This window comes from Leptospira inadai serovar Lyme str. 10, from assembly GCF_000243675.2.
GTDB classification, from domain to species: domain Bacteria; phylum Spirochaetota; class Leptospiria; order Leptospirales; family Leptospiraceae; genus Leptospira_B; species Leptospira_B inadai.
Genome location: NZ_AHMM02000015.1, coordinates 941,372 through 1,035,771 on the forward strand (window position 1 = coordinate 941,372; position 94,400 = coordinate 1,035,771).

75 protein-coding genes, 2 tRNA genes and 1 pseudogene (1 of these 78 cut by a window edge) are annotated in these 94,400 nt (G+C 46.1%); 42 read left to right on the plus strand and 36 right to left on the minus strand.

Going from position 1 to position 94,400, the window contains the following annotated elements:
* Positions 1-187 carry the end of a diguanylate cyclase gene (locus LEP1GSC047_RS08020; RefSeq protein ID WP_039934437.1) on the plus strand. 803 nt of this gene lie to the left of the window's left edge, so the window shows 187 of its 990 coding nt (coding positions 804-990); the start codon falls outside the window, past its left edge; its stop codon occupies positions 185-187.
* A 23-nt stretch (positions 188-210) separates the two neighbouring features.
* On the opposite strand, the gene LEP1GSC047_RS08025 is transcribed toward LEP1GSC047_RS08020, so the two are convergent.
* Complete coding sequence (locus LEP1GSC047_RS08025; RefSeq protein ID WP_010410635.1) at positions 211-1,449, minus strand: glycerate kinase type-2 family protein; 1,239 nt, start codon at positions 1,447-1,449, stop codon at positions 211-213.
* 431 nt (positions 1,450-1,880) lie between these two features.
* On the opposite strand from LEP1GSC047_RS08025, the gene LEP1GSC047_RS08030 reads away from it, so the two are divergent.
* Together LEP1GSC047_RS08030 and LEP1GSC047_RS08035 are read left to right on the plus strand one after the other, a co-directional pair.
* A complete protein-coding gene (locus LEP1GSC047_RS08030; protein WP_010410632.1) occupies positions 1,881-2,804 on the plus strand; it encodes a lipase family alpha/beta hydrolase in 924 nt (307 codons plus the stop codon).
* A gap of 744 nt (positions 2,805-3,548) precedes the next feature.
* Positions 3,549-3,929: a hypothetical protein gene (locus LEP1GSC047_RS08035; protein ID WP_010410629.1), complete on the plus strand. Its 381-nt coding sequence runs from the start codon at positions 3,549-3,551 to the stop codon at positions 3,927-3,929.
* A 35-nt stretch (positions 3,930-3,964) separates the two neighbouring features.
* Here the strand turns inward: LEP1GSC047_RS08035 and LEP1GSC047_RS08040 are convergent, their stop codons facing one another.
* Positions 3,965-4,729: an exodeoxyribonuclease III gene (locus tag LEP1GSC047_RS08040; protein WP_010410626.1), complete on the minus strand. Its 765-nt coding sequence runs from the start codon at positions 4,727-4,729 to the stop codon at positions 3,965-3,967.
* 67 nt (positions 4,730-4,796) lie between these two features.
* Here LEP1GSC047_RS08040 and hisD point away from each other — a divergent pair, with 67 nt between their 5' ends.
* The 10 genes from hisD to hisF are packed head-to-tail and all read left to right on the plus strand — an operon-like array spanning position 4,797 to position 18,937.
* Positions 4,797-6,077 (plus strand): histidinol dehydrogenase, encoded by a 1,281-nt coding sequence (hisD, locus tag LEP1GSC047_RS08045; RefSeq protein ID WP_039934439.1) that lies wholly within the window; start codon positions 4,797-4,799, stop codon positions 6,075-6,077.
* Positions 6,078-6,086: 9 nt separating this feature from the next.
* A complete protein-coding gene (panC, locus tag LEP1GSC047_RS08050; protein ID WP_010410620.1) occupies positions 6,087-6,938 on the plus strand; it encodes a pantoate--beta-alanine ligase in 852 nt (283 codons plus the stop codon).
* 10 nt (positions 6,939-6,948) lie between these two features.
* Positions 6,949-10,389, plus strand: coding sequence for a transcription-repair coupling factor (mfd, locus tag LEP1GSC047_RS08055; protein WP_010410616.1), 3,441 nt, complete (start codon positions 6,949-6,951; stop codon positions 10,387-10,389).
* 48 nt (positions 10,390-10,437) lie between these two features.
* Positions 10,438-11,133 (plus strand): lipoprotein LipL31, encoded by a 696-nt coding sequence (locus tag LEP1GSC047_RS08060; RefSeq protein WP_010410614.1) that lies wholly within the window; start codon positions 10,438-10,440, stop codon positions 11,131-11,133.
* 31 nt (positions 11,134-11,164) lie between these two features.
* A complete protein-coding gene (locus tag LEP1GSC047_RS08065; protein ID WP_010410612.1) occupies positions 11,165-12,001 on the plus strand; it encodes an undecaprenyl-diphosphate phosphatase in 837 nt (278 codons plus the stop codon).
* A gap of 34 nt (positions 12,002-12,035) precedes the next feature.
* On the plus strand, positions 12,036-14,978 hold the full coding sequence (locus LEP1GSC047_RS08070; protein WP_039934440.1) for an LPS-assembly protein LptD: 2,943 nt from the start codon (positions 12,036-12,038) through the stop codon (positions 14,976-14,978).
* A gap of 3 nt (positions 14,979-14,981) precedes the next feature.
* Complete coding sequence (locus tag LEP1GSC047_RS08075; protein WP_010410593.1) at positions 14,982-16,397, plus strand: undecaprenyl-phosphate glucose phosphotransferase; 1,416 nt, start codon at positions 14,982-14,984, stop codon at positions 16,395-16,397.
* Between the two features lie 25 nt (positions 16,398-16,422).
* On the plus strand, positions 16,423-16,713 hold the full coding sequence (gene gatC / locus LEP1GSC047_RS08080; protein ID WP_010410589.1) for an Asp-tRNA(Asn)/Glu-tRNA(Gln) amidotransferase subunit GatC: 291 nt from the start codon (positions 16,423-16,425) through the stop codon (positions 16,711-16,713).
* Complete coding sequence (gene gatA / locus LEP1GSC047_RS08085; protein ID WP_010410587.1) at positions 16,710-18,173, plus strand: Asp-tRNA(Asn)/Glu-tRNA(Gln) amidotransferase subunit GatA; 1,464 nt, start codon at positions 16,710-16,712, stop codon at positions 18,171-18,173. The genes gatC and gatA overlap by 4 nt, the downstream gene beginning before the upstream one ends.
* Positions 18,170-18,937, plus strand: coding sequence for an imidazole glycerol phosphate synthase subunit HisF (gene hisF, locus LEP1GSC047_RS08090; protein WP_010410583.1), 768 nt, complete (start codon positions 18,170-18,172; stop codon positions 18,935-18,937). The genes gatA and hisF overlap by 4 nt, the downstream gene beginning before the upstream one ends.
* A 62-nt stretch (positions 18,938-18,999) precedes the next feature.
* Here the strand turns inward: hisF and LEP1GSC047_RS08095 are convergent, their stop codons facing one another.
* The 5 genes from LEP1GSC047_RS08095 to folD form a co-directional block, all read right to left on the minus strand.
* The gene (locus LEP1GSC047_RS08095) at positions 19,000-20,142 is read right to left on the minus strand and encodes an esterase/lipase family protein (protein WP_010410580.1); all 1,143 of its coding nucleotides are present in this window, start codon (positions 20,140-20,142) and stop codon (positions 19,000-19,002) included.
* Positions 20,143-20,250: 108 nt separating this feature from the next.
* Positions 20,251-20,991: a 23S rRNA (guanosine(2251)-2'-O)-methyltransferase RlmB gene (rlmB, locus tag LEP1GSC047_RS08100; RefSeq protein ID WP_010410578.1), complete on the minus strand. Its 741-nt coding sequence runs from the start codon at positions 20,989-20,991 to the stop codon at positions 20,251-20,253.
* Positions 20,988-22,400, minus strand: coding sequence for a cysteine--tRNA ligase (gene cysS, locus LEP1GSC047_RS08105; RefSeq protein ID WP_010410575.1), 1,413 nt, complete (start codon positions 22,398-22,400; stop codon positions 20,988-20,990). Before cysS ends, rlmB begins: the two co-directional genes overlap by 4 nt.
* A complete protein-coding gene (locus LEP1GSC047_RS08110) occupies positions 22,397-23,362 on the minus strand; it encodes an acetylxylan esterase (protein ID WP_010410571.1) in 966 nt (321 codons plus the stop codon). Before LEP1GSC047_RS08110 ends, cysS begins: the two co-directional genes overlap by 4 nt.
* A gap of 16 nt (positions 23,363-23,378) precedes the next feature.
* Positions 23,379-24,233, minus strand: a complete 855-nt coding sequence (gene folD, locus LEP1GSC047_RS08115; RefSeq protein ID WP_010410566.1) for a bifunctional methylenetetrahydrofolate dehydrogenase/methenyltetrahydrofolate cyclohydrolase FolD — start codon at positions 24,231-24,233, stop codon at positions 23,379-23,381.
* 80 nt (positions 24,234-24,313) lie between these two features.
* Between folD and asnS the strand changes: the two genes are divergently transcribed.
* Both asnS and LEP1GSC047_RS08125 read left to right on the plus strand, forming a co-directional pair.
* Positions 24,314-25,621 carry an asparagine--tRNA ligase gene (gene asnS, locus LEP1GSC047_RS08120; protein ID WP_010410564.1) on the plus strand — a complete coding sequence of 436 codons (1,308 nt, stop codon included), beginning with the start codon at positions 24,314-24,316 and terminating at the stop codon, positions 25,619-25,621.
* Positions 25,622-25,704: 83 nt separating this feature from the next.
* Positions 25,705-26,496: a tetratricopeptide repeat protein gene (locus tag LEP1GSC047_RS08125; RefSeq protein WP_010410562.1), complete on the plus strand. Its 792-nt coding sequence runs from the start codon at positions 25,705-25,707 to the stop codon at positions 26,494-26,496.
* Here the strand turns inward: LEP1GSC047_RS08125 and LEP1GSC047_RS08130 are convergent.
* From LEP1GSC047_RS08130 to LEP1GSC047_RS08140, 3 genes are read right to left on the minus strand one after another with little or no spacing between them, the layout of a single operon-like run.
* Complete coding sequence (locus tag LEP1GSC047_RS08130; RefSeq protein WP_010410561.1) at positions 26,468-27,358, minus strand: hypothetical protein; 891 nt, start codon at positions 27,356-27,358, stop codon at positions 26,468-26,470. The genes LEP1GSC047_RS08125 and LEP1GSC047_RS08130 overlap by 29 nt on opposite strands.
* Entirely contained in the window at positions 27,355-29,352 is a 1,998-nt protein-coding gene (locus LEP1GSC047_RS08135) for an ATP-dependent DNA helicase (RefSeq protein WP_010410559.1), read from the minus strand. Before LEP1GSC047_RS08135 ends, LEP1GSC047_RS08130 begins: the two co-directional genes overlap by 4 nt.
* Before the next feature lie 7 nt (positions 29,353-29,359).
* Complete coding sequence (locus LEP1GSC047_RS08140) at positions 29,360-31,177, minus strand: sodium-dependent transporter (protein ID WP_010410556.1); 1,818 nt, start codon at positions 31,175-31,177, stop codon at positions 29,360-29,362.
* A 244-nt stretch (positions 31,178-31,421) separates the two neighbouring features.
* Between LEP1GSC047_RS08140 and clpB the strand changes: the two genes are divergently transcribed.
* Positions 31,422-34,001 carry an ATP-dependent chaperone ClpB gene (gene clpB / locus LEP1GSC047_RS08145; protein WP_010410554.1) on the plus strand — a complete coding sequence of 860 codons (2,580 nt, stop codon included), beginning with the start codon at positions 31,422-31,424 and terminating at the stop codon, positions 33,999-34,001.
* Positions 34,002-34,126: 125 nt separating this feature from the next.
* Here clpB and LEP1GSC047_RS08150 read toward each other — a convergent pair whose 3' ends face one another.
* The 4 genes from LEP1GSC047_RS08150 to LEP1GSC047_RS08165 form a co-directional block, all read right to left on the minus strand.
* Entirely contained in the window at positions 34,127-34,534 is a 408-nt protein-coding gene (locus LEP1GSC047_RS08150; protein ID WP_010410551.1) for a helix-turn-helix domain-containing protein, read from the minus strand.
* A 459-nt stretch (positions 34,535-34,993) separates the two neighbouring features.
* Positions 34,994-36,487, minus strand: coding sequence for an LIC12015 family putative lipoprotein (locus LEP1GSC047_RS08155; RefSeq protein WP_010410549.1), 1,494 nt, complete (start codon positions 36,485-36,487; stop codon positions 34,994-34,996).
* A 41-nt stretch (positions 36,488-36,528) separates the two neighbouring features.
* Complete coding sequence (locus LEP1GSC047_RS08160; protein WP_020988464.1) at positions 36,529-36,876, minus strand: hypothetical protein; 348 nt, start codon at positions 36,874-36,876, stop codon at positions 36,529-36,531.
* Positions 36,866-37,612, minus strand: a complete 747-nt coding sequence (locus tag LEP1GSC047_RS08165; protein WP_010410543.1) for a hypothetical protein — start codon at positions 37,610-37,612, stop codon at positions 36,866-36,868. Before LEP1GSC047_RS08165 ends, LEP1GSC047_RS08160 begins: the two co-directional genes overlap by 11 nt.
* A gap of 46 nt (positions 37,613-37,658) precedes the next feature.
* Here LEP1GSC047_RS08165 and LEP1GSC047_RS08170 point away from each other — a divergent pair, with 46 nt between their 5' ends.
* Positions 37,659-38,009: an STAS domain-containing protein gene (locus LEP1GSC047_RS08170; protein WP_020988242.1), complete on the plus strand. Its 351-nt coding sequence runs from the start codon at positions 37,659-37,661 to the stop codon at positions 38,007-38,009.
* Positions 38,010-38,031: 22 nt separating this feature from the next.
* Positions 38,032-38,775 (plus strand): diacylglycerol/polyprenol kinase family protein, encoded by a 744-nt coding sequence (locus tag LEP1GSC047_RS08175; RefSeq protein ID WP_010410539.1) that lies wholly within the window; start codon positions 38,032-38,034, stop codon positions 38,773-38,775.
* A gap of 20 nt (positions 38,776-38,795) precedes the next feature.
* On the opposite strand, the gene lcpA is transcribed toward LEP1GSC047_RS08175, so the two are convergent.
* The 7 genes from lcpA to eno all read right to left on the minus strand — a co-directional run bounded on the left by lcpA (position 38,796) and on the right by eno (position 43,729).
* Positions 38,796-39,371, minus strand: a complete 576-nt coding sequence (gene lcpA / locus LEP1GSC047_RS08180) for a complement regulator-acquiring protein LcpA (protein ID WP_020988365.1) — start codon at positions 39,369-39,371, stop codon at positions 38,796-38,798.
* A complete protein-coding gene (locus tag LEP1GSC047_RS08185) occupies positions 39,346-39,891 on the minus strand; it encodes a DUF4416 family protein (protein WP_010410533.1) in 546 nt (181 codons plus the stop codon). Before LEP1GSC047_RS08185 ends, lcpA begins: the two co-directional genes overlap by 26 nt.
* A gap of 69 nt (positions 39,892-39,960) precedes the next feature.
* The gene (locus LEP1GSC047_RS08190; RefSeq protein ID WP_020988294.1) at positions 39,961-40,962 is read right to left on the minus strand and encodes a YheT family hydrolase; all 1,002 of its coding nucleotides are present in this window, start codon (positions 40,960-40,962) and stop codon (positions 39,961-39,963) included.
* A 16-nt stretch (positions 40,963-40,978) separates the two neighbouring features.
* A complete protein-coding gene (locus tag LEP1GSC047_RS08195; RefSeq protein WP_010410531.1) occupies positions 40,979-41,335 on the minus strand; it encodes a hypothetical protein in 357 nt (118 codons plus the stop codon).
* A 12-nt stretch (positions 41,336-41,347) separates the two neighbouring features.
* A complete protein-coding gene (locus LEP1GSC047_RS08200; protein WP_010410528.1) occupies positions 41,348-41,953 on the minus strand; it encodes a ClpP family protease in 606 nt (201 codons plus the stop codon).
* A gap of 10 nt (positions 41,954-41,963) precedes the next feature.
* Positions 41,964-42,425, minus strand: coding sequence for an FtsB family cell division protein (locus LEP1GSC047_RS08205; RefSeq protein ID WP_010410525.1), 462 nt, complete (start codon positions 42,423-42,425; stop codon positions 41,964-41,966).
* A 5-nt stretch (positions 42,426-42,430) separates the two neighbouring features.
* Positions 42,431-43,729 carry a phosphopyruvate hydratase gene (gene eno / locus LEP1GSC047_RS08210; protein ID WP_010410521.1) on the minus strand — a complete coding sequence of 433 codons (1,299 nt, stop codon included), beginning with the start codon at positions 43,727-43,729 and terminating at the stop codon, positions 42,431-42,433.
* Positions 43,730-43,856: 127 nt separating this feature from the next.
* On the opposite strand from eno, the gene LEP1GSC047_RS08215 reads away from it, so the two are divergent.
* The 5 genes from LEP1GSC047_RS08215 to LEP1GSC047_RS08235 all read left to right on the plus strand — a co-directional run bounded on the left by LEP1GSC047_RS08215 (position 43,857) and on the right by LEP1GSC047_RS08235 (position 49,284).
* Entirely contained in the window at positions 43,857-44,537 is a 681-nt protein-coding gene (locus LEP1GSC047_RS08215) for a DUF6989 domain-containing protein (RefSeq protein ID WP_020988439.1), read from the plus strand.
* Positions 44,538-44,726: 189 nt separating this feature from the next.
* The gene (locus LEP1GSC047_RS08220) at positions 44,727-45,734 is read left to right on the plus strand and encodes a UDP-3-O-acyl-N-acetylglucosamine deacetylase (protein ID WP_010410515.1); all 1,008 of its coding nucleotides are present in this window, start codon (positions 44,727-44,729) and stop codon (positions 45,732-45,734) included.
* A gap of 218 nt (positions 45,735-45,952) precedes the next feature.
* Positions 45,953-46,318, plus strand: a complete 366-nt coding sequence (locus LEP1GSC047_RS08225) for a TIGR04452 family lipoprotein (protein WP_010410511.1) — start codon at positions 45,953-45,955, stop codon at positions 46,316-46,318.
* Between the two features lie 189 nt (positions 46,319-46,507).
* The gene (lepA, locus tag LEP1GSC047_RS08230) at positions 46,508-48,313 is read left to right on the plus strand and encodes a translation elongation factor 4 (RefSeq protein WP_010410508.1); all 1,806 of its coding nucleotides are present in this window, start codon (positions 46,508-46,510) and stop codon (positions 48,311-48,313) included.
* Positions 48,313-49,284: a PALP domain-containing protein gene (locus LEP1GSC047_RS08235; RefSeq protein WP_010410505.1), complete on the plus strand. Its 972-nt coding sequence runs from the start codon at positions 48,313-48,315 to the stop codon at positions 49,282-49,284. The genes lepA and LEP1GSC047_RS08235 overlap by 1 nt, the downstream gene beginning before the upstream one ends.
* Positions 49,285-49,372: 88 nt before the next feature.
* Here the strand turns inward: LEP1GSC047_RS08235 and LEP1GSC047_RS08240 are convergent, their stop codons facing one another.
* From LEP1GSC047_RS08240 to LEP1GSC047_RS08250, 3 genes are read right to left on the minus strand one after another with little or no spacing between them, the layout of a single operon-like run.
* Positions 49,373-50,104 carry a succinate dehydrogenase/fumarate reductase iron-sulfur subunit gene (locus LEP1GSC047_RS08240; protein ID WP_010410502.1) on the minus strand — a complete coding sequence of 244 codons (732 nt, stop codon included), beginning with the start codon at positions 50,102-50,104 and terminating at the stop codon, positions 49,373-49,375.
* Complete coding sequence (locus tag LEP1GSC047_RS08245; RefSeq protein WP_010410500.1) at positions 50,104-52,020, minus strand: fumarate reductase/succinate dehydrogenase flavoprotein subunit; 1,917 nt, start codon at positions 52,018-52,020, stop codon at positions 50,104-50,106. Before LEP1GSC047_RS08245 ends, LEP1GSC047_RS08240 begins: the two co-directional genes overlap by 1 nt.
* Before the next feature lies 1 nt (position 52,021).
* Positions 52,022-52,714, minus strand: a complete 693-nt coding sequence (locus tag LEP1GSC047_RS08250; protein ID WP_010410498.1) for a succinate dehydrogenase cytochrome b subunit — start codon at positions 52,712-52,714, stop codon at positions 52,022-52,024.
* Between the two features lie 246 nt (positions 52,715-52,960).
* Here LEP1GSC047_RS08250 and LEP1GSC047_RS08255 point away from each other — a divergent pair, with 246 nt between their 5' ends.
* The 5 genes from LEP1GSC047_RS08255 to LEP1GSC047_RS08280 all read left to right on the plus strand — a co-directional run bounded on the left by LEP1GSC047_RS08255 (position 52,961) and on the right by LEP1GSC047_RS08280 (position 58,333).
* Positions 52,961-54,460, plus strand: a complete 1,500-nt coding sequence (locus tag LEP1GSC047_RS08255; protein WP_010410494.1) for an aldo/keto reductase — start codon at positions 52,961-52,963, stop codon at positions 54,458-54,460.
* Positions 54,444-54,914, plus strand: a complete 471-nt coding sequence (locus tag LEP1GSC047_RS08260; protein WP_010410492.1) for a DUF309 domain-containing protein — start codon at positions 54,444-54,446, stop codon at positions 54,912-54,914. The genes LEP1GSC047_RS08255 and LEP1GSC047_RS08260 overlap by 17 nt, the downstream gene beginning before the upstream one ends.
* Positions 54,915-54,944: 30 nt before the next feature.
* A complete protein-coding gene (locus LEP1GSC047_RS08265; RefSeq protein WP_010410490.1) occupies positions 54,945-55,847 on the plus strand; it encodes an alpha/beta fold hydrolase in 903 nt (300 codons plus the stop codon).
* A 780-nt stretch (positions 55,848-56,627) separates the two neighbouring features.
* Entirely contained in the window at positions 56,628-57,494 is an 867-nt protein-coding gene (locus LEP1GSC047_RS08275; RefSeq protein ID WP_039934444.1) for an LA_0442/LA_0875 N-terminal domain-containing protein, read from the plus strand.
* 626 nt (positions 57,495-58,120) lie between these two features.
* Positions 58,121-58,333 (plus strand): hypothetical protein, encoded by a 213-nt coding sequence (locus LEP1GSC047_RS08280; protein ID WP_010410485.1) that lies wholly within the window; start codon positions 58,121-58,123, stop codon positions 58,331-58,333.
* Positions 58,334-58,404: 71 nt separating this feature from the next.
* Here the strand turns inward: LEP1GSC047_RS08280 and LEP1GSC047_RS08285 are convergent, their stop codons facing one another.
* Complete coding sequence (locus tag LEP1GSC047_RS08285; RefSeq protein WP_010410482.1) at positions 58,405-58,710, minus strand: hypothetical protein; 306 nt, start codon at positions 58,708-58,710, stop codon at positions 58,405-58,407.
* A 497-nt stretch (positions 58,711-59,207) separates the two neighbouring features.
* Complete coding sequence (gene serA / locus LEP1GSC047_RS08290) at positions 59,208-60,431, minus strand: phosphoglycerate dehydrogenase (RefSeq protein ID WP_010410480.1); 1,224 nt, start codon at positions 60,429-60,431, stop codon at positions 59,208-59,210.
* A gap of 110 nt (positions 60,432-60,541) precedes the next feature.
* On the opposite strand from serA, the gene LEP1GSC047_RS08295 reads away from it, so the two are divergent.
* Positions 60,542-61,090 carry a hypothetical protein gene (locus LEP1GSC047_RS08295; protein ID WP_010410477.1) on the plus strand — a complete coding sequence of 183 codons (549 nt, stop codon included), beginning with the start codon at positions 60,542-60,544 and terminating at the stop codon, positions 61,088-61,090.
* A gap of 6 nt (positions 61,091-61,096) precedes the next feature.
* On the opposite strand, the gene lysS is transcribed toward LEP1GSC047_RS08295, so the two are convergent.
* The 4 genes from lysS to LEP1GSC047_RS08315 form a co-directional block, all read right to left on the minus strand.
* Positions 61,097-62,599 (minus strand): lysine--tRNA ligase, encoded by a 1,503-nt coding sequence (gene lysS, locus LEP1GSC047_RS08300; protein WP_010410475.1) that lies wholly within the window; start codon positions 62,597-62,599, stop codon positions 61,097-61,099.
* A 2-nt stretch (positions 62,600-62,601) separates the two neighbouring features.
* Positions 62,602-63,237, minus strand: a complete 636-nt coding sequence (locus LEP1GSC047_RS08305) for a hypothetical protein (protein WP_010410472.1) — start codon at positions 63,235-63,237, stop codon at positions 62,602-62,604.
* 72 nt (positions 63,238-63,309) lie between these two features.
* A tRNA-Leu gene (locus LEP1GSC047_RS08310) sits at positions 63,310-63,392 on the minus strand.
* 48 nt (positions 63,393-63,440) lie between these two features.
* Positions 63,441-64,115 carry a CDP-alcohol phosphatidyltransferase family protein gene (locus LEP1GSC047_RS08315; RefSeq protein ID WP_039934446.1) on the minus strand — a complete coding sequence of 225 codons (675 nt, stop codon included), beginning with the start codon at positions 64,113-64,115 and terminating at the stop codon, positions 63,441-63,443.
* A 129-nt stretch (positions 64,116-64,244) separates the two neighbouring features.
* Between LEP1GSC047_RS08315 and LEP1GSC047_RS08320 the strand changes: the two genes are divergently transcribed.
* From LEP1GSC047_RS08320 to LEP1GSC047_RS08325, 3 genes are all read left to right on the plus strand, one after another.
* Positions 64,245-64,318, plus strand: a tRNA-Asp gene (locus tag LEP1GSC047_RS08320).
* Between the two features lie 130 nt (positions 64,319-64,448).
* On the plus strand, positions 64,449-64,580 hold the full coding sequence (locus tag LEP1GSC047_RS22350) for a hypothetical protein (protein ID WP_020988373.1): 132 nt from the start codon (positions 64,449-64,451) through the stop codon (positions 64,578-64,580).
* The gene (locus LEP1GSC047_RS08325; protein ID WP_010410468.1) at positions 64,573-64,767 is read left to right on the plus strand and encodes a hypothetical protein; all 195 of its coding nucleotides are present in this window, start codon (positions 64,573-64,575) and stop codon (positions 64,765-64,767) included. Before LEP1GSC047_RS22350 ends, LEP1GSC047_RS08325 begins: the two co-directional genes overlap by 8 nt.
* Before the next feature lie 9 nt (positions 64,768-64,776).
* Here the strand turns inward: LEP1GSC047_RS08325 and LEP1GSC047_RS08330 are convergent, their stop codons facing one another.
* The 5 genes from LEP1GSC047_RS08330 to pdhA are packed head-to-tail and all read right to left on the minus strand — an operon-like array spanning position 64,777 to position 70,091.
* Entirely contained in the window at positions 64,777-65,724 is a 948-nt protein-coding gene (locus LEP1GSC047_RS08330; RefSeq protein WP_010410465.1) for an alpha/beta fold hydrolase, read from the minus strand.
* A gap of 10 nt (positions 65,725-65,734) precedes the next feature.
* Positions 65,735-66,751: a flagellar motor switch protein FliG gene (fliG, locus tag LEP1GSC047_RS08335; protein WP_010410463.1), complete on the minus strand. Its 1,017-nt coding sequence runs from the start codon at positions 66,749-66,751 to the stop codon at positions 65,735-65,737.
* Between the two features lie 29 nt (positions 66,752-66,780).
* Positions 66,781-68,085, minus strand: a complete 1,305-nt coding sequence (locus tag LEP1GSC047_RS08340) for a pyruvate dehydrogenase complex dihydrolipoamide acetyltransferase (protein WP_010410460.1) — start codon at positions 68,083-68,085, stop codon at positions 66,781-66,783.
* A 51-nt stretch (positions 68,086-68,136) separates the two neighbouring features.
* The gene (locus LEP1GSC047_RS08345) at positions 68,137-69,111 is read right to left on the minus strand and encodes a pyruvate dehydrogenase complex E1 component subunit beta (protein WP_010410457.1); all 975 of its coding nucleotides are present in this window, start codon (positions 69,109-69,111) and stop codon (positions 68,137-68,139) included.
* A complete protein-coding gene (gene pdhA, locus LEP1GSC047_RS08350) occupies positions 69,111-70,091 on the minus strand; it encodes a pyruvate dehydrogenase (acetyl-transferring) E1 component subunit alpha (protein ID WP_010410454.1) in 981 nt (326 codons plus the stop codon). The genes LEP1GSC047_RS08345 and pdhA overlap by 1 nt, the downstream gene beginning before the upstream one ends.
* A gap of 1,002 nt (positions 70,092-71,093) precedes the next feature.
* On the opposite strand from pdhA, the gene LEP1GSC047_RS08365 reads away from it, so the two are divergent.
* The 5 genes from LEP1GSC047_RS08365 to LEP1GSC047_RS20830 all read left to right on the plus strand — a co-directional run bounded on the left by LEP1GSC047_RS08365 (position 71,094) and on the right by LEP1GSC047_RS20830 (position 87,339).
* Positions 71,094-71,939 carry a flagellin N-terminal helical domain-containing protein gene (locus LEP1GSC047_RS08365; RefSeq protein ID WP_010410445.1) on the plus strand — a complete coding sequence of 282 codons (846 nt, stop codon included), beginning with the start codon at positions 71,094-71,096 and terminating at the stop codon, positions 71,937-71,939.
* 369 nt (positions 71,940-72,308) lie between these two features.
* Positions 72,309-73,157: a flagellin N-terminal helical domain-containing protein gene (locus tag LEP1GSC047_RS08375; RefSeq protein WP_010410442.1), complete on the plus strand. Its 849-nt coding sequence runs from the start codon at positions 72,309-72,311 to the stop codon at positions 73,155-73,157.
* Positions 73,158-73,626: 469 nt separating this feature from the next.
* Positions 73,627-74,247 (plus strand): hypothetical protein, encoded by a 621-nt coding sequence (locus LEP1GSC047_RS08380; RefSeq protein WP_238325538.1) that lies wholly within the window; start codon positions 73,627-73,629, stop codon positions 74,245-74,247.
* Positions 74,248-74,249: 2 nt separating this feature from the next.
* Entirely contained in the window at positions 74,250-85,646 is an 11,397-nt protein-coding gene (locus LEP1GSC047_RS08385) for a hypothetical protein (RefSeq protein WP_020988474.1), read from the plus strand.
* On the plus strand, positions 85,597-87,339 hold the full coding sequence (locus tag LEP1GSC047_RS20830) for a hypothetical protein (protein WP_020988494.1): 1,743 nt from the start codon (positions 85,597-85,599) through the stop codon (positions 87,337-87,339). The genes LEP1GSC047_RS08385 and LEP1GSC047_RS20830 overlap by 50 nt, the downstream gene beginning before the upstream one ends.
* 97 nt (positions 87,340-87,436) lie before the next feature.
* On the opposite strand, the gene LEP1GSC047_RS22510 is transcribed toward LEP1GSC047_RS20830, so the two are convergent.
* Positions 87,437-87,514 carry a hypothetical protein gene (locus LEP1GSC047_RS22510; RefSeq protein WP_373364533.1) on the minus strand — a complete coding sequence of 26 codons (78 nt, stop codon included), beginning with the start codon at positions 87,512-87,514 and terminating at the stop codon, positions 87,437-87,439.
* 1,232 nt (positions 87,515-88,746) lie between these two features.
* On the opposite strand from LEP1GSC047_RS22510, the gene LEP1GSC047_RS08395 reads away from it, so the two are divergent.
* From LEP1GSC047_RS08395 to LEP1GSC047_RS22515, 5 genes and pseudogenes are all read left to right on the plus strand, one after another.
* Positions 88,747-89,805 (plus strand): M23 family metallopeptidase, encoded by a 1,059-nt coding sequence (locus LEP1GSC047_RS08395; RefSeq protein ID WP_010420021.1) that lies wholly within the window; start codon positions 88,747-88,749, stop codon positions 89,803-89,805.
* A gap of 723 nt (positions 89,806-90,528) precedes the next feature.
* Complete coding sequence (locus tag LEP1GSC047_RS08400) at positions 90,529-91,965, plus strand: hypothetical protein (RefSeq protein WP_020988332.1); 1,437 nt, start codon at positions 90,529-90,531, stop codon at positions 91,963-91,965.
* Positions 91,966-92,064: 99 nt separating this feature from the next.
* On the plus strand, positions 92,065-93,144 hold the full coding sequence (locus LEP1GSC047_RS08405; RefSeq protein ID WP_020988334.1) for a hypothetical protein: 1,080 nt from the start codon (positions 92,065-92,067) through the stop codon (positions 93,142-93,144).
* Positions 93,145-93,345: 201 nt separating this feature from the next.
* Positions 93,346-94,218, plus strand: a pseudogene (locus LEP1GSC047_RS22120) (IS256 family transposase).
* Positions 94,181-94,400, plus strand: a 220-nt coding sequence (locus tag LEP1GSC047_RS22515; RefSeq protein WP_202901008.1) for a transposase, incomplete at its 3' end; no start/stop codon positions are given. The pseudogene LEP1GSC047_RS22120 and the gene LEP1GSC047_RS22515, both read left to right, overlap by 38 nt.

Below are 94,400 nucleotides of genomic sequence, written 5' to 3' on the forward strand. Positions count from 1 at the left end.
AGTCATGGCATTGAATATTCCTCATCAAAGTTCCGTGGCGTCTCCGAATGTTTCGATCAGCATCGGAGTAGCGACTCAGAGATCCACGAAAACCAGCGGGAGCAAGGAAGAACTCGTCCAAAAAGCGGATCAGGCATTGTACAAATCTAAGGAGTCGGGTCGAAATCAGTCGACGGTTTATTCTTAATAATCCTTCGATTCGATCGATATTCATGCGATAACTATAATTTGAATGTCATTGACGTTGGTTCCTGTAGGCCGAGTAATGAACGCATTTCCGATCGCTTCTAACGCGGTCGCAGAATCATTATTTTCTAATGCAATTTCCGGATCGATTCCTGAGGATAGGAGATCCCCCCATGTCGAACCGTCTGCGAATCCTCCCGCATTTTTCGAATTCCCGTCTATCCCGTCCGTTCCGAAGGAGAGCAAAAGTAAATTGGATTCGCCTTTGATTTCTTTCGCGAAGGATAATACGAGTTCCTGATTTCTCCCGCCTCGTCCGTCCCCTTTTAGGGTAACGGTAGTCTCCCCTCCGCCTATCAGAACCAAGGGCCCTTGGGTTTTCTTCCGTTTCGCTAGGTTCGCTAAAATTATACCCGCTTCTTTTGCCTCGCCTATGATCGGGGCTTGGATTCTCTCCACGCGGAAACCCGATCGAATCGCGAAAGATTCGGCGGATTGAAGCGCTTGCTCAAGGCTACCGATTACGATCGTTTGATCTCTCGTATCCTTTTTCAAAGTCGGCGGGAATCCGTTTAAGAATAATTCGGAATCCGCGGACCAACCATAGCGATCGAGGATCCGCTCTATCTCGGACCGCAGAACCGGGTAGGGCAGTGCCGGTCCGGACGAGACCCAAAACGGATCCGGCTCCAACACATCGGACAGGATTAATTGAATCATCGCCGCCGGTTCGCAATGGTTTCGGAACCGACCGGCCTTTACTCCGGATAGAAGAGGGCGTAAGGAATTCACTTCCCGAATGGATGCGCCGGAAGAAAGAAATCTCTTATACCAATCGGTTAAGCGACTTTCGCTGACTCCGATGCGAGGAAATTCGAATAAGGACGAACCTCCGCCGGACAATAGAAAGAGAACCGTATCCGTTTCCGATAAGGAAGCGGTTCTTTCCCAAATGAGTCGACTGGCTTGAAAACTTTCCGATTCCGGAATCGGATGATTCCCGAGCAGAATTTCCTGATCTTTGGGAAGGTTCGACGGCAGATAGTTTGTCAGAACCATCGAAGTCTGAATCGAAGTTCCCCAAATATCTCCCGCTGCCTCGGTCATTTGCAAGGCAGCTTTGCCGACGGCGATGACTAGGCAAGATTCGGGTTGCTCGATTTTTCGCAATGCCTCCTGAACTTTCGCCATAGGCATCGCAGATTCGATGGCGGCTCTTGCGATTTTCTCGGCTAGTTCAGCAGAAGGTGTAAAATTCGTCATTTTTGTTTTGGAGCAATCCTGCCAATTACAGTAATTTTCGCCGGGTTCGATTCAAGTTCAAGCTAGTCGTGGAAACCCTTGGGTGTTCCAATGATCGATTCGCCAAACTACCACATTCTTTAATTTAAACCAAACAATCGGTTTATAAAAATTCGAAATTCAATAATTTTAGATGTCTATTGTAGATAATCCATTGACAAATCATCCATTTTATATATATGTCCTTCCTGGCCAACTCGACCGAATTATATAACTCGGACTTGAAAGTTTAGAATATTTTTTATACCGAACGTTCTGAATTTTATTTCGAGTAAAAACTGAGAGTTGCTTTGAAGAGAAACGGGTTTTCCACCTGAATGAGGGCCTTCCAAACAAATAGGGCCTAAGGGGAGAGAGCCTTTTATAGAATAGTGAATGAGAAGAGGTTTAAAATGGTTCGTGTAGCGAGGATTTGGGTTTTAGCGTTACTGGTCTTTTTTGCTTCGGGGGCCGTCTTGGCTTCCGGAGGCGGTTCTTCCAGCAAGCCATTAAGCGGATCTTATCCGATTGTTTTGGCTCACGGTATTTTCGGATGGGGACAGAATTCCGGTATTATCGATTATTGGGGTGGCAACGCTGCTTATCTTCAATCTCAGGGTGCTACGGTCATAACTCCTACCGTAACTGCGATGGATTCTTCCGCAAATCGCGCTGCTCTTTTGAAGACTGCGATTCTCACTGCACTTGCTGCGAATAATTATTCCGGAAAAATTAACGTGATCGGACATTCCCAAGGCGGACTAGATGCTCGGTATATGGTCTCGAATTTGGGAATGTCGAATAGAGTCGCCACTTTGACTACCTTGAATACTCCGCATTACGGTAGCCCCGTTGCAAACGTGGTAGCAAACGTGATTCCGAGTTGGGCACTTCCCTACGTTGCCGCCGTTTTGAATGCGATTGTAGGAGTGGTTTACGGCGAATCGAATGAAAACGCGATTGCCGGATTGAAATTATTGACCACGGATGGTCTGGCCGCATTCAATAATGTCACGCCGAACGCATCCGGGGTTAAATATTTTTCATACGGTTCGATTATTACGGTTCCGGACTTGATTCAGCATCCTGCGATGGGATTGACCTTTCCGATCTGTGCAATCGGGGCTCCTTTTTACGGGATGAGCATTGCAAACGACGGAGTAGTTCCTTCCTCTTCTCAATCTTGGGGAACTTGGATGGGCGGTCCTTCCTATGGAATTTTAACGACCGGAGTGGATCATTTGGAGGCAACGAATGCTCTCTATACCGGACAAAGTTGGTATGACACCAACGGTTATTTCTTAACGATGGCGTCTAACGCACAAAGTCGCCAATAGACAGAGGACAGAGGACAGAGGACAGAGGACAGAGGACAGAGGACAGAGGACAGAGGACAGAGGACAGAGGACAGAGGACAGAGGACAGAGGACAGAGGACAGACAATTATTCCTATTACCCTGACAACAATTTTTTTAAAAACGAATTATGTTGGGGCGAGGCATCAGCGGATTTTCCTCTGACTATACGGCCTTTCCAACATCGAGCAGCTACTGTCTAGCGTGAGCAAAGCGAGCGCGTCTGTCTTGCAGAGGACAGAAGACAGAGGACTGAGGACAGAACATTGATGAGCCGAGTTTCCATGCTCTATGGAAAGATTCCTGCATTACAGTAAATATCTCCTCTACTTCTATAACCTTCACAACATCGAGCAGCTACTGTCATCTGTCTTCCGTCCTCTGTCCTCTGAAAGCGGCAACGATGTGTAGGGTGCGAAGCAGTCTCAGCATTTGCGGATAACGGTTTATGTTAAGAGAAAAGAGTCGCTGAGACCGGAGCGAAAGCGAAGCCCGGAGCAGCGTGACCCGGAACGAAGTGAAGGGGGCCGCCCGCGTATTTCTTCCTCGGTTTTTGTAGCGAAGCGGCCCAGTCGGCAGCAGATTTCGTCTTCCGAAAGCGATTTTGGGTGAAAAATATGCAATTTTCCGGCTAAAATTGCAGGAAATCCAGGTTTTTTTCCAAAGAAAATGAAATTTGTTTGCGCCGCACCAAGTCTTATTTGTTAGTAAAAGGTAAGGGACGTAATGCTCGTGGAAATTCCCGTATTTGACAAGATAGTACAAGAATTCAAAGACAGGTTCTTCCAAACGGTTCGAGTGCCGGTAGAAGTACATTCCGAATCCGGGAATTTTCCGGCAACCTGGGAAGGTATAGAAGGCACTTCTCTTAGTCTTACTCTTGATCGTTTCCATCCCGAACCGGATGGCCAAACTGCAACGATTGAGCTAAGGGTCCCGTTTTGGAAAGAACCGGTTTTATTCTCCGGAAAACTATTACAGAAAAGAGTCGTTCGCTCGAAGTCTTCGGAAAGGATTACCGATACGGTCTTGATCTTCGAATCCGAGCTGACCGAATTTCTTAAAAAGAATCTTCCTAAATTCGATCTGAAGCCAAAACAAAAATAAGTCCGAGCTCGGACCTATTTTTGTACGGCTTAGAGTCAGAGAGAGATCTCTAGAATCAGGGCGGCGTGATCGGAAAGAATCGGATCTTTGCGGATCTCTAGGCGTTTCAATTTCTTCTTTAGTTCTTCCGGAACGAAAAAATAATCGATTCTCCATCCTTTATTATTGCCTCGAGCGCCTGCCCGGAAGGTCCACCAAGAGTATTCCTGCTTTTCTGGGTATAATTCCCGAAAACTATCGATCCAGCCGCTTTTTAGGAATTCGGTTAGCCAGGCTCTTTCTTCCGGAAGAAACCCGCTATTTTTGGCATTTCCTTTCGGATCATGGATGTCTTTCTCCGTATGCGCTATGTTGACATCACCGCAAAGAATGAGATTCGGGTGCTTCTTCCTAAGTTTTTTGGAAAGTTTTAGGAATTCATCCAGAAATCGCATTTTTGCCGCTTGTCTAATATCGCCTGTCGTTCCGGAAGGGAAGTAGACGGTCCAGATCGCAAAATCACCGTAATCCGCTAAAACGCTTCTGCCTTCCTTATCGAATTCTTCCACGCCGATTCCGTAGGTAATCTTCTTAGGTTCCTTTTTGGCCCAGAGACTTACACCCGAATATCCCTTCTTTTCTGCGGAGTGAAAATAGGCTTTGTACCCGAGTTTTTCCCATATTTCGGCCGAAAGCTGGTCGGATTGTGCCTTCGTTTCCTGAAAGCAAACGAAGTCCGGACGTTCCGAACTCAATAAATCTCCTAACCCTTTGGTCCAGGCGGAGCGGATACCGTTACAGTTTAAGCAGATAAGTTTCATGTTCCTCGCTCGGGTAGCCCAGGATTTTCGGGATGCGAACTCGAGGCAAAGAAAAAAACTGGTCGGTATGGGCATCCGAATCCGAGAAGTTGACGGAAGCTTCTCCTTAAAGTCTATCCTGGAGCGTGCGAAGCAAGACCTGGGCGAAACTATGCCCTTGGTCATCCCGATTTTGGAAGCGGTCTCGGATAAGGGTGATTTAGCTCTTCGCGAGCTGACGCACAAATTCGATAAATTAGACCTAGATACTTTCTACCATCCTGTTGGCGAATGGAAAGGTTCCATTCCTTCCGACTTACAAGCGGCTCTAGAAAAGGCGAAGGAGAATATAGAGACCTTCCATAAGGCTCAACTTCCAACTTCCTTGGATACGATGGTTTCCGGGAATAGATTAGGAATTCGTTATACTCCCATCGAATCCGTATCCGTTTACGCGCCCGGCGGGAAAGCTCTCTATCCTTCCACCATTTTGATGGGAGTTTTACCTGCTAAGATAGCGGGAGTTCCCCATATTCAAATCGTGACTCCGCCTCAGGATGGCGGTATTCCGGAGGGCTTATATGCGGCGGCAAAGATTGCGGGAGCGGATTCGATCATCACCGCAGGTGGAGCGCAAGGAATCGCTGCGGTTGCATACGGAACAAAAAGTATTCCTCGTTCGGAATTCGTCATCGGGCCCGGCAATAAATTCGTTACCGCGGCTAAGATCATTCTTAGCGGGCAGGGTAGAATCGGAATCGATAGTCCGGCAGGACCCAGCGAAGTATTGATTATTGCGGACGATTCCGCCGATCCGAACTGGGTTGCGGCGGATCTTTTATCCCAGGCCGAACATGGGGAAGATTCGGCTGCGATATTATGTACGGATTCGATGGAGTTTGCTAAGAAGGTTTCGGCGGAAATAGATAAAGCTTTATTAGAAAGACCTAAACGAAGGGAAATGAAAACGGCATCGATTCAAAACGAAAGTTGGATACTAGTCTTTTCGAATTTGAAATCCTGCGTCGATTTTTCCAACGAATATGCCCCCGAGCATTTGGAGATTCAGACTAGAAATTATCTGGAATTATTCGAAGGGATTCGACATGCCGGTTCGGTGTTTTTAGGACCGTATTCTCCGGTGGCGATGGGCGATTATATCAGCGGAACGAATCATATTTTACCGACGGCCGGTGGCAGCCGAATTTTCTCCTCTCTCGGAGTGATGACTTTCTTAAAGAGAATCACGTTCCAGGAAATAAACCGAGTTTCGTTGGCCGAATTGTATCCGTACGTGAAAGTTCTATCCGAATTCGAAGGATTGGACGAAGAGCACGGAAATTCGGTTAAAATCAGACTTCCGGAATAAGAGTCGAACATGATCGTATTAAAAAATCCGAATGAAGTCAGGAAAACGGTTAGAGATTGGAAATCGAAAGGTTTGAGCGTGGGCTTTGCCCCGACAATGGGGTTTCTACACGAGGGGCACGCCGCATTATTCGAACGCTCGGTCTCCGGGAACGATAAAACGATCGTTTCCATTTTCGTAAATCCCGCGCAATTTAACGATCCGGAAGACTTTGCCAAATATCCGGTGAGCACCGACAACGATTTGGAATTATGCGAAAAATCCGGCGTCGATCTGGTATATCTGCCCGATTCGGATACGGTATATCCCGGAGGAGTTCCCGATATCGAATTACGAGTACCCGGTTTGATGAAGAATTTGGATGCGGCTACTCGTCCGGGTCATTTTGAAGGAGTTTTACTCGTACTCTCCCGGTTTTTTCATACTGTCGAAGCGGATCGTTCCTACTTCGGCAAAAAGGATTATCAACAATATCTGATCGTGAAGGAATTCACTAAGATGCTCGGATTCTCCATGGAAATCATAGGGGTCGACACGATTCGAAATGTAAAGGGACTCGCACTTAGCTCGCGAAATGCACGACTATCGGATTCCGATAAGGATGAGGCACTCCTTATTTCTAGAGCTTTGAAACTCGCGGAAAATCTGATTTTAAACGGCGAAAAGGATCCGGCAGAGATTAAGACCGTGATGCAGGACGTTTTAGATTCTTCCGCCAGCATTCGAACGGATTATTTGGAAGTTTTGGATGCGAATACTTTGGCGGAGATTCCTCTATTGAAAGGGGAGGTCCTGCTTGCGATTGCTGCCTTCCTCGGTCCAGTTCGCTTAATCGACAATATTACGGTTCAGGTCTCGTAAAATCCTAGTTATGCCTAAAGTCGAAACATCCTTAGTGGATTGGAAACAACCGCTTTCACAATTGATTCAGAAGTCTTGGAAGAATCTTTCAAAAATAAGCTCGGTTCCTTCCTCTTTACATTCTCTTTTAGCAAGTATCATTGCGGATCTAAGCAAGGATTCGGTGATCGTCGTCGTCGCTACGAATACCGAAGCGGAGTTTCTTCATAGAGAATCGTTAAGCTTCGTAAAGGAAGGTAGATCCTATTATTTTCCAGGTCAGGAAGTTCTCCCTTACGAATACATGCGTTATCCTCAGGAAATGAAACGGGAACGAATCAAGGCATTGGCACAAATTCTCTCCGGGGAAAAAGTTCTGATCTTCACCTCCGTTGCCGGATTCTTGAAGACCCTTCCCGCGCCTTCCGCACTTAAGGGTAGAACGATTCGTTTGGAAGTCGGGCAGGAACTGGAATTGAATTCTCTTTTGAAAGATTTATCGCAATTAGGTTATAGTCGAAAAGACGTCTGTGAAGCTTTCGGTGAATTCAGCCTCAAGGGCGGGATCCTGGACGTTTTTTCTTCCTTTTCCAGGGAACCGATTCGAATCGACTTTTTCGGAGACGAATTGGAATCCATTCGTACCTTCGATCCTGAAACCCAGCGGTCCCTAGTTTCATTGGAGGAAGCCTACATCCCTCCCGCCGATGAATATATTTTATCGGAAGAGCAAAAGGTCGCTTATCGTAGAGTAATATCCGAAGCCGATTCTTCCTTACATCTGCCCGAGATTCCGGACGATTCCGGAGGAACTTATTTCGAAGAGCTAGTTCCGCTAGTAAGGGAAAACGTGGGATTTCTTTCCTACTTTTCCAAACCGCCGATTTTGATTTTTCCCGCTGCAAACGATTCAAAGGAACGTTTGGCGCAACTGAAACGCGAATACGAATCCTTGTTTGAAAAACGAAATAAGGAAGTAATCTGCGCCCCTCCGTCAGCCCTGCTTTCCGTAGGAAAAGAACAGGAGTCGGTGGAGAAAGCTGTCGGCATTTCCTTTTCTCAACTTCCTCCCTCCAAGCCTGGCGATCCGGTTTGTCCGTTAAACGAAGCTCCTGCATTTAAGGGAAAGATTCGGGAAGTCCGCGAGAAAATCGTCCAACTTCGGCAAGAAGGGGGCTGGAAGATCGTGCTTACCTCTTCCTTCGAGGCGCAAACGAAGCGTCTCCAAGGCTTATTCGAATCGGAAGGAATCGAACTTTTAAATTCGGAATCCACCGAACCGAAGGAAATCCTGTTCGCAAAGAATGACAGGGCCGACGTATTTCTGGTCGTTTCGGAACTTAGAAACGGATTCGTATGGGACGAAGAGAAAATTCTGCTTTTATCCGAAAACGACGTATTCGGAAGGGAATACAAGCGGAAGACGCGATTTAAAAAACAGAACAGTAAGGCCATTCAAAGTTTTCTAGATTTAAAGGAGGGAGATTTCATCGTTCACGTTAACCACGGTGTGGGTCGCTTCTTAAAAATAGAACGTGTGAATGCAGGCGGAAAAGAAAGGGATTTCTTGAAGCTGGAATACCAAGGAGGGGACACTCTCTTCGTGCCGTTGGACCAGATCTCGTTGGTGCAACGCTTCGTGGGCGGTACCGAGAAGCCCAGACTCGATAGTTTGGGGAAAAGCACTTGGAAGAAGACCAAGGATCGGGTTCAAAAAGCCGTCGAAGGTCTTGCCGAAGATTTGGTAAGAATGTATTCGAATCGTATCAAGTTGCAGGGGTACTCTTTCCCGCCGGACACCGTATACCAAGAGGAATTCGAAGCCGAATTCGAATACGAGGAAACGCCGGATCAAATCGACGCGATCGAAGCGGTCAAAAAGGATCTAGAGTCGCCTAGGCCTATGGATCGCCTCATTTGCGGAGACGTGGGTTACGGAAAAACGGAAGTCGCGATTCGAGCGGCTTTTAAGGTCGCTATGGCGGGGAAGCAGATTTTAATGCTCGCACCCACCACGATTTTAGCTTTACAACATTATAATACGATTAAAAAGAGATTCGAAAATTACCCAATTACGGTCGAACTGATATCCAGGTTGCGAACAGCCGCCGAAACCCGCGACGTATTAAAAAGATTTTCTACGGGAAAAGTCGACATGATCGTAGGGACGCATGCGATTCTCGCGAATTCCGTTCACCCTAAAAATCTAGGACTTTTGATCATCGACGAAGAGCAAAGATTCGGAGTGAATCATAAGGAATCCATTAAGAAGCTGAAAAACTTGGTGGATGTACTTACTTTGACCGCGACGCCGATCCCGAGAACTTTGCATATGGCTTTAACGGGAATTCGGGAACTTTCCATCATCGCGACTCCGCCCAAGAATCGACAAAGCGTGGAAACGTACGTTTTGGAGGAGGACGAGGATTTATTACGCGAAGCGATTCGTAAGGAATTAGCGAGGGGAGGTCAGGTTTTTTATCTGTACAATCGCGTGGAGTCGATCGAGAGGGAAACGAAACATTTAAACGAAATCGTTCCGGAAGCTTCCATCGGAGTTCTGCACGGTCAGATGACCGAAGATGAAATCGAAGAAACCTTGGTGGATTTTTACGCTAAGAAGTATGACATTCTGGTTACCACTACGATCATCGAATCCGGTATAGATATTCCGAACGTAAATACTCTCATCGTAAAGAGGGCGGATTTATTCGGCCTTTCCCAATTATATCAAATTCGCGGAAGAGTCGGACGAAGCGATCGGAAAGCGTACGCTTACCTTTTACTCCCCAGGGATCGCGTAGTAACGGAAGACGCCGAAAAAAGACTGAATACGATTTACGAATACCAGGAACTCGGCTCCGGTTTTAAGGTTGCAATGAGGGATTTGGAAATTCGGGGAGCGGGAAATCTTCTCGGAAAAGAGCAATCGGGCGACATTATGGAAGTCGGATTCGATTTATACGTTCGCATGTTGGAAGAGGCGATCGCTAGGATCAAAGGAGAGGAGATCCCTATCGAAGTTCGGACCTCGATCAATTTAGAAACCGATTTTTACATTCCTGAAACATATATTCCGGATACTCGGCAGAAAATCGAATTTTATAAGAGATTCGAAGGCGCTCGAGATCTGGACGAGATCGAAGAAATTACGAACGAAATGGTGGATCGATTCGGGGAACCTCCCGAAGAAGCCAAGACTTTCCTTCTTTTAGAGAAGATTCGGACTCTCGCCTCCGCTATCGGTTTCGAAACGGTCGCCGAAGTGGGTGAAGAAATTCGCATGAAATCCGGGGCACATTTCCGCGGTAGTTATGAGAAGATCGTAACTTTAATTTCCGCGAAGATGGGTTTAACGATGAACCCTAGAGAGCCGAATGTTTTACTTTTTCGTCCTGGCAAGGCGAATCAAAAGGAAAAGCTATCTACTCTAGTCTATCTACTTACGGAGATGCAACCAGGTAAAAAGTAATGGACGGGGAGATGCTGATCACTAATTTTTGCTTAGGAAATTCCATCGATGAAACGGACACTATCTTCCATTAGCCTACTCTTTATTTTAACCTTGATCCCCGGTTGTGGGGACGGAACCCAAGTAATCGAGTCCATAGACGGGACCAAGATCACTGTCGGCGGTTTTGAAAGCGCTTACGAAACCGCTATCGATACTCTGAGTCGTACTCAGAACATTGAAAAAAAGAATATTATCGACTTTATTACGAAAGATGCGGCCGAAGTTCCCGAACAAATGCGTCCGTTACGCGACGAGTTCCAGAAGAAAACGTTTTTTGAACGTTATCGCCAGATGCTTATGATCAAACTAGTCGCCGATAAAAGCGGCTTTACTAAGCGAGCCGATATTAAGGAAATTCTAAAGTTCCAAGAGATGCAATTAATCTCCAACTTGTACATCGCAGAACAGGTCGAATCCAAGATAAAAATATCGGAAGAGGAAGCTCAGACCGAATGCGCAGAGTTACGTAAGCGCAATGCGGAAGTGAACAGCCTTCCGATCGATCGCTGTCTCCTTTTAGCCAGAGCGCAAATTAAGAGTCGCCGTTCCATGGAAGTATATCCTAAAGTTTTGGAAAGAGTGAAGGAAGGAGTTACGATCAAACATAACGAAAAGTTTGATTTGGAAAACTACTTAAGCAAAAATATCGTATTCCCGGAAGCAGCTAAAACGGAGAATAAAGAGTCCTCCGAGGCTAAGTAATTTTCCGGGGTGTTTTGACACGCGGTAAAATTTGGAATCTTTCCTCAACGCATTCGTCCGTAGCGTAATCGAAGCCGTTACGGAGTTCCTGCCGGTATCCTCCACAGGGCACTTATTCCTTTTCTCCTCCTTCTTTCCGTTTTCGGAAGGGGGAGAATTCGACGATCTGTTCGATATCTTTATTCAGAGCGGAGCCATTTTATCCGTAATCGTGCTCTATCATGATCGTTTTCTCCGACACGGACGACTAAGCCTTAACTATCTACTCGGTAAGGAGAAAAATCCGGAAGGGATTCTCTTTGTAAGTCAAATTCTCGTAGGTTGTATTCCGATCCTAGTCGCAGGATTTCTTTTTAAGGGAAAATTGGACGTAATTAAAGCGAGATCCGATCTCCTGCTGATCCTAGGATCCGCCTGGGTTTCAGGAGGCATCTTGATTTTGCTTTCCGAGATTTGGTTCCGTAAAAGTTCTCAAATTCATAACCCGGAGCCGGTTCGTCTAAAAGACGCCATTTTGATTGGTATTTTTCAATGTGCCGCTTTGATACCCGGAGTTTCACGTTCGGCAGCTACGATCGTAACCGCTAGGTTTTTAAAGAAAGATGCCCGACATGCGGCCGAATTTTCGTTTTTCTTAGCGGTCCCGGTTCTAATCAGCGCCGGCGCATACAAGCTTTACAAGTATCGCCATATTCTGAACGGAGATACGTTGCCCATTCTTGCTTTCGGATTTTTAGCTTCTTTTCTACTTTGCATATTGGTCATTCGGTGGTTTTTAAAATATTTACAATCCCATTCCTTTGATGCCTTCGGGATTTACCGGATTATTCTGGGTTTGGCAGTTCTCATATTCTATAAATTAAATTGATGCAGGCCTGGCCGGACCGTAGATTGTGGCCTTGATTGGAATGCGTCTCTGGATCCGCACCTTTGTTCTGCTGCTTTTTCTACCCATGGTTACCTGGGCCCAGGGAGTGGACACGTCGCGCCTTCCTCAGACGTCCGATTCCACCGCATCAGGAGAAGATGACTCCTCCAAATCGGTAATTAAGACTCGTAATAAGCTTTTATCCAAATCGATCGAGTCCTTAACCGAGCGGGAAGTCGACGAACAATTGGAGAATCTGGGGTTATCGCGGGAAGGTTCCATCTATACGAAACGACAGCGGCTCAAGGCTTCTCTGGAAGAGAAGGATATGTCGGCGCCGGAGAATCTACAGATTCCGCAGGGTCCTAAGAAAGAGCCTCCAATGGTGATTGAGAACGCGGCCGAAGGCGAATTGCTCAGGGTCGATAAAACGAAGAACGGAGTTCTGGTTTTGAGAGGACGGGTTCGAATTAAACTTCGTAGCGGTCATCTCGAGGCGGAAACTATTTCGGTGGATTCCGATCGTCAGGAGATATATGCGGAAGGCGGAATTCGATACGATGATGGTCGGGCTAAAGTCGAGGGCGATAAGTTTATCTACGATTATAAGCTGGATAAGGGTGTCGTCTATAGAACCAAAGGGACTCTCGCACCCGCATACTTCTTCGGCGAAAAATTCAAGAAGTTAGACGACAAGCGATACATGCTGGAGATGGGGTACTTCACCGCCTGCAATGCGGAGAAGCCCCATTATTCTTTCGAAGTCAACAAAGTCGTTATTTACGAAGATAGAACCGCCTTCTCGACGAACGTCAAACTTAAGATAGGCGGCACGACCGTTTTTTGGCTTCCGGCTTTCTACACGAATAATCTAGGCAACGGCTGGATAACGCAAATGGGAAAGAATAATACCCAGGGCCTGTTCATGCAGAACTCCTACCAATGGTCCGCGATACCCACCTGGGTTCTGGCACCCATGGGTTATAAACTTCGGGCGGATTTTTACGAAAAGACCGGGCAAGCGGCTCAATTGGAGATGTGGAAGCAGAGCGGCGCGCTTAACTATTTGATAGACGTCGGTTATGCGAACCACAAAGACTATCAAATCACTGCGGGATTTCAGGATCGTTTTAATATAAGTACGACTGCCGTTACGAACGAGGTGGATAGGGGAACGAACTGGGCAGGATATCCCGACGTAGGAAAGAAAAGCGAACCTTGGCTGAAAGGTAGAGTTTTTCTGAATTCGAAGATGAATAATACGGAGAAGGACGTGACAAGAAATTTCTCCATTCAATATGAGAATTTTACGAATCGCTTATTCGAATACGAATATGGAAACCGCTATCAGCCTAGCAATAGTTTACAATCCTTATATACGTATCGCGACGTCCGCTTCGGATATGTTCGAAACAACCTGGAATGGAAGGCCGATTACACCGAAAATCGCGGGGACTTGTCCGTTAACGTGAATATGAAGAGGAATATGCTCTTCTATAACCTGGCTCCCCAAACTAAATCCGCATACTTTCCGACTGTGGACGTCCTACCTTCGGTTACGATTAAGAATAATTCGGAGGTAGGAAGACTTCCTTATTTCGAGACGCCCGTTTATTGGGATACGTATTTAACGAGCACCTTACTTCGCTTTTACGGCGCTCCGGTTCGGCAAAATCTGAAGATCCCGACTCCCGATGGAAATTATCAGGACCCTAACGGAGACTATAAGGAGAATCTTTTAAGGACCCAAACTTTCATTCAGGGAGAAACCGGTTTTCGAACTTCGATGAATTTCGGAAGTTACGTTTCTTTGGCGCCGAACGTTTATTACGGAGCAAAGAAACAATCCGCTGCCTTACCCTCGAATAGTCAAACTTCTCAAACGACATTCACCGCATTGGAGAGAAGTTTAGCGCGGGATAGCTACCAGTACATTCGAACGAACACGAATTTACGTATAGGCGCTCCCGTATTCTTCTTCAATACGACTTATCGTAAATTGGAAGCGGAAAAGCCGGATTTGCAGGATCCGGTATTGATGAAGAATCGCCAGCACGAACTAGAACTTTCGTTGGAAAGCTATGCATTGGAAAATTTCGAAATCTCTTTGAAAACCGTACGGGATCTTCGTAATTTTTCCTCCAGCTATCAACCCCAACCGACTAGCCAGGAAAGATGGTATTATACGGTATTCCGTTTTGCCGGGTATTTCGATTTCTTAGAAGGGGTCAGTCGCCGCAAACGGAGTTTGTTGGAGAGAAAAAGGAGTTTTTACACTGGACTTTTCTTCAATAATGACTTCGTTTATCATACACCGTTGCACAGGCCCCTTTCGAATAACCTGACTGTTTCCTATAAATTAGGCGGATTTCGTCTTCCGTTTTTGCGCTATATCCGGGAATTTGAAGCCGGGGGCACCTGGTACCATGTATATTATGCGGAGATGATCGACAGCTATCGATTCTTTATTAAGGCTAATATAGACATCACCAGGGAATTGGGGTTCGAGGCCGAGTTGGATTCCCGGGTAACTGAACCTTGGAGATATACGAATCAAACCGATAACTACTATTACCAGCGGTACATAGTCAGCCAGGATCCTACGGCTCCCTTTACCTCGATGAACATGAATTCCACGAGTATCGGTCAGGATTTGGTTAACGGCACGGGAATTAACGGAACCCAAGCCCAAAAAAATACCGCTCTGAATATAAATCGAGTAATGGGAGTCTTGAAATATAATTTGCATACGATGAATTTCAAACTCGGGCTGAGCAGTGATTTGCGTTCGGTTCCGGGAGGAACCAACGCCGCCAGCCAGGTCACTTTCTATGATCAGTCCATTTTCTTTTCCATTTCCTTGACGGATCTAACGATCGGTACGGAGGACACCTCGCAATTGACGAGAATGCGGATTTACAGGTTCAGAAAACGGCCATTGAGAGCCGGTTATTTGGACGGGGTCGATTCGGAGTAAAATATGTTGAAAGAGAGAAGCCAAACCTTCAAACTACTGTTCGTTTTTTTGGACGTAATTTTCTCCCTGGGAAGTTGTCTTTTTGCGTTCACTCTTCGATTTTACATTTTAGATCCGACGGGATCCGACCGCGCCTACGTCGAGACGGAAAGTTATATTATACTTTCATTACTTCTTTCCCTCTCTCAGGTCTTGGTTTACCTTTCCATCGATTTGTATCATCCTCGCAGGGGACTTTCCTTCGCGGACGAGTTCATGACGATCTTTGGCGGAGTCTTCCTGAACCTGCTTTTGGTTCTCTCTCTTCTTTTCTTTTTCAGGGGCGATTTGGGAAGCGAACGGTTTTCCCGATATTTCGTTTTGGCATTCGCAGTAACGAACATTTTTTCCACTAGCTTTCTGCATTTCATTACGAGGCAATTACTGAAATATCTTCGCCGTAAAGGTTATAATTTGAGAAGGGTCCTGGTGATCGGAGTTCGTGAGACTGCAGCAAGATTTGCGGATTCGGTTTTCCGCCATCAGATATACGGCTACCAGATCATCGGGTATGTCGCATCCGGAAATTTCAAGCCGATTCGGAAGGAAATGAAGATCTTAGGAAAGGCGGAGAGGATCGAAAAAGTCCTTCTTGAAGTTAAGCCGGACTTGGTGGTCTATGCCCTGAATAACGACGAGGGAGAATTTTTGCACGATGTTCTGGACGCCTGCGATACCGAGGGTATCGACTTAAAAGTTATTCCAGGGTTTCAAGAATTCATAAAAGCGAAGGGTAGGGTGGACGAGATGGACGGTTTGCCCGTTATCTCGATTCGTAATATTCCGATTCGGCTGGGCTATAATAGGTTTATTAAGCGAAGTTTCGATATCCTTTTTTCCTTAACGTTTATCGTTTTATTTTCTCCTTTTTATCTTTTACTGGCGACCTTGATAAAGCTGACTTCGAAAGGCCCCGTTTTTTATTTCCAGGATAGAGTCGGTTTGGATAATAAGAGCTTCAGAATGATTAAGTTTCGAAGTATGGTCGTTCAGGAAAAAGGACAGTCGGAAACCACTTGGACCGTTCAGAACGATCCGAGAGTCACTAAAATCGGTCGAATCATGAGAAAGACCTCCCTTGACGAAACTCCTCAGTTTTTTAACGTGCTTATAGGAGATATGTCCGTCGTCGGGCCTCGTCCGGAAAGACCTCATTTCGTGGAAAAATTCAAAAGCGACCACCGCCATTATATGCGGAGGCATGCCGTAAAAGCGGGGATTACCGGATTGGCCCAGGTAAAAGGCTTGAGAGGCGATACTTCGATAGACGAAAGAATCGCAGCCGATATTTACTATATAGAAAACTGGTCCCTATGGCTGGACATAAAGATCATTCTACTGACTCCTTTTAAAGGAGTGATGGATAAAAACGCCTACTAATCAGGACAGAGGAGAACCCGCACTCGTGAATTTGAACGAAGAATCCTTAAAAAAAATCGCAGATTTGGCTAGACTTAAAATACGTTCCGAAGAAGTCGCACCGTTTCTCCAAGATTTTAATAAAATACTAAATTATGTAGATACGATAAAGGAACTCGACGTGAGCTCCGTCACCGAAGAGGAATTGTATCCGAATTCGGGGAATTTCGTTCGCCAGGATAAAGTCGAGAATGGACTGACCCGGCAGGAAATCGAGGCGTTCGCGCCGAGCTTTCAAAACGGATATTTCGTAGTTCCTAAGGTAATCGAAACATGAACTCTCTTTGGAAATTAACGTACAGTGAAGTAAAGAAAGGCCTGAATGCAGGCGAGTTTACTCCGTCGGAACTCGCAAAATCGCTTTTGGAAAGAATCGAATCCGTCGACGCGAAAATAAAAGCCTTCTTATCGGTTGAAAAAGCATTTATTTTGAACGCTGCCTCCGAGAGCACCGAGCGTCGGAAGAACGGAAAGGCCTTGTCGGAGTTCGACGGGATCCCGATCGGGATAAAAGATAATATTTGCGTTAAGGGCATGTTGACTACATGCGCCTCTAGGATCTTGGAAAATTATCGTTCTCCTTTCGATGCGACCGCCGTCGATCGCCTTTTAAAAAAAGGATTCGTTCTTTTTCCTCGAACCAACATGGATGAATTTGCGATGGGCTCTTCCACCGAAAATTCCGCGTTTCAAATCACCACGAATCCCTTCGACACGACTAGAATTCCCGGCGGGTCCTCGGGAGGTTCTGCGGCAGCAGTGGCGGCCTCGATGGTGCCGGTTTCCTTGGGCTCCGATACGGGAGGTTCCATTCGGCAGCCGGCTTCATTATGCGGGATTTACGGATTGAAACCGACTTACGGAACCGTCTCTCGCTACGGCCTAGTCGCGTACGCTTCCAGCCTGGATCAAATCGGTCCGCTTTCCAAGGATCTTCAAGGAGTCATCGACGTCTATTCGGTCATATCCGGTGAGGACGTCAGGGATTCAACTTCTAGAAAGATTCCTAACTTCGACTCGTCGGTAGTAAAATCCCTAAATCTATCCGGCTTAAAGGTCGGAACCATGAGGATGACTTCGGAAATCGATTCGGAGGTAGCGAAGGCGTACGAAAACGTTCTGCAAGAATTGAAATCAAAGGGTGCGGAGCTAATTGAATTAGATTTTTCTAAATTATCTTCGGCGATTCCGATTTACTATATTATTGCGACCGCCGAATGTTCCTCCAATTTGTCTCGTTTTGACGGGATTCGGTTCGGAGCGAGAAAAGATCCTAGCGGAAAACTGGAGGATTTGTACGTGGCCAGTAGAAGCGAGGGTTTCGGCAAGGAAGTAAAGAGGCGGATTCTGCTCGGCACATTCTCCCTCTCGGCCGGTTATTACGATGCCTATTACGGTCGGGCTCAGAAAGCGAGGGTTTTGATTCGAAAAGAATATGAATCTTATTTTTCTAAAGTGGATTTGGTTCTGCAGCCGACCTCTCCGACTACCGCGTTTAAAGTCGGCGAGAAAACTTCCGATCCGATACAGATGTACAAAGCGGATATATTAACAACCTCCGTTAATTTAGCGGGAGTTCCCGCTTTATCCTTACCGATCGGAACGGATTCCAAGGGATTACCGATAGGACTCCAAGTAACCGGACCGTCTCTGGGAGAGGACAAAATTTTCGGCTTTGTTCAGACCCTTTCAAGTTGGGAAGATCTGAAAATTTCGTTTCCGGATGACATTCGATGAGTGAATTGACTGCCAGAATCATTCCTTGCCTGGACATTAAGGACGGTCGGGTCGTAAAGGGAGTGAATTTCGTAAATTTAGTCGACGCCGGTGATCCGGTTGAATCGGCGGTTGCGTACGAAACCAATCTGGCGGATGAACTTTGTTTTTTAGACATTACCGCTTCGAGCGATAAACGAGACATCCTAATCCATTTAGTGGAAGCGGTAGCCGAAAGAATTTTCATCCCGTTTACCGTCGGTGGCGGGATCCGATCTTTAGACGACGTGAAAGCCGTTTTAGAGAAAGGAGCCGATAAGGTTTCGATTAACACTGCGGCATTCCAACATCCGGAATTGCTCACGGAATCCGCGGAGATTTACGGATCGCAATGTATCGTGTGCGCGGTCGACGTTAAGTTTCACAAGGAAAGAAATCGGCACGAGATATTTCTGCACGGCGGCAGAACCGAGACCGGAAGGGAGGCTCTAGACTGGGGGCGTGAAGCTCAGGAAAGGGGCGCGGGCGAAATTTTACTAACTTCGATGGATCGTGACGGAACAAAGAAAGGCTTCGATATCAGTCTATTAAAGCTTTTCTCTTCCAATCTTGAGATTCCGATTATAGCTAGCGGCGGTGCCGGAAACCCGGAGCATATGGTGGAAGCGATTCTTCGGGGAAAGGCCGATGCCGTCCTGGCCGCTTCCATTTTTCATTTTGGAGAATATACGATTCGAGAGACCAAAGAGAATATGCGAGAGATGGGTATTAAGGTCAGACTTTAAACGTCATTTTTTACGTGTCTCAATTTAAACGATTCCTAAATCGACGTTCCCGTCGTCGCATATCAAAGTCCGTTAATATACGTGATAACGGTCGTAAAGAACGCCTGTGCTGCAGCAATATTGGACGGATTGGCGGGGTTCCGAAACGACATTTGGGAATGATCGAATCCGGCTTGAGAGAATCTTCCCGCAACCGGGTTATGGTACATTTGCCCGGAATAAGTGGTTACGATACCGTCGGTATTGGGAAATTGAGGGGTCGTCGAATTCAAGATCGTGCAGCCGCTCGCGTAGATGATGTCATGCCCGGAACAACTACCCGCCAAATTGCCGTAATACACGGATACTTTAGAATCCTTCGACATTTGGCCTAGAAGACTTTCCAAATATCCGTTATAGGAATTAGAAATGTATTCTCCCGGTAAAAGATTAGATCCTAACGTTCCTCCGTTGGTATAACCGAGGTCCTTTCCTCCCGGCGTTCCGGTCACGAATCCTACGATACTACCGATGGCGGATAAATCGTTGTTTTGATACTGGGGCGAAGCAAACGGTGAACCGTAATAGGGCGTCCCTAGGCTGACGATATTATGGATAATATCTTTCGTATTATCGGGATGGTAAAGCGCCGCGCGGGAAACCAGTCCGCCCATAGAATGAGCTAAAAGAATCACCTTATCCGACGGGGAAAAATTTGCATTTAACGTATCGATTAAGCGACGTCCATTATTGGAAATGTAATCCGAAGTTCTATACGTAAACACGTATATCTCGTAATTTGTATAGACATTCGAGATATTATTATCGACGAACTCCAAAGCTTGGTTCCAGGTTCCGAGCAAATTGCTGACCTTCTTGTATTTATCAGTCGGAGGGTCCGTATTCCTTTCGGTAAAATCCCATCCGTGAATGAAAATCAATTTCGTCTTTCCTGCGACCTGCCCGATAGACGGATCTCCGAAAAAATCCGCGTTAATTTGCGACTTCGTGGCGGCGACAGGACTCAAGATATTTATATAGCGATAGAGAGCATGATTCGTTTCGGTATAATATTCGAATAAAATGTAATTTAATAATTTATCCTGATTCGATTTATGAGTATGAGGACTCAATCGGGCTTTTAGATCGTTAACGTGGCAATAACTAAAAGAGAAAAGGAATAAGAGTAGTGCCGGAAGGTTCCTAACGAAAGCGGACCCGAACATGATTCGATGATGTTATGATCGAATAAACTTTTCGCAAGCAGTAAAATTCCTATCCCGATTACGAATCGAGAACAAGGATGCAAATGAATCGCAAAAAAAATGACAAAACTAAGGTCGGTTTTTAAGTCGGTCTAAGGTAATTCCGGTCGCGACGGTTACGTTCAATGAGGAAATATGTCCATGAAGCGGAATTCGAAGGACAAAGTCGGATTTATCCAATAGAATTCTCTTTACCCCGTCACCTTCGTTTCCCATTAGAATGACCAACTCTTCCCAGGCGGGAACCTTAGACCAATCTTCCTCTCCTTGATCGGCGGTTGCCACCACCCAGAAATTTCGTTTCTTAAGTTTGTCTATGAGCTGCGCCAGGTTTCCGACCCGATATACGTTTAGATATGCGAGCGCTCCGGACGCGGTCTTTTCCACCGCTGGAGTGATTCCGGAAGAATCTCTTTCCGGAATCAAAACCGTTTCCACTCCGAAGCATTCCACCGTTCTAAGAATATTTCCCAAATTCCCGGGATCCTGGATTCGATCTAGGATGAGAATCGGTCCTTTACAAGTTTCTAATTGTTCGTCGAAGGATTTTTTGTCTCCGGTGTGAAGGAGAACTCTCTCGGCAATGATGCCCTGATGATTTACGCCGGGAGCCAACTGATCCAATCGGCTCAGCGAAACTTCGTTTATCTTTACGCTGGAAGGAAGCTTTTCCAGTATTTCTCTCAATTCGTGATTCGGATTGGATTTTACCCAGATTTCCCGAAACGAAAGGTCTGTTCCGGTTTCAAGATGCCGCGCCAGGTTTTCGGAAATATTACGTTTTCCATATATATAGTCCGACTTGCTCATTTTCTTCTCCAGCGAAGGCCTTCTTTGGTATCCTCGATTACGATTCCCATATCATTGAGTTGATCTCGAATTTTATCGGAGAGCGCAAAGTCCTTATTCTTACGGGCTTCTAGCCGTTGCTTCACTAACTCGTCGATCTCGGAATCCAAAGATTCCCTTTTTAGATCGAAGCTTAAGACGCCTAAAATTCGATCGACTCTCTCGAAAAATCGAATCGCGTCTTCTATTTCCGACTTTCCCCAGCCGAGTTGATCCATACGTTGGTTGACGGTTCTCACCGCCTCATACGTCGAAGCCAGGAACTTGGAGATATTTAGATCGTCGGCCAGTGCGTCCAACATATCTTCCCAGAGTTTGGGATCGGGGAGGGGAGGTTCGTCGGATTTTTCGACCTGTGAAATTTGCTTCGCTTCCAAAAGTCTATTTACGCAGGCTTGCAGTCTTAGAACGGATTGCCTCGCTTCTTCCAAACGCTCGAACGTGAAATTCAATTTAGATCTATAATGCGTGGTCAGTAGGAGGAATCGGATAGCTTTCGGTTCTGCTCCCTTCGAAATTAAATCGCGAAGGGTGTAAAAGTTCCCTCTGGATTTGGACATCTTTTCCCCGTTCACAAGAAGGTGTTCTGAGTGAAGCCAGTATTTTACGAAAACTTCATTCGGATACGCTCCTTCACTCTGTGCGATTTCATTTTCGTGATGAGGAAAGGTAAGGTCTACTCCTCCGGTATGGATATCGATTCCGGATCCGTAGATTTTCCGAATCATGGCGGAGCATTCCAGATGCCAGCCGGGGCGACCCGTGCCGATATCCGTTTCCCAAGAAGTCTCCCCTTCCACTTTCGGCGATTTCCATAGGACAAAATCTCTGACATCGTCCTTTTCATATTCGTCCGTATCGTACCGAGTTCCCGTTTTCATTCCGGTTACGTCGATATGAGATAGCTTTCCGTACGATCCGAATTTGGAAATCGGATAGTAAAGGCTTCCTTCTTTTTCGTAAACTAACCCCCTTTCCTTTAGTCTGTGAACGATTTCCACCATTTCAGGAACGGAGTCGGTCGCCTTCGGATAATGCTCTAGCTTTTCGATACCGATCGTTTCTAAATCCTCGAAAAACGCTTCCGTCCAAGGACGAGTGAAATCGAGAATACTTTCCTTTTTTTGAATGGACTCCCGAATGATTTTATCGTCGATATCGGTTATGTTCATCGTCATATCGGGAATAAAACCGAGAGCTTTTAGGGAACGGCGCAGAAGATCTACGAATAAAAATGCGCGTAGATTTCCTATATGAGCGAAATTATAAACGGTCGGACCGCATGAGTAAATTTTTACTCGGTTGGTATCGTCGGGGGAGAATCGGACTTTATTCCCGGTGAGCGAATTATAAAAGCGAACCTCTCTCATTCCGAAAATAATATTTCTCTCACAAATTCTAAGTTGGCTAAGTTTTGTTTATCTCCTGCGACTCCGGCTTCGTTTCCTTCGGTCGGATACACTTGCATTCGTTTATCGCAAACAAGATGATTGAAAAGAGCAAAGACAGATTTCGGATGGGACACTTGATCTTCCATTCCGACGGAGACTAAAGTCGGAATTTTGATTTTCTTGGAAAAATTCAGAGTGTCAAAATAAGCCAAGTTTTTACGTAAGACGGTCTTTTTGGATTTGGAAAGGGCGAGCTGCTCCGCGATTTCCTTGGTCCAACTCGTCCCCAATCTTAATTGAGCATCGTCTACATGGCAAAAATTAGGAGTTTCTAATATAATTCCCTTTACTCGACCGGAGTTGGCGGCTCCGAACGCGGCAAGAGCCGCCCCGATTCCTTTCCCGGCCAGAATAATTCGATCGCCGTCGATACCGTCGGTTAGTCGGAGAAATTCGATCGTGCGGATCACGTCCAGATACATCCCTTTTAGAAAGAAGGATTCTTTTACTTCCAATCCCTTGCGGAAATATCCGGGGGTCCAGTCGGGATCGGGGAATTCCCCTTCTTTTAAAACGGGACGAATAAGCTGGGATCCATGCCCTCTAAGGTCTAGGATTAACTGAGCGACCCCGGCCTCGGTAAGCCCCTTGATGATTTGAGGGCGGTCTTTTGCATAATCGTGAAAGTATGCCAGTACGGGTAAATCTCCGCGTTTTCGGGGGATCACCAAACTTCCGGTTAACGTCGCGTTTCCGTAGGATTGGAAGGAGATATCGTAAATCGTCTCCTTTAAGATAGTTCCTTTTAGAAGCGCTTTGGTCTGATTTTTAACCGGAAAGCCTTTCAATTCCCGAACGGCATCGGTCCAAAAATCATCCAGATCGGCCGGAGGTTGTAGGGAGGGATATGTCTGGAAGCATTCGTCGAAACTGATAGCCATCAGGGATACATCGTTTTCATTTTAGCGGCGGTGTAAAGTGATCTTTTGCCGAATAGAGAGTCTGCAATAATAGGACCGCGATGGTCATTGGACCGACTCCGCCTGGAACCGGAGTGTAATGAGAGGAGGTTTCCCAGGCTTTCGAGATTTCTATATCTCCCACATTACCGGGGTTATATCCTGCGTCTAAAAGAACTGCTCCCGGCTTGATCCAGCTCGCTTTTATGAATTCGGGTTTGCCGACCGCGCCTACGACGATATCCGCTTGGCGAACGATTTCTTCCAAATCCTTGGTTTTGGAATGACAGAGCGTAACCGTCGCGTTCATTTCCGTCAGAAGCATCGCCATAGGCTTCCCTAAAATAGGAGACCTTCCTACGACGACAGCCCTCTTTCCTTCCGGATCTATGCCGTACTCTTTCAGTAAAAGGATCATTCCATACGGAGTGCAGGGAAGATAGGTTTCCACACCCATGGAGAGTTTTCCGAAAGATAGTGTCGTAACCCCATCCACGTCTTTTTTAAGATCGATTCTGTCAAACGCGGCTCTCTCGTCAATTTGCGGGGGAGTCGGATGCTGCAAAAGGATTCCGTGGGTATCAGGGTCCCGATTTAAGGTATCGATGACCGCGAGAAGTTCCTGAGTAGACGTAGATTCGGAAAGCTCGATTTTCTCGGAAAGCATTCCGACGGAATGACAGGCCTTGACTTTCATACTCACGTAGGTTTCCGAGGCGGGATTATTGCCTACCAGGATCGTGGCTAACTTGGGCGGTTTTTTTCCGGAGGCGATCATGGCGCGAATCTCTTCCGCGATCGTGTCTTTGATTTTTTGTGAGAGTTTTTTTCCGTCCAGGAGTACCGCAGTCATGGAATCAGGATTTCGGTTCGGCTCGGAATGTCATCCGAAAATAATCCTTTTCAGTGATGGTGGAGAGCTAAAATACGATCATGTCCGAAACGAAGACGATTTCCTTAAACGAACTTTCCGAAAACGAGGGACGGGTCGTTACCGTACCCGGTTGGCTACATGGGATCAGAGGTTCCAACGCTCGTCAATTTATCAGCCTGAGGAATTCCGGACGAATTCTCCAAGTTCTGGCCGAGAAGGAAATTTTGGGAGAAGAAGTTTTCACCCAAGTGAAGCACCTGAAACAGGAGACTTCCTTGGAAGTAACCGGTACGTTGGTTGCGAACGAAAAATCTCCGATCGGTTTCGAACTTGTATTGGATTCCTTTCGCAAAGTCGGGGATTCTGAAAATTATCCGATCACTCCTAAAGAGCACGGAATCGATTTTTTACTTTCGCAACGTCATCTTTGGTTACGATCCAGCAAGCAGTTGGCGATTCTTCGGATCCGCGACGAGGTGTCGTTTACGATTCGAAAATACTTCCATGAAAGAAAGTTTACCTTAATCGATACGCCTATATTGACGGGATCGATCGGAGAGTCGGCGGGAACCCTGTTTTCGACCGAATATTTCGATTTAGGAAAAGCATTTTTGGCGCAAACCGGCCAGCTCTATTTGGAAACGGCCATCTTTGCCCATAGTAAGGTGTATTGTTACGGGCCAACGTTTCGTGCGGAAAAAAGTAAGACCCGCCGTCATTTGACGGAGTTCTGGATGCTGGAAGTAGAATCCGCATTCGTTCGGCACGAAGAAAACTTACGATTGCAGGAAGACTTTGTTAAGACGATCGTAAAGCAAACCGTAGAAGCTTGTTTGCCCGAGTTGAAGATTTTAGAAAGAGATCCGATTCCGCTACTTTCTTACATGGAAAAACCGTTTCCTAGAATCGATTATAAGGACGCTCTTGAATATTTACAGTCTCAAAATGAGGATATCGTTTGGGGAGACGATATCAATTCCGAGCGTGAACAAATGCTGACCGCGAAATTCGGGGGACCTGTATTCATTCAGAAATATCCGAGAGAGGCAAAAGCATTTTATATGAAAGTGAATCCGGCGGATCCAAGGACAGTATTAAATGCGGACTTAATCGCGCCGGACGGGGTCGGAGAAATCATCGGAGGTTCTGAGCGGGAAGAAAGTTACGAGACGATTGTTAAGCGACTCGAGGAGGAGAAACTTCCCGTGGAGACATACGAATGGTATTTGGAGTTACGCAAATACGGATCCGTTCCGCATTCCGGATTCGGTCTAGGGTCCGAGCGCCTGATCGCATGGATTTGCGGATTGCCCCATATTCGGGAATGCATCCCCTTTCCTAGAATGATGGAAAGACTGTATCCCTGAAGGGGTGAAGGAAAGTCCGGGGGGAATCGAAAAAAAACTCCGAAATCCCGTACAAGCACCGATATCAGAAGTAGAGGTATTGTATGGCTAAGAGTGCAGCCCTTTCTACTCAAGTCTCTTTGGAAGAGTCCGTATGGGAACTCTTCGAAACTGGATCCTATGAGGAAGTCATCCGTATCGCGGAGAGACATCCCGAAAATGTTTTTATCAATCATCTTAGGGCCATCACCGAATTCGAAACCGGCGGAGAAAGCGCTAATAATTTTCCTTTGGAAGGCAAAACGGTTCTGACTCCTTTATTAGGCGGATACCTGCATAGGGCCAACGGAAGAGTAAAAGAAGCGGCATTGCTGTTTCACGAATATTTCAAGGCTTCTTCATCCCCCGTTTCTTATTCCATCCTGAAAACGGGAATTAAAACCTGCGAAGACGCAGGCGGACATAAGGCCGCTTTGGATTTGATCCTGCGTTACAAGGCGCTGTTTAAGGATAATTATTTCGCCAAACTAGAATTCTTTTCCCTGTATCATCTTCGCAAATTCGAAGATGCATTACTCGCCTTTAAGGAGAATTCCTCCATCCTGAAAGAGGACCGGGACGTTCTTGCGGCCCTAGGTCTATGTCTGGTTCAGCTTGGAAAATTCCAGGAGGCAAAAGACATTCTGGAAAAATTGCCAGGTGCGGGAGAAATTCCTTCCTATGAGGAAAAAGTAACGGAGTATGCTCCCATCATTCGGAGTATTTCCGTCTACGAAAAACGCCGCAAAGAATTATCCAAGAAGGAACTATTAGATTTAGGTTATGCGTATCTCTTTTCGGAATCGTATAAAAAAGCCGAGGAGGTTTTCACTTCTCTGGTTTCCCAAGTAAAATAATCACTTTCCCTTTTCGGAGCGCCTCTCTCGTCTTAGGGGAGGCCAATATTCTTTCTCCGTCTTCGGTAGAGACCACTAAATCGACCGGATATTTTCCCGACGTGGATAAAGCCATCGCGATATAGGGCTTATCTCCGGTAAATTCCCTCCTCATCGCTTCCTTGGGATCGGAAAGATACATTACAAAACCATTATTTACGATGGCTCCTTTTTTTAGGAATAAAGGAGAATAAAGGCTTACTCCGTCTTCGTTTCTAATTTCCGGAAAAAGCGCCGGCTCTGCCTTTAGATGTCTTGCATCGACGATAAGGCCCGTATAGGAATCCGCAGGCAGATCGGAAGAAACGAATTCGGGAAAATTCTCCGACCCGTAAGGAACTAGGATATGGGCAAAGACTCCTTTATTCCCTTTTAAGGGAATAATTCCCGTCGCATTCAGACGATTTTCCTTAAAACGGTTTTCGATTTCTATGGGATCCTTTCCGTAAAATTCCTGAAAGACTTCTCGAAACGATTCGTCTTCGGCTATCTTCTCCCTAAGCAGACGACCGGAATCCAGTCTCAAATTTTCCATACCGCGAAATAAATATTTCTTCAAATCTTCCCGAAGTTTTTCTTTGGCGATATTACGCGCTTCGGTTAAATTCTTTGCGGTACCTTCCCGATTATAATCCGGATCGTCGGGATGAAAAACGATCTTCGGTAACTTAAGCTCTAGGGTTTTGCGGATCTCGCCGGATTTCCAATCCACGATCGTATCCGTTTTGTCCCTGGATTCCCATGCTAAAACGGGAAGGATCAGAGTCGAAAAAACGCAGGCGAGCAAAACCAATGGGCGTTTGGAAAAAAATAATTCCTTCATCGGAGCGCTCCCGAGAGATACTTCGGTAATTTTGAATATTCGATCTTCAATTCGTCCCAATTCGAGATTCTCTTAGCCGGAGGAAGAGCGGAGATTAAATCTTTTCCGTAAGACTTGGTCCAAACTCTAGAATCCAAAAGGCTGACGATTCCGGTATCTTTTTCGGACCGAATCAATCTCCCGAATCCTTGTTTTAAGATCGTAGTAGCGTACGGAAGCTGAAGATCCCGAAAGGGATTTCCTCCTTTCTCCTTTAACTTTTCACTCCTCGCTTCCAGTACCGGATCATTCGGAGGTTGGAAAGGTAGCTTAGTCAGAATTACCGAGCGAAGTTTATCTCCTCGAATATCCACTCCCTGCCAGAACGTGGAAACGCCGAACAACACGGCATTTTCTTCCGATAAGAAAGCGCTCTTCGCCGGTTCGGGGCCCATCTCAATTTGGGAAAAAACGGGAAATTTAGTAACAGGGCGGACTATCTCTAGGATCTCGTTTAAAGAGCGGTTCGAAGTGAATAGTACGAAGGTTCCACCTTGGGTCAGTTCGATCAGTTTTACGATATAGCGGGATAAATCCGCGGAATTACCTTCGGCGTTTTCGGAGGCGTCCCGTACATCTTTCGGGAGAAATAAAATGGAATTCTTTTCATAGGGGAAGGGAGACGGAACGATCTTGGATTTGGAAGGAAGTTTTCCGATTCTCTCGCTAAAATACTTTAGATTTCCTTTATCCGTTGCGAGAGTCGCGGAAGTGAATATGATACTCTCCGTTCGGGGCTCTAAAATTTCCTTTAAGATCGCTTCGGATTCCAAGGGTTGAGTGAGAAGTTTCGGATATAGTTCCTTCGTTTTTTGATTGGGAGGATCGGCCCAATAGACGCGTTCATCGCCATCCATGGTTCGGAAGAGATGCAGCCCTTCGGCGATGCTACCGATTCGATTGGCGAGCATTTCTATTTCCAGCGCGATTTCCTTTTCGCTTAGTTCCTCGCTTTCTTTGCTGTATTTTTTTAATTCCAGTAGAAGAGTCTGCTCCAACGCATCCAAATCGGATTCGAACGCTCCTCCGTCCATTTTCAAAACTTTACGAATTCTTTGTGAACCGTAAAAATTCAAAGGGAGTTCTCCGGCGATGGCGTTAAAGCAGGAAAAAAGTTTTTCGCCGGCCTGGGTCGCTAAATCATTGATCTTCGGCGAACCGAGTTTGACCGCAAGTCCCGTTTTTTTCTGGGAGTTCCAAACTTGTTGAAGAAGTTTTTGAATTTCGCCGGAAGATAATTCGATTCGAAATGCCGAGCCCAGGGTTTCCGGAAAATTATGCGCCTCGTCGATTACGAGTTTCTTAAATTCGGGGAGTATATTGAAGTCCGAAGCGATATGCGCGGCGAGTAAATGATGATTTACGATGAGGATATGGGCCTTTTGCCATTTGGCTCGCTCCAAAAAATAGAAGGAATGCGAAAAGTTCGGACAATTTCTGCCTAGGCAGGAATCCGCTTCGCGAGTGACCTTATTCCAAAAATCGAATGATGCGTAACCGTCGTATTCTTGACGACGCCCGCTTTGGCTGAGGGAGACCCAGTTCTTGAAGGACTCCAAATGATCCATCATTTCGGGACCGAAGGTTCCCTGAGAAAGAACGTTTCCTAGTTTTCGCTTGCATACGTAATTGGAGGCACCCATCGCCACCTCGGCGCGGATTTCTTCGCCTAAAATTTCCGATACGAGGGGAATATCCTTTTTGATCAACTGGTCTTGGAGGGCCTTGGTTTCCGTGGAAATTACGACGGTCTGTTCGTTTTCCAGTGCGGATAGTGCCGCCGGAATGAGGTAGGCCAGCGATTTACCGACTCCGGTTCCCGCCTCTACGATTAGATGCTTCGCTTCCTGGAAAGCTTCTTCGACTCCGTTCGCCATTTGGATCTGACCCGGCCTGGACTCGAATTCGGGCCAAAGAGTCGAAAGTTTGGAAAATTGCTCTGCTGTCTTACCCAAGAATCCCTCAATCGTTCCTTGTCTGGAAAAGTTTTACGATGCAATACAGAGAAAGTAAGGAAACCAGACCTAAGGAAAATCCCATTGTCAAAGCTCCTTCTATGCTTAATTCCGTGACCGGTAGGGAAGTAAGCGTAGAAGAAATCGAACCGTTTCTATACGGAAAGAAATTGTACGCGATGACTAAGATAAATCCGAATCCACCCAGAACGGCAGGCAATATATATTTTTTCCGGAAATCCTTTTCTGTGACAGCCTCTTCCTTTCCTTTCAGGCTCCGGTGAACTAGAAAATAGAAGAATGCGAATACGCCTACGATGCTTAAAAAAACGTAACGGGAGACTAAGGCCTGGACGGCAGCCTCTTCCGGGCTCGTATTCGGACCGGCATTGGCTATCATCCAGTCCACGCTCATCTTATTGATATAGGATTCCAGATTTTGGTATAAGAACATACCGAAGATAACTAACAGAAATGTGGGGGTCACATACTTGATGATCCACCAAAAAAAATTCGGAAGTTTGATATGCGAGCCTCGGTATCCTTCTTCCAGCCCTTTCTTCGCTCCGATTACCCAACCAAAAATCAGGATTTGTATGGTCGCAAGAATATAGATTAGAACGGTTCCGATCCTGAAATCGGCCTGATCGAGAGCGTTAAAGTTCTTATTAAAATATAAGATGGGAAAGGAAAGGGAGAAGGTAAGTAGAAATAAAAGGAAACTGGAAGTCCTCCGGCTCACATGAAATGATTCTTCCAAAAAGACGGTCCAAGGCTGAAGCATCGTGACCGAGGAGGTAAGGGCGGCCAAAAACAAAACGAAGAACCAAATCGCTCCAAAAAACTGTCCTCCCGGCATCAAAGCAAAAACGGACGGCAGTGCGATGAATCCCATTCCGAAGGTTCCGAACGAGGTGACGGTCAGACCTAGGAATAAAAAGGCCACCGGAATGGTAATCATTCCGCCGAATGCGACTTCCACGAATTCGTTTAATGACGCCGCGGATAAGGAAGATAAGACGACATCGTTTTCCCGTTTTAAATAACTGGAAAATACCAGTGCGATCCCGAAGCCTGCGGATAGCGTAAAGAAAATCTGTCCCGCCGCCGAAATCCAAACCTTGGCCTGCCCGAGCGAATTCCAGTCGGGGTTCCACATTTTTCCCAATCCGATTTCGATTCCCTCCAGGGTTAAAACTCGGACTAAAACGATCACGGAGCAGATCAACATCAGCGGGACCGCGATCTTGGCAAAAATCTCGATTCCCTTCGCAATTCCGCGGTATACTAAAATAAAATTCATGAGAAAGCAGGCGAGGGTCGCGTAGAAAATCTTTCCGGCAATGGCGGAACCGTTCTCTTTCGCACCGACTAATGTTTGAAAATAATCCGTAGCGGTCGCGATAACGGCGCTTTGATTATTCCCGTTCATGGTGAGATTGACCTGGCCGGTGGCAAAATCGAAAGCGTAAGCAAGACACCAGGCCTCAACAAAAACATAATATACGTAAATAAGAAGCGGAATGGTAATCCCGATGGCTCCGACTAGCCGAAGGGGAATTCCCGACAGGTATGAGCGAAAGAGATTCGGCGCGCTATGACCTTGTTCTCCGCCGAGTCGTCCCATGACCCATTCCGTGATGCAGACAGGAATTCCGACTAAGATGAAACTTACGATATAAGGAAGTAAAAAGGCTCCGCCTCCGTTTTGAACGGCCTGTCCCGGAAATCGTAAAAAATTACCCAGACCGATCGCTCCCGAGGCCACGGTTAAAATGAGTCCAGTGCGGGATTTCCAGCGTTCCTTAACAGGTTGATTCGGCATTGCGTTTTCCGTATGGGGATGATTTCCGAGCTATTTTCAGCTCGAAAGCGAAGATGAATCATAATCGCACGAGAAGAACTCTGTTTGTCAAAAGGATTTCCATTTAAGGAAAGGAAAAAAACGGGACATAAATCTAAGAAAAAAGTCTCTGACTATGTGGCAGAAAATTAGGCCGTTCTTTAAGCGTGGGAGTCTAAATTTACAACCGGGGAAGAGAGATGCTCCCTGGCTGGGGCGATAGAAAATGAAATTGGATAAGATTACCGTAAAACTAAATGAAGCTTTGTCGGAAGCACAAACTACGGCCGGAAATTTAAAACATCCTGAAATCAAGGAAGAACATATCGTAGCTCAAATTCTATCTCAGGGAGACGGATTTGCGCCACCGATATTCTCTAGATTGAGTTTGCCTCTGGATGAATTTCGTCGAAGGACCGAGTCCGCGCTTCAAAAACTTCCCAAGGTGGAAGGTGACACCGAGAGGGGTTTTTCGAGAGAGGCCGTGTCCCTCCTGCAAAATTCCGAAGCGTTGCGAAAGGAGCTAAAGGACGATTATCTTAGCACGGATCATGTCCTTCTCGGATTTGTTCGATCCGGAATTTCCCCGCTACGGCAGGAATTTCAAAAACTCGGATTGGACTATGCAAAATTATTGAAAGTCGTTTTAGACGTAAGGAAAGGACAACCTATTATGGACGAATCTCCGGAAAACAAGGTGGACGCTCTTAAAAAATATGCGAAGAACTTAAACGAGCTCGCAAAGAAAGGAAAGCTAGATCCGGTTATCGGAAGAGACGAGGAAATTCGTCGTACCATCCAGGTTTTGACGAGAAGGACCAAAAACAATCCTGTTCTTATCGGGGAACCCGGCGTGGGCAAGACCGCAATCGTAGAAGGATTGGCGAACAAAATCATTCAGGGAGAAGTTCCGGAAGGAATTAAGAATAAGATTATCTATGCTCTGGATTTAGGGGCTATGATAGCCGGTGCTAAATATAGGGGAGAATTCGAAGAAAGACTCAAGGCTACTTTAGACGAAGTCAAGCAGAGCGAGGGGAATATCATTCTCTTTATAGACGAGATTCATACTCTCGTCGGAGCCGGGGCGACCGAGGGAGCGATGGACGCGTCGAATATGCTCAAACCTATGTTGGCTCGGGGAGAACTGCGCTGTATCGGTGCTACGACACTCAAGGAATACCAGAAATACATCGAGAAGGATGCCGCATTAGAGAGAAGATTCCAACCGGTTCTCGTTAAAGAACCGAGCGTAGAAGAAACGGTAACGATTCTCAGGGGATTAAAAGACCGATACGAGTTACATCACGGAATTAAGATTTTGGATTCCGCGTTGGTTGCGGCCGCGACTCTTTCCAATCGTTATATCGCCGATCGCTTCTTACCCGACAAAGCCGTCGATTTGATAGACGAGGCTAGTTCTAAAATGCGGATCGAAATGGATTCCATGCCGGAAGAATTGGATCGTCTCAGTAAAAAGATCCAATCCCTTAAGATCGAGAGGGAAGCCCTAAAACGGGAAACGGATCCTGCTTCCAAGCAACGTACCGAAATATTGGTAAAGGAATTGGTCGAGCAAGAGGAGACCTTCAGGACTCTCAAGGCACGATGGGATTTGGAAAAATCCAAGATCGCAAAGATTAAGGAAATTAAGGAACAGATAGACCGATTTAAGGTCCTGGAAGCGGAAGCCGAACGACGGGGAGAGATCAACCGTGTGGCCGAGATTCGTTACGGTAAATTAATCGAACTCGACAAACAGATGGAAAAGGCCAACGAGGAGCTTAAAAAGATCGCGGGAGCTAGCCGTCTCTTGAAAGAGGAAGTGGACGAGGAGGATATCGCGAATATCGTTTCCCGCTGGACCGGAATTCCGGTTTCTAAGATGCTTCAAGGCGAAAAGGCAAAGCTTCTAGATATGGAGGAAGCTCTCAAGGCAAAAGTAATCGGGCAAGATCATGCCTTGTCTTTATTATCCGAAGCGATTCGAAGATCAAGGGCAGGGATGGCCGATCCGCATAGACCGATCGGAACATTTCTTTTTCTCGGTCCGACGGGAGTAGGTAAAACGGAGACTGCAAAGGCTCTTTCGGAATTCCTCTTTAACGATCCGAATGCGATGCTCAGGATCGATATGAGCGAATATATGGAAGCGCATTCCGTAGCCAGATTGATAGGAGCTCCTCCCGGTTATATCGGACATGAAGAGGGCGGGCAGCTCACCGAGGCAGTAAGAAGAAGACCCTATTCGGTCATACTCTTTGATGAAGTGGAAAAAGCCCATCCTGAAGTCTTCAATGTATTCCTGCAGATTCTGGATGAAGGTAGATTGACGGATAGTAAAGGGCGGAGCGTGGATTTCAAGAATACAGTGATTATTCTGACTTCGAATCTAGGATCCGATATATTGGGTTCGCCCGAATACAGCGCGGAAGAAAAGGAAAGGTTGGTCGAGCAACGACTGAAGAAACAGTTCAAACCCGAATTTTTAAATCGTTTGGACGAGGTGATTTTGTTTAAGTCCGTGGACGAAGCGATGCTTTCCAAAATCTCCGAACTGCAATTGCAGATCATGTCAAAGAAAGCAGAGGAGAACGGTTTGAATGTCAGCTTCACTCCTGCTCTGAAGCAATACGTCACCAAAGCGGGTTTCGATCCGGAATACGGAGCAAGACCTCTCAAGCGATTAATCCAAAGAGAAATCGGGAATGCACTCAGCTCCTATATATTAAAAGGGGACTTTCAGCAGGGGCAAAAAGTGAACGTAGACTATCAGGTTGGTCGGGTAGAAATTAAAAAAGGCTGACTCGATTCCTAAGGCAGTCTTCAAATAAAAACCCCGGTAGAGGCCGGGGTTCATTGGGGATGCAAATTTCCGAGGGAGAAAAAGGTTAGAATGAACGGGAGGCGAGTTAGCCTCCCGTTTTTGAATCAGAATTCTACTTTCAGTAAAAACAATTCTTCTTTTTTCATTTTTAGGACCTTAGAGGCCATGTTCTTAAATTCTTCTGGCGGTTCCAAGAGACCCAATTCTACTTTAGATAGAAATGGAGTGGAAACCTTTAATTTTTTTGCCATGTCATATTGCTTAATTCCCAACTCTCTACGTTTTGCCCAGAGTTTGTTGGTGAGGCCTTGGCTGAATTCGGGATAAACATCTTCGACCGGACGGTCGTTGAATAATTTATCAAGAGTGGTTTTCAAATATTTCGCACAAGCTTGTCTGAATTTCTCAGTAGGAGCCTGGCTTCCCGTTTCGATCTTGGAGAGGTAGCTAGGGGAAACGCCCAAAGCCCTTGCCATATCGTATTGTTTGACACCCCGTTTTTTTCGGAGCATGTAGATGTGGTTATTCATTCTATCCCCTCTTTTTTACCGTTCTATTCATGCGTCATATAGGCTCAAGAATAAATTTCCATTACGTCCCGTTTCACTAGTTGGGCTACAATTTTTTTCCTATTTCATGCGATTCTTACTAAAAAAAGGATCGTCAGTAAGAATCTCGGTCTTTTGACGAAAATTCGTGCCATTTAAACAGGGTCCCTTTTTCTTAGATCGGAAAAGTAAGTGAAATACCGTCTAAAAATAGAACGTACTATCTAACTCCAAATCGGCGCTGACTTCCGAAGAATATTTCAGGAGATCCGCTTAAGAGGGTTTTTACACGTTACGCTGGCACTAAAAATGACGGCATTTTGCATTATTCTATGAAAAGAAGGGAAAACCTAAAATCGAATAAAAAAGCCTCGGTCAAATAAGACCGAGGCTTGGTGCGATACGAAATTTCTGACCAGGTATTTAAATCTTTCCGGACTTAAGTTGTTCGGTAGCAACCGTCAACTGATACTCGGATTTTAATTTACCGATAAATTCCTGGGCAAGGCTTTGTTTTTTAGAATCCAATAACTCTTGACGAATCTTTTCTCTCACGTCCGCAAAGGGAAGAGGTATCCGTTCTTGTTGGTTGGTCGGATTCGGTTTGGAATACGAGAACATTTTGCCCGCTTCGTAAGTGGTTCTGATTTCCGCTTCGGTAACGTCTATCTTCGGCGGAAACACTTTCTTCATCAAAAGCGGCAATACTAGGAATCGTCTTTGAATCGGGAACAACTCTTTATATTCGTCGGAGTTCCGAATTCGCTTAATAGCCTCCGAGCGTTCTCCGATTTTTAGCGGCAGATATCGGGAAGAATAGAAGTTAATCACCATCGATTTTTCGTCTTTCGCGGGAGTCGCATCCGTACCGCTGATCGCCGCAAAATCTTTAAATTTTTCTAATACTTCCTTATAACGAACGACTTCTCCGGTCTTTTTATCCGTTAAGAGAACGGTCTCGGGAGTGATCGCCCCGATATTCGCTTGGGAGATTTGCGCGGGTTCCCAACCGGACTCCGTCATCACCTGGTCGATACTCTTTTTCCAAGCTTCGGCCAGAAATTTATTTTTATAGTAATCCGCGTATTGGCCCGCAATTTCTTCGACCCGCAATTCGGAATAGAACTTCGAGTTTTTCTTATCATCTTCGCTTAAATTATCTTTCTTAAGATAATCCTTGGCGGCATCCCTTTGTTTGCCTAATTCGTTTTTAAAAAGTTTTTCTAATCTAGCTAGATAGATGTTTTCGAGTCTTTCGGAACGTAAGATATAAATTTTACCTGCGCTTTCCTCTAAAATCCATTGCCCTTTATTTTCGGCGGCCTTGGAAAGAATTGCGGAGAGCGGGTCATTCCCGCAATCCAAACAGGCAGGTTCTAGTACTCCGCTTACCGACTTTCTTTGAGGCTCTTCGGTATTCTCCGATACGAATCTCGCGACGTCTTTCTTGGAGGAAAGTTTCTTGAGTTGCTCCAGATACTCGTCCGCTTTTTGCCTTAAAGTCTTTCCTGTGGTCGGGTCGGGAGAAGCCACTAGCAAGACTCGAATGAAGGCCATTCTTACTTTACCTTCTTTCGTAATTTGATCCTCGAATTTCTTGCGGTAGAGAGAGAATGCAAATTGCGGTTCGGAATATTTCAGGAATCTTTCCATGTCCCCTTCGGAGACCAAGGAATGATCTTTATTATAGAGTTCCGCGATTTTTAAAAGACTGAGTTCTTCCAAAACCTTATTTTGGTTTTCGACGGAAGCTGTCGTTTCATCCACCTTTCTGCCTTTTAAGCTGTAAAAATAATGGAGTCTTAGTTCTTTTCTAGTTAGGGTTCCGCCTTTAAAAGAGGCGAGTACGTCGGAATCCAATTTGCAATCGGCAAACAGGAAGCCCAAGAGTGAGAGTACTATGATTTTTTTACTCATATTTCTTTTCTATTACCTGGTTTTACGGAGTTTAGGGAGGATCAGTATTTGTGAATGGTCTTTCGGGCAGGTTGCGAGTGCTTTCCTTGGATTTCAACGGATATTTCCTGAGTGAGTCGTTTTTCGTTATCCTGGTACAATCCTTCCGCGGCTCTCGCACCGGAGGGGGGCGACGGAGAGTTCCAATCGCTCGGAGTTTCCTTAGTAGATAAGGAAAGCATTTCATCTCTTTGAGCCGTTAGTTTTCGCATTTCGGCGCCGATCGAGTCTCGAAGCGATTCGGAATAATCCCGGTCGGCAGCGATTCGATCCCTAATCTTTCCCAATTCGGTAAGATCTCGTTCGATCTCCTCGGTTTTTCGTAGAAGGTGAGCAACTTTAATCTTCATAAGAATGCCTGCCATTTAAGGAGGAACCACCCATTTCGGAGTCTGGTTCCTGGGTCTCTTCTTGCAAGTACGAAAAGAAGAGACCCACAGTATAACCCGGAAATTCCGGTCCGGGACGGGAGGCCGCTACGAGTAAAAAAGAAAGTAAGAAAATGATCTTTTCGGACCCTTCGCCTTCCTTACCGTAAAAAAGAAGAATTCCAATCGCCGAACAGAGTAGGATGGCTTTCGCGAAAGATGGCTCGGATGGTTGAGATGGATCGGAAACTAAAAATCCGATCGTGCTAGCGACAAGTAATAGCGAGAGTAGGACGGTTCGAAGTTTCTTTCCCAGAATTCCACGTAGAAATAAGACCCCCATTCCGGGAGCGAGAAAAGCGGAATATTCCTCCTTCGAGTAAGAAAAAATGATTCCACAGGCGAATAAGAGTGAAAAAACCCCTTCCCGAAAGATCGAAATGGAAGGCCCCCGAAACCGTGAAATATCCCGGCAGGAAATGATACCGGCTAAACTGAGGCAGATTAAATCAAGGATATCCTCGGGCGAGGAGCCGTCCCAGAGCGATGTGATACATAGAGTGAGAGGAAATAGTAATACGAATGGATTGAGAGGTTTGATTCCGGACCGTACGAGCATCGAGCTAGTCAAGGTCACTCCGAGGATTAATACGCCGGAAAACGGAAAATTGTACGATTTGAAAAAGAGAAAGGCGGAAGTGAATAGCAGAAAAACCATTTGTATCTTTTCGGAAAATTCCGTATTCTGACCAATCGAGGAAGCTATGATCCTGAACGAGATTTTAATCTCGACGGAAAAGATAGACAGCGTTCAAGTTCTGAAATTGCAGGGTTCTATCAACTCCTTTACGGAGAAAAAATTTAGGGACGTTCTTTCTGTCGCCGTCCGTCAAGGTCCCGTAATTATGGATCTGGAAGACGTGCACCTTATCTCTTCTACGGGTGTTCAGGCCTTAAAGGAAGTGAGTCAGGTGAGTTTCGGGAATAAAAATAAGCTAGTCTTAGTGAATATCTCGAGGGCCATCACCAACGTATTCAGGATGGCCGGTTTAAACGGTTTTTTTTTGATCGCCGGAGACGAGGAAGCGGCTTTAAAGATCGCTTCTAAAAGATGAATTAGGATTTAGAAAATTGGAAATGACAAACCCCGCTTCCTTTAATTATTTTCGCAAGGCTTGGCATTTATTAGGCCTCTTGATACCGGTCTGCTATTATTTCGACGTCTTCAAAGGTGGATTCGGTTTGGAGCACGCTACCTGGGTGATTCTTACATTCCTCTTATTCTTCTCTTTAGGCTTACTTGTGATCTTGGAATTCTCCCGATTTAGGATCCAGGCGGTTCAAAATTTATTCGTAAAAGTTGCCGGGCCTTTACTGAAAGAGGAAGAGAAATATAGGATCAACGGAACCTTTCCTTATTTTCTATCCATTACCTTCGTTGTTCTATTTTTTCCTCCGGATATAACGATCTTATCGATGCTGTTCTTGGTGATCGGAGATCCGATGGCGGCATGGGTAGGAGTTCATTTCGGAAGAAATCGATTCGCGAACGGAAAATCCAAGGAAGGGATCGTGGCATTTATCCTTTCCACCTTAATCGTCGGGCTTTGGTTTTTATACGTCATTCAGGCGCAACCGAAAGCGTTGGGAATTTATCAATACGGTTCGGGAGAATTTTCGCAGAATTTAACTTTGATTCTTCCTGCGATCGTTACTGCGGCATTTACGGAACTATATAGCGGGACCTACTGGAACGGTTTAATCGACGATAATTTATTGATTCCGGTGGTATCCGCTTTTGTGCTTGGGGTCATCGCTTTTCTGGTGTTGGGAATCGATAGCTCCCGAATTTTCCTAAATCCTCTGGATATGTTTTATTAAGAAATTCGACCGACGAATTTTTACGGAGTCGATTTCGGTTCCGGTGGCAGTACGGAATATACGAAATCGATTCTTGTTTTGGTGCTTCCCTTAAACCAGGGCGAAGTCCAACTAAATTCCAAATCGGTCGGAAAGAGGCTAGTTTCATAAGGATACAGTTTCAATCGATTTTCTTTTTTTTGCTTAGCTTTGATCATACTGCCCAAATAATTAAAGGACCCGATCCAATCTTCCCCGACTTCGAAGCCCTCCATTTTTCCACGATCCCCTGCAAATTCGTAAATGGCTGCATAGGATTCTCGGATCCCTCTTTGTTCTTCCGGCGTGAATTTTCGATTCATGCGTAGGATGAAACCCGGGGTTTCCCTTGCGTGAAAATACAGGTAGTTTCCCAAGTCCTCCCAGGTGAGAGGTTTTTTGTTATTGGGAATTTTCACGTCGTATTTTCGATTGAGGGGAGTCGGTTCCTCGCAATTTCCATAGCGGGTAAAATAATCGCATAACTCCACTTTTTCGACCCGCAGAGGAGCCGGTTCGCAGCTAGCGAGAAAGATAAGAAGAGTAAGGATCTTAGCGTTTTTCCAGGGAAAGTACATATGATTCTCTCAAGTTTGTAAAAAAGTAAATCACTTCGGGCGCTTTAAAAAATTCCGGAGCCGAAGATTGACATATCCATTTCTGACTTTGATACGTGTATATGATTTCGGCAAATGCTCCGTGAAAAAGATAGATTCTATGCAAATCCTCTTCGATGAAAGATAAAACTAGGTTGTAAGGCGTCAGGTAGCCGGGAAAAATTCGAAAGGACTCGTCCGTTTTCCGGAGTTGCTCCTGGAATTTAAGGCATTCTTTTTGCAAGCTGGGTAATTCCTCTCTCGAGATACGACGTTTAAAGGAGAGTATCCTGGTTTGTCGTCCCAGAGGGGAATCCAAGAAGTTTGCGAATTGATGACTCCATTTAGGGAGGGCCTGTGATTCATATAGGGTTTGGGAGAAAGTGTTTTCCGCTTTTTCCTTCAACTTATAGTAAGCTTCTTGATTCTCGAAAGATACGATTAAGAAAAATGATGCGGGTAAAGGTTTACGTTGCTTAGTTGCGGGTAGCTTTTGTTTCACGTCTGCTTAGAATTGTTTTCCGCTCATAAAGGCTTTCGGTGCGCCCGTCGAGAATCCCTGGAGATCAGACTATAATTTGGAATCGAAATAATCCAGCAGAATTTTCGTGACCCAATGGCCGTCCGGAACTGCCGGGCTTCGATCGGACAAGAATCCGACATGACCCCCTTTTTTAGTGAGCAAAACCCGTAGGTTCGGAAGGTTTTCCCACGGAATGGAATCCCATTCGAAAATGGGGACCACCGGATCGTCCTCGGCGTGTACCAGAATTCCGGGATGACGTATCATGCGAATGTAATTCTTGCAGGAATTGATATTATAATAATCTAATGCACTTCTGTATCCGAACGTGGGGGCCGTAATTAAATCGTCGAAATCGAAGAATGTTTTTACGTCGCTAAGATTGGCTCTTATCTCAGGCGCTAATTCCACGATTCCTTCCTTAATTTTTTTTCTAAAGGCATTCAGGAAATGCTCCCTATAAAAGCGACCCGCCATGGAATCGATAAACGCGCAATTTTTTGCCAAATCCAAAGGGGGAGATACTGCGGAAAAAGCCATCGCTGTCCGGTCCGATCGTTCTCCGAAAAATTTCAGTACTAGATTCGCGGAAAGAGAGAACCCCGATACGAAGATCTTTGCGGAGAGGGAATCTCTTGCAAAATCTAGAACATCCTGCAAATCTTCGGACTGTCCGGCATAATAGGAATATTTTGCGTATCCTCTCCCTTTTCCGCAATTTCGTAAATTCATTCGAAGAGTTCCATACCCTCTTTCTAACGCGGTTTGGGCTAGCGAAATAAGATACGGACTTTCCGAGTCTCCTTCCATGCCGTGAACCATAACGATGTAAGTCCCATTCCAAGGAATAGAATCTCGTTTATAGCTGGAGATCGGAGGATTATGCTCTAACCAAAGAGTGTCTCCCGAATTTCCGCTAACCGTAAGAAGAACGTCTTCGCAGTAGTAATCGGTTCGTAATCGGTTTGCGGGTGGAAAAAAAGTATTATAGATCGTTTGAGCGTGTTTTCCTGAAACGAATCGTTTAGGGCGAAAGGGCAGGTGTTCCATAACAGAGGCTCGCGATTTAGATTCCGTTCTCTTGAAAAAATTCCTTCCAATCTTCCAACTGAGCCTTTCCGAGAAGATTTCTTTTTTCCAAAAACTTTCTAAATCGTTTCAAAAAATCCTTTGCCCGACTCTGAACGAGACTATCATCCGGGTGCATATCGGTAAGGAAAAAATGTAAGAATTCATCCAGCTCGAATGACCCGAGATTCTTTAAAGTGATTCGATCTTCTTTTTGGTCTTCGTTTTCTCCGAATAATAATTCGGAAAACTCCAGAAGTAGGGTGCAGAGCTTTTCGTCCGCATCCCGACTTCCTCCCTGTTGATTGGACAGGTAGTCCTTGAGGACGTCTTCGATTCTTGGAGCGTCCGACAAAACCTAAAACCTTTAAGAATTCGATTTAGGAAATTCGATTTTCGTAGCGAGGGAATCTACGATGCCGTATTGGATAGCCTCGTCGGCATCCATATAATAATCCCGATCCGTATCTTCTTCAAGCTTAGAAACGGGGTGCCCGCAGGCTTCGGCAAGAATCTGATTTAGTCTGGCTCTCGTTTTTAGAATTTCCTCGGCCTGAATTTTTAGATCGCTGGCGGGCGCGACGATTTGTCCACCGATAGACGGTTGATGGATCATCACTTTTCCGTTCGGCCAAATGGACCTTTTCCCTTTTACTCCCGCTGCGAGAAGCACGGACCCCATCGAAGCCGCCAATCCCATACAGACGGTGTGAACCGGTGAGGTTATCATTTTCATCGTATCATAAATCGTAAGTCCGGAAGTGACGACGCCTCCGGGGCTATTTATATAAAACGTAATCTCTTTGCCTGGATCCGCCATTTCTAGAAACAGCAGTTTCCCTACGATATCTTTGGCGGACTCATCAGTAACGGCACCCCATAAGAATATTTTCCTATGGTCGATCAGCTTCTTGGAAATTTTACTACCGGTAAGTTCTTCGAAGACTTCGGCGATTTTCTCGTTTTCGGACATTCTGGCTCCCTTAAGCACTTCGTTGTTCCAGTTTCTTCCTCCTCAATTTCCTGAAAACACCAATAAATACGAATGCAACAAACGAGACGTAAAAAAAGCGAATCAGTTGAATGGGGGGAACGGGTAGGTCTTTACCCGCACGCAGTGCGATCAGCCGAGAGGCTAGCACCGGTCGGTTTTCCGTCCTGGGTTCGGGCTCTTTGAATTTGATTATATGTGCATTTTCCGATAAAAGATAGTATTTTCTCGCTTCGCGCTCTAACGCTACCTTATCATCTCGTAGGAGTTTTTGACGCTCCTCCAATTGGCGATTTTCGTATTCCAGCCTTTCCACATCCAGTTTTAGATTGGAGAGGCTGGTTTCCAAGGTGGACCGTACGACCAGGCCGGATTCGCCCAGGACCGTAAAATAAAAAAGTCCGGAGAGAAATACCAGAAGTAAGAATAGCCTGTTCGCTAGTTGAGAGCCCATCTTGTTTATAAGTTATAAAAGGTCTCCTTTCCTTTATAGACTGCCGAGTTTCCTAGTTCCTCTTCGATTCGAAGAAGCTCATTGTATTTGGCAATCCTATCCGTTCGAGACAACGAGCCGGTTTTAATCTGGCCTGCGTTGGTTCCCACTGCGATATGCGAAATCGTCACGTCTTCCGTTTCACCGGACCTGTGACTAATTACATTGGCATATTTAGCTTTCTTTGCCATATCGATGGAGGCCAATGTTTCCGAAAGCGATCCGATTTGATTCACTTTAATCAATATGGAATTTCCGATCCCGGACGAAATCCCCTTAGACAGTTTCTCTATGTTCGTCACAAAGAGATCGTCTCCTACGAGTTGGATTTTCTTTCCAAGTTTTTGGCTCAGAATTTTCCATCCATCCCAATCGTTTTCGTCCAACCCGTCCTCAATAGTAATGATCGGATACTTCGAGACTAGATCTGAGTAGTATTCCACCAATTCCGCACTGGTGAACTCTTTATTTCCTTCTCCGCCCAGGACGTACTTCTTTTTGGATTTATCGTAAAACTCCGAAGATGCGGCGTCGAGTCCGAGTAGGACATCCTTTTGGGGTTTATACCCCGCTTTTTCGATCGCTTCCAGAATCACTTCCAGTCCTTCCTGGTTACTGGCTAAATCCGGGGCGAATCCGCCCTCATCTCCCACAGAAGTATTGAGTTTTTTTGACTTTAGGACGGATTTAAGAGTGTGGAAGACTTCCGCACCGACCCGTAAGGCCTCTCGAAAACTAGGAACTCCTACGGGGAGAATCATGAATTCCTGAAAGTCCACGTTATTGTCGGCGTGAGCTCCCCCGTTCAGAATATTCATCATAGGAACGGGGAGCTCCTTGGCAAAATTGCCGCCAATATATCGGTATAGAGGAAGTCTCGTATGAGCCGCCGAAGCTTTTGCAACTGCGAGGGAAGTTCCTAAAATTGCGTTAGCGCCCAATTTACCTTTATTATTGGTCCCATCTTTTTCGAGCATGAGTGCATCGATTCTGTTTTGGTCCAGTGCATCTTCCCCGATCAATAATTCTTTTATTTTTAGATTTACGTGTTCGACGGCTTTGAGAACGCCTTTTCCGGCATAACGGGATTTGTCCCCGTCTCTCAATTCCACTGCTTCATATTCGCCGGTCGAGGCCCCGGACGGAACGGCTGCTCGACCGAAAGATCCGTCTTCAAGTTTTACATCCACTTCGACTGTGGGGTTTCCGCGAGAGTCCATAATTTCTCGGGCTCGTATCCCGGAGATTTTGGAAGATTTAAGCATGGTAGTTCCTGTAATATTTTTTTCCCGAAGGATTTTTTCAGAGATTGTTGTCTTTCAGCAAAATAAATCAAGCGGGAAACGGGGAAAAAGGGTTGCCCAACCCTTTGGAAACAATAGAAACGCTTCCATGAAATCCACGGAGAAACATGCACTTTTCTTTCATTCGAGTTATTTGGTACTATGTATCATTACGCTTTTGCTTCCCATTCCCGCCTCCATAGGGTGGAGATTATTTTTTTTGGTCGTAGTCTATACGATCGGATTACCGGTCGCCGCTCAAATTTGGGAGCATGATCGGTGGCTGGACATTTTTCGGTTCGTCTTTCCTTTAAGTATTTTGCAAGTGTTTCCCGACTGGTTCCTTTCTCGGGTGTTAGGCGTTCTTACTTTTCAAGAAGACGGATTCTATAGGATAGGAACTGTCCCGGCTTATATGGCGGGGCTTTGGACGATTCCGTTATTTCTATCCACGTTTGCGGCTGTCCGATTTTCCAAGCGGAATCCTTCCGTAAATCCGATCGCGAAATACATCGTGGCGGGGGGTGTCGCATTCGTAATTTTCGCAGTCTCGGAAGAGTTTGCTAGAATGATTCCGATTTGGTCCTCCCAAAACGTTTCGATGATCGGCCATACGGCAGTGTACGTCCTGCTTCCCGAGTTGATATTAGGTGTGTTCACCGCGTTTGCTTATTTTCATACCGAGGGAAAACCTTTGCGCTCCAAACTTCTTTGGACAATTCCGACCATGTTCGTTTATTTGGGGGCATTATCCTGGTTCTATCTTCTTTTGGAAGGTGTCTGGCGCTAGCAGAGGACAGAAGACTAAGGACAGACGCGTTCGCTTTGCTCACGCTAGACAGAAGCTGCTATACGTTGGAAAAGTTACAGAAGTAGGGGGAAATCCCCTGCAACGATAAGAATCTTTCTCTAGAGCATGGAAACCCGGCTCTCCAATGTTCTGTCTTCAGTCCTCTTTCTTAAGCGAGGGAAAGGAAAAATGGACGCACGAATCATCACCGAATCGACGGAAATAAGCGGACTACTCGAGGATCGAAATCGATCGGTTTTGCGACTACCCGATTATTTTACGGATTCGTCTTTAATCGTAGAACGACACACTTCCTATACGGTAAAAAATAAGTTTACCTTAGAGGGAAAGGCAACGTTCGAAAATAAGAATAGCTTCGTAAAAGTTTCGCCGACTTCGGATAAACGATCTTCTTTTTCCTATAACGGGAAAAAATTTCCCTTAAATGCGGCCGATTGTATAAAAGGAAATCATAATATACAATTGGGCGAGGTTAAGATTATCGAACATCCTCTGGCTTGGATGTTAGCGTTCGGCGTGTATGTCGATATCGAAACCGCCGAGTCAAGCCTACCGACATTCGATTTTTGCGACCGACCTTATCTGGATGGATTGATCGGAAACCTTCAGGCAATTGCGCCGCGTAAATCGATATCCGTTTCTAAGCCTATCGGGCTCGTATGGGAAAGGGGATACTGCGTACTGGAACCGCCTGAAAATTCGAAAGAAGCCGAGCAATTAATCTTAGATCATCAGGTTTCTTACCTCGGCACTTCCATCGGAAAGGCGAGGATAAGAACGCCTTTCGAACCGAATTCATTCGCTTATTACTGCGATGCCAGAACCACCGCGTTTAGAACCAAATCGGAAGCCGAAAAGTTCTATCAAGTCGGTTTAGCCGGAGGGCTAAAGGATTATCCGTTCACTCTCGAGAACGTGTTGTTACTGGATGAAGAACGCATATATAACGGTCGGGAGAAATTTAAGGATCAAAATTCCGGATTTGATTTTGAATTTTTGTGTCATGAAATTATTGATATTTCTTCTTGGTTGAGATTTGTGGAAGAAGAATACGAGGGGAGATTTGTCGGGAAAATGACTACCTTCTTATTCGATCATCATAAACAGATCGACATAGCTCAATGCGCATGTGATCGTTCGGTCTTAGAGAAGCATGGAGTGTCGATCCTTTCTTAAGGTCGGCTTTTTACGGTTAGTTGCCTACTGAACAGAAACGTACACTCGAATTTCAAGATGGAAAAGTTCTGTTACAGATACTGTCCGCGTTTTCCTAGCCTTATGGATCAGTCGGAATACATATTCCGAGAGGATTTCAAATCTGTCCGGTAAAAATACTTGTAATTAATATACAAAATCTTCATAAGTGAGAAAATTCTAACTTGGATGAATTCTAAATGAAAAGAATTGTAATTTCTTCAGCGATTTTTATGGCTCTCGCATTTGCTAACTGCGCGGTTTTGGATCCTATTGGGTTCACTTATGATCGGATTAAAGGCGATAAGGCTGCAAGTAAAATTACGGACGCCGCAATCATGACGGACTTGGTAAATTCGACGATTCTAAACGGAAAAGCAACCGTTTCGATTTTATCCATTCTCGCAAGCGATATCGCCGGCATTGATCCCGCCAAATATTACAAGGAGTCGGTTATCAATCAATGTGTGACGGATATCAAGGGAGTGAAGGGTTATTTGATCGGTTCCACCCTGACGGTTATCTCCTCTTGTAAGGGAATTACTGCGGACGGACTCATCTACTAAGTCGAATTGCGGGAAGGAATTTTTCTCTTCCCGCTTCTTCGGCGGAATCCTTTTGTTTCTTTAAAAGGCAAAAGCAGCTTTTACGGATTTCCGTTCGCTATTCTCGCATCTCCAAATCCTTCCGCATTCCTGAGTCGGTTCAGAAAAGGCTTTTCAGGGGAAGAAATCCCTCGAATTTTGTTTCTAAGCATGTCCGACCGGCAAAAATACATCAGAAACTTCTCCATCATTGCTCATATCGATCACGGTAAATCGACATTAGCGGACCGACTTTTGGAAATCGGCCATGTCACGGACGATCGGACGAAAAAAGATCAGATTTTGGACTCGATGGATATCGAGAGGGAGAGGGGAATCACCATAAAGGCAAATAATGCCACGTTCAATTACGTGGCAGATGACGGCCATACGTATACGATGAATTTAATCGATACCCCGGGCCACGTGGATTTTACCTACGAGGTATCTCGTTCTTTAAAAGCCTGCGAAGGAGTTCTTTTGATCGTGGATGCAAGTCAAGGTGTGGAAGCGCAGACTTTGGCAAATCTATATCTTGCGATGGAGCAGGATCTTGCAATTATTCCGGTGATGAACAAGGTCGACTTGCCCGCGGCCGATGTCGAGAGAACTAAGCTGCAAATCGAGGATAGTCTCGGCCTGGATGCGGAAAAGGCCGTAGCAATTTCCGCAAAAACCGGTTTGAACGTAAAGGCCGTGCTTGAGGAAATTACCCGTCAAATTCCCGCGCCGAAGGGCGATATCAACGCGCCTCTTAAAGCCTTAATTTACGATTCCTATTTCGATCCTTATATGGGGGTCGTTATCAAAATCCGAGTGTTCGACGGAAGCGTTAAAAAAGGAGATCGGATTCTTTTGATGAGCAATCAGAAAGATTTTACGGTCAACGAGGTAGGAATCAAAGGGATCGGATTGATCCCTAAAGACTCGCTATCCGTGGGAGAAGTCGGATATATTATCGCGGGTATTAAAAAAGTATCCGATGCGAGGTCGGGTGATACCGTAACTTTACAATCCAATCCGACTGCCGAGCCGGTTCCCGGCTACAAGGACGCGAAGCCGATGGTTTTTGCGGGACTTTTCCCGATTGCCGGAGAACAGTTTGAAGAACTGGTGGATGCGATCGAAAAAATGAAGCTAAACGATGCGGCTCTGGTGTACGAAAAAGAAAGTTCCGCGGCTTTAGGATTCGGTTTTAGGGTAGGCTATCTCGGTTTGTTGCACATGGAAATTGTGCAGGAGAGGTTGGAGAGGGAGTTCAACCTAGATCTCATCACGACGGCTCCTTCCGTAAAATATACGATCAAAATGAAGAATGGAGAAGTCTTCGATATCGATAATCCGTCCAAGTTTCCGGACCCGGTTTTTATCGAAACCACTGAAGAACCGTTCGTGAAGGCGTCGATAATCACTCCGATCGAATACGTGGGCAATATCATGTCGCTCGCGATGGATAAACGCGGAATACAATTGGATACGGTTTATCTTACTCAGGAGAAGGTGCAGCTTACCTACGAACTCCCGCTTGCCGAGCTTATTTTCGAATTTTATGATAAGCTTAAATCTTTGACTCGCGGATATGCCTCGCTTGATTACGAACCTTGCGGGTATAGGGCGTCTCAGTTGGTTAAGATGGATATTCTCGTAAATGGGGAGCCGGTGGATGCACTCTCGATGATCGTGCACCGAAGTAAAGCCGAGCAACGGGGAAGGGAAATCATCGAAAAGTTGAAGGAATTAATCCCGCGGCATCAATTCATGATTCCCATCCAGGCGGCAGTCGGAGGTAAAATTCTGGCTAGAGAAAGTATTTCGGCTCTTAGGAAGAATGTTACCGCTAAGTGTTACGGTGGGGATATTACCCGGAAAAAGAAACTTCTTGAAAAGCAGAAAGAAGGGAAAAAAAGGATGAAGCAAATCGGGAATGTCGAAATTCCTCAAGAAGCCTTCCTCGCGGTTCTGAAAACCGGCGATTAATGTTTCCGAAGCTTCCGGCGCGATTTTACGGAGCAAGCCCGGTCCAATTTTTATACAAGATCAATAAGTCTGAAATTTTCGTAAAACGCGAGGATCGACTATTTTTTTCTCAAGGAACTAAGATTCGAAAATTACTTGGAATTTACCGGACGCTCGCTCCCTATTTCCGCTCCGGAAAATTCCAGACTGTTGTTTTGCAGGGGAATCTTCATTCGAATGCGATTTTAGCCGGAATACTCTTTTTCCGCTGGTTAGGCATTCCAACCAAAGTAATCGGCTATTCTCGAAATCTCCAATTGCAAAGTCCGGCTTCCATTCTGGCCGGGCGATTTTCGGAGATTGTAATTTATCCTACAAGGCGGGAATGGGAGCATCATATGCAGGAATTGCTCGGAGATACTGGGGGCGGAATCGCGATTCAATTCGATCGTATCGATGGAGGTGTCGAAGTTCCTACAAGCGCTAGGCAAATTCTCCTTCCGGAATACTTATTCTGCCAGAATGCGCTGGATGGATTGGCTCCGCTCTGGGACGAAATCGACCCTAACGAATTTGATGGCATCATGCTCGATGTAGGTTCCGGAATTACTTGGCTTTCGGCTCTAGAGTGGAATCGACTCCCGGTTTTTGGCGTCACTTTAGGATTGCCTAAGAGGAAAATGCAAGTTTGGTTGGAGTCTCGCCGAGCGAGTCTCCACCTAAAGCATCTTGCAATCCCGTATGATTCCTTAATCGAACCCAAAGCGGAATTACCGTTAGTTTCCTTTTCCTTTGGAGAAACGGAACGTTGGAACGATAAAGCAAATCAGCTCTGGAAGAAAACGGGGATTTATTTCGAGCCGGTATACGCTTGTAAGACGTTAAGCGTTTTAGAGAGCATGGTTCTCGCGGGGAAGATAGAAGGACGAATTTTATACGTTTATCAAGGAGGAATACTGCAAAATTTCTCCATTGATGTATTATCAATGTGAAATTACATGTTTTAGAATATTATAAAATATTGATTCAATAGCAGCTTTCGATCGACGGATGATTGTCGCCGATCGAAAGCTGCTGGCTTTAGGAAGTTATATATTCTTTGTTGAGTATTCGAATAAAATCCCGTTTAATGTCTTTAGGGCAAGCAGCTTCGCATTCATACTGGTTCGTGCAGTTTCCGAAACCCTCTTTATCCATCGCCGACACCATATTCTTGACTCGCTCTTTCTTTTCGACCTGTCCTTGGGGTAGCAGGGCCAAATGAGCTACTTTGGCAGAGACGAAAAGCATGGCGGACGCGTTCTTACAAGATGCGACACAGGCGCCGCATCCGATGCAAGTCGCTGCGTCCATAGCCACATCCGCATGCTTTTTAGCGATTGGAAGAGCATTCGCATCCGGCGCACCGCCCGTATTGATGCTTACGAATCCACCCGATTGGATGACTCGATCAAAAGCGCTGCGATCCACAATTAAATCTTTTATGACCGGAAAGGCTTTCGCTCTCCAAGGTTCTAGATAAATCGTATCTCCATTTTTAAACGATCTCATATGAAGCTGACAAGTGGTAACTCCCGGCAGGGGACCGTGAGCTACCCCATTGATCATTATATTACAAGATCCGCAAATTCCTTCGCGGCAATCGTGTTCGAATGCGATCGGCTCTTCGCCTTTTGTAATTAGCTCCTCGTTGACGACGTCTATCATCTCCAAAAAGGACATATCGGGGGAAATATCTTTCGCGGGATAATCCACGATCTTGCCTTTATCTTGAGAATTCTTCTGTCTCCAGACTTTTAGTTTGAGATCCATTACTTATAGCTCCTCGTTGCGAGTTTAATGTTCTCGAACTCCAGGTGTTCCCTGTGTTCAACCGGTTTGGCTCCGACGCCTTTCCATTCCCACGCAGTGACATGGCAGAATTTTTCGTCGTTTCGTTTGGCTTCGCCATCTTCCATCTGATGTTCCGTTCTAAAATGCCCGCCGCAGGATTCTTCCCTAGTGAGAGCATCAAAGCAGAGAAGTTCGGCGAATTCTAAGAAGTCGGCCACTCGTCCTGCTTTTTCCAGGGACTGGTTCAAATCCGTTCCCGATCCTGGCACATTTACGTTTTGCCAGAACTCCTCCCTGATTTGAGGAATTTTCTGCAGAGCCTCCTGCAGGCCTTTCTCATCCCTGGCCATTCCACATTTATCCCAGACAAGTTTGCCTAGTTCTCTATGGAATGAATCCACAGTACGGCGTCCTTTAACGCTTAGAAGTTTATTGATTTTGTCGGTACTCTCGGTCTCCGCTTTCTTAAACTCGGGATTATCGACGGACGGTGTTTTACCGAATCCGACTTCCGCGAGATAGTTACCGATTGTGTAAGGAAGTACAAAATATCCATCCGCCAAACCTTGCATCAGCGCCGAGGCACCTAATCGGTTGGCTCCGTGATCGGAAAAGTTGGCCTCGCCGATAACGAACAAACCTGGAAGGTTACTCATGAGATTATAGTCTACCCAAAGTCCGCCCATTGTATAGTGAACCGCAGGATAGATTCTCATCGGGACTTTATAAGGATTTTCACCCGTGATTTGCTCGTACATCTGGAAAAGATTTCCGTAACGTTCGGCAATCGTATGTTCTCCCAAACGCCGAATTGCGGAGGAAAAATCGAGATAGACTCCTTGTCCACCGGGTCCGACTCCGAAGCCCGCGTCGCAAACTTCTTTGGCGGAACGCGAAGCTATATCCCGAGGGCAGAGATTGCCGTAACTCGGATATTTTCTTTCGAGATAATAATCCCGTTCGCTTTCGGGAATGTCTGCGGGATTTCGAGTATCTCCTTTCTTTTTCGGGACCCAAATTCGCCCATCATTTCGAAGCGACTCGGACATCAGAGTCAGCTTGGATTGATGGTCGCCGGAAACCGGGATGCAAGTGGGGTGGATTTGCGTATAGCAAGGATTTGCGAAGAAAGCCCCCTTTTTATGGGCCCTATAGGTCGCCGTAACATTGGAACCTTTCGCATTCGTAGACAAATAAAATACGTTTCCATATCCTCCCGAGGCCAACACTACCGCATCCCCCGCATGAGCCGTGATTTCCCCCGTAACTAGATCTCGAATGATCACGCCTTTTGCATGTCCGTCCACCACGACCAAATCGACCATTTCGGTTCGAGGATACATTTTAACATTTCCTAATCCGATTTGTCGAGAAAGAGAAGAATAGGCTCCTAAAAGAAGTTGTTGTCCAGTCTGACCTTTGGCATAGAACGTGCGGGACACCTGGGCTCCGCCGAAAGAGCGGTTATCTAAATGGCCGCCGTATTCTCTTGCGAAAGGAACGCCTTGAGCCACGCACTGATCGATAATGTTCGCCGAAACCTGAGCTAGGCGATAAACGTTGGCTTCGCGAGCTCTAAAATCTCCACCTTTAATCGTATCATAAAAGAGTCGGTATACGGAATCACCGTCGTTCTGGTAATTCTTTGCGGCATTAATTCCACCCTGGGCCGCAATAGAGTGGGCGCGTCGCGGGCTGTCCTGAAAGCAGAAGGTTTTTACATTATAACCGAGTTCCGCTAATGTCGCCGAGGCGGATCCTCCTGCCAGTCCTGTTCCAATTACAAGAATCGTATATTTGCGTTTATTGGCGGGATTCACCAGCTTGGTATGGGATTTGTAGTCATCCCATTTCAGTTCTAAAGCACCCGAAGGAATTTTTGAATCTAAGCTCATTCTATTGTGCTCCTGGTAACTTGACGTATCCTAAAAGGATCGATAGCGGTATGGAAGAATTTCCTACAAAAATAAGAAGCGCATATCCGATTGCAAATGCATTGGTCTTCGGCGCCCAAAACGGTGTATTTAAACCGAATGTCTGAAACACGCTGGAAACTCCGTGGCGAAGGTGGGAGGCCAGTACGAACATCCAAAGGATGTATGCGGTAGAAACGATCGGATTTTGGAATCCTAGAACCACCATGGCATAAACGTCGTGTCTCCCTTGGGAATCTTTTAAGGCGAAATCTTTCGGATCCGTAATTCCGAGCGTAAAATGAGCGAGGTGATACAATATTGCTCCGAAAATCAATAAACCGGTGAGGGCCATCATTCTGGAAGAAAGAGTCGCTTGGATCGTACTTTCTTTTACATACGCTACCGGCCTCGCCTGTCTGTTCTCTAAAGAAAGTTTGATTGCATAAAAAACGTGTAATACGAAGGCAATCAAAAGCGTACCTCTCGCGATCCAAAGAAGTCCGCCGAGGCTTTGGAGGAACGCGGCGTAACTATTAATTTTATCCGGTTCCTGGAAAATCTGGAGATTCCCCAGCATGTGAAAAAACACGAAGCCGAAGAAAACGAGTCCGGTAATTCCTACGATAGTTTTTCTACCGATGGAAGACCTAAGGTATCCAGCCTGAAAATCCATTCAAATTCTCCTGTGAGAGTAATGGGAAGAAGTCATCGATTTGTTTTTATGGGAGAGGAGAACTGGGAAAGAACAAATGTTCTCCGATTCGCCCTAATATTTAGGGTAAAAAATAGGATCTATACGGAAAGCATTTTTAAACGAAAGTGCAAAAAATGGACATTTGGGCCCGAAACGGCTATAATGAACTTTCATTTTGTGCAACGCGGAAATTTTTAAAAGAAAATTAGATCAGGAACAATCTCAATGCAAAAAATAGACCCATTTATTTCGCTCTATCGAAGAGAGCTTTTTCCCGGTTCTATAAAACCGGTTGGCGAGAATTTAGACTCGGAAACGGAAGGCTTCTATTTTCAATTCAAAGGATATCGAATTTCTAGAGTCGGGTTCGGCTGTTATCGAGTAGGCTTGGAAAATCCGAAGCATAAAAAGGCCCTGATTCTCGCGCTTCGCTCCGGTGTAAATTTGATCGATACCTCTGCTAATTATGGGGATGGCGAGGCGGAGAGTCTAGTCGGAGAAGTACTTTCGGAGGAATTTGCATTCGGAAATTTGAAACGTGAATCGGTTTGCATCGTTACGAAAGCCGGATACATTCAGGGTCGGAACATGGAAGTTGCCGAGCAACGGGAAACATCCGGGAATCCATTTCCCGAAACGACATATTATCAACCTGGTTGCTTCCATTGTATTTCACCTGAATTCTTAGAAGATCAATTGGAGAGATCTAGAAAAAGATTGGGCTTGCATACGATCGATATTTTTCTACTGCATAATCCGGAATATTTTCTGATGGATCGGCAAAAGCATGGAGTTCCGGAGAAGGAAGCAAAGGAGGAATATTATCGGCGAATTCGAGAAGCATTCTCGTTTTTGGAGAGAGCGAGGGCGGATGGCAGAATTCTTTATTACGGAATTTCTAGCAATACCTTCCCGGATACTGAAGATTCTTACACTGGTACGTCTTTGTCGAAGGTACTACAAATTTCTAAAGAGGTCGGCGGAGGCGACTCCGGTTTCTCCGCAGCTCAGTTCCCGGCCAATTGGTACGAAGATGGTTTTCTGCGGAATCACAATTCAGCGGGAGAAAATCTCGTAGCTACTTGTAGGAACTTCGACATCCTCCCCCTGATCAACCGGCCCTTGAATTCTTTCGTCTCTGACAAAGGAATGGTTCGATTGACTTATCGACCAGGGCCGGACCAGGAGGTTCGAATAACCGCTTTGGAATCGTTATTCAACGAGCTGAGAACGTACGAGACTCGGATCCAAGATCTTTCGGAAAATCGGAAAGGGTTTCAGGGCCTGAGCGTCCAATGGTTTGCGTATCGAGAGAAAATTCAGAATGTCGAGCAGCTGCACCAAATCTTAGGGAGATCCTGGATCCCCGCCGCTCAATCGTCCTTAAAATTTATATCCGATCGTTTGGGAAAAGAGGAGGCAATTCGCTATACGGACCTGCTCAATAAGACGATCCCATATTTCGAGGAATGGATTATTTTGCATCAGGCCGAGGCCCGGTCACCTCTGTACGAGGAATTAAAAGGTAGATTTCACTCCGACAGGCACGGGCCTAATAGCCTATCCTCCATGATGGTCTTGCATTTGTCTCAACTCATACAAAAGGGAACAGTGCTGATCGGGATGAGAAAAGAGGAATACGTCAAAGATATATTACAACTTAAGGATCAAGTACGATCTCCGATTTCGGAGGAGGAATGGGGATACCATGGAATTCGATCCTGAGATCCTGGCAATTTTAGACCGGATTCGCAATACCCCGGACTTGGACTCCAGTTTTTCCTTTGCATGGATGGAGGGGAGAAAATTATATTTTGCCGGAAATTATTTCGAGCTACATGAGGTTTTCGAGTTTCAGTGGAAGAAGGAATCCGGAGGAAGGAAACTTCTCTTACACGGTTGGATACAATTAGCGATTTCTTTAAACAAAATATTCAAAAAACCGAATATTAGAGGAGCCAGAATGCAGGCCGAAAAATCGAAGGAGAAATTCGATGCATTATTGCGATCCTCCGAACTTTCGTCGGCAGGCCGCACTAATACCGTGCAGACGATTCGATTTTTGGAGACTCTACTTACCAAATTCAGCGGAGATATTGGTTGGGACTTCGAACAAATTCGAGAGCTTTCTTTACCCACTATGACCGAAACGGGAGAGGAATGGTTTTCTTCCATTTGAGTTTTTCTTATTATGACTTTTGAAGGAAATATGGAAACAGCGAACGAAAATATCGGCAAGCTAGAGCGTAATTATTTTGAATCCGGCGGATACAGACTCGCGTATACGAAACGAGATAATAATAAAGGAAAGGCGCTTTTACTTCTTCATGGTTTTATGGATTCGTCCGAGACCTTTTTGTTCCAGGAGGATTTTCTTTCCGAGAATTTTGATCTATATCGATTCGATTACCGAGGCCACGGAGATTCCGAATGGCTGCGCGAAGGGTTTTACCATTTTATGTTGCCCCTTGTCGATACCCAAAGTTTCATTTCCAAACACTTACCCGAAAAATTTCACATCCTCGGACACTCGATGGGAGGCGGCCTTGGATCTCGTATCGCGGGCATCCTGCCCGAAAGAGTGGAATCGTTGGTTTGTTTAGAAGGCTTTAGTTCCCTTCAGAATCCCGAAAAGGAGCGAAAGAGATTTCGGTCTTGGTTGGAAACATGGGAGAGTGGGTTGGCCGGTAAGGAAAGAAAGAGACAAAAAAGTTTTCGCAGTATCGAGGAGGCAGCACTTCGCTTATCACCAGTTTACCCTAGGTTGCCAAAGGAACGTCTGTTAAGAATAGCCGCATATTTGACAAAGCCTGTGGATGACGGTTATATCTGGAAAAGTGATCCTGCCTATAAAAACGGTCCGCCCGTATTTATTAGCCCCCAATTTACCCGATATCTTTGGGAAACGATTGCCTGCCCCGTTCTTGTCGTCTATGGCAAAGAAACGCATCTACCCTTGGATGATAGGGAAGAAGTTTTTTCGCATATTCGTAATTTGGAATATTTCGAGTTGGAAGATGCCGGGCATAATATGCACCACGACAGGCCGGAAGATTTAGCCGTGATCTTAAACGATTTCTATCGAAAATTAAATACCGGTATTAAGTCTTAGATGCTAGGTATTAAAGGTTAGTAAAGGTGGAAGAGGCATTATGTTCAAAGGACTTGCTGCTTTAAACCAAATCGCTTCCATGTATAAAATATTACGGTCGCACGGTGCAGAGGGCAGAGGGCAGAGGACAGAGGACAGAGGACAGAGGACAGAGGACAGAGGACAGATAATTATTCCTATTACCCTGACAACAATTTTTTTAAAACGAATTATGTTGGAGCTCCTGTGCGATAGATCTTTCCTCTACCTTAGCTGCCTTTCCAACATTGAGCAGCTTCTGTCTAGCGTGAGCAAAGCGAGCGCATCTGTCTTCTGACCTCTGTCCTCTGAAAACGAATTATGTTGGAGCGAGGTGTTACTGGATTTTCGATGTGTCGGGGGGCGTCAGCAATTTTGTGTATATGAATTGTGTTGGAACTCCGACGCAGAGAGCGGAGGGTCGAAGAAAGATCCACTGTTAGCATAAGAATCTTTCTCTAGAGCATGGAAACCCCCCTTTCCTAACATCTAGCAGCTACTGTCTTCTGCCTGGAATAGCGAGTCGGAAACGTGCTCGCAAACGGATGCGACATTGATTTCGCTCGGGTTCGAAACTCTCGAATTATTTTTCAGTTCGAAACGTTTCCAATCTCCAAAACGGCAAAATCAGAAAGTATAATTCGCAAATACGCATTTCCCCATCCCGGAAAAAACCCTAGAGAAACCGCTGTTTTTAGTCGAAAAACTCCTTTGCTTATCCGTAGGAGGCTTTACACTAGCCAAAAAGTTTCAAAGGCCAGAATGTTCGCAAAAGTCCTCAATCCTATTCGTTTCGCGATACTAACCTTCGCTCTGATTTATTCCTCTCATCTTTTCGCAGTGCAATCCATTCTTCTTAGAAACGGGAATACTATTAAAGGGGAGGTGATCACTCAAAATGAGAAAACGATTCAGGTCCGCAGTGAGGATGGTAAGATAGTAAGCGTTTCGAAACGGTCCATCTTGAAAGTAATTTATAAAGAAGTAACGAAAGACGAAGAAAAAAAGATCCGGCAGGAAGAGGAGAAAAAAATACAGGAAGAACCCCAGGCTGTCAAAGAAGAACCGATCGTTATTATTCCTCCCACCCCCGTTGCGCCTAGCAGAAGCAAATGGAGTGTCGTATGGAGATCCGCAGTACTACCCGGCTGGGGGCATATTTATGCAGGGAGAAAAACTACCGGAATCGTTTATAGCGGCCTATTAATATCGAGTTTGGGATATGCCGCTCTTTCTGCCAAGCACGCGCATTCGGCTAAATCCGACTACGAGCAATCGTCGGCGACTTCCACGTTGATTTCGGGAAATTCTTCGATCGGCTTGGGAAGTATTTATGTCAGCGGAAAGAAAAGCCAGTACCAACATGATGTCAAGGAATACAATAATTCTCTTGCGATACTGGGAGCGGTATATTTAGTGCAGCTTGCGCATTCCTATTTTACGGGAACCTCCTGGGCAAAGGAGGATGTCGTGTTATCGTCGGACGGAACTCCTCTTAGAAACGGAATTCAGTGGAACGCAGGTTACGACCGTGGCGCATCGAATTCGAGTATGCTCGGTTCAAGTGCGATCGGGTCGTCGACCGGGAGAGCTTTGTACGGGGAATTCCGATACTCTGTCTTATTTTGAGAGTTCGATTTATAGGATCGTTAACAGAGGACTGAAGACAGGCGCGTTCGCTTTCAGAGGACTGAGGTCAGAGGACAGAAGACGGACGCGTTCGCTTTGCTCGTTCAGAAGACCGAGGACGGAGGACAGACGCGCTCGCTTTGCTCACGCTAGACAGAAGCTGCTAGACATTGAAAAAGTTACAGAAGTAGAGGAAAGATCTACTATAACACAAGAATCTTCCCATAGAACATGGAATCTCCGCTTGTCGAAGTTCTGTCCTCTGAAAGCGAATTATGTTGGAGTTCCTACGCAGAGAACGGAGGGCCGAAGAAAGATCCACTGTTAGCATAGGAATCTTTCTATAGAGCATGGAGACTCGGTTCATCGATGTTCTGTCCTCAGTCTTCCGTCCTCTGAAAGACAGTAGCTGCTACTAGCTGGAAAGGTTACAGAAGTAGAGGAAAAATCCTCGATAACACAAGAATCTTTCTCTAGAGCATGGAAACCCGGCTCGCCAATGTTCTGTCTTCAGTCCTCTGGCCTCTGGCATGACATAAAAAATTTTTACAGGAAGAAATAAAAAAACTTGTACTTTTAGGGTACTCAAATAGGCTACCTCTCAACATTTTAGCTGAGGAGCAACCATGGAACAGGGAAATAAATTCAGAGATCAACTCGAGAGATACGTGAACTATCGCGGGATCGATATTGTCCTTCATCTGAAAGACGGATCCGTTGTTGAACTCGACCGGAATCGCAGACTCGTTGGCGAAGAAATCGTCTATTTCCCTGATAAACTAAACGCAAGCAAGGTTCCACTTACGATGATCAGTAAAGCCGATCTATTCGTTGCGTAAAAATCGGATCTGACTCCCGCGAATTAGCGCGCGGAGTCAGAACTCTTACGAACGATTCAATTTTCCCGGCTTTAAGCTAAATCTCTGATTAGATCCTCGATCTCCTCGATTTTTCCGAAGTCCATCTCCGAGTAATTCAAATACAGATCGAATTCGGCATCCGAAATCTTATCGCACTTAATTACTTTCATAGGAAGCTCAATGTTTCCGGATAAGCTTACCATCCCGATTCGGATAGCAAGATTCGTTCCAGGCTCGACCGGCGAGTCGGACCTGTGAACGAGTCCAACCAGCACATTCTCGGCAATCCTGATTTTAACGTCCTCAATCTCTTGAAAACGAACGTTTAGGGTGGAAGGGATTCTACTGTATTTCATGGCGGTCCTCCCGATGTTGCCTTCGATCCTAGCTGGGATAGCTTACATAAGGATTAAGAATGCTTTACGATTCGAAGCGAATGCTAAGAAAAGATTCTAAAACGACGTTTCGGCTACCTTCGCTGGTATTTATTATGCAAGTTATATGCCGAAACGGCTTTGAATGGTATAAAAGGATGGGAAAGGAAAGGGAATCAATCGATTATAATGCGTTTGCTAGATGAGAAATATCAAAAGCCTACGTATTAACAAAGAAAACGATCGGAAATCGACCAACGCAATCTTAAAAAAAATGGACGAGCCGGCAAACGTTCAGCCCCTGTTGTTTAGTTTAGCAGCTAAGTGAAGGTTTCAACGCCGATTTATCTAAAGTTAAACGGATCTTCATAAATCCGTCTAAGACGTTTCGCGGCATGCCGAATGAATCCTTCTCTGGAACGGGAAAACTAGCTTCTCCCGTAAAGGCTGAAGCCTAAAATCGAAACGGTTTTCCGCCGTTAATACAAAATCCTAGTCCGAATTGATCCGGGATGCTTCTCTATCTTTTCCTTTAGCTCGTCGCCTACGCTCATATTGATTACCATGGATAAGTAACCGATTTCAGCGCTTGTACCTAAATGCTGGGAACTGATATTCGCTCCAACTTCCGAAACCATTGCGTTGATATCTTTCAGGAAGCCCGGCTGATTCTTATGAACATTCAAAATTCTGTACATTCCGGACGGGATCGGAGTTAATTCCAACTGAGGGAAGTTCACCGCAAACGAAGTCGAGCCATTGTTCATGAATTTTAACAATTTGCTAGCGACTTCGGATCCGATATTTTTCTGGGCTTCTTCCGTGGAGCCACCGATATGCGGGGTTAATATTACGTTTTGAAGATTTTGCATCGGTGTGATGAACGGATCGTTATTGGATTCGGGTTCTTCGGGAAATACGTCCACGCCTGCGCCGGCTATTTGTCCCGCCTTGATCGATTCCGCAAGGGCCTCGAGATCGACGACTTTTCCTCTAGAAAGATTTATGATGTAAGCCCCTTTTTTCGTAACCGCGATTTGTTTTTTTCCGTAAAGGTTCATGGTCTCCGGGGTTTCGGGAACATGAAAGGTGACGAAATCCGAAATTTGTAGGAGTTCTTCGTAGGACTGAATCGGAGTGGCGTTTCCTAACGGCAAGACGGTCTGCACGTCGAAATAAACCACTTTTAATCCCATTGCTTCGGCTAACACGGAGACCTGACTTCCGATATGCCCGTAGCCTACGATTCCTAGAGTTTTACCTCTGACTTCGAAGCAATTTTTCGAGATTTTATTCCAGATTCCCGCATGCGTATTGCGAATATGATCGGGAACTCTTCTCGCTAACATCACGATTTCTGCAATAACCAATTCCGCAACGGACCTCGTATTGGAATAAGGTGCGTTAAATACCGGGATTCCTCTCCGTTCCGCCTCGGCCAAGTTTACTTGATTCGTCCCGATGCAGAAACAACCGATAGTCATCAAACGCTTGGCTTTGGCCAGTACCGGACTTGTAATATTCGTCTTACTACGTATTCCGAGAACATGAATGTTCTCGATTTCCCTCAAGAGTTCGTCTTCGCTTAGCGCTTGCGGCAGCAATCGAACGTTAAAACCGTCTTTTTGAAAGAGGTCGAAGGCGTCCTTGTGTACGTTTTCCAAGAGGAGGACATTGATCTTTTCTTTTGGATAGGAAATCATGGTTATAGAACCATGGAAAGGTCTCCTCGATTCCCTGGAAATCGGATTTTTTACTTCACTTAGGAAGAGTGTTAAAGAGCATGGAGCCGAAATCTTAGGAGGGTCTTGCCTTGCAAAAAAAGCATTTCCGGAATCTCATATTCTTGTTCCTGCACTTGAGCCTAGTATTGCTTGGAACAGGGGCTTGCTCGTCTCGCCCTGCGATCATCGCCGAGCCGGTTATCGAACAGACATCCCTTCGTTCGGGACCGATTTGTATTTCTTCCTGGTTTTGTTCCGGCGGACGTTCCGGTTCCCTAAATTTTAAAGGAATTCTGAATAATCGAAGCGGAGAAAAGACACTGTTTTTGGAATATTACGTCAGTTCTTTCGAAGAGAGCTTTCCACTCGGAGTTTCCATAAAACTAGATCAAACCTGGCATAATTTGAGAAAGGTTTCCACGGAATACGGTGACACTCTCCGCTTAGTTTCCATGCTTCCGATCGAAGTCGCGGACAAAATTCAATCGGCAAAGGAGATCGAATTCAGTTTTTCCTCCAGGGAGCATACGACCACTAGAAGTCTCGGTGCAGGCGAGGTGGAAACTTTTAAGAACCTTTTGAAAGAAACCAGGTCCCGACTCGAGGCCCAGACCAAGCTCACGATCACAAACTACTAGGCGTTCCTATTCGGGGCGCATCAAGGGGAATAGAATCGTGTCCCGTATCGAGTGCGAATTCGTGAGTAGCATTACTAGGCGATCGATTCCGATTCCGAGTCCCCCGGTTGGCGGCATACCGTATTCCAGCGCTCGTATATAATCTTCGTCCATCATAAAGGCTTCGTCGTCGCCGGCTTCCCGTTGCCTGACCTGCTCCTCGAACCGTTCTTTTTGATCGAAAGGGTCGTTCAATTCGGAGAAAGCGTTACCTATTTCGCGACCTACGATATAAGGCTCGAATCGTTCGACGTAATCGGGATTATCAGGGTGGGATTTTGCCAACGGGGAAAGCTCTTTAGGGAAGTCGGTCACGAACACAGGCTGAATTAAATTCGGTTCCGCTTTTTCGGAAAAAACCTCGTCTGCGACTTTCCAGATAGAATGACATTTGGAAACGTCAATCTTAATCGCGGAGGCTTTTTCTTTGGCTTCTTCCAGTGTCTTGATTCGCGAAAAATCAATACCTGAATATTCTTTAATAATGTCCACGTACTTAACTCTCCGCCAAGGCGGGGATAAATCCACCTGATCTTTGCCATAAGGGATTTTCAAGGTCCCGCAGATCTTTTGCGTTACATGAGTGATCAATCTTTCGGTCAGATCCAGCATTTTTCCCATATCTCCGAACGCCATATAGGCTTCCATCATGGTGAATTCCGGGTTATGCTTAGTCGAAATACCTTCGTTTCTAAAGTTTCGATTCAATTCAAAAACCCGATCCAATCCTCCGACGATCAGACGTTTTAAATATAGTTCCGGCGCGATTCTTAAAAATAACTGCATGTCCAAAGCATTATGATGGGTGGAGAAGGGGCGGGCAGCAGCACCTCCCGCAATGGGTTGCATCATAGGAGTTTCGACTTCCAGAAATCCTTCGCTCGTTAAAAAAGCCCGAATTTCGGAGACGATTTTGCTTCGAATCACAAAGGTGTCCCGAACAGGATCGTTAACGATCAAGTCCACATAACGCATTCTATATCGTTGTTCCACGTCCGAAAATGCGTCGTAGACGACACCGTCTTTTTCTTTCACTACCGGTAAAGGACGAATGCATTTTGCCAGCAGCGTTACGGATATTAGGTGTAGAGTGGTTTCTCCTTTTTGAGTCTGAAACACATAGCCTTCCACTCCGATCAGATCGCCTAAATCCAAACTTTTAAAAAGCGAATAACTTTCCTCGCCTAGATCGTCTCGAGTAGCGTAGAGTTGTATCACACCGCCTTTGTCCTTCAAATGAGCAAAGCTGGCTTTTCCCATTACGCGTTTTGAATGCAATCGACCGCCTAGCTTAAATCTGACTTCGGGGCCGGTCGGATTCTTCGAATAATCCTCGATCAATTGAGAGGATAGAGAATCCGGAAAATAGCGGACGGGATAAGGATCTATTCCCTTGGACTTTAGATCGTTTACTTTTTGAATCCTCTGTTGTATGAGTTCGTTGGTTTCCTTAACTTCTTGCTGGGACATTCCTAGATTCCTAATAATATGAGATAATAATACTTTGCTAAACGACCCAAAATGCTTTCCAGGCTTTTCGGTTTTAAAAACCAATCGGTGGCGGAGAATCCTTCCGGAACTTTAGAAACCGCAACGTAGATCCCTGCCGGCTCTAATACCGAGCGATAGAGTCTTAATAATGTCGCAGAATCGAATTCGCGCCCTACTAGAAGAAAATTTTTCCACTGCCGATCCAATGCTATTTTCAACAGCGTTTTGGGAAATTCCTGAGGACCGGCAGAAACCGTATAAACCAATATTTTGTTCTCCTCGACTCCTTGCGAAGTCAAAAAGGATTGGAAATTCGAAGCGAGATCCGAACCGATTCCGAGATCCGAATCGTTTCCGCCGGGCGAGTATAAAACTAAAATTACGGGAGACAGTCCTTTCTTCCAGAGAGCTGCTGCTTGTTTGAATTTATCTTTTCGACCCGTTTCGATCGCTTCGACTACGATAGCGTCCGATTTTTTAGGATCGGCTTTGGAGACAAGCAGAAGGGGAGCGGAGAAAAACAAAATCAAAAATAGAAAAAGGAATCCGAACGCACCATAGGAAACCAGTTTGGTCTTACTCAGAAATTCTTGTACGGAGAGTGGGCTCGATGACATTGAGTCTTACCGTGGAACGGGCCCAATTTGAGGTTTTAGTTGAATTGGTCCAGAGTTCCCGAGGGGTGTATTTGCTCGAGAGGGGACTCGAACCCCTACACCTAATCGGCACAAGCACCTCAAGCTTGCGTGTCTACCAATTCCACCACCCGAGCGGGCTGCGATTGACAGAATGTGAGAGAACCTTGCCGTGTCAAGGAATTTCATACCAGCTGGTATTTCTTCTTTTGCTTCTTATCTTCAGGATCAAGTACGACTCTTTCCGGATGGAAAACGATGTCCCAATATCTGCGCGCGTACGCGATAACACCGATAACTAAAATCGTTACAAGTACATATCCTGAATATTCCGGGTGGTGAAATAGGTGATCCTGCGAATAGTCGTCACCTAATAAAGGAATTGTCATATACCAGAGAACCGTGACGGCAACTAAGCCCACGCCGAATTTTCCCCACCAATTCGGTCTACCTTGGATTCCTCTTTTTAGATATAAAAATCCGCCGAGCCAAACGCCGAGAACTTCGCGAAACAAATAAACGCAAAGAATCCAAAGAGGAAATTGATAGTAGTGTACGATAACGGAAAGCCCGCCGACGGTAACGATCTTATCGCAGACCGGATCCAGATATCTTCCTAGGATGGATTCCTGTCCGAGCAATCTCGCTAAAAATCCGTCTAAATAATCCGTCAGCACAGCGAGGACGCAGGTTCCTATTGCAAGCAGCAAGTATTCGCTATGTCTTGGGGCTTCCATGTGTTTGCGAGTGAAATGGATGAAAAATGGAAGTAGGAATACTCGGCTGACGGATAAGAAATTCGAGACAGTGAAGATCCGGTCTTCGAGCAAATCCTTTGGTTTTTTTTCTTGTAGCATTATCTTTTTGCCGCACTGAGCGGTAGGTTCCACCCTTTGGAGAAGAATGAGGAAGGGACTTAAAAATTCATCCCTTTTTCCTATAAACCGGTTGACCCAGAGCCCGCCCGGGAAATCATGTTCTTCATATTAGGAGCTGTAGCTCAGCTGGTTAGAGTGCCTGCCTGTCACGCAGGATGTCGCGGGTTCGAGTCCCGTCAGCTCCGAAAAAATTCCTTACAACGTATTTTATCAAGGGACTCGAAGCTTTTGCGCGAAAGCATGAGCAGCGATCTATTTTGCGACCCATAGGGAGCAAAATACCCGGAGGGTGGCAGAGCGGAGCGAAGCCAAATCGTGAATCTCTGCCAAGAGTTTCAAACAAAGCAAACGATAGAGAGCGTCGCGAATGCGTCGCAAGCCATGGAAGGCGTAGCGAGCGCTAAAGACGCCGTGGAGCCCAATCCGTTAGGAAGGCGGATTGCGTAACGGCGAGTCCCGTCAGCTCCGAAAAAATTCCTTACAACGTATTTTTATCAATGGACTCGAAGCTTTTGCGCGGAAGCATGAGCAGCGATCCGTAGAGAGCGTCGCGAATGCGTCGCAAGCCATGGAAGGCGTAGCGAGCGCAAAAGACGCCGTGGAGCCCAATCCGTTAGGAAGACTGAATGTATAAAGGACCCGGCTACCGGATAAATTCCTTCACTGCTTTTACGGTATTCGAAGGGTCTTCTTCCTGGGGGATATGACCCAACCCGTTAAAGATCACCAGTTTGCTTTTTGCGATATCCTTATGAAAGCGCTCCGCGTTCGCAGGAGGAATCAATCGATCCAGATTTCCCCATAAGATCAATGTCGGGATATGCAACTCATGGATTCGGTGTTCCATCTCTCCCATCGGCATCTGCTTAAAACGCTCAGTCAAGGCCTTCCGGTTCCCTTCGCGCAATGCGAGATCATAGTAACGATCAATTTGCTTTTCCGTTACTTTGGAAGGATCTCCATAAGTGTTCTTAACGCTAGAAGCGACGATGCTTCGTGGTAGGACATTGTTGGCGATATTTCGTAATATGGGTATTTTCGCGATGCGAAACGCTATCGGTACGGAAGTCGATTGATAGTTGTATCCGGAGGAGTCCACTAAAATCAATTTTTCAAAACGGGTAGGATGAAGAAGGGCGGTATACCAAGCAATGCTTCCGCCTAAGGAATTGCCCGCAATAACGGACCGTTTTACCTCCAGTTTATCCAAAAGAGAAATTACAAATTTAGAATACAGCTCGAGAGAATACCGATTGTCAGGCGATGGACCCGTTAAGCCGAATCCGGGAAGGTCGAATCGGATGACTCGGCGGGAGGATTTGAGTTCTTGGACCCAGCCGTCCCAGGTATGAAGAGAGGAAGCGGTCCCGTGGATCAGCACAATGGGATTGCGATCCTCTCGAGGACCCTCGTCCCGGAGATGGGTCTGCATTCCCATCACCTCTATAAAAACTGATGGTGTCGGCGCCCAGTCTGATTGCAACTCGCTGACAGGTTTGTCGGACGCCCAAGTCATCGATACGTAAACGGCAATGACGAAGAAAAGAACCGCAAGGATTCCTACCGTAAATTTTACGATTCGCTTTAACATGGTAACCTACTTAGATTAAATCTTCAGTATCTTTCTTGAGCACGATTTCTCCGACTTCTTCCAAATCCCGTAGCAGAGTTAGAATTCGATTTCTTGCGTCGGTAATTTCCTTTAGCGTTACTTTTCCGCGCAATTCCATATTTTCTAAAATATCATTGGCCCGATTTTTAGACATTGCCTCGAAAAAGTGGGACCGAATTTCATCGCCGGAACCGCGCAATGCGGTGGCAATCACTTCGTCGTCCCCGAGTCGATTGATAACGAGGCGCATCTCTTTCGAATTCAACAAAAGCACATCTTCGAAGGTATAAAGTTTTTCGCGAACTTGAGAGGCGAGTTCGGGAGAATGCTCTTCCAAATCCTTGAGTATGGTTTCTTCCAAGGATTTATCCATATGATTTAGGATGCTAGCGAGAGCTTCCGTACCGCCCGCTTCGCTAAACTCCGATTTATCCCTATGTTCGTATTTTTTCTTTAATATCCGGGCGATTTGCCGGATTGCGTCCGGATGCGTTTTGGTAGTATTCGCCAATTTAAATGCGACTTTCGATTGCAATTCTTTCGGAAGGAATTTTAAAGTTTCGGCCGCCTTCTTCGGATTTAAAAAAGCCAAAGTGACCGCGATGGTTTGCGGGTTTTCGGGAAGTAGAAGCTGCGCTAGAGTCTGGGGCTCCGCATCGTTTAAAAAAGAAAAATCCTCTTCGGTATCCTTCCTATCTAATTTTCCGAGGATGGACTCCGACTTTTCTTTTCCGATCGATTTATATAACAATTCTCTTGCGGTATCGATACCGCCTCTGGATTCGCCTGACAATTCTTTTATCGAATCTTGAAAATCGAGTAAGGCTTCCTCTTTTTCCGTCTTGGAAACGGTTCTTATTTTAGCCATTTCCTGGACGATCTCTTCTATCAGGTTTTCTTCCAGTTGGGAAAGCGCTTTTGCGGCGGCTTCCTTATCCAGAGAAAGCAATAGCAGCGCTGCCTTGCGTACTTTTTGTGATCTGGAAATGGATTCTTTCTCCGTCAATAGTTTGTTTCTCCAGGGTCCGAATTGGATCAGACGAGAAGGCGTAACGGATGTTCCAATAAATCTCGGAAAACTTCCAACCACTGAGCGCCGACCGCTCCGTCCACGACCCGGTGATCGCAGGAAAGACAAACTGAAAGTGTTACTCCCGGTACTATCGCTCCGGATTTGATAACCGGTTTTGCCACCGTATTCCCGACCGCTAAAATGGCGGCTTCAGGTTCGTTGATTACTGCTGCAAAACGGTTAATCCCGAACATCCCTAGATTGGAAACCGTAAAGGTCCCGTCCGAATACTCTTCGGGTTTTAGTTTTCGTTCTCTCGCGCGGGATGCAAGTTCTTTTACGTTTCTACCGATCTCGAGCACCGAGCGTCGATCGGCATTCCTAACGTACGGAGTAATTAATCCCCCTTCTATCGATACTGCCACGCCTATGTCGACTCTGCCATGGCGAAGTATATGATCCTCGCGCCAAGAAGAGTTCACTGCAGGAACTTTTACTAGAGCCAAGGCGGAGGCTTTGATAATAAAGTCATTTAAGCTCAGCTTGGCGTCCTCACCGCTAGCCTTCAAGTCTGCGTTCAGGCTTTCTCTTAGGTTTACTACCGGCTCGGCGTTCAATTCGATATCCAGATAAAAATGCGGTTGATGGGTTTTGGAATGGACCAAGCGTGTAGCGATCGTTTTACGCATTCCCGAAATGGGTTGTTTTTCTTCCGCTGGGATCGGTCCGGCGAACGATGATCCTGACGGTTGAACGGCTTGGTTTGCCTCAATGTCCCTTTTTATGATTCTGCCGCCGGGACCGGTTCCGTTTATCCTGCTTAGATCCAGGCCGGATTCTTTTGCAATTTGTCTGGCAAGGGGAGAGGCTTTGATTCGTCCTTCCTGGGCCGCCATCGTCAAACCACGAGAGGGTTGTGCCGACTTTGCAGTTTCAATTTCAGGTTCGATTTCCTTAGGGGGAGGGGAAGACGGAACTGAAGCTGATGGTTTAGGTTGTTCCGGTGTCGACTCCGTAGTCGGGGGTGCCGACACTCCCTCCCCAGGGTTCCGAGCCTTTGCTTCGGCCAATAACGAGCCGATTTCTTCTCCCGCCTTGCCGATGATTGCCACCGGCGATCCTACGGGCAATCTCGCTCCTTCATTAGCGATAATTTCCAATAGAACTCCCGAATCAAAGGCTTCCATTTCCATGACCGCCTTATCCGTTTCGACCTCCGCAATGGCCTCGCCGGGTGCGACGGCGTCCCCTTTCTTTTTCAGCCATTTTACGAGGACGCCTTCCGTCATGGTGGGGCTGAGTTGGGTCATTTCAGCTATTTTGGCCATGTTTGATTCCTATTAAAACATTGTTATATTTTAATATTATAATATTAAAAATCATTTAATCATCTCTCGAACTTTGGATATAATCTTCTCTTCGCTGGGGAGAGATGCCTTTTCTAGATTCGCTGCGTAGGGCATGGGCACATCCTCCTGGGTTATTCTTTCCACCGGAGCATCCAGATAATCGAAGGCGTCCTTTTGTATAAGATACGCGATTTGCGCTCCGAATCCTGCGACGTTCCAGCCTTCTTCCACTACGAGCGCCTTATTGGTTTTACGTACGGACTTGAGTATCGCTTCCTCGTCCAAGGGGCGAATGCTTCGTAGATCCAGAACTTCCACGGAAATGCCTTCTCTCGCTAATTTTTCCGCCGCCGGGAGTACATACATCAGAGCTCTAGACCAGCTAATAATGGTCACTTGCGTGCCTTCTCGCTTTATATCCGCCTTTCCTAATGGAATCGAAAATTCTCCTTCCGGGACTTCTCCCTTGCTGCCATACAAGACTTCGCTTTCTATAAAAATGATCGGATTATTGTCCAGGATGGAGGTTTTGAGCAGGCCGTACGCATCGGAAGGAGTGTAGGGGGCGAGCACTTTGAGCCCGGGAATATGTGCATACCAACTTTCGAAGGATTGAGAATGCTGTGCCGCGAGTCGACCTCCCGCACCTCCTGCGCCCCGAAAGACAATCGGAATCGGAAACTGGCCCGCACTCATGTAATTCATTTTCGCGGCTGAGTTGATGATTTGATCGATTGCGACTAACGAAAAGTTCCAGGTCATGAATTCTATAATCGGCCTAAGGCCGACCATCGCCGCTCCGATCCCGACTCCGGCGAATCCATTTTCGGAAATCGGAGTATCGATCACTCGTCTTTCCCCGAACTTGGCGAGCATACCTTGCGAAACTTTATAGGCGCCCTCGTAATGGCCGACTTCCTCTCCCATTAAGAAGATGTTCGGATCCTTTTCCATTTCCTCGCTCATGGCTCGGTTCAGGGCTTCTCTATACGTTAAGATAGGCATTAAACGTTCTCCGCGTAAACGTGCTTGTACAACCAGCCGAGCGGAGGCTCCTCGCTTTTTTCCCCAAAGAGCACGGCCTCTTCGACCGTATTATTAATCGAATCACTGAGTTTATCCAGCTCCTCTTGAGTCCAGCCGCACTGGAGTAATTCTTTCTCGGCTTTGATCAAAGGATCGCCTTGCTTGTATTTTTCCAACTCTTCCTTTGTCCGGTACTTGGCCGGGTCCGACATGGAATGGCCCCGAAAACGGTACGTCGAAATCTCCATTAGAGTCGGTCCTTCACCGCGCCTGGCTCGGTCGATTGCGACTCGAACGTGATCTCGGACCTTTCGGACCTCGTCTCCTTCTATATGATCACGGGCGATATCGTAGGCGGCGGCCCTTACGGAAACGTCTTTAACGGACAGGGCCCGGTATTCGGGGGTTCCCATCGCATAATGATTATTTTCACAGATCATAACAAGCGGGAGTTTCCAGATCGCGGCTAGGTTCATGCCTTCGTGAAAAGAACCGATATTTGCCGCTCCTTCTCCGAAGAAGCATAAAGTAACCGCGCCGTCTTGTCGGTATTTCGAAGCGTATGCGATTCCTGCTGCAAGAGAAATATGTCCTCCTACAATTCCATGACCGCCCATAAAGTTTTTAGATTTATCGAAGAAATGCATGGACCCGCCGTTTCCGCTGGCGACTCCGGTTCTTTTGCCGAATAACTCGGCCATTAAGGATTTAGGATCCAAGCCTCTCGAGAGAGCATGCCCATGATCTCTGTACGTGGAAACAATATAATCTTTTTGTTCTAGAGCTGCGATTGCCCCCACTCCTACCGCTTCTTGTCCGATATACAAGTGGCAAAAACCGCCGATCTTGCCCATACTGTACGCTTTAGCGGCAGCCTCTTCAAAGCGACGAATCAAAAGCATTTGATGGTAGAGTTCATAGAGATCTTGGGTGTCTTTTTTGGTTTTGGGTTGGCTCATGGTTTTGTTTAGACGGAAAGTTTCCTTTCTCGACTGCAATCTCTAAGTATGGAAGTGGAAGAGGGAAGGGCAAACCGATTTCCTGCAGTTTGTAAAAAAATTCCTGAACGATGGTAGTCAGCACTTCTAAAGTCCGTTTGAATTTTTCGGCTATTCCAGAGGACAGAGGACAGAGGACAGAGGACAGAGGACAGAGGACAGAGGACAGAGGACAGAGGACAGAGGACAGAGGACAGAGGACAGAGGACAGAGGACAGAGGACAGAGGACAGAGGACAGATAATTATTCCTATTACTCTGACAACAATTTTTTTAAAAACGAATTATGTTGGAGCGAGGTATCAGGGAACGAAGGGCCTTGGGTGTGTCAGCTCCAGTGTTAGGGGAGTTTCCGTGTTCTATAGAAAGATTCCTGTGTTACAGGGGACCTTTCCTCTACTTCTGTAACTTTTCCAACCTCGAGCAGCTACTGTCTTTCAGAGGACGGAAGACAGAAGACTGAGGACAGAACATTGATAAGCAGGATTTCCAAGCTATAAGGAAAGATTCCTGTGTTACAGGGGATCTTTCCTCTACTTCTGTAACTTTTCCAACATCGTACAGTTACTGTCTTCAGTCATCTGCACAAGGGATCGGAGAATTCTGCGAGTCTATCAAAAAAATGCTTAGGGAAATTTGCAAATCGATCGAATGATAAGATATGCCCCAAAAAGCGGAATTTTCTAGAAAAAAATAGAAATTCTCTCGTTTTAAAATCTTCGAAAAAATAACAATAATCGCTATAAATCGGCAAATAATTTAGAAAATCTGCCAAAATCCTACAAATTAATCCAGCAACTACTTCCCACCGAAGATATATCTGAAGGAAACCGTGTTCTTGTAAGCAATTTCAAGATCATCTTCCTTCATTAAAAGATATAGAACCATAAAGACCAAAACCAAACCAATGCACAGGATCCCGGCACGGACGCCGGGCTCATGATCAGTTTCAAGGAGGAAACTCATGATCATTAACCACAACTTAGCCGCGATAAACTCCCACCGCGTCCTGAAATTCCAGAACAACGAAGTGGCAAAAAATATGGAAGCATTGTCTTCCGGTATGCGGATTAACCGTGCCGGTGACGACGCTTCCGGACTTGCCGTTTCCGAGAAAATGAGAACTCAGGTCAAAGGGCTTCGCCAAGCGGAGAGAAACACCGAGGACGGAATGTCCTTGATCCAAACGACGGAAGGATATCTTCAGGAAACCAACGATATCATTCAACGAGTTCGGGTTCTTGCCATTCAATCCTCCAACGGAATCTATGGCGCTGAAGATCGCCAAATGATCCAAGTGGAAGTTTCTCAGCTCATCGACGAAATCGATCGGATCGCCTCCCAAGCAGAGTTCAACAAGATGGCGCTACTCCAAGGGGATTTTGCCCGTGGATCCAGAAGCGCTTCGATGTGGTTCCACATCGGTCCGAACCAGCACCAAAGGGAAAGAGTCTATATCGCTACGATGACTGCGAAAGCCCTGAATCTGATCAAAGCCGATGGTACGTTACTCACTCTTTCCACTGCGGAACAGTCTAACGACGCTATCGGATTCTTGGATGACGCTCTGATGAAAATCAATAAGCAAAGAGCGAATCTTGGAGCATACTTCAACCGACTCGAGCATGCATCGAAAGGTTTGATGGTTGCATACGAGAACATCCAGGCTTCAGAGTCGCGAATCAGAGACACAGACATGGCGGAAGAAACCGTTGCGTTTACCAAAAACCAAATTCTGGTTCAATCTGGTACTGCAATGTTAGCTCAAGCCAACGTCAGACCCCAGTCCGTCCTTCAATTACTCAGGTAATTAGGGACTTTCCGGAAGCGGGAGTAGCGTATACTCCCGCGCCGGGAATCTTTCTCCATCCCGACTAGGAAGCCGCGAATAGCGGCTATCGTTGTCTGGTGATACGGGAAGAGAAACAGGAACAGGGTTGGTCGTCTTCTTCTTTCATCCAATCCTGCTCCGGTTCCTCTTCCAAGGAAGAAATTCCTAGGAAGAAGGGCCGTGGGTTTTTCGGAACCTAAGCTCGTATAGCGAGAGATAATCAAGTTTACTCCTCGGGAGAAAATGGCCTGTCGGGTGGTCCGACCGGGTCCATCCCGGAGCACCGGACAGACCATTGTCCGACGGAAGATAGGGAGATCTTCCGGCAATCTCTACAAGGAGTGTAGGATGATTATCAATCACAACCTGAGTGCGGTGAATGCTCACCGTTCTCTCAAGTTCAACGAGCAAGCTGTGGATAAAACCATGAAAGCGCTCTCATCCGGTATGAGGATTAACTCGGCCGGTGACGACGCTTCCGGTTTGGCTGTCTCCGAGAAGCTTAGGACCCAGGTAAACGGTCTTAGGCAGGCGGAGAGAAATACGGAAGATGGAATGAGCTTCATACAGACTGCGGAAGGATTTCTTCAGCAGACTTCGGACATCATTCAAAGAATCCGGGTTTTGGCCATCCAGACCGCGAATGGAATCTATAGCCCCGAGGACAGACAGTTGGTCCAGGTGGAAGTTTCTGCCCTGGTCGATGAGGTGGATCGAATCGCTTCCCAAGCGGAATTCAATCGATTCAAACTCTTCGAGGGTCAGTTCGCTAGAGGTTCTAAAGTGGCCTCTATGTGGTTTCATATGGGACCGAACCAGAACCAACGGGAGAGGTTTTACATTGGGACGATGACCTCTCGGGCTTTGAAACTTCTGGGAGCGGATGGGAAACCAGTTTCCGTTTCTACTCCTACGAAGTCCAATGATGTGATCGGCTTTGCCGACGCAGCGCTCGGGAAGATCATGAAGCAAAGGGCGGATATGGGAGCTTATTTTAATAGGCTAGAATATTCCGCGAAAGGACTCATGGCGGCTTACGAGAATATGCAGGCCTCCGAGTCTAGAATTCGGGACGCCGATATGGCGGAGGAAATGGTTGCGCTAACTACAAAACAAATACTCGTGCAGAGTGGTACGGCGATGTTAGCACAGGCCAATATGAAACCGAATTCGGTCCTAAAACTTCTTCAAATGTAGTTTTCCTCGGAACCGGAAATACCACCGGAAGATTTTCTCTTCCGGTGGTTTTTTTTTTCGGCAGAAAATCCAAAACCTTTAGATACAGAGGACAGAAGCAGAAGACAGAGGGCAGAGGACAGAACATAGGTGAGCAGAGTTTCCATTCTCTAAAGAAAGATTTTTGCATTATAGTAGATTCTTCCTCCTACCCCAGCATTTCCAACCTCTAGCAGCTTCGTTCAGAGGACAGAGGACTGAGGACAGAACATTGGTAAGCGGAGATTCCATGTTCTATAGAAAGATTTTTATGCTAAGAGTGGATTGTCCTCCGTCCTCAGTCCTCTGAAAGCGAGCGCGTCTGTCCTCTGATCACTTTTTCTTCTTCCTTTCATCAAAATGTATTGACACATTGAAATTGAAATACTCTGTTTTCGTATAGTTTTTTTTTCTAATGTTGATCCGTTGTAAAATTTATTCTCTTTGGGATATGAATCGTTTCGTTTTGAAATTGAGGAATTCGCTTTGGCGCTCCCTGGCTTTCTTAGCGTTATGCGTCCTTTCTTTCGGAAGTCGGGGGATTCTCGCGGTCGATCTAAATGAGTTGGTGTATTCCTCCGAGGACTTGAAGCTCCCATACTGGGAAGTGCTCGAGTCCGAACAAATCACGAAGGCGGCATTTCCCCTCCCTGAACTCAAATTAAAATCCCGCTCGTTTGATTCTCCTCCGGAGATGAGTTTCGTAGCGGAATGGGAACCTTTGGAGAAAGACCTTGGAATGGAGGCATTAGATGCGATTCGTTTTTTGCATTCGCATCTGAAAGATCCAGGGCGCGGATCTGGAAGTTCTCAGTCCGGGAAAAAGGAGCCAAAACAGGCCACTAGTCCGATTGGCGCCCTTTTTTGGTCGGCTTCCTCTTCTCAAACTTCTTCTTTCTTTGGATCCAAGGGAGTTCTTTTTGCGTTTTCTCAGGCTTCTCAAAATCTGCGAAGCCTGCTTACGGTGAGTTCTCTCTTGGCATTTTACTTCGCTCGGTCCTTCCAAGAGTTTCTACGTTATCTTTCCCTTCGGACTCATTCTCCGCCTATTTTTTCGAGGAATCTATTTTGAGTATGGACGCGCGAACGATTTTTTCTTTATTCCGGCAATTTAGATGGATCCGATCGGTTTCGGACTCCTGGGAGTTCCGAACTTGCGCACACGGGTTTCTTTTTCTTCCCCATTCTTTCCACAAAACGGCACTTGCCTTACTCTTTATTTTTCTGTATGAATTTTTTCTTCTTCCTAGTTGGCTCGGTCTGAGTGCGGACCCGTTCGGAGCCACTTTTAAGGAAAGAAACAAGCCTCAAGGAAGACTGGATACGTACTATGATGCCGCAAAGAGAGCGAAGGACGAATCTACCTGGCAGGCGGTCGTGGAAAGCGGGAAACGCATTTTAAGTCTGGAGTGGGAGGCGAACGCGAGTGTAGAAATCGAAGCGGAATTGAAAAAACTCTCTACAGGTAGCCGGGAGAGGGACGCGAAGTCGGCCGAATTGGATGAACGCAAGCGAACCGTAAAGGCTGGGTGGCAGGAAGATCTCAACCAAGAGATCGAGTCCAAACGAGGAGTTTGGAGGGCGACGGTCGAATCCAAACAGTATATCGACCAGTTTGACTCTAGCAAAAAAGATCGGATCGCAAACGAACTCAAGCGACTCGTAGAACGGGCCGAACTTGCGAAGAATCAGGAAACGGGTGATGCGGCGAGTAAATTAAACGCCTGGGATTCCGTGGTTAACGCGGACATCGCAAAGATTCGCTCGGATTTTTGGGAGAAGGATCTTGTGCAGATCGGGGATCGGATTCGCTCTAGCGTTCCGACGTTGAGCGATACCGAAAAAGCCTCCTTCGAAGCGGAGCTGGAAAAGGTTCGGAAATATTATGAAAACCTGTTTAGTTTGCAGGAAACATCGATCGTATTGACTGCTCGTCAAAACATGATTCGAACTCTGAATCGGGATATCGATCTTTCGATCGCGCGTTCCGGAGATCCTAGGGAACTGGCAAACCTTTTGATCGAGAGAACGAGAGACCGGATCCATCCGATCACGGGAGAACTCTTGGATTCCTTAAAGAACCCTTTGGAGATTCCGATTCTATTCGATCAGATTTCTAGTTCGGATCCTCAGGCAAAAATTTTGACGGCTTTGCAGAACGGGCAGGCGCTCTGGGAGCAAGCGATCCAGGACCTGATCGTAAAAAAACTCCAGTATGATCGGGGTGCAGATGCGTCCCGGGTGAGAGCGGAGGAGCAGTGGAGCCGGGCCTACAGTTATATCGTGGAACAAAGGAATCTCTGGACCGATACGATTTCGAAGCAGATCGAGCAAGGACTGAAACTTTGGGACGCATCGGAAGCCGAACTTCAAAAAAACAAACAGGCCGCTACGGAGGAATTGAATCGGTATATCGGTATCAGCCAGGAACAGTTTTTGGGACATCTTTCCGGCATGGAGAATGTTCTCTTTTCTAGCTCGGATACGATCAAAACCATAGTGGGGAATATCAGTTGGTTAGAAGAGCAGATCGAGAGCGAGACATTCAAGGGAAACGGAACCAGCGATTATGTTTTGGCCTTGAAATCCCAGAGGGCCCAGTGGGTGGCCTTGCAGACGAATTTTCGAAAGTACGTCTCCGAGGTCCAGGATAAGATCCATAATGAGGATATTCGTGGAACCGGAACCGGCCCCGGGTTACTGGACCGGCAAGGAGGCTCGGATCCTTACGTTTATTCGGTGGCAGAATTCGATTTAAAAATCGCGCAGGCCGAGTTGGCGGAACTGGAGAGGAAGAAGCAGCGTGCGGAGGACGTGTATTCCTTCGCTTTGAACCATGCCTCCACGGCGGACGGAGTCGCCTTGGAGGAAGAGAAGAAAGCTGCCGAGGCCGCGTATCTAACGGAAAAAGATAAATATCTCGCCTTATTGAAGTCTCTGAACGAATCCTCCGCATTGGAGGACGCCAAAAAGAAGGCCGAGGAAGTTCGCAAGCGATTGCAACTGGCCCAATCGGATTTGGATAACGCGAAACTGAAATACGAACAGGCAAAACAGCTCCAGATTTTGCTCGTGAATCTGTCCGCGAATCCGGGTACTAACGCGGATGATCTATTAGGAGAAATCGGAAGCGTGGCCTCTCTAGACTCCTTGAATTATCCGGGACAAAACGAGAATCGAGGAATCCGGTATGAAATTCTACAATCGGATTTGCAGATTTCCGAAGCGAGAGAGAAGTTAAAACAAAACGAGCAGGTTTATTTTTCCAAAAACTATGAGAGGGGAAACGCGCTTCGATCCCAATCCTTCTTTAACGATCTTTGGAATCGAATTCAATCCTTCGAGGCGTCCAAGACGAACCTTTCCCTATTGGAGGGAGTTCTTGCCGATCCGGATAAGTCTCTTTTACAGAAGGTGGACCTCCTACTGGACCCGAGCGATAAGACGCTTGTGACCGTCTATGGAAACTCGGGGGCTCAGGAGATTCGAAAGAGACTATCCTCTCTCAAGGATTCCTATTTTCGGACGGTGAATGTCGCGAAGGAAGGTTTTAATCCCGTCCAAAAGCCGTTTTTACAGGCGGCCATCGAACGGTATGGAGATAGCTTTTCTCCCTTGCAATCCAAGTCGTCCGAGCTTCTTTCCCAATTCACGAACCTTCAGAAAGACCAGTACGTTCTCCATTTAGGAGAATTGGATTCCGTTTATTCTACCTTGGATGCTTTGGGAGAAAAGGGTTTAGATAAATCTTATTTACAGTTGGATTCTTTTCTCGTCTACAAGAACGCGTATTCTTCCGCTCTAGGCAAATGGAACGATTCCGTAGGGGAGTTTACGAAAGCAAAAACGAGTTTCGATTCCGCTTTGGCCGAGTACAGGGCGTATGCATCCGAGCATCCGAATTCCGAAACGAGTCCGGAACACCAGATTCAAATTCAGAAATTGACGGAGGCCTTCGGCCTGTACGGCCAGGCGGGTTCGAAATTGGAATCGTACTGGGAGGATGTATCGGCCCGGGCTAATCACCTGCGTTACGAATCCTTGGATCGCTTAACAAGAGCCACGAGTCTTGTGGATGTTTCCCTTTTGGATCTGAATACTCGAAAAGATCTAAAGAACCAATTCAATTTGTTGCGCGGATTCTTTTCCAAGAAGGACGGATCGGGCAAGGAAATCGAGGACGATCTAACGGCTCTCAACCGTTCCATAGGGACCAAATTTGCCGGTTTCGGCGAGGCATTGTCCTCGTATGCGGCGGCATTCAGCGGAGTTCGCGGGGCGATCGAGGAGAAGACTGGAATTCTTTTGAGTCTTTCGAGTCTATTTACGAGTCTTGTGGAAGAGCAGAGATTTTCGGTGACCGCTCAAAAAGCGCAACTGGGCTTTTTAACGGACGAAGGCGCTTCGATCCAATCTCTGCAGGAGACTTTGGGCTCCGTGGATTTGCTCGCTAAAACGGAAGCGGCTAAATTGGACAAGGAAACCGTGGATTTACTGTATACGATTCTAGTGGAGGAACTGGAAGGCAGGTCCTCCGGCGAGAGGAGACTAGATGCAGTTTATTTAAAGCTTTCTTCCCGGTTGGATGCAGCCCTTTTTTCTTGGAATGGATCTGCGGATTCGATCCGGGAAATCCGGGCGATCCAAACGGTCTTATCCACGATCAAAAATTCGTATCCTTCCCTGAGCGATAGTTTGGGAGACGACGAGAAATTCGCAAAACTTTCGGAAAGCCTGGCAAAGAGCAGGACTCGTTCGGGTCTGACTCTCGCATTTTACCTGGGGGAAAACGGATTCTTATCCGAGGCGGATCGAACGACGCTCAGGATGTCGGATAACGAAAATGATAGAAGAAAAGTTTCCGAATTCTATAGCTTTGGCAGCACGTTTCAATTCGGTCAGCAATCCATACAGTCCATCTCCGGTTATCTGAATTTAAGCAATGCGATGCGCAATTTCGGGGAAGGAGTCAAATCCGGAGCGATCTTGAGCGGACTAAGGGACGATTATTTTAAAGAGCAGGAAGAGCAGGCGAACGGTTTATTCCGTGAATTGATCCAGGCCGCCCAGATCGGCTCTTATACGTCCCAAGACTTTTATAAGGATTCCGTAAAGCAGGCAGCGGGTCCCGATCTGTATGATTCCTCTAAAATCAAGGAGAAGAGAACTGAGTTTTTGAATTTTCTCTCGGGCCTTGGCGGTCCGGAAGAGAAATTGGAAAAACTTCTCTCCTCTCCGGAAGTGCTTAAGAATATATTCGGAAATCTGAATGTAGATTCGATTCGAACCGACCTTTCGAGTTGGAAATCGGAAATTTCGGCTTCCGTTTCCAGGTTCGAGAGCTATGATACCGATCTTGCGAAAGGCTTCGGCGAAGTTTCCGCGAATTTCGATTCTTTTCTTTCCTTCTTCGAGCATCCTTCCAAGGTTTGGATGCACGAGTACGCGAATTCTTCCGTTTTATACTTAAGTGCCCTCTTTCAAATGGAGGATTCGAACCGTCCTAAGCAGGATGCCGCTCCCGACAGGGACGGGAATTTGCCGGGTTCTCCTCTTTGGGTTCCGACGTATTTCGATTCGAACGGTAAATTACCTTGGGAAGCGGGGTATAATTCCGGTGCCTTACGAGTGGTCGGGTACGAGCGCACTCTTTCGAATTTGGACCCGAATCTTCCCGCAGGCGGAGAAAAATCCGCGCTGGTTTTAAAGAAAGAGGCCTTGGACGGTTTGCTCTCTTCCTGGTCGCAGAAGAAGACCGATCTGGAATCTAGGTTAGGCGAGTATCGTTCGAAACTTTCCGAATGGAAGGGTTTTCGAGAAGCTCATCCGAATTCGTTCGGGGAGGAACCCGAGTATCTGCGTTTGTCCAGGGATCTAAACGAACTTGCGAGTCGGGTTTTGAAACTCCATTCGGAATCTCTAACTCTCTTCAACGATACCCAAACCAAGTTTGCGGAATTCCGGGCCGAAGAATCGTATTTGTTACGGCAGGCGAAGGCTAGGTTGGGTTTGAACTCGACCCAGCTTTTTGTTCCGGAATATCTACTCGGTTCCGGGAATGCCGTATTGCCGGGGCCCGGTTTAGGTTCCGGGATTGCGAGCCTTCCTGCCGATTGGAGGGACCTCCTACTTTCAGATCCCGGTTCCTTTCTTAAAATTTCCGGGAATCGTTCCGAGCTCATCCAGCAACTGGCTCTTTTGGATACTAGGCAGTTTTGGGAGAATTCCCAGTATTCTTCTGCGGGAGAAAACGGGATTTACTTTACTCCGTTTCTTCTTTCCACCAAGAACGCCGGCCTGCAAGGCGCGGCGAATCTGGTAAAGGCAAAGCAGAATCTTTGGTTGTCTTCCTTGGAATCCAGGAAGGCTCCGGTCGAGTCTTTAGAGGATCGGATTTCCGCCTTGCAGTACAGGATCGTTTATTACGGAGAAGGTTCCGGTCCGAATCGGATCGGCCAGGAGGCTTTGATTTCGATCGTCGCTAGGATCAAAGAGTTTCTATTGGACAAGTCTTTGGGCGGGGTGGAGTTCAATCCTGCGCTTACCGATGTAGTGAATTCGGCAGGGGCGTATACCGACGAGATGGAGAACTTAAAGTATCTTCAATCCAGATTGAATGTGAGTTTCGATGCGTCTAACGCGAGTAAGACTGGGGCGGACGAGGCCAAGAAAACCGTGGAGGAGGTCCGCTCTCTCGTCTCGGAACTTTCCGCCTTGGCGGGCGCCTTGGATCGTTCCGGTCTGCCTCCGTATGCGAGTTTAGGCAGAATCCAATCTATTTTAGAAAAATATGATTCGATTCAATCCAAATCGAAGGACTCGAAGTATTTTCAGGATACCTACGGAGGTCCCGGCGGAATTTTGGGGAATCGCTGGAATGAGGCATTCGAGTCTTACCGGAGTATTTTAGGGGATTCGGAGATTCTGCTTTCCGAAGGCGTACGCCAAAAGCTGGGAGACTTGCGGGAATTCGCTTGGGAGTCCTACAAGAGGAATTTGGTTTCTTCGTATCTTACCGACAGAGTGGGGAATCCGGTTCTAGAGGACTTTCTCATCGAACTGAAACGAGGGAGTTACTACGCGTTTTCCCAAAGCGGTGGAACGATCAAAATAGACTCCAAGTTTTTGGGTCAATCGTTACGCGAAGACCAGATTCAGGAAATCAAATCCTATCTGGAACCCTTCGATAAGAAGGCGAGGATCGCTAACGCGGGGATCATCGCCGATTTGGATTCGTTTATCAGGGAGAACGATCCGGAACTAAGGAGTTCTTTACGGGAGTTTGCTCTCGTTTCCTCGTATGCCAAGGTTTCGGAAACGATCCACAACGGAGGAATTTTGCCGGACAGGGATCTTCCTGTGGAATTGAAGGATTACGCTCTTCTTGCGTCTTTCGAGTTCTTCCTAAAAAATTCCCGGGAGGAGAGGGAGGTCCCTGTGGGAACTCCTACAGACCTAGCAGGAAGTCCCGCGAATGGTGGAACTCCAACGAGCGGAGGAAGTCCCGCGAATGGTGGAACTCCCGCGACTCAAAAGAAACTCGTTTCCAAATACGATCCTTTGGACGCGAATTCCAGAAGGCGGGCGATGTCCGACTTTTTGTTGAAACTGGGCCCGGTGCATAAGAAGGATTCCGACGGTAGGCTCGTACCCGATCTTGAGCGCCAGGCTCGGATTATCAGTCTGACGGAAGAGTATTTGTCCAATTATTCTTCCCGAAATCCCTCCTATTATTTGTCTTCCCAGTCCTTGCAGGATTTGGAGGCGAAGATGGCTTTTTATTCCCGCGGCTCCGGTGTAGAAGGTGGGAGCTCCTCTCCGTCGGAACTTTCGGTGACCGACCAGGCTAGTTTGTCGGCTTGGATTTTGGATCAGAAGTATTCTTCCTCCGAGGGGGCGGTGCAGGAAATGGCGAGGATCGAATTTTTACTCTCCCATTATTACGGGGAATCCTTGGAAGATCCGAAATCAACAACGGGTTCGTCCGGCTTGGATCCGAGGGCTTCCGCTCACGGCTATTTTTCGGTTATGGATTCTTATTTCGAGTCCAAGGGATTGGCTGCACTTACCGATCAGGAGAAAACGAATTTTAAACTTTTATTGTCCGGGGCCGCGGATCCTTTCGGTCTTTCCCTTTACAGTCCGCTCGGCATTCTCGCGCAGGAATCCTATCTTAGAAACGTTTCCTACGGGGAAGAATATCAATCTTTTCTAAAGGACTTAAAGGAGGAGTCCAAGAGATTGACGAAGGCCAGTGTCGGTCTGGATGCACTTACTAGAAAGGAGAAGTTCGTAAACGATTTTAAACGAGGCATTTTACAGATTCGCTCTTACGAATCGTATCTTACGATTCCCTACCAAGGTGATCCCGATGTTCGAGACGAGGCTAGGATAGAAGCGAGACTCCGGGAATTGGAAAAAGACGCCGAAGGGAAATTAGGCGGTCTCTTTCATTTGCTCGAGACCCAAAAGAGTTTTATTTTCGACCAAACGAAACTTGCGGATGCACTGCCTGCGGACCCCATTCAAACGGTGGCGGACCTGAATCCCGGGATTCGTTCCCTCGCCAAATTCGTGAATAGTTCGTATGCGGTTTCCGACGAGGTGCATTCCAAAAACCAGGACGGGAAGTTTGCCTTCGAGGACAGGCTCGTTGAAATCCGGTCCCGCATGAACCAGAGTGTGAACGTGGTTTCTGCGGGTTCCGTGGAGTACGATCGGTATGCAAAAGAAGTCGGGAGACAGTCCGGAGTATTGGCGTCCTTGAAAAGCACGATCACTTCGGCGGGGGATACGTATTTGGTCCTGCGCGGGCTCGTCCAAAACGGAACCGACGCCGTCGCGAATTTGAATGTCGCTTATCAGGGTTTTTTAAGCGCCAACCAAGCCCTGGAGGGGGATGGTACCGGTTTAGGTCTGAAGAAAGAATACGAGAACGCCTCGAATCTAGTGAATTCCCTCCAGGTCGCTTATCAAAACCAGGAGAAGTCCGTTTCCGACGCATACTCTCTCATGCTGTCCAAGCAGGCCGACTTCGATAAAAAGGCGGCCTTATTCGACTATTTTAATCTTTTAGAATATTCTAAACATGTCGTGTATTCCGGGGATGCTTTTGGCGGTGCCGAGACTTCCGATCTAGATTCCGTTCCCGCCGGTCTGATCGACACTCCGATCCGTCTCGCGAAATCTAGAAAAGAATCCGCGGTTAAGGCTTATTCCGACAAGCGGGAAGAGGTCCGTATCTTGCAAGCGAGGGTGGATTCCCAAGTAACCAAAGAGCAGCTTGCATCCGAGACCGTTTCGGAAAAAGCGGAGGTTACTCGCTGGGCTAGTTTGGCCGTTCAGTTCGGGGAGGTGGAATCCAAGATTCGGACCAGGATTTCCCTTTTGCAAACGGAGATTGCAAAAAAGGAGAGTCTCGTGGATCAGGCCATGGACCGGGTCTGGAGCATTCAGGTCGCGGACTGGGGAGGTATGGGAATGATCTCCTCCTTGAGCGGCTCCTTGGATTTTGGAGGAGCGGCCTATGTGAAAACCGAGAGCTGGCAAAGAGATAAGGATCGGATTTTGGACGGTCTGGTTACCGGTAGACTCGGGGTCGCGGATATCGTCACCGCTTATAACCCGGGGTATTCCCCCGCTATGCATGCGATCGGTCTTTCTTCGTACGACGTGGGGGACTTCCTACAAACCTGGGGAAGGATCCTTCGTCCTGCAAGTGGTCCGACTCCGGCTGAGAACGTTTTTATCGCCGCGAACTCGGCGGCGATCTGGGCCTGGAATCCGTACGATCTCAGGACTTCTAGCGGAAGCGGAATCGAATACCAGCAGAGGTACGACGAGGGCTTAGGTTTTTATATCGGTACGAATTTATTCGCAGCCAATATGCTAAGCGCGATCTGCTGGACCTGTCCCGCCGGTTGGGCCTATCTGAATACGGTCAATTCGTATAATAATTCCTATTCCTCCTTGAAGGGGAACGTGGCGGATCTTACATCCAAGGCGGCTTCTCTCAAGAGCAAGTACGCGGAACTCCAACATCTGACGGATATCGATACGATCGAAAAACTGAAGAGTGTGCTCCTAGAGTTCGGAATGGATTCCTCCGAACTGGATCGTCTTGTGCTCGGTTCCGGTAAATTGAATCAATTGGTCTGGAAACCGAGCGAGGACCCGGCTGCAAGCGTAATGAGCTTTAACGATCTCGTGGGTTCGAACGGTCTTAGGCTCGCGCAACAAAAAGCGATCCATGACGAGTTCGGTAATTTCGTACGAAAGGATTCGGTCACTGCGGGTTTAATGACGAGTGCCGCGGAAGGTTTGGACGTATACGGCAGGAAGACTTCCTTGATGCTTTCCGCGGACGAGTTCGTGGACGCTCTGTCGGTTCTTGCCAGGACTCAGTATTCGGTTGCGAGGGACGCATACTATTTGAAAGCGGAGAGCGTAGTTCAGAAAGCTTCCGACGGAACGATGGTGAAAGTGGACAAGCAGGTCGTCTGGGATGATCGAGAGCAGTTCTTGTATGATCTCATGAAGAAGATCAGTAAAACGGCAAACGGAGAGTCAATCGCCAAAAACATAGAAACAGAAATTTATAAACAACTAATTTCCGATTATATGGGACAGAGCGGAGTGGTTTCCAACTTATTCCAGGCGGAACTGGAACAAAGAGCCCTAGAGCAACGGTCTCTCTGGAGTTTGAAAGAGACTCAGTTTTACGATAGCAAGGCGGAGTGGGTGGAGAATCTCAAGTATTTGAAGCAAACCGGAGACAAGCGTTGGGACAATATGACGTTGGAGTTCCGCTCCCATTTGGAATCTTGGAGAAAGGAATGGAACGAAATCCACAAAACAAACCAAGGAGTCTTTCTCTCAAGAATCGAATCGGCGCTGGAAGAGAAGGAAAAGTGGACGGAGAATTTTTTACGGATGAGTAGCCAGTTGGCGGATGAGGCTGCGATATCCGAACTTTATAATTCGATTTCCGGACTCGTGGATGGTTTGAAGAGTAGCCTACCCGAGGGGATTTCCTTGAACGCCAACGTGAATTCTATTTTGCAGGCGGTCTTGGAGAAGAAGCCCGGAGGGTTTGCGAGTGGACTCATCGATAGGGCCAAATCCATAGACACGAATTTTTTCCTAAACGCGGTCAAACAATACAATTTCAACGACTCTGGAGTATTCGATAAATTTAAAGCTCTAATGAAAGAAACGGATAAGCTATCCCAGAACTTGGTGATCCTACAAGCTTTCGAATCCTTGTTAGGATTACCCGAAGCGTTCGGTAAGGCAGTGCAGGCCCAGAACGAAGGAGTGGAGAAACAGATGGATTCGATCGCGATGAACGGAGCCTTTGCGAGGATGGGTTCCGGCTATGTGAGACAGATCAAGAATGCAGCCGGCCAAGAAGAGATCCAAGCCCTTCCTACGTTTATCTATTATCATTATACGACACCGAAAGTATTCCCGGATGTAAAAGATGCAAGCGGGAAGAGTTGGGACATGGGGAAACCATCCGAATTCCTCAATTCAAGCGAAGCGCCGAGTCCAGAAGAAATCACGATGATGCTGAGACTGGCGAAGACGAAACTGCAGAGTGACTTTAAGAAAACGTTAAATCCAGAAAAGAAACGGAATTACGAATTGGAACTCGGGTTATTCCAAGCAGATGAACTGGGACAGGCAGCACAAAGCTTTGCGGCTGGAATTGCGAACGGACAGAGTTTAGCCTGCGCCGGGAGGAGCCTAGAGGATTGCACGGAGAGTGCACTGACTGCCGGCTTGCTAGTGGGCGAAGTCACCGACGGAGATTTTGGATGGAAGCAGTTCCAACAGTTTTATGCGACTCTTACATTGAAGAAAGAATTTGATAAGCGAAAAGCAAAAGGAGATGTGATCCGAGATAGAAAGAAATCCGGAATGGGAAGATTCTATGGCCAGGCGACAGCGATTCTCGGCGGGTTAGGTGATTTTATCCAGAATGGAGTGCAGGCAGTCACGAGCTTTAGCCAGGCGATCGTGAGAGGGATCGGCGCAACCTTCAGCGGAAACTGGGAGGGAACTCACGAAGCAATGAAGGAGACACGGGATTATTTGAATAAGGCAAAATCGAGTGCTCTATATTCGATCACCGGAATGGTGGACTTTAACTTGTTTCTAGGAGATCTTGTGAACGAGGCGGGAGGAATGTTAATCAATGAACTTTCCTTCAAGACGAAAGTCGTTAGTATGGGGATGTTAGACTTCGGGACTTTCAAGACGGATCATAGCGACTTGAACAAATCGATAGCAGCAGGGTATGGAGAACTCGATAAGAGCCGAGAAAAATACATGAGCGAAGAACACAGAGTATATTCAAGAAACGCGAATTACTTATATAAGAACGACCAGGTAATCGGATGCGATCGTTACGACAGGCTTGGCGGCTTGCACGGCAATTCCAAACCCTGCATCCCCAGGATGTTTTAGTGGTTTAGTAGCTTACAAGACAGCTCGGGGAGCTTACGAGGGAGGAGTGGTTGGAGCAGGAGCAGCACTTGGAAGTGCAGCTCTTACCTCTACAATGAGGTCCACCGGATTTGGAGTGAACTTCGGATACAGTTATGCAAATGGATACAGTGCAGGAATCAACTATGGGATTCCAGGACAGACAACCGGAATCCAAGGCGGAGTCGGATATTCGCAAAGAAACGGATGGAACGCAAAGATCGGCTACGGATTCAAGAACGGAGCCAATCTATCCTACGATCATTCTGAATTCGGTGGAGATACATACACCGGCACGTTAGCAAACAACTACGGAGGTGCATTCTTAAACTATAATACGGAAAACGGCTATAGCGGGGGAATCAACGTCACATCCAACGGTTCCATCTTTGGGAATCAGTTGGGTGCGTTTAGCACTCTCGGTTATGGGAATTCGGGAGTATATAACGATGTGGGTTATTTTGTTCCTGAGAAGGCGCCCATGACGGAGGCCGAGAGGGAACAGGCTGCGGAGTCTGCGAGGAATAACCTGTTGAATAATATCCTGGGTGGGATCGGGTATGTGGCTGGGAGAGTTGGGGACTTTGCGAAAGGGATTTGGGACAAGTTGTTTGGGGACAGTAATAACGATCCGAATTCTAATCAATCATCGGGATCAATCCAAGCCTTACTTCAAAACCTAGGTTCTATTGATTTAAAAACCCTAATAGATAACTTATCACGAAATAAATTTGGAATGGAAGCGCCGAATGGTTTCCCGCTTGGGGGGAATTTGCTTGCGGCTTTTAAAAATCTATTTTCCAGTAACGAGCGAAGTAATTCTTCACCATCCAATACGAATGGCAACACACCTAATTCGGAAGGACCATCTGATAGAACAGTGTTATCCTCCGACGACTTAAAACCGGGAGGAGAGGTTGACAAATTGATCTCGGAGAAAGTAAATTTTGGTAAGGTCGGAAACGAAACGGATACGGAGCAAAGGAACCGTATAGTGAGCGAATTGAGAAAAGTTTCTGAGAGCTTAGCGTTCGATAGCCAGGAAGCTTTTAATCAGTATTTGGCGAAGATCGCTACTCATGTCGGGCAGGCATTGGATTCAATGCATTACGGATTTATTGGTTGGCCGGGGAATATTAATGAGCTTGGAGAATTAAATTTTAGTGATACACAAATCGGTCCAAATAAATATAAATCTATCGATTGCTCTTCATTTGTAAACGCTGTCCTATTTGCAGCTGGCGTTAGCGTGGATATTTCGGGGAAACATGGTTATGCGTTATACGGCAAGGATACAATGTCACAGGAAGATATTAGAAATCGCAATGCGAATGAGAAGCCACAATATGGTGAAGCAATCGGATATGGAGGAGTTCAAAACTTGAGATACAATAGTCAATTATTTATTCCAACTCCAAATAATATGCCAATTCCCGGATCTATCGGAATGACTATGAAGCAAGAAAACAATATCGGATATTACTCCGATCATACTTACATTGTCAAAGATAGAAATGGGGTAAACATAACAATTTATGAGAGTGCCGGAGGAAGTGGAGTGAAAGAGTCTACTCGAACTCAAAACAGCGTGGATCACTATTGGAATAATAGAACAACATTTTGGCAAATTAACCCAGACTTTAGACCAGGGCTGATTCAAAATGGAGGATTTTAGCATGTCTCGTAAATTAATACAGATAGCAATAACTATTAGTTTTTGCTTTCCATACTGTTCGGAAAAGGGTAATTTCAAAGCTAAAGATAAACCGAAATTAGTGGAATGTACAAGAATAGCTGCGGCAGAAGTAAAAAGTAAAAAATCTGAACAGGGCTGCATTCCTTTCGGCCAGGATCACATATGTTTCCGTTTGGCGGAAAGCATTAAAAATAGAAAGCTCTTAGAATTTATGTCTGGGGTTTGGATAAACAACTATGATCCAAATGGGAAATCAGCCTATAAAATAAAACAAAATGGAGAATTAATTCAGTATGCGAGTGAAACAATCCCCTTTGCGATCCAGCAAATGCTAAAAAATAAATATGATTTCAAAGATACTAAAATTGCGAAAGTCGGGAAATTAGAACTTTCGGATAATTTGATAAAATTGCAAGGAGTTTGGATATTCAAAGATACAGGCGGATTGCTGATTGCAAATGAAACGGTAAATAAGATTGCATGCTTTGTCGGGATGCCAGATCAAATCTCAATTGAAATCATTCCAGAAATAGGCTTAAGACCGTATACTTTTGAAAATAATTACTACGAACCGGCTAATATAGAAATTGATTATCCTTCAGGAGAGATGAGAGAAGTAAAATGATTCGACCGCGTTACTCAATATATTTTCGGACACGCGTGAGCCTCGCAAAAACTAAAGTAACAGATGAAAACACAGATATAACGAAAATAATTACTCCCCCGCAGCAACGATACGCAGGGTGCGAAGCAGTCGCAGCGTTATTATCGAAGAATGATAGATAAAAACAAAGGAGGCGCTGAGACCGGAGCGAACGCGAAGCCCGGAGTAGCGTGACCCTGAACGAAGTGAAGAGGGCTGCCCGTCAGAGGACAGAAGACAGAGGACTGAGGACAGAACATTGATAAGCGGAGTTTCCACGTACTATAGAAAGATTTTTATGCTAAGAGTGGATTTGTCCCCCGTCCTGTGTAGCATTTCCAACATCGAGCAGCTTCTGTCTAGCGTGAGCAAAGCGAACGCGTCTGTCCTCTGTCTTCTGTCCTCTGCATGCAAACGGATACAGCGCAGGAATCAACTACGGGATACCAGGACAGACAACCGGAATCCAGGGCGGAGTCGGCTACTCGCAGAGAAACGGATGGAATGCGAAGATCGGCTACGGATTTAAGAATGGTGTTAACTTATCCTACGATCATTCTGAATTCGGTGGAGATACATACACCGGCACGTTAGCGAATAACTACGGAGGAGCATTCTTAAACTATAATACGGAAAACGGATACAGCGGGGGAATCAACGTCACGTCGAACGGTTCCATCTTCGGGAATCCGCTCGGTGCGTTTAGCACTCTCGGTTATGGGAAGCAGGGAGTATATAACGATGTGAGTTATTTTGTTCCTGAGCATGCGCCTATGTCGGAGGCCGAGAGGGAGAAGGCTGCGGAGTCTGCCAGGAATAACCTGCTGAATAATATCCTGGGCGGGATCGGGTATGTGGCTGGGAGAGTCGGGGACTTTGCGAAAGGGATTTGGGATGGGATGTTCGGGGAGGAGGATGGTGAGTTCCTTGCCCATGGAAGTGATATAGCGTTTGACGGAAAGATAGTAAGCGGCTGGTTGGAAGGAATACAAAGCAAAACATTGTCAGCCCAGGATAAGGCAGCGTTTTGGGAAGAGTGGAAAACGCAGAGTCGAGATCAAACGGATGCAACGATATCAATCTTGAAATCTTTAGGCTATGATGTATCGGAACTTGAAAACAAAGTGAAAGCGCTTAGGGCGGCGAAAGACGGTGTTCCAGGTGGTTATGATAAAGATGGTTTTATGTATACGAACCAGGAAGGAGCAGCCATTCAAGTCGTTGGCAGCAGAGAAAAATCTTTCCTGGAGCGAGTTTCTTCATTCTTCGGTTTCATAGCCAATGGGATCAATAGCGCGTGGAATGGGTTGTTTGGAAGTTCGAGCTTAACTGAGAACAGATTTGAAACTGCGCCAGTAACTATTTTAAATAATGGGGCGAGGTTGCCGGTTGGTGCTGAAGGATCAAGATACGGTATGCGAACTTTTATCGATCAGGACGGAAATGAAAAAACGCATTTTCATACTGGTTTAGATCAGCCGATACCAGCAGGAACCCCTATCCCTGCAGTCGCTGATGGAAAAGTCGTGATAGTAATTGAAATTTACAAAAATGGCATAGACCAGGGTTACGGCGCGCAAGTGATGATCGAGCACGAAAATGGTGTTAGAACAAATTATGGACACAACTCTGCAATTTTAGTAAAAGTAGGAGACATTGTCAAACAAGGACAAGTTATTAGTTTTTCTGGAAATTCTGGGCACTCAACGGGCCCGCACATGCACTTTGAAGTAAGGACTTATAATGAAGAAAGGAAGACTTGGGAATTTAACGATCCTAGAACTTTTGATTGGAGAAGATAGAAAATGAAAAAAGGAATTTGTATTTTTTTAATTCTTTTTGTAATACTTTGCAAGGAACGGAATTCAATGAATTCTATAAGCATAGAACGACTACAGAATGGGCCATTGTATCTCTTAGAAGAAAATGAGCAAAGTTCGTATAAGTCTACTCAAGGATTACGTCCTGATATAATGGTAAGGATTCATACTAATCCTGAAGGGACGGAGATAATTTTTCAAAATGGCCCTGATCGATTCATATATAAAAATTTACGCAGCAAATGCTCGGAAAGTCGATGCACCTTTGAAAAAAATGGAAAGGTTACATTTGCTTTAAAGTTTGTTAAAAATAATATTTTTCAATTAGATAATGTAAATAATCCCGGCTATACGTCGGAATTGGCAACTTACCAATCGCGAATGTTTGTGTTTCGTGAAACTGAGTTTTAATTGTTTTGAGTTAAGGCGCGTCTCTCCGGAAATAAAACGAAAAAACATCTTCAGTCAACAAGGATGTGTTAACTTTTCTTGTATTTTGCATTTAAGTCTTAATTTACTCTCCCAGTGGTAATGTTGCAAAGAGACCTTGGGTCCGGGGGTTTAGAGCAAAGGATTCCCCGGAGAGGGGGTAGCGGAAGACGCGTGTAACGCGGCTGTAGCGCGGGGGAGACTTCCCCCGTCAGTCCTCCGTCCTCTGTCTTCTGTCCTCAGCATGTAAAAGATGCAAACGGGAAGAGTTGGGATATGGGAAAACCGTCCGAATTCCTCAATTCAAGCGAAGCGCCGAGTCCAGAAGAAATCACGATGATGCTGAGACTGGCGAAGACGAAACTGCAGAGTGACTTTAAGAAAACGTTAAATCCAGAAAAGAAACGGAATTACGAATTGGAACTCGGGTTATTCCAAGCGGATGAGTTAGGACAGGCAGCACAAAGCTTTGCGGCTGGAATTGCGAACGGACAGAGTTTAGCCTGCGCCGGGAGGAGCCTAGAGGATTGCACGGAGAGTGCACTGACTGCCGGCTTGCTAGTGGGCGAAGTCACCGACGGAGATTTTGGATGGAAACAGTTCCAACAGTTTTATGCGACTCTTACCTTAAAGAAAGAATTTGATAAGCGAAAAGCAAAAGGAGATGTGATCCGAGATAGAAAGAAATCCGGAATGGGAAGATTTTACGGCCAGGCGACAGCGATTCTCGGAGGACTGGGAGATTTTATCCAGAATGGAGTGCAGGCGATTGCGAGCTTTAGCCAGGCGATTGTGAGAGGGATCGGTGCAAGCTTTAGCGGAAACTGGGATGGAACTCATGAGGCAATGAAGGAAACAGGAGATTATTTGAATAAGGCAAAATCGAGTGCTCTATATTCGATCACCGGAATGGTGGACTTTAACTTGTTTCTAGGAGATCTTGTGAATGAAGCGGGAGGAATGTTAATCAACGAACTTTCCTTCAAGACGAAAGTCGTTAGTATGGGGATGTTAGACTTCGGGACTTTCAAGACGGATCATAGCGACTTGAATAGATCGATAGCAGCAGGGTATGAAGAACTCGCCGATAACCGAGAAAAATACATGAGCGAAGAACACAGGGTATATTCAAGAAACGCGAATTACTTATATAAGAACGATCAGGTATCGGATGCGATCGTTACGACAGGCTTGGCGGCTTGCACGGCGATTCCGAACCCAGCATCCCCGGGATGTTTTACCGGTTTAGTAGCTTACAAGACAGCTCGAGGAGCTTACGAGGGAGGAGTGGTTGGAGCAGGGGCGGCACTCGGAAGCGCAGCTCTTACCTCCACAATGAGGTCCACCGGCTTCGGGGTGAACTTCGGATACAGCTACGCGAACGGTTACAGCGCGGGAATCAACTACGGGATACCAGGACAGACAACCGGAATTCAGGGCGGAGTCGGATACTCGCAGAGAAACGGATGGAATGCAAAGATCGGCTACGGATTTAAGAATGGTGTTAACTTATCCTACGACCATTCCGAATTCGGAGGAGATACATACACCGGAACCTTAGCGAACAACTACGGAGGCGCATTCTTAAACATAATACGGAAAACGGGTACAGTGGGGGAATTAACGTCACGTCCAACGGTTCCATCTTCGGGAATCCGTTGGGTGCGTTTAGCACTCTCGGTTATGGGAACTCGGGAGTATATAATGATGTGAGTTATTTGTTCCTGAGAAGGCGCCTATGACGGATCGTATAACTTCGTATAATGTATGCTATACGAAGTTATTACGTATTTTGTTCCTGAGAAGGCGCCTATGACGGAAGCCGAGAGGGAACAGGCTGCGGAGTCTGCCAGGAATAACCTGTTGAATAATATCCTGGGTGGGATCGGGTATGTGGCTGGGAGAGTCGGGGACTTTGCGAAAGAGGTTTGGGACACTGCTTCTAAGTTTGTAAGTTCCCTTTGGAATGGCGAATCGCAAGGTGAGCATGACTCCTGGATTATGCCGGTATTCAAAGATAATCCGAAAGGATTTGGATTGGATGAAGCGATGCCTAAGAACTATGATCCATCGAAGGGAGAAACAGGGTGGACTCTTGCTTACGGAGCGGAAGGGAAAAATATAGTTGGGTATGTCCAAGAATTAAAGAATGGAATTGTAAATGAGATATCTGAGCGAACCATAAATGGCCAGGCGAGAACGTACGTAAATGGAACGTTACTGGAACATGGTGATGGAATGACAATGGACCAAGACGGGAAGTTGACAGTAATCAAGAAAGCTGATCTTGTCAATTATATAAAAGAGCACGGTATAACTAATGCGGTAGTTAGTACGAATGGAATTGGGAATTCAGGTGTAGACGCGGCTCAAATGTTTCAGTCGATCGCAAGGCATGTAAACATACTGGACGCAAAGGAAGGAGGCGAAACCAGGGAAGTAATTCATTTGTTCCGAGATAGGCAGGTAAGTAACGCCGTATCACCAAATTTGAATGATAGAATTATTTCATCCTCGCTTACAGCCTTGATTGATGCCAGAGCATTTTCGACTGGAGGTGCCATTATTGGACATAGCGCAGGTGCACGTACGATTGAAAATGGGATTAGGGATGCTGGAGTGTTTGCTATAATCAAAGCAGACGTAATTACCTTGGGAGGAGCAAATAATAATGCTTTGAATGCTCAGGTAAAATCATGGACAGACATTATGCACAAGCAGGACTTAGTTACCGGAAATACTTGGGGGACTAAAAATTACGATACGAGTATTGATAATTACAAGGCAATCACGACTAACTTCCAAGATACGAATAATAAGGACTGGAAGACGCATAGCTATATGGGCACTTATCGAGAAGAATTTTTGCAATATTATGTAAGGAATTGGTGAGAAGAGTGAATCGATTTGATTTGTTGCTTTTTGCGGGATTATTTTTTGTAATTTTTTGTACAGATGCTAAAACAAATAAGCATGGAGATTATACTTATCGATAACGTTCTAAATATTTCGCACATTTATAGATAAAAAGAAAGGCTCTCCTAACCGATTGAGATTGTAAGCAAACAAATTTCAAGAAGAGGAGAACCCCCCATGAGGGCAGAAGAAGATAAAAGCCACCTGAAAGTAATCCAAGTGGATGAGACCCAACTCAAGAAGGACTTGAGTGAACTCGTAAGAGGTTCAGTCGAAGAAACGCTGAATGCTCTTTTAGATGAGGAGGCAGATAAACTCTGCCAAGCCTCGAAGTATGAAAGAAATCCAGATCGAGTAGATACCCGAGCCGGATCTTATAATAGAAACTTCGAAACAAAAGCCGGAAAAGTAAAGTTAAAAGTTCCTAAACTTAGAACAATTCCGTTCGAGTCTGCGATCATCGAAAGATACAAACGTCGAGAGAGTTCTGTAGAAGAAGCTCTTATGGAAATGTATTTAGCCGGAGTATCAGTCCGGAGGGTCGAGGATATCACGGAGACGCTCTGGGGAACGAAAGTTTCTCCTTCAACGATTAGCAAATTAAATCAGAAAGTCTTTGTTCAGATCGACGAATGGAGAAGCCGTCAACTTACCGATGAATATCCTTACGTTTACTTGGATGGCCTCTATCTCAAGAAATCCTGGGGTGGTGAAGTCCGCAACGTAGCGATTCTGGTAGCCATAGGAGTCAATTCAGAAAGGGCTACAGAGAGGTTTTAGGCTCTATGGAAGGGAGCGAGAGAAGACAAGGAAAGTTGGCAAGCTTTCTTAAAGCACCTGAAGGATAGAGGGCTCAAAGGAGTGAATTTAATGATCTCTGATAAGTGTCTAGGTTTAGTGGAATCGATCCCTTACTTCTTTCCTGAATCCAAGTGGCAAAGATGTATCGTTCATTTCTACAGGAATGTATTCGGGAAAGCACCAAGAGGTTCTTTTCAAAGTTATATCTCAAATGCTGAAAGCAATCCATGCTCAAGAGAACAAAGATGAGTCTTTGAAGAAAGCCAAATTCGTCGTAGAACGACTAACGGAAATGAAATTAAAAGAAGCGGCTAAAGTAGTTTCTGATGGAATTGAGGAAACTTTAGCCTATATGGACTTTCCTTCCGAGCATTGGAGAAAGATACGAACGAATAATCCTTTAGAGCGGATCATCAAGAGATCAGAGAGAC

Bases quoted from the DNA above. Each gene is read 5' to 3' on its own strand.
- LEP1GSC047_RS08130 (WP_010410561.1), bottom strand. From the start codon at position 27,358: ATGAAGGAATTATTTTTTTCCAAACGCCCATTGGTTTTGCTCGCCTGC.
- LEP1GSC047_RS08280 (WP_010410485.1), top strand. From the start codon at position 58,121: ATGGAACAGGGAAATAAATTCAGAGATCAACTCGAGAGATACGTGAAC.
- LEP1GSC047_RS08250 (WP_010410498.1), bottom strand. From the start codon at position 52,714: ATGGATTTTCAGGCTGGATACCTTAGGTCTTCCATCGGTAGAAAAACT.
- LEP1GSC047_RS08405 (WP_020988334.1), top strand. From the start codon at position 92,065: ATGACGGAAGCCGAGAGGGAACAGGCTGCGGAGTCTGCCAGGAATAAC.
- LEP1GSC047_RS08375 (WP_010410442.1), top strand. From the start codon at position 72,309: ATGATTATCAATCACAACCTGAGTGCGGTGAATGCTCACCGTTCTCTC.
- cysS (WP_010410575.1), bottom strand. From the start codon at position 22,400: ATGAGAGAGGTTCGCTTTTATAATTCGCTCACCGGGAATAAAGTCCGA.
- LEP1GSC047_RS08095 (WP_010410580.1), bottom strand. From the start codon at position 20,142: ATGTTCGGGTCCGCTTTCGTTAGGAACCTTCCGGCACTACTCTTATTC.
- LEP1GSC047_RS08265 (WP_010410490.1), top strand. From the start codon at position 54,945: ATGGAAACAGCGAACGAAAATATCGGCAAGCTAGAGCGTAATTATTTT.
- LEP1GSC047_RS08255 (WP_010410494.1), top strand. From the start codon at position 52,961: ATGCAAAAAATAGACCCATTTATTTCGCTCTATCGAAGAGAGCTTTTT.
- LEP1GSC047_RS08220 (WP_010410515.1), top strand. From the start codon at position 44,727: ATGGACGCACGAATCATCACCGAATCGACGGAAATAAGCGGACTACTC.
- LEP1GSC047_RS08040 (WP_010410626.1), bottom strand. From the start codon at position 4,729: ATGAAACTTATCTGCTTAAACTGTAACGGTATCCGCTCCGCCTGGACC.
- LEP1GSC047_RS08345 (WP_010410457.1), bottom strand. From the start codon at position 69,111: ATGCCTATCTTAACGTATAGAGAAGCCCTGAACCGAGCCATGAGCGAG.
- rlmB (WP_010410578.1), bottom strand. From the start codon at position 20,991: ATGAGCAAGTCGGACTATATATATGGAAAACGTAATATTTCCGAAAAC.
- panC (WP_010410620.1), top strand. From the start codon at position 6,087: ATGATCGTATTAAAAAATCCGAATGAAGTCAGGAAAACGGTTAGAGAT.
- serA (WP_010410480.1), bottom strand. From the start codon at position 60,431: ATGATTTCCTATCCAAAAGAAAAGATCAATGTCCTCCTCTTGGAAAAC.
- lepA (WP_010410508.1), top strand. From the start codon at position 46,508: ATGTCCGACCGGCAAAAATACATCAGAAACTTCTCCATCATTGCTCAT.
- LEP1GSC047_RS08240 (WP_010410502.1), bottom strand. From the start codon at position 50,104: ATGGATCTCAAACTAAAAGTCTGGAGACAGAAGAATTCTCAAGATAAA.
- LEP1GSC047_RS08305 (WP_010410472.1), bottom strand. From the start codon at position 63,237: ATGTCATCGAGCCCACTCTCCGTACAAGAATTTCTGAGTAAGACCAAA.
- LEP1GSC047_RS08400 (WP_020988332.1), top strand. From the start codon at position 90,529: ATGGGAAAACCGTCCGAATTCCTCAATTCAAGCGAAGCGCCGAGTCCA.
- LEP1GSC047_RS08155 (WP_010410549.1), bottom strand. From the start codon at position 36,487: ATGAGTAAAAAAATCATAGTACTCTCACTCTTGGGCTTCCTGTTTGCC.
- asnS (WP_010410564.1), top strand. From the start codon at position 24,314: ATGTCCGAAACGAAGACGATTTCCTTAAACGAACTTTCCGAAAACGAG.
- LEP1GSC047_RS08160 (WP_020988464.1), bottom strand. From the start codon at position 36,876: ATGAAGATTAAAGTTGCTCACCTTCTACGAAAAACCGAGGAGATCGAA.
- LEP1GSC047_RS08165 (WP_010410543.1), bottom strand. From the start codon at position 37,612: ATGGTTTTTCTGCTATTCACTTCCGCCTTTCTCTTTTTCAAATCGTAC.
- LEP1GSC047_RS08125 (WP_010410562.1), top strand. From the start codon at position 25,705: ATGGCTAAGAGTGCAGCCCTTTCTACTCAAGTCTCTTTGGAAGAGTCC.
- LEP1GSC047_RS08175 (WP_010410539.1), top strand. From the start codon at position 38,032: ATGACAAACCCCGCTTCCTTTAATTATTTTCGCAAGGCTTGGCATTTA.
- eno (WP_010410521.1), bottom strand. From the start codon at position 43,729: ATGCTTAAATCTTCCAAAATCTCCGGGATACGAGCCCGAGAAATTATG.
- LEP1GSC047_RS08170 (WP_020988242.1), top strand. From the start codon at position 37,659: ATGATCCTGAACGAGATTTTAATCTCGACGGAAAAGATAGACAGCGTT.
- LEP1GSC047_RS08200 (WP_010410528.1), bottom strand. From the start codon at position 41,953: ATGTCCGAAAACGAGAAAATCGCCGAAGTCTTCGAAGAACTTACCGGT.
- clpB (WP_010410554.1), top strand. From the start codon at position 31,422: ATGAAATTGGATAAGATTACCGTAAAACTAAATGAAGCTTTGTCGGAA.
- LEP1GSC047_RS08275 (WP_039934444.1), top strand. From the start codon at position 56,628: ATGTTCGCAAAAGTCCTCAATCCTATTCGTTTCGCGATACTAACCTTC.
- LEP1GSC047_RS08140 (WP_010410556.1), bottom strand. From the start codon at position 31,177: ATGCCGAATCAACCTGTTAAGGAACGCTGGAAATCCCGCACTGGACTC.
- pdhA (WP_010410454.1), bottom strand. From the start codon at position 70,091: ATGAGCCAACCCAAAACCAAAAAAGACACCCAAGATCTCTATGAACTC.
- LEP1GSC047_RS08225 (WP_010410511.1), top strand. From the start codon at position 45,953: ATGAAAAGAATTGTAATTTCTTCAGCGATTTTTATGGCTCTCGCATTT.
- LEP1GSC047_RS08380 (WP_238325538.1), top strand. From the start codon at position 73,627: ATGAATCGTTTCGTTTTGAAATTGAGGAATTCGCTTTGGCGCTCCCTG.
- gatA (WP_010410587.1), top strand. From the start codon at position 16,710: ATGAACTCTCTTTGGAAATTAACGTACAGTGAAGTAAAGAAAGGCCTG.
- mfd (WP_010410616.1), top strand. From the start codon at position 6,949: ATGCCTAAAGTCGAAACATCCTTAGTGGATTGGAAACAACCGCTTTCA.
- LEP1GSC047_RS08035 (WP_010410629.1), top strand. From the start codon at position 3,549: ATGCTCGTGGAAATTCCCGTATTTGACAAGATAGTACAAGAATTCAAA.
- LEP1GSC047_RS08075 (WP_010410593.1), top strand. From the start codon at position 14,982: ATGTTGAAAGAGAGAAGCCAAACCTTCAAACTACTGTTCGTTTTTTTG.
- LEP1GSC047_RS08205 (WP_010410525.1), bottom strand. From the start codon at position 42,425: ATGGGCTCTCAACTAGCGAACAGGCTATTCTTACTTCTGGTATTTCTC.
- hisF (WP_010410583.1), top strand. From the start codon at position 18,170: ATGAGTGAATTGACTGCCAGAATCATTCCTTGCCTGGACATTAAGGAC.
- LEP1GSC047_RS08245 (WP_010410500.1), bottom strand. From the start codon at position 52,020: ATGAGCTTAGATTCAAAAATTCCTTCGGGTGCTTTAGAACTGAAATGG.
- LEP1GSC047_RS08285 (WP_010410482.1), bottom strand. From the start codon at position 58,710: ATGAAATACAGTAGAATCCCTTCCACCCTAAACGTTCGTTTTCAAGAG.
- lcpA (WP_020988365.1), bottom strand. From the start codon at position 39,371: ATGTACTTTCCCTGGAAAAACGCTAAGATCCTTACTCTTCTTATCTTT.
- folD (WP_010410566.1), bottom strand. From the start codon at position 24,233: ATGACTGCGGTACTCCTGGACGGAAAAAAACTCTCACAAAAAATCAAA.
- LEP1GSC047_RS08110 (WP_010410571.1), bottom strand. From the start codon at position 23,362: ATGGCTATCAGTTTCGACGAATGCTTCCAGACATATCCCTCCCTACAA.
- lysS (WP_010410475.1), bottom strand. From the start codon at position 62,599: ATGTCCCAGCAAGAAGTTAAGGAAACCAACGAACTCATACAACAGAGG.
- LEP1GSC047_RS08025 (WP_010410635.1), bottom strand. From the start codon at position 1,449: ATGACGAATTTTACACCTTCTGCTGAACTAGCCGAGAAAATCGCAAGA.
- LEP1GSC047_RS08060 (WP_010410614.1), top strand. From the start codon at position 10,438: ATGAAACGGACACTATCTTCCATTAGCCTACTCTTTATTTTAACCTTG.
- LEP1GSC047_RS08340 (WP_010410460.1), bottom strand. From the start codon at position 68,085: ATGGCCAAAATAGCTGAAATGACCCAACTCAGCCCCACCATGACGGAA.
- LEP1GSC047_RS08260 (WP_010410492.1), top strand. From the start codon at position 54,444: ATGGAATTCGATCCTGAGATCCTGGCAATTTTAGACCGGATTCGCAAT.
- LEP1GSC047_RS08215 (WP_020988439.1), top strand. From the start codon at position 43,857: ATGAAATCCACGGAGAAACATGCACTTTTCTTTCATTCGAGTTATTTG.
- LEP1GSC047_RS08150 (WP_010410551.1), bottom strand. From the start codon at position 34,534: ATGCTCCGAAAAAAACGGGGTGTCAAACAATACGATATGGCAAGGGCT.
- LEP1GSC047_RS08235 (WP_010410505.1), top strand. From the start codon at position 48,313: ATGTTTCCGAAGCTTCCGGCGCGATTTTACGGAGCAAGCCCGGTCCAA.
- LEP1GSC047_RS08190 (WP_020988294.1), bottom strand. From the start codon at position 40,962: ATGGAACACCTGCCCTTTCGCCCTAAACGATTCGTTTCAGGAAAACAC.
- LEP1GSC047_RS08330 (WP_010410465.1), bottom strand. From the start codon at position 65,724: ATGTTAAAGCGAATCGTAAAATTTACGGTAGGAATCCTTGCGGTTCTT.
- LEP1GSC047_RS08030 (WP_010410632.1), top strand. From the start codon at position 1,881: ATGGTTCGTGTAGCGAGGATTTGGGTTTTAGCGTTACTGGTCTTTTTT.
- hisD (WP_039934439.1), top strand. From the start codon at position 4,797: ATGGGCATCCGAATCCGAGAAGTTGACGGAAGCTTCTCCTTAAAGTCT.
- LEP1GSC047_RS08365 (WP_010410445.1), top strand. From the start codon at position 71,094: ATGATCATTAACCACAACTTAGCCGCGATAAACTCCCACCGCGTCCTG.
- LEP1GSC047_RS08385 (WP_020988474.1), top strand. From the start codon at position 74,250: ATGGACGCGCGAACGATTTTTTCTTTATTCCGGCAATTTAGATGGATC.